The organism is Pontibacter toksunensis, assembly GCF_042686245.1.
Classification (GTDB): domain Bacteria; phylum Bacteroidota; class Bacteroidia; order Cytophagales; family Hymenobacteraceae; genus Pontibacter; species Pontibacter toksunensis.
In genome coordinates, this window is record NZ_JBHUOX010000004.1 from 230,686 (window position 1) to 311,766 (window position 81,081).

Below are 81,081 nucleotides of genomic sequence, written 5' to 3' on the forward strand. Positions count from 1 at the left end.
AGGAGCCCTGGCTCCACTTATTTTAGGTGCCATTGTGCTGGAAAATGCCGATGCCCTTGTAAATACTTTAGGTAGCATGAGTGCTGCGCAGCAGGCAGTGGAACTGGATGCTTTGGCTACAAAAGTAATTATGCCCTACATCATCATGGCTGGAATACTGGTAGTGCTGGCGGTTCTGGTTTCTTTCTCTGCCCTTCCGGAAATTGACACGGACCAGGAAGACGAAACAGTGGCGACGGCGAATACAAACAAGACAAGCATCCTGCAGTTTCCGCACGTGCTGCTGGGCGCCTTTACGCTCTTCCTGTATGTGGGCGTGGAAGTAATGGCAGGCGACACCGTTATCAGCTATGGTGCCGCACAGGGTGTAGACTTATCGACGGCCAAGTTCTTTACCACCTATACCATGGTTGCGATGCTTGTGGGCTATGTGATCGGCATTATAGCCATACCTACTTTCATTTCTCAGTCCAGGGCATTGCAGGTGTCAGCGGTGCTGGGTGTGCTGTTTGTGCTTGTAGCCCTCTTTACCGACGGCTATACTTCTGTGTTGTTCATCTCCCTGCTGGGTCTGGCAAACGCGCTGATGTGGCCCGCTATCTGGCCCCTGGCCATTGCTGACTTAGGCCGCTTTACCAAAATCGGTTCTTCGCTGCTGATAATGGGTATTGCCGGTGGAGCCATTCTGCCACTTCTATATGGCTGGCTGGCTGACACGATCAGCCCGCAGCAGGCTTACTGGATCATGATTCCCTGCTACCTCGTCATCCTGTACTTCGCTGTTTACGGACACAAGATCAGAACAAAGCAGCCAGTAGTGTCAGGAAACCTTCCTTTATAATTCATTTATCAAATTAGACATAGTATGAAACGATTCTTTTTTCTGTTCCTGCTGCTTGCGCAGGTGGCATCAGCCCAGGACATTAATATAATTCCGAAGCCTGCCAGTGTGCAGGTAAAGCCCGGTAAGTTTACCATTAGCCACAATACGACCATTGTTGCAAAAGACAATGAAGATAGAAAGTCAGCTGAATTCCTAAACGAGTACTTGCAGGAGGTGTATGGCTTTAAGCTCGACATCGATAAAAAGGAAAAGAAAAACTCTATCCGCTTTGCAACACGCAAACCTTCAAAGGGAGCAGAAAAAGATGCTTACAACCTGAACGTGACTGATAAAGGTGTTACAATTGAAGGAGACACTTATGCCGGCACTTTCTATGGCCTGCAGTCCCTGATTCAGTTACTGCCGGTTGAGAAAAGCGCTTCTCTGGAAATTCCCGCTGTGGCGATACAGGATGCTCCACGCTTCTCCTACCGCGGCATGCACTTGGATGTGGCCCGCCATATGTTCCCGGTGTCTTTTATAAAGAAGTACATCGATTACCTGGCCCTGCACAAGATGAACTACTTCCACTGGCACTTAACAGAAGACCAGGGCTGGCGAATTGAGATAAAGAAGTACCCTAAACTTACAGAAGTAGGTGGCTACCGCGATGGCACCATCATTGGCCGTTACCCGGGAACCGGCAATACGGGCAAGCGCTACGGGGGCTTCTATACACAGGAGGAAGCCAAAGAGATAGTAAAGTACGCGGCAGACAGGCACATTACTGTGATTCCCGAAATTGAGATGCCCGGCCACTCCAGCGCTGCCCTTACCGCCTACCCCTGGTTAGGCTGCCCTGAAACCGGCCCTTACAAGGTAGAGCAAACATGGGGGATTTTTGATGATGTATACTGCGCCGGAAAAGAGACCACCTTTACCTTTCTTCAGGATGTGATGGATGAGGTGATGGCCATTTTCCCGTCTAAGTACATGCACATTGGCGGCGACGAAAGCCCGAAAACTAACTGGAAGAACTGCCCGCTTTGCCAGAAAAGGATAAAGGAAGAAGGCCTGGAGGATGAGCATGAGCTGCAGAGCTACTTCATTCAGCGGATGGAGAAGTACATCAACAGCAAAGGCAGGACCATTATTGGCTGGGATGAGATACTGGAGGGCGGCCTGGCACCAAATGCCATTGTCATGAGCTGGCGCGGCGAGGCGGGCGGTATTGCAGCTGCACAGCAAAACCACTACGTGATCATGACGCCTGGCACCCACGTATACTTTGACCATTCCCAGAGCCAGCGCGAAGACTCTGTTACCATCGGCGGCTTTACCACTGTTCAGAAGGCCTACAGTTATGAGCCTATCCCGAAAGAACTGACACCGGAGCAGGCAAAGTATGTGCTGGGCGCACAGGCCAATGTGTGGACGGAATACATGAGCAACCCTGCCAAAGTAGAGTACCAGATATTCCCGAGGATGAGCGCCCTCAGCGAGGTACTGTGGACGGCACCGGAGAAAAAGAACTGGTCTGATTTTGAGAAGCGGCTGCTCACGCAGTTCAAGCGCTACGACCTGTGGGGGGCCAACTACAGCAATGCTTTTTACGACATCGAAGCTGAGGTTTTACCCTCGCCGGATAACCAGGGTGTTACTATAAAGCTGGGTGCGAAGGAAGACCTGGGCAAGCTGGTGTACACTGTTAATGGTCAGCAAGCTGAAAAGGAATATACTTCTCCGTTAGTCATCAAAGAGCCTGCAAAGGTAACAGGGTTGTATTATAAGGACGACAAGCTGATTGACTCCCTGACCCTGAAACTAAACATTAACAAAGCCACCGGAAAATCAATTGCACTGAAAGAGAAACCTTCAGAATATTTCCCGGGAAACGGCGCTTTCACTTTAGTTGATGGTATTATCAACAGGAAAGGCGGCCGGGACCAGCAATCTATCGGCTACTCCGGAAGCGACCTGGAGGCTACCATAGACCTGGGAACAACGCAGCAGGTAAACAATGTAGTGGTGCACGCGCTGAACGCGGGAGGCACGTACGTATATCCGCCTAAAGCAGTAGAGGTATATGGTTCTGCTGACGGGAAGAACTTTAAGCCACTGGGCACTGCCAATGCTGTGACGCAGGTAGAAGGCTCAAAGGCAATCATGAAGGTAGACTTCGCTCCTACTACCGCACGCTTTGTGAAGGTGGCAGTAAGAAACCAGCAAAGTGTACCAGAAGGCAAACAGGGCGAAGGCGAGAAGGCATGGGTGTTTGTGGATGAGATTGAAGTAAACTAAACCATAACAGCCCTGCTTTCAATTAAGCAGGGCTTTATTTTAAATCACTTTCCCCATGACAACTCCTGAAAACTTCCGGCCCCTTCTGCACCTCTTTGGTTTCATGGCTTTGCTACTGCTAAGCTTTTGCCAGTCTAAGCCAAACGTTGAATCAGAATTACTTGAGAAAACACTGGCTTACCACGACCCGGAGAACAATTGGCCGCAACTGAAAGCACGCCTTTACCTAAGCAGTGCTGATACAGCCGGTCTAGAGAACACCTTCGAGATAGAGTTGGACAACAGCACCGGCTATTTTGCTCACATCAGCCGTCAAGACGGGAAAGAGGTAGTAAAAGGCGTTGCTGATGGAAAAGAATTTTACCTGCTGGACGGCAAGCAGGATATCAGCGCAGAAGAACGGGAAAAATATGGTCTCAAGCCTGAAGATTTGAAGTGGGTTCATAGTTTTTACGGCTACCTCTACGGACTACCCATGAAACTGACAGATGATGGGGTGCAAGTAAAGGAGGCAGCCCAAAACGAGAAGATCGAGGGGAAAGAATACCGGGTACTGCAGGTAACCTATGATGCTACCGTAGGATCTGATAACTGGTTCTTCTACCTGAACCCTGATTCGCATGCCATGGAGGCTTACCGCTTTAACCACGGCCAGCCGGAAAGCGGGGAGTATATTCTACTGGAGGAGGAGGTAGTGGTAGACAGCATCCGGATACCAAAGGTGCGCAAGTGGTACTGGAACAAGAATAACGCCTACATAGGCACCGATACGTTGCTCAAAGCAGAACCATTAACATCCTACAGAATTTGACGACTTATAGTCTTAAAGCACAGACAGAAGAGATGCTACAGCAGGTCTGATGCCGCTGGGTGAACTACAGCTAAAGCATCTTAGACTGAAAAAAGTATCATTCCTATGGAATACACTTTAGGCGATGTAGTAGTAGAGGCTATAAAATAGAGAGTCTGCTTAACCTAGAAGATTAAGCAGACTCTCTATTTTATCTCCATTTCGAGTGCAAAAAAAACATCAGGCTGAAACAGCCATGTTTTCTTCCAGCGTAAATCTATAGCTCAGGCTTAATAATATAAGCATCAACTCATTTGGCAGCTCAAGATTAACATGGTCCTGCTCCAGTTCCTCCCAAGAGTTAAAAACTTTCCATGTTTCGCTGTTACCGTAGGTCAGCTTCTCTTTCATATTGAGTTCCCGCTCAAAAATAGCCGACAGCTCTACGTCTTCTTCGCGCATCGGCACCTTCACTTTGGAGCCGCCGCTGTTTATAACCTGTACTATTTCTGCATGTCTTGTACTGTTTGCAGGTAAATAGAAATAACGCACACATGGTGCTTTGCTTTTAGGGTGAAGTCTAGGCATGGTAGTATTTGTAGGTTCGGTCGTGTTCAGTTTACTGTTTGTATTATCTGGTCCAGTAGCAGGGTGGACTGCTGCTACTGGACCAGATGTATATATTATGTATATGATTCTCCTTCAAAGGCAACTCCCCCTGTTGCCCCTGGTAATGCTTTACTTCGGCAATATTTTAACCTTCTTCTTCAAAGGGTAATTTTAAATTAGTACAATTATCAGCCACATATTTTACCGTTGATTCTGGCTTCTATATCCTGTGTCAGAAAAGATTTGTCTCCCTATACCTGCCTAGCTTCAAACTTGTTATGCTTTATGATAAAATTTATACAAGTTCTATATATAATACTTACAATATTGTTTTAAAGCCTTTATCACTCCTGCGGCAACTACCAAACCAGTACAAAAAAACAACCTGTATCTTTTCTGAATCTGTTTTGTTAACTTTGTGAAATATTTAAAACTTAAATTGAACACCTATGGCAATGTATCCTGAATATATGGTTGCGCCTATCCGTGAGGATCTTACCTCCGCGGGCTTTGAGCAACTCATGTCACCTGAAGAAGTAGAGCAGGCAATAAAGTCAGAAGGCACGGTGTTGGTAGCTGTGAACTCTGTATGTGGTTGTGCTGCTGCCAAAGCACGTCCGGCGCTTAAAATAGCGGTGGCTGCCTCCGATAAGAAACCATCTAAACTGGTAACAGTTTTTGCTGGTATGGAGCAAGACGCAGTAGCCAAAGCACGGGAGCACATGCTGCCTTATCCTCCGTCTTCACCATCCATCGCTTTGTTCAAAGACGGTGAGCTGGTACATATGATTGAGCGTTACCACATTGAGGGCAACGAACTGAACCGTATTGTAGACAACCTGCAGGGCGCCTTTGAGGAGTACTGCTAAGCTTTAGCACAGATAAAAACAGCGAAGGCCGGTGAAATTCACCGGCCTTCGCTGTTTTTATCTGTTACTTCATCTGGCCTTAAGCATTCGCCCGTTTCAGGTCAAACCCAATGTCGTGGCGGTAGTAGCGGTCCTGCCAGGTAATTGTCTCAGCAGCGGCATTTGCTTTCGCCAGCGCCTCTTCCATGGTATCTGCCAGGGCCGTTACAGCAATCACGCGGCCTCCGCTGTTCACCAGCTTTCCGTTTACCATTTTAGTACCGGCATGGAATACCAGCACATCAGAAGGCACCTTATGGATACCCCCGATTTCTTTCCCCTTCTCAAAACCCTCCGGGTATCCACCAGACACCAGGAACACAGTGGCAGCTGTGCGTGGGTCTATCTCCAACTGGAACTCGCCCAGTTTACGGTCGTGCAGGGCTCTGAACAACTCGAACAGGTCTGACTTTATGCGAGGCAGTATGGCCTCTGTTTCAGGGTCGCCCAGCCGCACGTTGTACTCAATCACATAAGGCTCGCCATTCACGTTCATTAACCCGATAAACAGGAAACCGGTGTAATCCATCTGCTCTTCCTGCATGCCCCGCAGCGTAGGGTTAATTACCCGCTCCTTCACTTTCTGCATGAAAGCGTTATCTACAAATGGCACGGGCGAAATGGCACCCATACCACCTGTATTCAGCCCTGAGTCACCTTCGCCAATACGCTTATAATCCTTTGCCTCCGGCAGCAGCACATAGTCCTTGCCGTCCGTCAGGATAAACACAGACACCTCAATGCCCTGCAGGTATTCTTCAATAACTACTTTGCTGCTGGCATTGCCAAAGCGCTTGTTCCGCAGCATATCATTAAGGGCATCTATGGCCTGGTCATAATCCTGGGCAATAATAACTCCTTTACCTGCCGCCAGTCCGTCGGCCTTCAGCACTACCGGGTAATTGTGGTTGCGCAGGTACTCGGCTGCCTGGCTGAACGTGTCTTCCGTGAACGTCTGGTACCGGGCAGTCGGAATGTTATTTCTCTGGAAAAAGGCTTTACAGTAGTCCTTGCTCCCTTCCAGCATGGCACCTGCTTTTTTAGGCCCGATAACGAGGATGTGCTTCAGGTACTCTGAGTTCTGGAAAAAGTCGTGGATACCATCTACCAGCGTGTTTTCCGACCCAACCACGATCATCATTATATCAAAGTCGGCAGCGAATTTTGCCACCTCATCAAAGTTATGAATGTCAACGGCAGCAGTTGTACCATACTGCGTAGTGCCTGCATTGCCGGGTGCTACAAATATTTTCTCGCAGTATTCACTTTGGCTTAATTTCCAGGCGATGGCATGCTCACGGGCTCCGGATCCTATTATGAGTACGTTCATAGGTTAATCTTTAATAGCTGGTTTTGGACTGTTTAGCTGTTGCTACACATGGCTAAAGTATCTGCTGCGAAGTTAAAGATTTATACTTGCTCATGCAGCACAATTTATGCTTTAAAAATACAGTAGCCACACGCAGACCTGAAGCGCAAGCAGGCCAGCAAGAACCAGCTCTACAAAACTAAAAGGTCTGGGAAACTCTGATTATGCAAACTTCTCCGGATGAGCAGCAGGCATGTTCCACCTTGAATCAAAGTTAAGCATAGGCTAAAGAAACTTGTATTGATACTTAAAGGTTTAGCAAAGATAAACTACGCTTGCACTATCTTGCAGGTGGTTAAACAAGCGCTTAAATGCGTAAGCACGCAACAAATTAAAGATGAACGTTCCTTCTGTTTCAGTGATTATAGCTGTTTATAATAAGATAGACTGGCTTCTGCTACTATTGTCGGGTTTTGAAAAGCAGTCGTTTAGGGATTTTGAAATCGTTGTTGCTGACGATGGAAGCAACAAGGAGTTTGTTCATGCGCTAAATGAATACATACAGACTTCTCCTTTAAGGATTCAGCATGTCTGGCATAAGGACAAGGGCTTCCGGAAAACAAGGATCTTAAACAAGGCAGTCTTGCAGTCGAAGGGAGAGTACATTATTTTTATTGATGGAGATTGCCTTCCGGACAGGAACTTTGTAGCAGACCATTGGTATAACCGTGCACCCGATACTATTCTAGCGGGCCGTAGAGCAAACCTTTCCCAAAAGCTAACCCAAACCCTTTCAGCTGAGAAAATCAGGAACGGCCTTCTTGAGAGCACCGCCTTTCTAAGAAAAGTGTGGGTAGACAGCTTTCGTAAGATAACGAATCATGCGGAAAAGTCTGTGAGGCTTCCCCGTTCCATATATCGGATGCTGCCCGCAAAATCGAAAGGCATACTCGGCTGTAATTTTTCACTTCATAAGAGTGATCTTTTGCAGATCAATGGGTTTGATACCCGCTATGAAGCTCCTGCAACAGGTGAAGACACTGACATTGACTTACGATTGCGTTGGGCAGGGAAAAAAATCCGGCTGTTACGGTTCCAGGCTATCCAGTTTCATATTTACCACACAAGGCTGGATCGGCCTAACGACAATGACCGGATATTTGCAGAAGTGATGGCTCAGAAAAAAGCAGTTACCTCTTTTGGTATCCGGGAAATGCAAAATGATTTGGCGTAATGTTGCTCCCGGTCCCATTATGAAATAGTATCGAGTGATGGTGCTCCCACTATCTGAAGGCCACAGTGGTGATTATTTTTAAAGCACAACTATGCGTAGCGCTGCAGCAGGAACCTTTCTGAAGTACAGCGGTGGGTATTCAACATAAAAGGCCGGTGCTGCAATAGCACCGGCCTTTTATGTTGAATACAAGTAGTCTCTTCTGATGTAGATTATTCCAGTTTAGTTCGCGTACTCCGACAGGAACTTCACGCGCATCAGGCGCAGGTCTTCCTCTGTATAATCGTCCGTGCCGAGTTCCTGAAGGGCCGCCGCGATGTTATCGGTGCTTGCACTCATGAAGTAATCGTAGATTTCTTCCTGACGCTCCTGGTCAAGCACACTGTTGATGTAGTAGTTTAGGTTCAGCTTGGTGCCGGAGTAGCAGATATGCTCAATCTCCTCAATCAGTTCCTGCATCGTCAGGTCTTTGGCGGCGGCAATTTCTTCCAGCTCCACCTTCTTATCCACTTGCTGAATGATATAGATCTTGATCTTCGACTTGTTTACCGTTGTTTTTACAACAACATCGGCTGCGGTTACAATATCGTTTTCCTCTACATACTTGCTGATCAGGTCGAGGAACGGTTTTCCGAACTTCTGCACCTTGCCCATACCTACACCGCCAATGTGGGCCAACTCATCTCTGGTGGTTGGGTACACGGTGGCCATTTCTTTCAGCGACGGGTCCTGGAACAACACGTATGGCGGCAGGTTCTTTTCCTTTGCGAGCTTTTTGCGCAGATTCTTCAGCAGGTCGAACAGCACCTCGTCATGTCCGGCAGATGCCTGCGTTTCTTCTTTCTCCTCGTCTTCCTTCACTTCCTGCTCGTAATTATGGTCCTTTGTTAGCTGGATAGGGTATGGGTTCTGAATAAAGTCAATACCTTTCTGGGTCAGCTTTACTACCCCAAAGCTTTCAATATCCTTCTCCAGGAACTCTGACAAAAGCACCTGGCGCACCACAGAGCTCCAGAACTGTACGTCGTTCTCCTTGCCAGCTCCAAATACCTCCAGTTTATCGTGGTCGTAGCTGCCCACGTATTGGTTACGCAGGCCTGTAAGCACTGCCGTAATATGTTCTATGGTAAAGCGCTGCCCTGTCTGCTCCACTGCTTTCAGCGCCAGTTGCACTTCCTTCTCCGCCTCAAAGCGCTCTTTCGGGTGCAGGCAGTTATCGCAGAAGCCACAGTCTTTTTCATAAGCCTCGCCAAAGTAATGCAGCAGTTGCTTGCGGCGGCACACGGCAGAGTCGGCATAAGAAGCCATCTCCTGCAGCAGCAGCTTAGAGTTGTCCCGCTCGGTTACGGGCTTGTCTTTGTTAAATTTCTCCAGCTTTATGATGTCGTCGTAGCTGTAGTACATGATACAGTTTCCTTCCAGGCCATCACGCCCGGCACGGCCTGTTTCCTGGTAATAGCCTTCAATGGATTTTGGGGTGTCGTAGTGGATGACAAAGCGCACATCTGGTTTGTCGATTCCCATACCAAAGGCAATGGTAGCTACAATTACGTCCGCCTCCTCGTTGAGGAAAGCATCCTGGTTGGCCATGCGCACGTTGGAATCCAGCCCGGCATGGTATGGCAGCGCCTTCACGTCGTTTACCTTCAGCAGTTCCGCAATTTCCTCTACTTTCTTACGGCTCAGGCAGTACACAATGCCGCTCTTGCCTTTGTGCTTCTTTACGTATTGGATCAGTTGCTTCTTGGTATGGTGTTTCGGGCGTACCTCGTAGTACAGGTTGGTGCGGTTGAAAGAGGACTTGAACACAGATGCTTCGTCCATCTGCAGGTTGCGCTGTATGTCGAGCTGCACCTTTGGTGTGGCAGTGGCTGTCAGTGCAATAATGGGCAGGTTGCCAATCAGGTCGATGATACCACGTATGCGGCGGTACTCCGGGCGGAAGTCATGCCCCCACTCCGATATGCAGTGCGCCTCGTCGATGGCCACAAAAGAAAGGTTCGAGTTGCGCAGGAACTCTATGTTTTCCTCTTTCGTGAGAGACTCCGGTGCCACGTAAAGCAGCTTCACCTCGCCCGCCAGCGTCTCCTTCTTTACCTTGTTTATCTCTGACTTCGACAAAGTGGAGTTTAAAAACTGGGCATTCACGCCAAAGGCATTCAACTGGTCTACCTGGTTTTTCATCAGGGCAATCAGCGGTGAAATCACGATAGCGGTACCTGGCAAAGAAAGGGCAGGTAGTTGGTAACACAACGACTTGCCGGCGCCTGTTGGCATAATCACAAAAGTATTTTTGCCGTTAATAATGTTGTTTATTATCAGCTCTTGATTTCCTCTGAATTGATTATACCCAAAAACTTCTTTTAATTTGTTCTTGAGATTTATCTCTTGTTTTACTGACATGTAATTTTGTGAAAATTTTAATCAGGTTGCAACATACTTCCTTACCCTGTATACTAATACAAATTTAATTTGAATATCTCTAATAAAATAACCCTAACCGCAAAAAAAGTCTTAAAGCTTGAAGCCGAGGCTATCGCCAAACTGGCAGATTATATCGACGAAAGCTTTGAGAAATGCGTCGAAACCATCTTGACAATAAAAGGACGCGTAGTGGTGACGGGTATTGGAAAGAGTGCCAATATAGCCCAAAAAATAGTTGCGACGTTAAATTCTACCGGTACCCCCGCTTTATTTATGCATGCTGCCGATGCCATTCACGGTGATCTGGGAATGATACAGGCAGATGATTTTGTTATCTGCATCTCTAAAAGCGGCAATACCCCTGAAATAAAGGTACTGGTTCCGCTCCTGAAACGCAAAGGTTCCAAACTGGCTGCCATGGTTTCCAGCACCGACTCTTACCTGGCCCGGTGCGCTGACTTTGTCTTGAACGCCAACGTGGAGCGTGAGGCCTGCCCGCACAACCTGGCCCCCACCACCAGCACAACAGCAGCACTTGCCCTGGGCGATGCGCTGGCTGTCTCTTTGCTGGAGGCACGTGGTTTCAGCAGCACCGATTTCGCCCACCTGCACCCGGGCGGCTCTCTGGGCAAGCGCATGTACCTGAAGGTGGAAGACATCTATACCCAGAATGAAGCACCACGTGTGAGAGCGAACGCCAAGCTGAAGGAAATTATTATCGAAATCTCGTCTAAGCGCCTGGGAGCCACTGCCGTTTTAAGTGAAGACGGCGAGCAGCTAATAGGAATTATCACAGACGGTGATCTTCGCCGCATGCTAAACAAGTATGACTCTATTGAGGGCATTGTGTCCACAGACATTATGACTCCAGACCCTTTAACCATCGACGCATCAGAATATGCCGTTGAAGCTCTGGTAGTTATGCAAAACAAAAGTATAACGCAACTTATTGTCACAAATTCCGGTAAATTTGGGGGCTTTGTGCATCTTCATGACCTATTAAAAGAAGGACTTGTATAAATATGAGAAAAGATACCTATGTGGTAATTATGGCGGGTGGCATCGGAAGCCGCTTCTGGCCTTTTAGCCGCACCAATTACCCGAAGCAGTTCCACGATGTGTTGGGAATTGGCGAAAGCATGCTGCAGATGACGATGAAGCGCTTTCAGGACATATGCCCTGTCGAGAACGTGTTCGTAGTCACGAACAAGGACTACAAGGAACTGGTGCAGCAGCAACTGCCTGAGCTGACAGAAAACCAGATTCTGCTGGAGCCGGTCGGCCGTAATACTGCCCCCTGCATTGCCTACGCATCCTATAAAATAAGGGAGCTTAACCCAAACGCCAATTTAGTGGTAACGCCTTCTGACCACGTGGTACTGAAGCAGGATGAGTTTACAAACGTGATCAAGGACGCTGTAGAGGCTGCCGCGAAAGACGATGTGCTGATTACGTTGGGCATTACTCCTAGCCGGCCTGACACCGGGTACGGCTACATCCAGTACATCAACAACGAATCGCAGAAAATCAAGAAAGTAAAGACCTTCACAGAAAAGCCTAACCTGGAGCTTGCACAGATGTTTATTGACAGCGGGGACTTCGTGTGGAATTCCGGCATCTTTATCTGGAATGTGCAGAGCATTATTACGGCTTTCCATCAGCAGTTGCCGGAAATCACGGAGATTTTTGACGAAGGCGTGTCTACCATGAACACATCAGAAGAGCAGGACTTTATATTCAAGGCCTATTCTCATTCCCGCAACGTGTCTATTGACTATGGTATTATGGAGAAGGTGGACAACGTGTATGTGCTGCTGGCTGATATTGGCTGGTCTGACCTTGGCACCTGGAACTCCCTTTACACCATCAACGACAAAGATGAGAATGGCAACGTGATAGATGGTGAAGTGATGTTATACGACACAAGAGATTGCATTGTAAAAACACCGAAAGAGCGATTGGTGGTTATACAAGGCCTGGAAGATTACATTGTAGCGGAGTATGACAACGTTCTGATGATCTGCAAGAAAGGCGAAGAACAGAAAGTGAAAGACTTTATGGCCGATGCCAAGTCGAAGAAGGGTCCGGATTATATCTAGGCGCTAGTCTGAATTCCTGAAAAAAGTAAAAGGACAAAAGAAGAAAGATTTTATAGTCTTTACTCCTTTGTCCTTTTACTTTTTTATTTCAAACCAGGGCCTACCTTGGCTCCACGCTGCCAAGGCTCGCATACCCGCTATCGCGGAGGCGCTGCCGCATGGCTTCATAAAGTATGATACCCGTGGCCACTGAAACGTTCAGCGACCCGATCTGCCCTAATAACGGAATACGTACCCTGGCATCGGCACGCTTCAGGTATTCTGCCGAAATACCGTCTTCTTCACTCCCCATGATAATAGCTGTAGGCCCTACCATGTCCAGTGTCATGTCCGACAGGTTCTGCTCTGTCTTCTCGGTACAGGCCACTATCTGGAAACCCGAATCCTTCAGATACTCTATGGTGTCTTTCAGGTTTGGCTCACGGCAGACAGGCACCAGGTGCAGCGCACCGGCGGATGTCTTCACAGCATCTGCGTTTATCTGCGCGCCGCCACGGCTCGGGATTACAATGGCATTTACACCCATACACTCGGCGTTACGGGCAATAGACCCGAAATTACGCACATCAGTTACCCGGTCGAGTATAAGTAAAAGCGGGCTTTTCCCCTGCTCAAAAAGCGACGTTACTGTTTCAGATAAAGGTACGTACGTGATGGGCGAAATGAGCGCCACAGCCCCCTGGTGATTTTTCCGCGTGAGCTTGTTCAGCTTTTCCAGCGGCACCGTTACAACGGGTACTTCCAGCTTTTTTGCCAGCTGCACAATTTCGTCGGTCGTCGGGTTTTTAGCCCCTCTCTGAAGATAAATTTTCTCCAGTTCTTTTCCAGCTGACAGCGCCTCTAAAATCGGGCGCGAGCCGAAAATCATATCCGTTTTATCTTCCTTTGGTGTTCTGGAGGAACCACCGAAGCGGTTACCTACATATTTATTTTGCCTGCTCTCCATTTTGCTACTGTGCTGTACCAACTTTCCCCGTACCCACGGCGCCGTACCAGCTCATAATGATTTTGGGTAAAGTTATTCTCTTTTTTGTTAAAAACGAATTTGATGGCGGGGGCAGTATCCGTCTGGCGGTAGAACCAGGTAACAGTTGCCCCCTCTTCTTCTACATCGGTAGGAGGCCCGAAGATGATGTAGATCATGCCTCTGTCAGTAGCCCAACCTGCTTTATGTGAAGAATAAAGCTTGTTTGCCAGCTCTACCCGGCTGTAAAATAGCTGTATTAAATCACGAGCAACCTCTTTACTCTCTCCCAACTGTAGCCAGAAGCGGTCGATGGCCGCCTTTGTGTCGCTTGCACGAAGGAGTTCCTCCCGCTCCTTAGAAGTTGTGAGGTAGATAAGGGGCTGTAGCATCTCTTTCGTGCGGGTAACCAGAGGGAAATTAGCAGGCTGCACTAATATGCCCCGGGCATAGCTGGTATTCGGATCAAATAAGTAAACTCCTTCCTCCTGGAATGTAAGTGTATCGCCGGGGGCAATGGTTTGCACCTCCGCAGCGGAAATAGTACGTGGCCCAGCCTCTCTAGCCAGTGACATAGGGGGGGCAGCAGGTCTGAAATCAGCATCAAAGCGCTGCACTTTAAGCGCTCCTGCCCCGCTTCCGTAACTGCGCGCCCAAACCTGGTTGCCAGTGGTCGTATAGTTCTGAAGCAGGGGCTTACCTTCAGTGGCATCCATCAGCAGGTACTCCTTCTGCAGCATTTTGCTGTCTAACGGCAGCCTGAACTTTGTTCCTATCAGTTCATCCCCGGAGAGCAACTGCCATAGCCTGAATTGCAGCACATTCGGTTCCTGCACTACCTGCGCCGGCAGCACCAGTTTCACCAGCAGCTGCCCTTCTATATCTGTTAGCTTACGGTCAGGCAGGTTCAGGGAATCACGTATCACCATGGTGGCTTTTTCACTGGCTCCTGTTCTTACCTCATATTCGTAGGAGGTAGCCGTTTGCAGTATGTCTATCACCTGCTTTGCATCTTCAAACTTCAAGAGCAGGTGCAGGCTGTCGTTGCTCGCATAGTAGCTTTGCTGCAAAGTTATTTCAGGCGCCTGCCGCTCAATTTCCACAGGGTCCAGACTGGCAGAGGGAAAGCCTCCACAGCTCATCATTAACAGGGGCAGCAGAAAGAGTAGCGGGTGAGGGTTTCTCATCTATGAAAAAGTTTTCCTTGATTTTCACTTAAAATAAAGGCCGGATCACGTGGTGCGATCCGGCCTTTATTACTGTATCTGCATATATTTTGTTTAACGGCGCATACGCTGCAGGTACTGCATAAACTGTTGCTGTAGCTGTGCTGCACGGTCCTGCATACCAAGGTTTTCCGCGGCTCCTATCAGTTGCTGCAGAATTACCATGTTTGTCTGGATCTCGGTATCAAAAAGGGCTCCCTTCTCAAAAAAATAATCCAGCGCTTTCTGTGAGTCCTGCGCCATTTCGTTCAGCAATGCCTCTGCCTTTTCCTGCTCTCCCAAGGCATCATAGATAGGAATGAACTGCGGCGTATAGTAGTCATACGGCACTGTGCTGCCTGGCAACACTTTAAAGGCGTAATCTACGATTTCCTTTGCACGGGCCGTGTTGCCTTCCTCTAGGTAGGCCGCAGCCAGACGGGCAAACTTATCGCGGGCGTTGGCAGAGAAGCGGTAATAGTTCTCGTCGTAAAAGATGTCCGGGTTATCAAAGTTGCGGAACTGGAATTTCTTCATCATGTTCTCATACATCACCTCCTTGTTCACAAAACCCTGCTCTTCGTTGTTCGACTTAACCGGAACAACACGGAAGGCTAATCCTTCTAACTGGAAGTAATCAGACAGTCCCATAAAATCGGCGCTGTTCACCGTGGATGAAAAATAAATCGGCCGCTCCCAGTCGTTTGTAGCCAGCAGGTCCAGCATTACCAGGTGCTTCTTCTCCAGCAATGATTTGTTGATGGTCCACTGCATACGGTCCACGATTTCGTCTTCCTTATCGTCTGCCACGAAGTCCATTTTCCGCACCTTTTCCTTGTCAACATTCAGGATGAAGTTCTTGGTAGGCATGGTGAGCAGTGTGGTGCCCTGGCCATACTGCACCTGCAGGGCCGGGTGGTTTTGCTTCACCAGGTTGATGTACTGATCCAAGTCGATGCCGGCTGCTACCTGCGGACGCTCCACATACGGCAGGTAGTCGTTGGTGCCCTGGCGGTAGTTTTCATTTTCCAGCGAAAGCGGCCATGGATCTGACAGGTACGACTGACGCTTCATCTGATCAATGTACCAGTCGGTGTTCAGGTAGCTGAGTACGGCTACCCGCACATCGGTTCGGTAGCCTTCCACCTCCTGCGCATACCACAGCGGGAAGGTGTCGTTGTCACCGTTTGTGAACAGGATGCCATTCGGAGCAACAGAGTCAAGCAGGTTCTTCGCTGAGTCAACAGATTGGTAACGGTCTGAGCGGTCATGGTCATCCCATCCTTCAACTGCCATCACGCCGGGTATAGCCAAACCTATTACAGTGGCAACAGCTGCACGCGTTTCTTTATTTTTGAGAAATTTACCCAATATTTCCGCCAGGCCCATCACTCCGAGGCCAATCCAGATGCTGAAGGCATAGAACGAGCCGGCAAAGGTATAATCCCTTTCCCGCGGCTCAATAGGGGGCTGGTTGAGGTAGAGCGCAATGGCAATACCTGTAAAGAAGAACAGCAGGCCAATAACGAAGGCATCACGCTCTGATTTGCGCACCTGATAAATCAGGCCTAAGATACCCAGTAAAAGAGGCAGCATAAAGAAGTAATTGCGGGCGGCACTATCCAGCACACGCTCCGGCGCATTCGGGTCGCTCTTTCCGAACCACAGCACACCCGCGTTCTGCACATCACTCTCGCGGCCAACAAAGTTCCAGAGGAAATAACGCCAGTACATGAAGCCAAGTTGGTAGCGCATCAGGAAGCTCAGGTTCTGCCCGAAAGTAGGCGCCTGCCCCTCCCGTAGGTCTACCCACTTCTTATAGGCTTCAATGTGCTGCGGCTGGTCGCTGTAAATTCGCGGCAGCAGTGTTTTATCTTTACTGTCGTAGATCGGCTCTATTTTAGGAGTAGTCGGAATGTACTTGTCCTCTCCTCTTCGGTAGCGCATCTCTCCCTCTTCCTGTGCCACCGGCTGCGCGTTGTACTGCGGGCCATACAGCAGCGGACGGTCACCGTACTGCTCTCGCTTCAGGTAAGCTACAAAAGTCAGGATATCGTCCGGGTCGTTTTCGTCAATGGTCGGGTCATAGGAGGAGCGGATCGGGATCATCATGTAAGAAGAGTAGCCGATCAGTACAAAGACCAAACTAAGCAGTGCCGTGTTCAGCACGCGGTTGTTATGCTTTATAGAATAGCGGATACCAAAAATAATGGCTCCGACAAGCAAGGCAACAAACACTATCAAACCGGAGCCAAACGGCAGCCCGAAGTTATTTACAAAGAACACCTCGAAGCCTCCGGCCACAGTAGGCAAGCCCGGAATAACTCCCCAAAGTATAGCCACTACGATAACAGCACTGATGGCAAAAGCAATTACGCCTCCCCAGAAAGTAGGCTTGTAAAGGCGGAAATAATAGATAAAAGCCAGCGCCGGTATGGTAACCAGGTTCAGCAAGTGCGCCCCGATGGAGAGCCCGACCAGGTAGGCTATCAGGATGAGCCACTTATCAGAATGCGCCTCTCCTACCTTTGCCTCCCAACGCAGCATGGCCCAGAACACAATAGCGGTAAAAAACGAAGACATGGCATACACCTCTGCCTCTACTGCTGAGAACCAGGCTGAATCAGAGAAAGTATAAGCTAGGGCTCCTATTGCACCGCTTCCCATTATTAGCAGCAAGCTGCCTCTGGTAGGCGCTGCTCCTTCTTTAATGAGGAGCTTGCGCGCTAGGATGGTAATAGTCCAGAACAGGAACAGCACGGTGAAAGAACTGCAAAGGGCTGACAAGAGGTTTACCCACCACGCTACCTGCGTAGGGTCAGAGGCAAACATAGAAAAGAGGCGGCCCACCAGCAGGTAGAAAGGTGCACCCGGTGGGTGCGGAACCAGAAGCTTGTACGATGTAGCTATAAACTCACCGGCATCCCAGAAACTGGCTGTAGGTTCCAGCGTCAGTACATACACTGTGGTCGCGATGAAGAACACGACCCAACCCACAATGTTATTTATCTTTCGATAATCAGTCATAGTTATTTCAATTCAGCCCCGAAAATAATAAATAATGTGAAGCGGCTGTGTAATAATTAGATGTTTATATACAAAAAGCCGACCAAATGGCCGGCTTCCCGTTTTATTTCGATTATAGAAGTTCTTATTTCTGCAACACAAGGCGCTTTGTCTCTACTGTCTTGTCGTTCACCAACAGGCTGTAGAAATAGATACCTGATGGATAGCTGCTCAGATCTAGCTCCACTTCCATTTTTTCGGCTGGGCCTAACTCCTGTACCCGCATTACCCGACCAATGGTATTTGAAATCCGAATCTTATAAGTATTGTTGCCCGGCAGGTTAAGCGCCAGTGTGGTCAAACCACGCGACGGATTCGGGAAAGCATTAATAGAAGGCACTGGTTTGATCTCTTTACCAGGCGCAATTGCAGCCAGCGTAATGTTAGTATAAACTGCTTTTTCAGCCTTAGCCTCTACCGTATGAAACTCCTTACTTACTGCAGAAGCATATAACTTAGAGCATGTATGTCTATCAGGGTTCATCACGAAAGCCGGGCGGGAGTTATTGGCAGACAAAACAAGGGCCGCCCCCCCATTGGTTGGCATAAGCTTCCAAAGAATCCCTCCACCCTTTTTAACAGGCTCTACTCCAGCATTTACCATGGCAGTGCCTGCAAAACTCAGCACGTGCGAGGAAATGAGGGTAACTACTAATACTAATTTTGTAAAAATTCTCATAGACAACATCCTTATTTGTGTAACCACCGGACTGGTTACACACACCAAATATAGTTTAAATTAATGAAAGAAATCATACATCTTACCAAGAAGATTAAAAAGATGTAAACACCCACTCAATTTTACAGCCTTTTGAACGTTAGGGTGAGCATTTCTTACAATTTGATTATAACAATATTCATGCCCTTTCTTAAAAGAACTACAGATAGTTCTTCATTTCACTCAAATAAAATTAAGTTTTTTCAGGGGCAGGAAAACCCTTGTATTATGGTAACTGACGTAACCCAGACTCGGTTATGTAGCATAAGCGTTTGCAGGAAACGCGAAAGTAATATACTGCACCTGCCACGGCTATAGAGGCGCATTTCCATCTGCTAGCAGAAGGGGAAACAAAATATTAGGAGTGTCCTTTGTACTGTGACAGAAAACTACCCAGAAGGCGCAATGTTACTTGTTTAAGGGGTGCTAAAGAATATAACTTATTTCTTTGAAGGCAAAGTAGCGCAGTTTGTTCTCTATCTCCACCGCCAGGCACCCGTTTTCATCTACCCCTACAATCTGCCCCTGCACCTGCTGGTCGTCCACTAGAAACGGGTGTACCTCCTGGTAGCGGAATAGTGCCTGCAGGTACTCCTGCCGCTGTTTGCTCATCTTGCCGTTTCGCAGCTCGAGGTAGCGCTTTTCCAGCAGTTCCAGCAGCCGCACCGTCACCTTCTCCACATTCAGCGTGTCGCCTGTTACGTTACGCATAGACGTTGCCGTTGTGTAATCAAAATACAACTGGTTCACATTTAAACCAATCCCTATGATACTGTGTTGTAGTGTGTAGCTATTTATGGTGTTTTCTATCAGAATCCCGCCAAGTTTCTTACCTTCATAAAATAAATCGTTCGGCCACTTTATCTGTGCCTCGTGCAGCCCCTGTTCCCGGATCAGATCAAACACGGCCAGCGACACAGCAATATTAAGGTAAAACTGCTGTCTGGCAGCCAGAAACGAGGGTGACAATATTACAGAAAGCGTTACGTTTTTACCTGGTTCAGCCTCCCAGGAATTACCGCGCTGTCCGCGCCCTTTTGTTTGTTGGTGCGTTATCACGGTGCAGCCTTCTGTGGCTTCATTTTTGATAAGAAGCTGTTGAGCCTCTGAGTTAGTAGATTCACAAACCGGCAGAAAATAAAGCTGCTGACCTATAAACAGCGTATGAGGCAACATAAAATTAAGGTATAATTAGTACTTTTGTAGATCAAAATTATAGAGCAATAATGAAAGAAACCAAGGTTGAGGCTACTTCAGACATTTTGGCAGAGCTTGTAGTGAAGGGAATGCAGGAAAAGAAGGCGACCGATATTGTTATCATAAACCTCAAATCACTTAAAAACGCTGTATCCGATTATTTCGTAATAGCATCCGCTAACTCCGATACACAAATAGATGCCATTGCATCCTCTATTGAGGAAGAAGTATTCAAATCCATACGTCAAAACCCATGGCAAAGCGAAGGCCGCATGAATAATGAATGGGTATTGCTGGACTATGTAGATGTGGTAGCACATATTTTCTTAAAAGACAAGCGCGAATTCTACGCTTTGGAAGAGCTCTGGGGCGATGCCAAGATAGAGCAGGTTGCGTCTGTCTAAAACATACATGGCCTTAGCTGAACATTTAGTGTAGGCCTGTGTTTTTCATGTATCTGAATTTAAACATCAATGGCAGAAAATAATAATAAAGGCAACAACAAAAAGAAAAAGCCGATGATCCCGAACACGCCCCCGCGCCCAACTATGCAGTTGTGGATGCTGGCCGTGCTGATTCTGCTGATCTTCGGGCTGACTTATCTGAACAAGAGCAACTCTTCTATTGAAACAACACAGCAGGAGTTTGAAGAGATGTTGCTTAGTGGTGACGTGAGGAAACTCACGATTGTGAATGGAAAGACTGTTGAAGTTTACCTGAAAGAGGAGGCGCTGCAGAACGAAAGGTACAAGACGGAACTGAACAACCGTGGTGCCTTCACAATGGAGGCACAGGGACCGCAGTACCATTTCCAGGTTATTACGGCAGAGTCGTTCAAGGAGGACCTTGACAAGCTGCAGACAAACCTGCCGCGAGAACAGCAGGTACCCCTTATCCCAGAGTCCCGTACCGGTTTTGCAGATTTCTTCCTGCAATGGGGTTTCCTGATACTGCTCGTATTTGGATTCTGGTTCCTGATGCGCCGTGTAACCACAGGTGGTGCAGGTGGCCAGATCTTCAATATCGGCAAGTCTAAGGCGGCACTCTTCGATGCTGAGAATAAGGTAAAGATTACGTTTAAGGACGTGGCTGGCCTGGAAGAAGCAAAAGAAGAGGTGCAGGAGATTGTAGAATTCCTGAAGAACCCTTCCAAATTCACAGTGCTAGGTGGTAAAATACCGAAAGGTGCTTTGCTGGTAGGCCCTCCGGGAACAGGTAAAACCCTTTTGGCGAAAGCCGTGGCAGGAGAAGCTGATGTACCGTTCTTCTCCCTGTCTGGTTCCGACTTTGTAGAAATGTTTGTGGGAGTGGGTGCCGCACGTGTGCGTGACCTCTTTAAGCAGGCAAAAGCAAAAGCGCCTTGTATTATCTTTATTGATGAGATAGACGCTATTGGCCGTCACCGTAGCCGTGGTGCCACACCGGGCGGTAACGATGAGCGTGAGAATACATTGAACTCCCTGTTAGTGGAGATGGATGGTTTTGCTACAGACTCAGGAGTTATCATTCTGGCTGCCACAAACCGCCCTGACACCTTGGATTCTGCCTTGCTTCGTCCGGGTCGTTTCGACCGCCAGGTGAGTATAGACAAGCCAGACATTAACGGACGTACTGAAATCTTTGACGTGCACCTGAAGCCGCTTACGCTTGGCCCTGATGTAGACGCTAGGAAACTTGCTGCGCAGACACCTGGTTTTGCCGGTGCCGAAATTGCTAACGTATGTAACGAGGCCGCCTTAATTGCAGCCAGACGCAGCAAAAAGGCGGTAGACCAGCAGGACTTTAACGATGCGATTGACCGTGTGATTGGAGGATTGGAGAAGAAGAACAAGATTATCTCTCCGGAAGAGAAGAAGATTGTGGCATACCACGAGGCAGGCCACGCCATTGCGGGCTGGTTCCTGGAGCACGCTGACCCATTGGTGAAAGTGAGTATTGTGCCACGCGGTGTAGCCGCTTTAGGATATGCGCAGTACCTTCCGAAAGAGCAGTTTTTGTACACCACAGAGCAGTTGATCGACGAAATGTGTATGGCCTTAGGCGGCCGTGCTGCTGAGGAACTCATTTTCGGTAAAATCTCTACCGGAGCGTTAAGCGATTTAGAGCGCATCACCAAGATGGCCTACAGCATCGTGACGATGTATGGTATGAACAAGAAGATTGGTAACGTGTCTTTCTATGATTCAAAGCAGAACTCAGATTATTCTTTCAACAAGCCGTATTCTGAGGCTACTGCTCAAACCATTGATGAAGAAGTTCGCATCATTATTCAGGCGGCTTACGATCGGACCAAAGCATTACTGACTGATAAGGCCCATGAGCTGGAAATTGTATCGCAGGAGTTGTTGGCAAAGGAAATACTGTTCCAGAACGATTTGGAGCGTTTAGTAGGACCACGTCCGTTTGAGGCGCTTACAGCTTATCAGGCTCATACTGCCGGCACAGACCGCAGCAAAACCAAAAGCGAAGTAGAGCCACATGCATCTATTCCTGTAGAACAGGGACTGACACAACACCCGGAGCAAAACGAAGGCCGGGGAGTGCCTGGCACGCCACTGGAAAACACCACACCAGCGGAGCAGAACGGTTCTATAAACTCTAAAACAGCTTGATAAAACAGGCATGTACGAAGCAAAATCTAAAGAAATAGTGTTAAGAAGAGTAAGAGAGGCGCTGGCTAAGTCAGCGCCTTTTCTGCCTCCTACCCCTGACTTCACATCCCCGCTGCACCCGGTGGTGCCTTTAGAGGATATGTCCATCGTTTTTGCAGAAAACTTTATCCGTAACAGCGGCAAGTTTGTGTACTGTGAGAACCAGGAGGATTTCTTCGACCAGCTCTACGTTTACAAGAAAGAGCAGAACCTCCAGCACCTTTACGTATGGGAGCGCAACCTCCAGACTGCCTTGCAGTACGCAGGCATCGAGTTCAGCGAAAACGAAGATACCTTTGTGAATGACGCAGAGGCTAGCCTCACAACCTGCGAATCGCTGATAACCCGCACAGGAAGCCTTCTTGTGAGCTCTGCCAATGCCGGAGGCCGCAGACTGAGCATTTACCCCTCCACGCACATGGTGGTGGCACAGGCCAGTCAGTTGGTGCCGGACATAAAGGATGCTTTGCAACGCCTCCGTAACAAGTATAAAGAAAACAACTTCCCATCCATGGTTTCGATGGTGAGTGGGCCGAGCCGAACAGCCGACATTGAGAAGACGCTGGTAATGGGTGCCCACGGCCCGAAGCAGCTAGTTCTGTTCCTGATTGATGACATTCCGAATTAACAAGCTTTCACCAGGTAAGAAAGTATACTTTGCCTCCGATTTCCATTTAGGCGTGCCCGACGCTGAAACCAGCAAAGCAAGAGAGAAGAAGATTGTACGCTGGCTGGAGATGGCGCGGCAGGATGCGGCAGCTGTACTTCTGGTCGGTGATATCTTCGACTTCTGGTTTGAGTATAAGCATGCCATCCCGAAAGGCTTTACCAGGCTGCAGGGCAAACTGGCAGAACTGACGGATGCTGGTATTCCGGTGCTCCTTTTCACGGGCAACCACGACATGTGGATGTTTGATTACTTTCCGAAAGAACTGAATGTGCCGGTACTGCGTGAGCCTATTTCTACTACTTTCGGTAACAAGACATTTTACATAGGGCATGGTGATGGACTTGGTCCCGGCGACCATACCTACAAACTGCTGAAGCGGGTGTTTGATAACAAGGCCTGCCAATGGCTTTTTGCGCGGGTACACCCTAACTTAGGGATTGGTGTGGCCAGCATGTGGTCCAGGAAAAGCCGTATCCGCAACATTCAGAAAGACGAGCCTTTTTTAGGTGACGAGGAGTGGCTGGTGCAGCATTGCAAAGAGGTAGAGAAAGAGCAGCACCACGACTACTATATCTTCGGTCACCGCCACTTGCCCCTCGACCTGCCCATCGGCGACAGCAGCCGCTATTTGAACTTAGGAGAATGGGTCAATTTTTGCACCTATGCTGTATACGACGGAGAAACATTACAACTAAAGACCTTTGAAGGCTAACGCAACTATATGCTTTTTCCTGATGGTGCTTTTCCTGGCACCACAGCATCTGTTTGCCCAGCAGGCAGATGCTCGCCAGCTGGTTTACAGCCACAGCGTCCCGCTTAGCTCTCCTACCAGTATCTCCCAGGACCGCAACGGCCACGTATACATCCTGGACCCGCTGCGCAACCTCCTCCGCCTCGATGCAATGGGGCGCCCTTTGGATACCTTCTCCCCTCCCACCCGGGGGCGCATCAGCACCGTAGAAGCCTGGAACCCGATGAAGGTGCTGCTCTTTTATGAAGACAGGCAGTCGCTGCTTTTGCTGGACCGGTTCCTGCGCCCTATCAGCAGCACTGGTCTGAGCGACTTGAACTATGAGGGAATTGCCAAGGCAGCCACGCTTTCCGCAGATGACAGTTTCTGGCTCTTTGATGAAACAAACCTGACGCTGAGTAAACTGGACCTGCGCCTGCGCAAAGTAACAGTTGAAACGCCCCTCAACCTTATACTGGATAGGGAGCGCTTCGATGTGCGCCAGCTGCGGGAATATCAGAACATGCTGTACCTGCTGGACTACAACAACGGCGTTTATGTGTTTGACAACCTGGGCAACTACAAGAAAAGCATTCCTATTAAAGGCCTTGCTTATGTTGGCTTCCGGGGAAATGAACTATATTTTGTGCAGGATGGGCAGCTGACTTTTTACGACCTGTACACTTCCGAAAAACAGACTGTTGCACTGCCGGAGAAAAACTCCTATAGAACAGCACTGGTAGGAGACAAACAGCTATATCTCTTTACAAAGGACAAGGCAGACATATACTTTTGGCAGTAACAGCTTTACTTAGCGCCTGAAAACACCTTCAGCCCTACTACTCCGGCTATAATCAGTAGTATACAAAAAATACGAATAAAGTCGCGCGGCTCGTTGAGGAATACAATACCCAGAATAGCTGTGCCCGCTGCCCCAATGCCCGTCCAGATACCGTAGGCCGTGCCCAGGGGCAAGTGTTTCATCGCCTGCGACAGCAGCACAAAGCTCAGTATCATCACAATCACGGTTACGACACTTACTCCAACTTTTGTAAAGCCCTCACTATACTTCAGTCCGAATGCCCAGCCTATTTCACAAATACCGGCTAAGATCAGGTATATCCACGCTATATTCATCTTAAATCAACAGTTAATTGGGGAGCAAAGATACTGAATTGATGCGGCAGGTCTTTCTGTTACTCATACCAATACAGGGAAATAAGTGCATCATAGGTACCTTCTAAAGCCGTTCTGAACCGATTTCTGTTATCCTGCTTTTGAAACTCACTAAAATTACACTATAGGTAGCAGCATCTCATATTGGCTGAGCACATGCCTGAAGTGGCGCCGCTCCAGGTATGATAGAAGCGAAGTGGATGTACTGTCGATGTTCACGAACATCAGAGAAGTTACCTTTGTCAGTTCAACGGCCTCGCGTAGCAGCGCTGTGCCGATTCCCTTACCACGGCTTCGCTTGTCAACGGCAAATTGAGCCACAGAACCAGCGTTCGGGAAAAGTATAATATAGCCGACAACCTCCTGCTCTTCATTTCGCGCTTCCAGCATCACCTTCTCGTCAGGGCTTCTTTTAATTGCCTCTGCCGTATTCTGCCAGGATGGTTCTGCATCCCAAAAATGGACATAAGTCCTCCAGTCAGGTTTACTAACAGCATCAATGGCCACAGCAGTATCAGGTTCCCCTTCCTTCAGCAGCAGTTCTGCCTTCTGGGCCCTGAGCAGATCCAGGGAACGCGTCTTATTGAAACCCACGGCTTTGTAGGCTCTGAGCGCAGGTGCATTCTCCTGAATAACCTCCAGCAGGCACTGCTCTACTCCGCTCTCTCTCAGCTTTGGCAACAAAAATGCGTACAATTGCTGTGCGAGATTGTATCCCCTGTACTGCGGCAGCACCCCTGTTCCGGCATTATAGGCAGTGGGCTTCCCATGCCACTCTCCTAAACCAGTCAGTATGAAGCCAGCCATTTCGGTGCCTGCGTATGCCGCTACACAAAAAGAAGGGGTTATCCCTTCCCGCTTTATTTTAGCTTTAAACTGATCCGAACTCAATTGAATAGGGACAAGGTAATCTGCAAACGCCTGCAGAAAGGTATCGTGCAGTTCAGGCAGCTCTTTTTCAGTGAGAAAGGTAAATCGAAAGTCTGGCATTTCTACAGTAGCATAAATGTGTTTGGTTTGTTTACGGCCATCTACAGAAAAGTTGAATAGCATACACTTATATGTGTGGCTAGCACGTGTTTATAACTACTCCAATGCCTTAACCGTTACTAATACCTACACATATAATTGCCAGAGCATCTGGCAAGGCATCATTCTTAACTAAAACATACACTATGAAAGCAGCAGTATTTCACAAATTAAAAGACATCCGGGTGGACAATGTAGATGACCCAATCATTCTTGATCCGCGCGATGCGATTATCCGTGTTACCTCTACCGCCATTTGCGGCTCCGATCTTCACATTTATAACGGCATGATACCGCAGTTAGGCAATATGGTGATGGGGCACGAATTTATGGGAGTGGTAGAGGAAACCGGTGCACAGGTGAAAAACATAAAAAAAGGTGATAGGGTCATCGTGCCTTTTCCTATTTCCTGCGGCAGCTGCTTCTTTTGCCAGCACGGGCATTACCCACACTGTGAGAATTCTAACCCGGAGCATTATGGCCCTGAAGGCGGCATATTGTCTGAAAAAGGCGCTGCGTTATATGGCTACACTGACTTATATGGTGGCTATGCAGGCGGGCAGGCTGAATATGTACGTGTCCCGTTTGCTGATGTGGGACCGGTTAAAATTTCTGACCAATTCACGGATGAACAGGTACTCTTCCTGACAGATATCTTCCCGACCGGCTACTCGGCTGTGCATTGGGGTGAAGTAAAAGGCGGCGAAACGGTAGCAGTGTTTGGCTGCGGCCCGGTGGGCCTGATGGCGCAGAAGGTTGCCTGGATCAAAGGCGCTAAAAGGGTGATAGGCATCGACCTCGAAGACTACCGTCTGGACATGGCACGACGCTCAGCCAAATCAGAAACCATCAACCTGAAGAATGTAGATGCAGTCGAAGCCATCCGGGAGATGACCGGAGGACGCGGTGCTGATGTATGTATCGACGCTGTGGGTATGGAAGCCGATAAATCAATTTTAGATCGTGCCCTGTCAGTTCTTCATATGGAAAAAGGTACTATTAATGCGCTGAGAATGTGCTTAAGTGCTGTGCGCCGGGGTGGTATCGTTTCAGTAGTAGGCGTTTACGGAACTCCATTTGACAACTTCCCGTGGCACCAGATCTTCGACAAAGGTCTAACTATTAAAACTGGTCAGGCACCGGTACAATTCTTTGCAGACGAGTTGTATGGTTGGGTAGATCAGGGCAAAATTGTGCTAGATGATATCATCACGCACACACTGCCGCTGGAGCAAGCCTCCCACGCATATGATATCTTCAACAAGAAAGAAGACAACTGTGTGAAGGTGGTGCTAAAGCCATAAACTGCATGTTCTGTGATCAGCGGCTTCAGCCGGAGCCGCTGGTTATAAAAACTTGACATTCTCCTTGAAAACATCCGGCAGTCGTTGAACCCGTTGTTCGTACTGCAAATCAAATCTATACATGCAGGAAGCAAAAGAGTAAACCTTACGTCCGCACAGCCCTGCGTACAAGCCTACTGAGCTCAAAAAGACATAAAATACAGTACCCGTATTGTTTGTATTACCAGCCACAAACTCCAGACTTACATGCTGTGGCACTTCTTCTACTTTCAGAAACTGTGAATGCTCTTTAAACACTTGCTCATACCTCTTTCTGGTATCTACAGAGTTTGCCTGGTCAGGATGATATTTGACCCAAAGCTTCCCAACACCACGTTTAGCCACATATTGTAATGCTTCTGCTAAGGCACTTAACGTGCTTTTAAGCGTGGTAACTCCATACTCAGCAGTGGCATCCAAAACAAGGATATGACCAAAGCCTGGCATAGGCAGGTTATTGTAAAATGGAAAGGGCAACCTCACCTTCCGTTCAAAGCCTGGAAATGATGCTTCTGACATACCATAGACGTGTTCATACCCAGTATCATAAAACCACTTCTGAGGAGTAAGCCTGCCCCGATAGTTCAGGAACAAAAGAATTTTAAAGAAGTCTGTAGAATTGCCTGAAGGGCAGATTTCAGTATTGACTTTGTCTAAAGTATAATAAGATGCAATACCTTCCTCCAGAAGGCTAAATCCCTTGCAATTCTTGTGGCTGATGAACAACCTGATAAAATCAATGCCGGTCTGATTAGTGTAAATCTTAAACTTATCCCCTTCCGTGAATTTCTTCACAAAAGAATCAAACCTGTTCAACTTCTCCCACCCCCTCCAGAACTTTCGTTCTAAGGCAAAACTGTTTTGGGGATGATGTGTAAAAGGCAGTTCTACCTGCTGCATACCTGCAGGCGAAAGAAGCGGCTGGAACTTTCGCCCATACATCAAAACACAGTCTGTGTGGATCAGACCATGATGTTTTATCACCTCCAGGGCTACGTAATGTGTGATATAGCTGTGTATGTAGAAAAGATGCTTCATCCGGCAGTTGTATTCATCTTTCTGTTCATCAAAAGCACCAGACCAGCTAAACCCAAAACAGCAGTGATAGACAATTTCGCTGCTACGGCTGCGTCAGCCAGAAAGTAAACCACAAGCAAGGCCAGCACAGTAAGCGACAGCCACCACCATGGATAGTGATTAATCTGCTTCAATAACTTATACTCCTTCAGCAGATAGCCAGCGTAACCCATATACATCAAGGAGGCAAAAGTGGTAAAAGCGGCAGCTTTAATGCCGAAAAATGGTACAAGCAAAAAGTTCAGAATAACGTTTGCGATACCTGCCACAGTCGAGACTTTCCATAACACCTTTGATTTTTCCTTGTAGACCAGCAGGTTTATAACAGCCAAGTACATGGGCCTGTAGTTATACCCCATTAAGATGATAATAGCCAACGGATAAGCCGCCTGAAGCGCCTCATTCTTTATCAGGAGGACGAATATCTCTTTCATCCAGAGTGCTAATAAAAACGTGGCAAAAAGGAACAGTGCCTGCAGCGAGAAGGTGAGCTGCCTTGCCTCTAGCGCCGCCTCACGGCTGACAGACTTCGCGTAGAGGCGCATGTACATGGGGCTTGCTGCCTGCACGACTGCGTTGGCAGCAGCAGCAAAGTAAAGCCCGAAGCTGGAGGCAATATTATAGAAACCAATTCTCTGAAGCGGCACCTGCAGCACGTCCATCACCAACCTGTCGGAGGTGTCTAGTAGAAAGAAAGAGAAATGATGCGGTATGACATGTAGCGATACCCGCAGCGACCCTTTAATTCGCTGCCAGCTGAACCGGAAAATCGGCACCATTTGCTCTTTGATATAAATCATGGGGCTGTAAACCAGAAAGCCAACCACGGCACCGATAAAGTTCGAATAAAACCAGCCCATATAGCCCAGGCGCAGGTAGGCAATGGTATAGATGTTGAGGGCCACCACGAGCGTTCCCATTACAAAAGAACGTATGGCAACAGGAAAAGGCCGCTGCTGCATCTGGTAGTACAGACCTCCCATAAGTTCTGTGCTATTAAAGAGCACGGCAGGCAAAACATTCAATAAGATAATCTCCCACCTGTTCTCAGTGGCCCCGTCCGGTATGGCCCCATACAGCACTGCTCCCAGCAAAAGGCCATACACCACCGACCACAGCAGCGTAAAACCGTGCAACTGCCGCCAAACCCATTTAAACCGTGTCGGATGTCTGGCAAAGGAGTTCACCATAAACACAGACAAGCCCAGCGACTGCATGATTCCCAAAGCGCCCACATAGGCTGTTACAACTCCTGCCACACCGTAATCGAACGTGGTCAGGTAGCGTGTGATGACAGGCAGCGCCAACACTCCCGCCAACCGGGGCACCTGCGCCGCCAGCCCGTAGATGGCTGCATGTGAGAGAAGTTTCCGAAGCATCACTTAAAATTATACTTAAATTCCCAGCCTCTCCCTACCTGCAGCCTTTTTTCGTTTTTGCCCGCCAAGATTGTTTTCAACCACTACACTGCACCAAAAGCAACTGATGTGTGTTGGTATGCTTGGTAGTTTTAACGCTTGCCACATAAAAGCCTGAAAAATTATTATATTTGTTAATTAAGTGAATTTGAAAACAAGAATAGCCTAGCTATATAAGGAGATATAAAAGTGGGATGTAGTTCGTGTTCTAGTGGCGGATGCAGCACCGGCGTAAGCGGCTGCAAAAGCAACGGCGGGTGCAGCACAGGAGGCTGCAATCGTTTAAATGTGTTCGACTGGCTCAGCGACATGGAGTTACCAACGTCGTTTGAGGAGTTTGATATTATAGAAGTAAGATTCAAGGGAGGCCGCAAGGACTTCTTCCGAAATGCCAACAGGCTGGAGTTAACCACCGGCGATGCCGTGGTAGTAGACGTGCCTAACGGCCACCACATTGGCTTTGTGTCGCTGAAAGGCGAACTGGTGCGCCTTCAGATGCTGAAGAAGAAAGTGGATAACAACGAAGAGATCCGCACCATTTACCGCATTGCCAATGAGCGTGACATGGAGAAGTTCCAGGAGGTGCGCGATATGGAAGCCACTACCATGTACCGTAGCCGCGAGATTATACACAGCCTGAAGCTGCGCATGAAACTGTCGGATGTAGAATACCAGGCCGATAAAAGCAAAGCCACCTTCTACTACTCTGCTGATGACCGTGTAGACTTCCGTGACCTGATTAAGAAGCTGGCAGAGGAGTTTAAAGTGCGGATAGAAATGCGCCAGATTAGCATGCGCCATGAGGCAGGCCGCCTGGGCGGTATCGGTTCGTGTGGCCGTGAGCTCTGCTGCTCTACCTGGCTCACTGACTTCAAGAGCGTGTCTACCACAGCGGCGCGTTACCAGAACCTGTCACTCAACCCAAGCAAGCTTTCCGGCCAGTGTGGCCGCCTGAAGTGCTGCCTGAACTATGAGTTGGAGACCTATATGGATGCCCTGAAGGACATACCAACAGTGAACCGGCCATTGCAGACACAACAGGGCGATGCTATGCTTCAGAAAACAGACATCTTTAAAAAGATGATGTGGTTTGGCTATAAGGGAGACAACAACTGGTATCCGGTACCAGTTGCACGTGTGCAGGAGATACTGGAGCAGAATGCCAAAGGCGTTGCCGTAGAGGCGCTGTTATTGCAGGTGCCTGAAGAGCCAAAGCAGAATGAATTTGTAGCACAGGTAGAAGGAAACCTGGAGCGACTTGATGACAAGTTCAAGAGCAAAAAGAAGAAAAAGAAGAAGAAAAAATCAGCCGGGGCAGTGGACCAGCCAGCACAGGCCGAAGCACAGGAGCCGAGGCAAAAGCCAAAGCAGGAGAAAGCGCAGGGACAGCCAGACGAACAAAGACCGGCACCCGATAAGCAGCGTCCATCCAGGAACAGAAACCGCAACAAAGATGCACGCGGGCCACGTGATGGAAGAGAAAACAAGGAGCCCAGGGAGAGCCGGGAGCCTAACGAAAACAGGGACAACAACCGCGAGGCAAGGGAAAAACGACCTGCCAGGCCACCAAGACCTGAATCACAGGCACAGCCGCCGCAGGGACAAGCGGGTGCAGATGGGCAGCAGCCTAAAAAGCAGCGTTCACGCAAGCCCTTCAGAGGCAGGAAACCTGATCAACCAAATAAACCACCACGTACGGATGCATAAAGCTTTTGTGTGGGTGGCTGCCTCACTGGTACTGACAAGTTGTGACCCTGGACGGGTGTATGAGCAGAACGTGGAGCTGCCCGGGAATAACTGGCAGATAGACAATGCGCCGGTTTTCGAATTCGAGATACAGGACACGACCCAGGTATATGATGTGTACTTTAATGTGCGCTACAACCTGCAGTACGATTACTACAACCTGTACCTGCGTCACCAGCTTATAGGCCCTGACAGTGCACAGTTATCCTCTTCGCTGCACGAGTTGCTGCTGATGGATTCCAAAACAGGCCAGCCCCTTGGCAGCGGCTCCAGCGACACATACGATGTTCAGTCGCTGGCGCTGGATGACGTAAAGTTCAGCAAAGCGGGCACCTATAAACTGAAGCTAACACAGTATATGCGCCGTGACCCGCTGCCCCAGATAATAGCTGTGGGTGTAAGAGTAGCGAAGGACCAGGCACAAGAGTAAATATTTTCTATGTAATACAGCCCCTGCAGAAGCATTGGAAGCATCTGCAGGGGCTATTGCATTCTGTACCCTTTCAGGGTATTATCAAGAGCTTTTATAATTTTGTATCAGAACAATAGAGGCGGCAACAAAAGGTGTCCTGCATTAGTATGCACATAGCATACCACCACATCTGTACCTGTAGAAGCATGAAAAGCACCCTCATTATATTCGGGTTTTTATTTACCCTTTTCTCCTTTCTGCCACTCATAAAGTCCCCTCTGTGGTGGATAAGAGTGCTTGACTTTCCGCGCCTGCATGTAGCCGTTCTGCTAACCATCGTTCTGGTTGCTTACCTGGCTATGTACGGAGTTGAGGGTACAGCTGAAACAGCGATGGTTATAGTGTGGACACTCGGCATTTTAAACGAGGTACGGTTTATCTACAACTTTACCCCGTTGGCTAAATGCGAAGCACTCCGCACTAAGCAGCAAAAGCCTGCCAATGCCTTCACGCTCATGATTGCGAACGTGCGCATGGTAAACAAAAAGTATGAGAAGTTCCTGCAACTGGTGCTAAAAGAGGATCCGGATATGCTGGTGATGAATGAACCAAACCAGGCATGGTACGAGAGTGTACGCCATGAACTGGAGAAACGCTATCCTTATACCATAAAGAAACCACTGGAGAACACCTACGGCATGTTGCTCTGGAGTAAGCTAAAGCTTCACGAAAGCGAAATCAGGTTTTTAGTAGAAGATGGCATTCCATCTTTTTATACGGTGGTAGAATTGCCGGGCGGTAAGAAGTTTGATTTGTTCACAGTGCATCCCCAGCCTCCCCGCCTCATGAGAAATACTGAGACGCGCGAGGCGGAACTTTTGCTGGTAGCCAAGGAGTCGAAGAATACAAAGTATGCCAGCGTGGTAGCCGGTGACCTGAATGATGTGGCCTGGTCTAAAACAACAAAGTTGTTCAAAGAAATAAGTGGCATGATAGACCCGCGTGTAGGCCGTGGCTTCTACAACACCTACAGTGCTTTGGTGCCCCTTTTCCGCTACCCCCTGGACCACGTGTTCTACAGTCCTGAGTTCAGGCTGGTGTCCCTGCAAAGGCTGCAAAAATTTGGTTCCGACCACTTTCCGATTACCATTACGCTGAACTATGAGCCGCAACATGAGGAAGAACAGGAGCACCTTGTGGCAGATCAGGATGACAAGGAAGAGGCAGACGAACTGATACAGGAAGGACTGGAGAAAGGCAAAGAGCTTAACAGAGAAGAGCAGGAAAACAAAAAACCCGCTCAGTTCAACTGAGCGGGTCAAAATAGAGGAATGGTTGCCTTACGGCACTATATGTCTTTAACCTAGATACGCTCTACGTTAATTGCATTCAATCCTTTTTTGCCGTCCTTCACTTCGAAAGATACACGGTCATTCTCGCGAATTTCGTGGATCAGACCAGACTGATGCACGAAGATGTCTTGGTTAGTGTCATCGGCAACAATGAAACCGAAACCTTTAGAAACGTTGAAGAATTTTACTTTACCTGTTTTCATTACAATAAATTAATTAATTAATGAAGCAAAGTTAAGTATAACTTCTGATATATTAACTTCTTTTTAAAAATAAATAACAATTACAACATCAGGTACTTAGGCGTTTCGCCCGCACGTTGCCACCACATTACCCTGCATTTATAAAACACTACTTTATATTACAGGAAGCACCTGCCACATCAGCGTTTTGCTACGCCGGATCACAGCCGGTTCCAACCTGCTGCAGCGTGCTCCAGAAATAACCATGTCTCGCGTGGTTCGTATAGTTAAGACGTTCAGTTACACCAAAAAAACAACGCAATCACATTGTTTTTCCGGTATAACGAAAACGATTAATCAGCCACATCTGCTGCCCCTGTGGCTTACCTATGCGGGGCCTGCAACAAACTTAATTTTTAAACTATAATCTAAGGAGAACAAACTATGAAAGACGCAGAAAAAGATCAAAACTCAAACGAATCATCAAATCAATCGGGTAGCTCATCCAGTAACCCAAGTTCATCATCATCAGGTAGCACCAGCGGATTTGGAGCAAACAAAGACTCCAGTTCAAGCTCACCTTCCGGTTCTACCTCCGGATCAACTTCAGGCTCTGGGTCTACTTCAGGGACTGGATCGAGTTCAGGGTCTATGACTGGTTCTTCCTCATCATCATCTAAAGACAGCAGCAACAAGACTTCTGCTTCCGGATCCAAGTCTTCTTCCACAAAAGCGAAGTCAGGCTCATCGTCTAAGAAAGAGGGTAAGTCAACTGATACCAAAAGCGGTAAATCAGGCTCAACAGCATCGGGCAGTACCTCTTCTGGTTCCGGCGGCAGTGGCTCTTCAGGAGGCTCGTCCAGCGGAAGTTCAGATTCCGGTCGCGGCCAGCTTTCTGAGTATGGCAACTACGGATCTATGAGTAGCGGCTCCGACAGTTCTGACCAGACCTCGCAAACCAGCACTGGCCAGGGAAGCTACGGCAACCAGAACTATAACCAGGGCTCTGGCAGTAACCAGAGTTCCGGCAACCAGAGTGGGTATGGCTCACAGGGCGGTTACGGGTACGGATCACAGAACAGCAACTACGGTGGCCAGAGCGGCTATGGGTATCAGGGAGACTATGGCTCACAGGGCAGTTCAGGCGGCCAGGGCAGCGGCTACTCTTCTTCCAGCCAGGGCAACTACGGTGGCCAGGGTAGCTACAGTTCACAAGGCGGCCAGGGCGGATACGGATCTTCAGGACAGGGCTCACAGCAAAGTGGCTATGGATCAGGTCAGGGAGGCTATGGTTCTCAGTCCAGCAGCGGCTCACAGGGAGGCTTTAACTATGGCAACCAGGGTGGCCAGGAAGGCAACCGCACAAGGTTCCAGGATCAGGACTATGGCACCAGCCGCGGCGGCATGCAGGGCGGCTACCAAGACAGAGAAGGCGACCGACAAGGGGGCATGATTTCTGGCGGCACTTCCGGTGCCTTTGGTACACAGGGTAACTCCTCGCAAGGCAGCTATGGCAGCTACGAGAGTGGCCAGAGCGGCAACTTCGGTAACATGGGCGGTGGCTACACCAGCAGCAACCAAGGTGGCCGTGGTGGCCAGGGCGGCTATGGCTCACAGGGAGGCTACGGACAAGGTAGCAGCTCACAAGGAGGCTACGGCAGCCAGGGTGGTGGCTATGGTTCTTCCAGCCAGGGAGGCTACGGCTCACAAGGCGGATACGGATCTTCACAGGGAGGCGACCAGGACCGCAACAGAAGCTACGGCATGATGAACGACCAGGGCGGCATGGGCCGTTATAACCAGCAGGGCTCACGCGGCCAGGGTGGCTACGGCTCACAAGGCAACTACGGATCCTCTTCGCAGGAATACGGCTCACAAGGTGGCTACGGCTCAGGCCAGGGTGGTTCAGGCTCTAGCTTCACTGGTTCCGGCACATCCAGAGGTTCTGGCAGCGGTAACTACGGCGACAGAGACCGCTATGGCTCTATGGGCTACGGCTCTTCAAGAGGCATGAGCGAGTATGACAACGATAGCCAGGGCTCATCAAGAGGTTATGACTCACAGAGCTCTATGCAGGGCGGCTACAGCAGCCAGGGCGGCTACGGTGGCTCCAGAGGCGGCTCTTACAACGATGAGTATGGCGACAGCAATCGTTCTTCTGCTAGGTTCGGCTCTCAGGGCAGCGACTATGGCCAAGGCGGATACGGCTCTTATGGCTCCAGTTCAGGTGCAGGTGGCGGCTATTCCTCTAACAGAGGCGGCAGCTATGGCTCTGGTTCATCAGACAGAGGTGGTTACGGCGATAGCAACAGAGACCGTGGCATGAGCGGTGGCTACGGCTACGGTTCAGGCAGTTACCGCGAAGGTGGCTACAACCAGGGTGGCCGTGGCGGCGACCAGAGTCGTTATGGCTCTATGGACAGCAGCACGTCTTACTACAGCGATAACCAGGGTTCCAGCTCACGCGAGAACTATCGTGGCCAGGGCGGCAGCAACCAAGGTGGAAGTAGTTCCTCTAACAGAGGCGGTGACCAGGGCCGCTATGAAACCCGACGCAGCGACCGCTACCGGGATATGGACAGAGAATAGATTAGTCACATATTATAGTATATAACAGAAAGCCACTCCTTCATTGGGGGTGGCTTTCTTATTACCGGTGCCGGGCAAGAGGCGCTATAGCATATTTTCAGTAAAAAGGAATTGCGCCTTCTTACTCAAAGCTATCCTGGTGGTCTTTCACGAACTGCCGGAAAGAGTGAGGAGTGCGGCTGGTGAGTTGCTGTACCGTATGCGTTGTGTTGCTGAAGCGTCCTTCACTATAAGCGCTCTCCAGTTCCAGCATGGCATTCACCATCCACTCGGGCATCTGGTTCTCCAGCATAGCATTTCTGGCAGCATCTGCCGGCACATCCACATACTGCACCGGCGAACCGGTTACATCACTAATTATCTGTGCTGCTTCCTGGTTCGAAATTGACTCCGGCCCGGTGAGCTCGTATGCTTTTCCTTCGTGGCCTGAACCCAGCAGCACCTCCACCGCAACTGCGGCAATATCGCGCACATCAATACACGCTATCTTACCATGGCCGGTCGAATGGTAGAACCTGCCTTCGTTCCTGATACTTGCAGCATCGTAGTTAATGAAGTTCTGCATAAAAGAAGATGGCCGTAGGAACGTGTAAGGGATACCGCTGTCCTCAATGTACTGCTCTATCTCCCTGTGCCAGCGCGCAAGCATAAGTCCCTGTTCTGTATCAGCCTTTATAACCGATAGCTTTACCAGATGCTTTGCATCTGCTTTCTTCGCCTCGTCCACCAGTGCTTTGGCCATTTCCACCTGGTCGCTTGTAAAAGGCGTTACCATAAAAACTTTATCTGCATGCGTGAAAGCGGCATGTAGTGAGTTCTTGTCTTTGAAGTCCATCTCAACCACTTCCACACCTGGCAGGCGCTTCAGGTTTTCCCCTTTTATAATGGAATGCACCCCGGCCCTTACCCGTATATCATCTGTCATAGAGAGCTGAATGGCCACCTCTTTTCCAACGGTGCCCGTAGCGCCCGTTACCAGTATTGTCTTATGCATAGTTTTGTTTCTTAGCGTTTTTATTCCTCTTACGGCTATTTCAGGGATGTTGATTGGTCTTGTGCGCAAAAGTCATCAGGCTCAATTTATTAATTTAGCTGAAGCACCGGATACAGGAAAAGATAAAAGCAGGCTTTTTGGCGCGTGCAGGTAACGCTTACTCTTTTCTGTTTAGCGTTACCCGGTACACTTTCCCGTTTTCGTTGGTGATGAGTAGTTGGTTTGGTGAGAGATAGAGCACTGCTTCGGCCTGGCCTGTTTTGCCTAAGGGCAGGCAGCTGCGTTTACCATTGAAGTTAACACGGCCGTTCTCCATCTCAAAGAGGTATAACCGGCCATAACCTAACAGCGCAAACTGGTCCTGAGCCGGGGAAACGGCAGCCGCTGTTATCGGCGATTTTACAGGCAGTTCTTCCCGGGGCGCTAAACTATACTTCCCTCCTTTTGCGGGCAGGCTGTAGCGTTTCGTTATTGTTTTGCGCAGGGCACGGCTCTTGGTGAAAAGGTAAAGGCTATCTGCATGGTAAAAGAAAGCTTCGAGGTCGTAGTGGTGTTCGGGGCGTGCCGGCGGGAATTCAACCTGATCGGCATAACTAAAACGAATGGTGTCCGCTATCACTTTCGTCTCCGGCTGCACTTTATACACCTGCAGGTCGCGGCGGTTGTTGGCGTTGTTGCCAAAGTCCCCGATATAAAGCTGCCCCTGCCCGTCTTCCGTCAGATCTTCCCAGTCCCTGTTTGGCACCTGCAACGGCACCGTTTGAAGCAGATCCCCATCTAGGTTAAACAGGTATAGCTCATTCAATGATCCACCATCCGAATGGGTCCAGAAAGTGCTGTCAGAAGCGAAAGCAAGGCCGGAACTTTCGGGAATGCGGCTGTCCAAACGCGCCAGCTTTTCCACCTTTACGTCGAAATTTTTCCGCAGGCGCACAAAATCGCTGTTGCGCCTGTCGGAGCCACAGCCACAGAACATGGCTTGCAGGTAAACATACACTGTAAACAGTTTAATCAGCATGTAATAATTGGCTTGATGGCAGGGGCAAAACCTGCTTTGAGTTTAAGCAGGCGCTAACCTGCGCAGCACCTCCTCCCGGTCTGCCCAGAACTGGCGGCTGTATACTTTTATATAAGGCCAGTGGCGCTGCTGTAGCAATTGGGGAACATCAGCGTGCGAGTGCCGCACGGAAAAATGGCTATAGTACAAATCATCATCCGTCAGCACGACACCAGTGTACTGCTGGTTCTGCACCTGTGTCAGGTCCGCAAACGGAACCTCCTGCTGCAGCAAGGCTGATCCCTGCTGTAGCCAGTCTTTCAGCATGGGTACTTGTGAGGCAAGAGCAGCCTGCTTTGGCCTGTACTCGAAGTACCGCCGGCTCACCTGCTGGGCATACTGCAGGTAGGCCTGCAGGAGCTTTGGCCCCGGGTGCAGCGTGTTGTCAACCTGCAATTGCTCTGCCCTGATACTGCTTACTACCATTATCTGCTGCTTTGCGCGGGTAATGGCCACGTTCAGGCGATTCTCCCCTCCCGCCTGGTTCAGGCTACCAAACTGCATTGCCATTCGCCCCTGCGCGTCGGGAGCATAACCTATCGAAAGTATAATGACCTCTTTTTCGTCTCCCTGTATGTTTTCAATGTTTTTCACTAGCACCGAGGCCGGCACCACTACTCCCTGCTCCTGCGCCTTGTCCTCCAGCAGGTCCTGTACCAGCATTTGCTGGGTGTAGTTGAAGGTGATAACACCTACGTCCTCCTGCCCTGCCTGTAGCAGCTGTACTATCAACTCTACCACCCGTTCTGCCTCCGGCAGGTTGGCGTTATCCTGCCACAGCCCATACACCTTCACAAACTTAATAGCCGGGGTGCGGGCGTTGGCATCCTGCAGTTCCGGGATCAGCTCCAGTTTGTGGCGGTAAAAGTGGCGGTTTGAGAACTCAATAAGTTCCGGATAGCGGCTGCGGTAATGCTGCGTGAGCATCGTCTGAGGCAAATAAAGGCTACTCAGCTGCAGCAACGACTCAGCAGACAGTTCCTCCACCTCTTCCACTTCTGAAGCGCTCCAGCGGGCCCGGTACAAGTCCGACGGTTTTAACTGCTGCTCGTCGCCGGCTATTACCATCTGTTTCCCGCGTTGCATGGCTGGCAAGCCTGTCTCAGCAAAACACTGGGAGGCCTCGTCAAAAATAACCAGGTCAAAGCATTGCTCCAGCGGCAGCACCGCCGATACCGTTTCAGGGGAAGCCAGCCAGCAAGGCACCAGGTCCAGCATCTCCTCAGAGAAAAGCGAGAACAGTTTGCGGATAGGATACAGGCTGCGCTTCTTGCTCACCTGCGCCTGCAGCCGGCGGTACGTCACGGCATTGCCCAGGCGGTTGTGCTCCATGTGGCTGTAGGTCTGCTCCCGCAACTGCGACAACACAATCTCCTGGCTCAGGTCCTTTTTCTCCTGCAGCAGGCCCTGCAGCTCCTTCTCCAACTGCTCCAACTCGCCGCTCGATGGCATACGCAGTTCCGGGTGCTCTGCTTCCAGTTCATGCAGCCAGGCAAGATACAGGCTGTTCAGGAACAGGACCTCTGCTTCCTCAGCAGATTTCCGGCCATTGTCGAGCAGGAGCTGCGCCACCTCCCGCTCCGGCTTTGTAAGCGCGGCATAAACAGTATCGTGAGCTACCAGAGGCTCGAAGTGCTTTTGCAAAGCCTGCAGCAGCTTAGCACCATAGGTTTCATCTTCAACCAGCCTTTCGACCTGCACTTCCGGCAGCCATTGCAGCCATGCCTTGTTCCTGGCGATAGCAGCATGTATACATTCGCTCAGTGCCTGCAGGTGCTCTACCAGGTCTACTTTCTTGACTTGCTTCTCCTCCAGTATTTTATCTTGGTACAGTTGGCGAAGCTGCTTGTAGGCAGAAAGTGCTTGCTCTGCTTCCTCCAGCTTTTGCAGTATCTGCGTCTTGGAGTCGGTAATCTGCAGTTTGTAGTGAATGCTTTTGTTTAGCTGCTGCAACTGTTCCCCTGCCTCCTGCCGCAGGGCCAGCCGCTGCTGCAACTGGGCCACATGCACCTCGTTCAGTTCCTGCTGATACAGTGCCAGTGCCTCCTGCAGTATTTTCTTGTCCTGAGAAAAATACCAGCCGATGCTTTTCAGCCATTGCCCACGCTGCTCGTTATAGGCTGCAATGGCTTTCTTTAAAGCGGGCAACTGTAAGGCCGGAATGGTAGCGTCAGGCGCAGGCGTTGCCTGGTAGATATCCTTTAGCCTTCCCAGCTGTTGCTTCAGGTCATCTGCCTTTGCCTTTCCGTTTAGGAGTTCCTGCACCGTGGGCAAAACCTCTGGCTGCTGCAGCAGCTTTTGCAACCCGGCAATGGTTGGCAGCGCGGCCCCAAACCGGGCCAGATCGTTTAATGCAAAGTCGTACCCACTCAGGCTGATCACCTTCTGCCGCAGTTCCGCGTATTGCGCGGGCAGCTCTTTAATGGTTTGCTCCAGTTCCTGCCGCTGCGGCCAGCCGTAATCTTTCATACTATGCCGCTCCCGCCATACAAAATCGTCCTGCTCAAAAGGGATATCTTCCTGCAGGTACTGCCGCAGGCGTGGCAAAAATTCTGCTACAGCGGCAGCATTGAAATGCCTGTAAACAGGAAGCGCCATGTAGGACTGCTGCAGGCTGCTGCGCAGGTACAGCTCTTTTGGAGACCAGCCACAGCGACTCGTGTCAAAGAGCGCCTTTTTGAAGGCTTCGAGCTTCTCTGTGCAGCGGTTAATGCCGCGGCTCACTTCCAGAAAGCGGCGGTCGGTGTAGATGCTATTGAGGGCGAGGTTCTGCTTTTTATACTCATCCAAGGCCTCAATCTGATGCAGCAGCAGCTTGTAAATGCTGCTGCGGTCTGCGTTTATATCATGCACAAGGGCAGCAAAGGCATCCAGGCCTTTCTGCGCCAGGCGCTGGTGCACTACATCTAAGGCAGCCCGCTTCTGGCTTACCACCAGCACCTTCTTCCCTCTGGCTGTAAAATCAGACACAAGGTTACAAATCAGCTGCGATTTACCAGTGCCCGGCGGCCCCTGCACCACCAGCGACTTTCCCTGTTTTACTGCCTGGAGTGCGGCCTCCTGCGAGGCATCCATATCGAACACGGTAAAGGTTTGCTGCGCCTGGGCAGTTGTGCTGGCGACTTCAGCAGGTGGTGCAAACAAGTCCGCCATGTCCTGTAGATTATCCTGCTCCAGCAGTTCATCATAGTCAGAAAGCAGGTAAGAGGCTGCCTGCGGGTAAATGCCCAGCACAGCCTCCTGCTCCAGGTGCAGTTGCCCCGGCTCCAGATCCTGCTCAAACTCTGCTTTTTTATAGTCCCGGAAAGGCTTCAGCTTATCTGTAAAAAACTCACGCCCCACATTAATGGACAGCTGGTGCAGCTTCAGCAACTCATAGATTTGCGTGCGGAACTCCAAAGGGTGGCGCGGCAGCGTGCTCAGGTCAAGCTCGGTGAGTGGCTCTACCAGCGGCACGCCCATGTAGTGCGCATAGGCCAGCAGAAAGCTTTGGTTAAACTGCGGCGGCTGCGAGGCATCGGGCATTATCTCCCATTCCTGCGCTCCATTTACCTGCAACCGGACCGGGAAAAACAGCAGCGGGCAACGCACGGTTGTGCCGTCAGAGAATTTGCCATGGACAAAGGGCCAGCCGATGTACAGTTCCTTGCTGCCTCGCTCCTCAAACACCATCTCAGCTTTGCGCCGGATGTAACGCAGCCGCTGGCTAACCGGGGCAACGGGTGCATGACGGCTGTCGGCGTAAGGGCTAAGCGAAACGCTTTTTTTGCCGGACAGCAGGTTTTCCAGCACAGCAAAGGCGGGCTTGTTGTTCAGGAAATCTAACTCCTCTACATCCAGGTGCATTTCCCGCGACAGGCGCAGCAGCAACAGGGCTCTATTGCTGGAGCCCAGGTTGAGTAGCCTTCGTCGGTAGTTTTTAAGGATGTCTTTCATGTATCGCTGTCCCGTTAACGGTGATATGTTAACGATAGTCTATGGAGAAAGCAGCAAATTAGTATGAAATAGGCTGAGATGGAAGTAAGTAAATGGCAGCAGGTTTTAACCTGTTCAGATATAACCTTCATCTCTGAAGGTTGAATTACAGTTAACATGTTTACATACAGCGCTGTACCTAACTTCCTGATATGGCTGATTAGAAACAAGCTTTTGACAAGGAAACATAACCTGCGAATAATCGTAAAATATATAAAAATCACACTAATTTAGTAAGTCCCTCCCCCGTCAGTGCGCCTGCCTCTAGCAATTTACCTGCATATCCACTTTGCTGCCACCAAATACTATGAAAAAGTCACTTACACTCGAAAAACAGGTTCTATCGCCTGAAGAAAACCACACTCCCTACTCTATAAACGGTACGGTACTTTTAAGCGCAGTGCTGTTTGCGTTTACGATCGTACACATTCTTATTGCCATTGTGTTGTCATTCCTCAACGCAGACCTATACATTACTTATACAGCAGAAGATGGTTACATAGAATATATGACGGCCGCATTCTTACTGGCAACGTCTGTTTTATGCTTCAACAGAGCTTCGGCTGTGACCGGTAAGCTGCCGAAGGTGTTCTTCTATGCAACGGCAACTTTGTTCTTTTTAGGCTTTGGTGAAGAAATTTCGTGGGGCCAGCGCATCATTGGCTTCGCTACGCCTGAAGATCTGCGGGCAATAAACTTTCAGGAGGAGTTTACTTTTCACAATATCCGGAAGGATGGTATTGATGTAAATAAGCTCCTCTTCGGGAAGGTGCTGTACACGTGTGTTTTTATTTATTATCTTGGCTTTAATATGTTATACCGCCACGTAAACCGCTTTAGAAACTTAGTAGAGACCTTTATGTTTCCTGTTCCTACTGCCACGCAAAGCGTCATCTACTTTCTTGCTTTCTCCAGCGTATGGATCATCAGGGAAGGTGAAAAATGGGAGATGCAGGAATTTGTCCTGAGCAGCATTTTATTCATTACTTTCCTTTTCCCAGCTAATAAAAGAAGTGAAATAAAGCGTTAGTCTGTGCTGTGTAGTGACGCACAGGCCGCGGCATTCATAGCTCCCGGCAAGTTCTGCACAACAAAGCTGAGTTGATTCAGCATTTTGCTTTTACCTGCCTATGCCAAAAGAACAACTTAGCCTTTTTCCGGACAATGCCCCTAAACGGCCAACACTTGAACAGGTTTCGTCGGGTGGCGTTGCCTTCAGAATTTCCTCCCCAGGTATAGAAGTTGCATTGATTTCTGTTGGTCCTGAAAAGCGATGGCAGCTGCCCAAAGGCCTGGTGGATGCAGGCGAAACACCAGAGGTAACGGCTGTGCGCGAAGTACGGGAGGAAGCCGGCATTGAGACCGAACTGCTCCAACGGATTGAAACCATCGAGTACTGGTACGTCGGCAACAAGGGCAGGCAGCGGGTACGCTTTCACAAGTTTGTTCATTTCTTCCTGCTGCGTTACCTGTCGGGGCAGGTACAGGATCATGACAGGGAAGTAAATGAGGCGCGATGGGTCTCAATTGGCGAGGCAATAACGATGCTCACATTCAAGACTGAAAGGCAGGCACTTGAAAAAGCGGCGCGCTTGATCAAGGCATTGCAAAGTGGAGGCTAACCAACTTCTACAGCTGAAGGTACGGCCTCAGTTTCTCGAACATTTCGGCTGAGACAAGCCGCACCTTTTGTACGTCCTCCAGCCGTTCGTATTTTCCGTGTTGCTCCCGGTAGGCTACAATGGCCCGTGCAGCATTAGAGGAAATATACGGATGCATTTTTAACTCATCAGCGGTAGCGGTATTTAAGCTTAGCTGTTGCGGCGCATAGACATCCGGCACAAAAGTATATTTATGCAGGCTGTCTATTACCTCAGGCTGCAGCCCGTATACCTCTTTTAGTTGTTCTATGCTATAGATGCCTCCCAAGCCGTCCCTGTACTTCACGATACGTGCCGATAACTTAGAACCAATGCCCCTGATTTGCTTCAGTTGTGTGGTGTCGGCGGTGTTGATGTTGAAAGGTGCCAGTATAAAACGCTCACGCGGTGGGCGGTTGTTGTTCCAGTTCGGTTCCAGTGTTGGGCGCTCGTTGTGGGCTACATTTTGTGAACGGCTGAACCTGGCTGGCTTCTCCTCCGGTAGCTGAATGTAAGGGTAAAACCGCTGGAATATAGAATCCGGAAAGTCATAAATACGACCTAGCTCTGCTTTGTAACTAAAATCGCCCACCTTGTTGCGGTAGTTGAGTATCCGCTGTGCCAAGAACTTTGGCACACCAAAAGCCTGCCACTCTTCTGCTGTTAGCTGGTTCGGGTTGAAAGGGCGTAGCGCCGCTATCGGGCGCTTATAGAAGCTGTTACTCCGCTCCGGCTGCCTGGCCTCCAATTGCGCTACCAGGCTGTCCAATGTCTGCCTGTCGGAGGTGGTTTGGATGTTGAAGGTAGGGGTGTAAAAAGCATGAAAAAGAAATGGTGCTGCCGTAAGCAGCACCATTATACAAATCAACAGCAGGAACCCGTTCACCTCGCTTTGTGAAAAGCCGAAGTAGCGCCGGATAGCCAGTCTGATCTTCTTCATTCGTTATTTACTTTTTGGTACCCGATGCTCCGGCTCATCATCGTTATCGAGATAAGAATCCGGCTCAGGCCGTGGCGGTGTGGTCAATACTTTGAAAAAGAAAAATATCATGAGTCCGGTTACCAGTGTGAAGGTGGTAAGCATGACAATAAGTGCAGATGTATTCATGTTTTTTTAGATTCTACCTTCTCTAACTCTTTTCTTATACGCCGTGTACACCAGCAAGGCCAGGGCAATCCAGACAGCTAGTAACAGGATACGCGATGCGTTTACAAAGAATATCTGGTTCTCAAGCAATTGTATGGCAGCAGGGTCTGTGGCTGCCGCCAGCTTTTCCTTTAAATCGACGTTCTTTATTTTGTTGATGATAGAACTGTTGTCCAGCACCCAGGGGCCGATCATAGCAGCACCCCAGTCGCCACCTTTCGGGGTGAACAGGGAACCAATGAACACCCACAGCAACAGCAACGGTGTTACAAATTTGATGATAAATTTGTAGAAGTTGGGTACTTTGATATCGGAACCGGAGATAATCTCTCTCCAGCCTCTATCCATACCGAACACCCAGGCAAACAGTATAGACTCGAACAGGGCGAAAACTACCAGCGACACAGTACCCGCCCAGTAATCATACTCATCGAATACGCCGTATTTAAAGAACAGCACAGTTGGCATACCGAGCAGGAACACGAACAAGCCAAATGACCAGGCTGCTGATTTGCGTCCCCAGTTAAACTCATCCTGCAGGAAACCAATCCAGGGCGTACCCATGGCCAGCGATGAAGTGATACCTGCAAAGAACAAGAGTCCGAACCACATCACACCGGACAATGCGCCCAACAGATCACCCCACTGGTAGAAGAGGTACGGCAGTGTCTGGAAGGCAAGGCCCAAACCACCCGACTGCACCATCTCTGACACCCGATCAACGCCCAGGTAACCGATAGAGATTGGAATAAGGATAGATGCACCCAAAACTACCTCCACAAACTCGTTCATCCATCCGGCAGACATCGCATTCAGGGCAATATCGTCGTTGCCCCGCACATAAGAGGCGTAGCAATGCACCGTGCCCATACCTACTGATAGGGTAAAGAAAATCTGGCCAGCCGCTGCCAGCCACACCGTAGGCGACCACAGCTCATCAAAGTTAGGTGTCCAAAGGAAGTTAAGGCCGACAGAACTATCGTTAATAGCACCGTTCTCACCGGCAGTAAGCGTAACACCCCTGAAAGCAAGAAAGAGGCCGAACAGTATAAGCATCGGCATACCTATTTTGGCAACACGCTCCACACCAGATGCAAGCCCTTGTGAGAGAATCCAAGTGTTCAGTAAAAGGCAAAGTACATAGAATACGATGGGTTCATACGGCACACCTAAAGTAGAAGTGCCCAGACTAACATACTCTCCGAAGAAGGCTGCTACCCCTTCCTGGTCCATTCCACTGAAAGTACCTATCACGGAGTGGAAAACATAAGATAATGTCCAGGACTCGATGTAGCAGTAATAGGCAGCCACCGCAATGTTTGTCCAGATACCGAACACACCCACGTATTTCCAGAGGCGGTTCTTACCCATCGTATCCACGATAAACGGGGTAGAGTGGTGCCCGTGCTTTCCTCCGAAGCGGCCCATCGACCACTCAATCCAAAGGAGGGGAATACCCATTACTAGAAAGCAAATAAGATAGGGAATAATAAAGGCGCCGCCTCCGTTCTGCACCGCCTGTACCGGAAAACGGAGGAAGTTTCCGAGACCCACGGCGTTGCCAGCCATCGCCAGGATGAGACCGACCCGTGACCCCCACGATTCTTTGTTAGCACTCATAAAGTAAGTAGAAGTGTTGGTTAGATTAGTTTTGTTAGACTAAGATTTTGCTCGTATCGGAATGAAATCAAAGGGTACAATATAGATAAAGCATCCGAGAGTGCCATTAAAAATCAGATATTTTTAATATTGCTTCAGTCAAAGCAGCAGTCTTCACCACTTCTTTAACTGAAGCCGTAGTTTACTGTGCCTGCTCCGCAACCATCTGTATGCCCTGCAGAAAAGAGTGCGGTCGGTAGCCAAGCAGGTTCTCTGCTTTGCGGATGATAAACCCGGTACGCGCAGGTCGTTTGGCAGGCTGAGAAAAGGTGCTGCCATCTGCTTTGTCTATCAGTGATTTATCGAGGGCGAAGAACTCTGCCACCTGCATCGCCATGTCGTAAGGCGTCAGCAACTCGCTTCCGGAGATGTTGAAGATGCCTTCCGCATCTTTCTCTACGGCCAGCCAACAGCCCATCGCCAGGTCCTCGGCCAGTGTAGGCGTGCGGAACTGATCGGTTACCACCTTAATGACCTTGCCTGCTTTCAGGCTGTCCCTTACCCACAGCACAATGTTAGAGCGACCATACTCATGGGCAATACCATACACCAGCACCGTTCTTAGAATAGCCCATTTGCACTTGGCCTGCTTCACAATCTGCTCTGCCTGCAGTTTACTTTCGCCATAGAAGTTGACCGGGCTTGCTTCGGCCTCCTCATCATAAGGCCCATTATTCCCGTCAAATATAAAGTCAGTAGATACGTGTACCAGGTGTACGTTATACTTCTCACAGGCATCCACCAGGTACTGCACGGCGTCACGGTTCAGGAGCAAAGCACCGTCATGGTCACTTTCGCATTGGTCCACATTGGTCATGGCAGCGGTATGGATGATGTGGGTCGGGCGAAACTCGCTTACAACACGCTCTACTTCCTCCGGCTTGGTTACATCCATGCTCCTAAAAGGAAGAGTGGGCAGCACTTCTGCCAATTTGTTCTCTCCACGGCTGGTAGCCAGCAGTTCTACGTTTTGCCTCGGCAGCAGTAGCTCTGCCAGTTTCTGGCCCAGCAGGCCATTTGAGCCTGTAATCAGTATCTTTTTCATTTGTTGCTTATTTCTCCAGTGTCTGCGTGTTATAGTCGTAGTTATACTTTCTAGCAATCTTCTTTTTCCTGACCTTCTCTACCTCCACTTTCATTTTTATGTCACTTAAGGGGCGATCACGACCGTCTTTTGGCTGCTCCGCAATTTTATCAATGACATCCAGCCCGTCTACCACCTGCCCGAAAACAGTATAAGCTTCGTCCAGCACTGGAGTTCCCTCATGGTTCTCCACAATATAAAACTGGGAGCCGCTGGACGCTCTGGATGGATTCACATTATCACCCTGGCGTGCGGCCGCCACGGCACCCCGCACATGCTTGTGGTTCGGGTTAATTTCGGCGGGAACGGTGTAGCCGGGATTACCTGTGCCATCATTCCCTGGTTCGCTGTCTTTTGTATTCGGGTCGCCGCCCTGTATCATAAAACCGTCAATGATGCGGTGGAATGTGGTGCCGTCATAATAGCCTTCTTTGGCAAGTTTCAGAAAGTTTTCCTTGTGTTTGGGAGTATCATCAAACAGCACCAGCTTTATCTCGCCCTGCGGTGTTTGTATTGTCACCAGTTGGTCTTTCCCTTTTGGCTTCTGGGCCAGCACAACGGCAGGCAAAAGCAGCATCATCACGGCCACTAAGGCTATACTTTTTAGCAGTTTCATCTCTTTATAAATGGGTTAAGCTTCTCTATTTTTACCTGAATACAGTTAACAGTTTCTCAAAATTAAGTCTTTTTCGCTCTCCTTTACATTTTTCAAGCATTTTATACCTCCTGCAAGTGCCATACTTCGAGCAGGCAGCTTATGTTCTACAGGATTTACCATATTGCAACTTCGTTAGTTCTTCAACATGTTCTACTTCGTTTCTATATAAGAGAAGGTCATACATAAAAAGCATACACAACAGCAGGAAGTACAACTCCAATCAGTTCTGCGTCCTTAACAAGAAAGATACTATTTGTTTTATCATACAAATTACTTCTTAAGCCCCATCGGAAAGGCATGAATTAAACATATCGTTTTTATAATTGTACTAATAAGGGCAAAGGCACCTATTCCTTTAAAATCAGGTAAAAAATGGGTAATTTTAGCAATACTGACTAATCAACCTAACCTACCTGATGAAGAAAATTATACTATTTACAGTACTTTCCTTAATTTCTTGTAGTACCCTGCTGGAACAGGAAGAACGCACCTACTCCATTGATGAACAAATTGATACCGCTGTTGCCCCTACCGCTGAATTCATCTCTGATATTATCTTCTATGAAGTAACCATCGGGGGAAATCCAATTCCGCTTATCCTCGTCTGGCTGCTGGCCGGGGCCATCTTTTTCACCTTTTACCTGGGGTTTATCAACATCAGAGGCTTCAGGCATGCTATAGATATTGTATGTGGGAAATACAACCAACCAGACGCATCGGGTGAGGTGTCGCATTTCCAGGCGCTGACAGCTGCTGTGTCCGGCACGGTGGGCCTGGGTAATATAGCGGGGGTTGCTATTGCCATTTCCCTGGGTGGCCCCGGCGCTACCTTCTGGATGATAATGGCAGGCTTGCTGGGCATGTCGTCTAAATTTGTGTCCTGCACGCTGGGCGTAAAGTACCGCGATGTACATGCAGACGGCACCGTATCTGGTGGACCAATGCATTACCTGAGCAAGGGACTGAAGGAAAAGGGCATGGGCAAGCTCGGTAAATTCCTGGCTGCCTTCTTTGCGCTCATGTGTATCGGGGGCGCTTTTGGGGCCGGTAACATGTTCCAGATCAACCAGGCAACCCAGCAGTTCATTAGCGTAACAGGTGGCGAAGCGTCTTTCTTTGCAGCCGGAAATGCCTGGATATTTGGCCTGATTATGTCGGTGCTGGTGGGGCTTGTGATTATAGGCGGCATGAAAAGTATTGCGCAGGTAACAGAAAAGGTGGTGCCACTGATGTGCGGTATCTACATTATTGCCGCTATCATCGTGTTGGTAGTCAATTTTACCCGGATACCGGAAGCATTTGTACTGATTTTTGAAGGTGCCTTTACGAGCAGCGCTGTAGCCGGCGGTGTTGTTGGGGTGATGATACAGGGCTTAAGAAGAGGCCTTTTCTCGAACGAGGCCGGTATTGGCTCTGCCTCTATTGCACACTCGGCCGTTAAGACAAACGTGCCGGTTACAGAGGGATTTGTTGCTTCGCTGGAGCCATTTATAGATACTGTGATTGTGTGCACCATGACAGCCCTGGTAATTGTGGTAACTGGTGCCTATGATATGGACTTGGGTGACGGAATCGCCCTGACCTCGGCTTCATTTGCCACAGTTATCAGTTGGTTTCCGCTGGTGCTGGCAGGTGCCGTTATTCTGTTTGCCTTTTCTACCATGATCACCTGGTCCTACTATGGACTGAAATCCTGGACATACCTTTTCGGCAACACCCGGGCATCTGACATTAGCTTTAAAATTATCTTTTGCCTCTTTATCATACTGGGTGCTCCTATGCAGTTGGGCAGTGTAGTAGCTTTCTCCGATGCCATGCTTTTTGCCATGAGTATACCCAATATGGTAGGGCTATACATACTGGCACCAGGCGTGAAACGTGAGATGCAGGCATTTTTGAGCTACGCCCGGTCATCTAAAAACACACCGCTGACTGAGGATGCAGTAGAAGCAGCACAGGCTTAGTGTTTTGGACAAAAGATAGCTTTAAGTTAAAAGAGTACTAACTGCTTACTCCCTCTGTACTTTTAGAATAAAGCCTCTCATTTTGTCATCCTGAAAGGATCTTGTTGGCCAGTCGCATCAGCTTACCCCCCTTCTATCAAGAACTTTTCAGGATGACAAGCATGAATGCTATGACCTCTATGGGAAAGTATGTGACCGAGAAGAGCCGCTTCAGTTAGACTGAAGCGGCTCTCCTCGTTTAGTTTTTTTTGCGCGATGCCTATACTTCGCTGCGCTGGGCTTTGATGCTTTTCAGGATGGCATCGCCGCCTTGGTCCAATATTTTTCTAGCCAGCTGCTCTCCCAGCTTTTCTGCCACTTCCGTAGAACCGGAAAGTGTTTCCTGTAGCAGTGTTTGCCCGTCCAGGCTAATGAGCCCTCCGGTTATACTAATGCCCTCATCTGTTAACCTGGCCAGCGCAAAAGAAGGTATGCTACAGCCCCCCTCCATTGTTCTAAGGAAACCGCGTTCAGCCAGCAGACTGGTATGGGTATCTGCGTGGTCTAGAGCGTTCTTGATTGCCTTCTTTACTTCCGGCTCTAAGTCTCTGGCGCACTCAATCGCCACACTACCCTGTCCTGCAGCGGGAACAAACTCATCTGCCGGAAAAGTATGCACAATAAGGTTATCGTAGCCCATGCGCACTACTCCGGCATAGGCCAGCATCAGGGCATCGAACTGCTTTTCCTCCAGCTTGCGCAGGCGTGTCTGAAGGTTTCCTCTTGATTCTGCCGTGGTGACATTGGGATAATACTTCCTCAGTAAGGCTTTGCGGCGCGTGGAGGAAGTACCAATCAGGGCTTTGCTTGCACGATCCAGCTTAAAGTTCGGGTCAAAACTCAGAATAACGTCGTTTACCTCTTCGCGCTCCATAAACGCGATCAACTCCAAGTCAGCCGGAATGGTAGACTGCACATCTTTGGCGCTGTGCACAGCGATTTCCACTTTCCCTTCGCGCAGGCTTACCTCCAGCTCTTCCGTGAAGACGCCTTTGGAGCCTATCTTGTCCAGCGATTTATCCAGCACCTGGTCGCCTTTTGTACTAATGATGACCAGCTCTGTTTTGAGACCGGCAGCTTGCAGTTTTTCAGCGGCTGCCTCTGCTTGCCACAGCGCCAGTTTACTGCCGCGTGTGCCAATGCGTATGGTTTTATCTAAGGTGTTCTCTGCCATCAAATAATTTATACTATCAGTTGCTGAACAAATTATCAGTAATAATCAATTAACAAATAACCACTAACTCTTACGCAGATAACCTGCTATCTGAATAGAGCTGTCTACAAAAACCATCTTCGGGTTTGCATTTCGCTCAATATGGTAGTGCGCCTGGTTCAGCTCTTCTGCCAACTGCCCGGCATTGGCCTCCGTTATCACTTTTGAAAATTTCTGCACAAAATCCAGCTCTGCGGGTGGCAGAAACGAGATGAGGGAACCGTCCACACCAAACAGCATTACCTTCCGGAACAGGTTGAGCGCATAGAGCAGAAAGTTCTTCTGGTTCTCCCTACCTAGTGTCTGAAACCTGTCGCTCATGTCAATGAGTTCCCCAAACTTATAGCTATAGCAGTGGCGCATCCATTCGGTAAAGAACATAAAGTAGTCGCTGCTGATTTCAGAAGTTAGTTTGGCGGCCGCATTCAGGTTTCCTTCGGCCAGCTGCGCAATCTGGTTCGCTGTTGTGTCGTCGGAGTTATACTTTTGCTGCAGGTAATCCACTACCTCCTGTTCTGTGAAGTTCCGCACCTTCATAATCTGGGTACGTGAGGTAATAGTGGCCAGCAGCTTCTCCGCCGACTGCGACACCAGCAGAAAAAGGGTTTGGGCAGGCGGCTCTTCCAGCAGCTTCAGCAGGGCATTGGCCGCAGAAGAGTGCATGAGCTCCGGCAACCAGATTACCACAATTTTATAAGCCCCCTCAAAAGCTTTCAGTGACACCAGCTTTACCAGTTGGCGGCTTTCATCTTTGGAGATGTTGCCCTGTTTATTCTCAGCACCGATATGCTGCATCCACTCGTTCAGGCCCTGGTAAGGACTAGCCAGCACAAACTCCCGCCATTCATTCATGAACTTGTTGCTCAACGCATCTTTGCTCACCGATTTAGTGGTGGTAACAGGCATCACGAAGTTAAAGTCGGGGTGCACCAGCTTGTTCATCTTCACGCAGCTGTTGCAGGTGCCGCAGGAGTCGTCAGGTTGCTTGTTCTCGCAGTTAATGTAGGTGGCATAGGCCAGCGCCAGCGCCAGATTCGCGCTTCCCTCCTGGCCCAGAAACAGCTGTGCATGCGCCACATGGTTTTGCTGCACCGACTTCAGCAACAGCTGCTTTGTTTCCTGATGACCTATGATAGTTGAAAACTGCACTTATTATTAATTATGAATTACGAATGGGGTTGAATGGCTGCATGGTAAAATTGTTTGATTGCTGTTTCTTAAAAATAACAATTTAGCCACTCAACAATCAAACAATTCAAGCCTACCTCGGGTACTGCTGTGTTTGCTCAAATACACTGTATAGTATGGCTTTCTCCGTCTCGTCGAATGGAATATCCCGGCGCTCCATTACTTTGGCAGCTACTTCAAAGGCTTTGGTGAGTTGGTAAGTCTCAAATCCTGCGGCACCGCCCCAACTGAACGAAGGAATGAAAGTACGGGGAAACCCGGCTCCGAAAATATTGGCACTCACGCCCACCACTGTTCCGGTGTTGAACATCGTATTGATTCCCGCTTTGCTGTGGTCGCCCATAATCAGGCCGCAAAACTGCTGCCCTGTCCCTTTAAATTCGCCTTTGGCGTAGTTCCAAAGTTTTACTTCCGCATAATTGTTCTTTAGGTTCGAGGTGTTGGTATCGGCACCCAGGTTGCACCACTCTCCTATTACAGAGTTTCCCAGGAAGCCCTCATGCCCTTTGTTACTATAGCCCAGAATAACAGAAGCACTCACCTCTCCGCCCACTTTACAGAAAGGACCAACTGTTACATCGCCGCGCATCTTGCCGCCCATATTCACATTGCTACCCTCACACAAGGCAAACGGCCCTCTAATCACGGCACCTTCATGTACCTGAGCATCTTTACCGATGTAGATAGGGCCGTTTTCTGCGTTGAGCACAGCCGCGCGTATTTTCACGCCTTCCTCTATGAAGATATTCTCTTCCCCATAAACTATCGTGTGCCTGTCATTCACGGGCTGGCTCTGCCTGTCTTGTGTGAGCACCTTAAAGTCGCTGCGAATCTGCTGGCCGTTGTTTAGAAAAATATCCCAGACATTTTTGATAATGGTGCAAGTATCGCACTCCTGCCTCCTGGAAGCAGGTTGAGAGAGAAGTTCTTCTATGGTATGCATCTCCAGGTTGTCGCCGTTAAGCGCAACAAGTGTGTCTCCATGATACAGGGCCTCCCCCATCTTCAGTTCCCGGACTGACTGTAGCAGACTTTCATTTGGGCAAGCGGCACCGTTGATGTACAAGTTGTGCGTACCAAAAAACGCCTTAAACTTCTCCTGCAGGTATGGCTGCGCCAGGCACGAAACAGCCTCGCCCATATAGGTGTTCCATTTTTCGGCAATGGTGAGTATACCAACCCTAATCCCAGCCACTGGCCTTGTAAAAGTGAGGGGCAGCAGGTTTTCCCGTATGGCAGGGTCGTCGAAAAGAATAATGTTCATAAGGGCAAAAATAAAGAAGTCTTCCCGATATTTTCAGGAAGACTTCTTTTTTGAAACGTTTTAACCGGAATTAACCGCTTATTTCTTTTGGTAACGCTGCTTGAACTTGTCGATACGACCTGCAGTATCCACAAACAGGTTTTTACCAGTGTAGAATGGATGTGAAGCAGAAGAAACCTCGACCTTGATAACCGGATATTCTTTGCCGTCTTCCATGGTGATGGTTTCATCAGAAGTCATGGTAGAGCGAGTGATGATTTTGTAGTCGCTGGACGTGTCCTGGAAAACCACCTCTCTGTATTCTGGATGAATGCCTTTTTTCATTATTATAAACGTTAATTAACCTTAATTCTCTATCGGACTGCAAATTTACAAATTAATCCGGAAAGAAAAATGCTACCACTAAATTATTTTGCATGTAATATAACTTAAGGGCTAAGGTAAATTCTTCTTAAATTTGCCTTAGCATCCGCTTCCGATGGCAAAAAACCATAATTCTGACACCATGGCACCACAACTACAAGAACAGAACCTGATACTGGACAAGGCACAGATTGAGCAGAAAGTAATGCGCATTGCCTACCAGATATACGAAAAGAACTTTGAGGAGCGGGAACTGGTACTGGCGGGTATTCATGAGAACGGCTATACCCTTGCGCAGATGCTGGCTGCAAAGCTGCAGGCTATTTCTCCCATACAGGTGCAGTTACTCTCCATCACACTGAATAAAACGGCTCCACTGAATGAACCTATTATTCTGGAGCCGGAGCAGCCTACGCTATCAGGAAAAGTGATTGTGCTGGTGGATGATGTACTAAACACAGGTAAAACACTGGCCTATACCCTGAACACGTTCCTAGCGCATAACCCAAAGAAGGTGGAAATTGCAACCCTCGTAGACCGCCACCACCCGCTCTACCCTGTTGCCGCCACCTATACCGGCTACTCCCTGGCCACTACCATGAACGAGCACATCATGGTATACCTGAACGAGGAGAAGTATGGGGCGTATCTGCATTAACTACAGCTATATCTGTTGAGCATACTTCCACCTCATACTCATGACAGCAAACGACAAGGCATTTCTGAAAACATGGAGCAAGACTAGGCAAAAAGGCAGAAATATCTTCCTGATGAAAGGCGCCATTTTAGGAATAGTTACGGCTACACTTTCTGAGTTGTTTATCTACCATGAGTTGGCTTTTGCTAAAGGACTTACTGAAGTACTTATCTCCTATCGCTTTTTATTGAGAATTACTGTCTACACATTGGCTGCCAGCTTATACTTTTAGTATATGTGGAATTCAAATTGTAAAAGTTATAGCGCTCTAAGCGAAGTAAACGACCTTTAAGAAGTTCTCAAAATTTTATACTATGAAGCAACTCTGTTTTGCCACTAACAACAAACATAAACTTGCCGAGGTGAGCCAAATGCTGGAGGGTAAGTATGCATTACTGAGCCTGCAGGACATTGGCTGCCACGAAGAACTGCCGGAAGAGCAGGACACGCTGGAAGGCAACTCGCGGCAAAAAGCAGAGTATGTGTGGCAGCACTATAACGTGAGTTGTTTTGCCGACGATACCGGCCTGGAAGTAGAGGCCTTAGACGGTGCCCCAGGCGTATACTCTGCCCGCTATGCCGGTCCGCAACGCTCCGACAGCGATAACATCAGGCAACTGCTGCAGAACCTGGAGCCGCACGATAACCGTAAGGCCCGCTTCCGTACCTCCATAACCCTCATACTGGATGGGGAGGAGCACCAGTTTGAAGGCATAGTAGACGGCACCATCAGCAAGGAGTGGAAAGGAAACAAAGGCTTCGGCTATGACCCCGTTTTTGTGCCAGACGGATACGACCGCACTTTCGCTGAAATGAGCTCCGAAGAGAAAAATGCTATCAGCCATCGCGGACGGGCAGTACAACGGCTGGTCACTTTCCTGAAAGCACTCTAAATCATTATGTTTAAAAAAGTGAGAAGGCAGTGGTCTTGTTCTGCTTTATGTCGTAATTTTGTAGCCTGAAACCATAGCTTCCTATGCAAAAGCCATTTATTGTCGGGATTACAGGAGGTAGTGCTTCAGGAAAAACGACTTTTTTGAACAAGCTACTCACGTCGTTCTCACCGGAAAACGTTTGCCTCGTCTCTCAGGACAACTATTACAAATCACGCGAGTTCCAGACGAAGGACCTGAACGGAGTTGTCAACTTCGACCTTCCCTCCTGCATCGACCATGAAGCCTATGCGCATGACATCCTGAAACTGAGCCAGGGAGAGACTGTTTACCGCACCGAGTATACCTTTAACAATCCGAACGTAGTGCCGAAACAGCTGGAGTTCAAGCCAGCTCCGATTGTGGTAGTGGAAGGCATCTTTGTGTTTTATTTTGAGGATATCGCCAGCCTGCTGGACCTAAAAGTATACATCGACGCAAAAGAATACATCAAACTGCAGCGCCGCATCGTGCGCGACCGCATTGAGCGGGGTTACGACCTGGAAGACGTGCTGTACCGCTACACGCACCATGTGGCCCCAACTTACGAAAAGTACATTAAGCCGTATAAAAACGACGCCGACATCGTTATCCCGAACAACAGCCATTTTGAGAGAGGACTGGAGGTGCTTACCACATTCTTAAACACTAAAATAAAAGCATGAGGCACAAGTTTGCTGTAATCGGACTGGGCATATTCGGAAACTCCATTGCCCGCACTCTGGCAGAGCGTGGGGCCGAGGTAATTGCCATCGACTACTCAGAGGACCATGTAGAGGCCATAAAAGATGAGGTAGCCTATGCCGTTGCATTCGATGCCACCGATATCCGCGCCTTGGAGGCACAGAACATCCAGGACATGGATGCTGTGATTGTGGCCATTGGCGAAGATTTTGAGGCTGTGCTGATTACAACGGCGAACCTGCAGGAGCTGAACGTGAAGCGTGTGATTACGCGTGCCTCCAACAAGCAGCAGCGCCGCATCCTGGAGAAGATGGGGGTGCAGGAGATTCTGTCACCGGAGGGTGAAGTAGGTAAAACTGTGGCAGAGCGCCTGCTGCAGCCCAGCATCCGTACGTTCCTGCCCCTGCCCGATAATTATGAGATTGTGGAGATTAACGCGCCTCGTAATATCGCCAACCGCAGCATCGCCAAGATATCGCTCCGGGAAAAGTATAACCTCAACCTGATAACCATCAAGCGCTTTTTCGAGGAAATTCAAGACGGTAAGCCTACGCAGGTAGAGCATATCATCGGTGTGCCAAAGGCCGACACCATTATCTATCCCTCAGATATTCTGATTCTTATAGGTAAAAAGCATGACGTAAAGCGATTTATCGATATAAACCGCTAAGGATTTCCTTTTTAAAAGAAAAAGGCATTACATTTGTAAGCAACACAGTACAAATGCCGAACGCCAAAAAGATATCTTACCACTTTAAGCATCTTCTGATGTCTGTAACCCTGCTGTGGGCGCTTATGCTCAACGGCCAGGAAGTGGTAGCCTATACCTCGGCGGTAAACGGCCCGGCACAGCAGTCAGATTCTAAACTGGCTACTGTTCCTGCTTCAGAGAACAGAACAGAGGTAAAACAGAAGGTGTCGCTGGAGGCGACCACTTCGTTTGTGGCGCTAAACCTGCAGCAGGCCGCTGTGCCGCTGCCGCAGCAGCCATCCTTTGCCAAACCAACGGACGAACTTTTACCGGCTTACACGACTATACCTCCGGGTATTGGCTTTGTATCTCGTATTTTCCCTATCACCATTCAGCCTAACGCCCCTTAGGCCACCCCTCCCCTTCGTTTTTTATTCCCTTTGCTAATTTCCGGTCATTCGGCAGGCTAATAACTATAGCCTACGGAACGCATCAGCCGCTTTTTATAGTTGCCTATAAAAAGGAGAGGGGAAACTTGATAGTATTCAAACAAATTCAATTATATCTATTCTATTATTAATTAAAAATGCGGAATAAAACGTTCATTATTGTTCTGACAGTAATTGTATCGGCGCTCTGCCTTTACTACCTGTCTTTCTCTTTTATTGCCCGCAGTGTGCAAAACAAGGCTGAGCTATATGCCACAGATGCACAAGGCAATGTAAACCCTGTAAGAATGCAGAGCTACCTCGATTCTGTATCCGGACAGCCCATCTTTATGGGAATGACCTATCAGGAAATCAAAGAGAACGAGCTTGGTCTTGGCCTTGACCTGAAAGGCGGTATGCACGTGGTGCTGGAGGTGTCTCCTGTGGAGATCATCCGTTCCATGTCTGGCAACAGCAAAGACCCTAACTTCCTGAAGGCGCTGGCCCGTGCACAGGAACTGCAGAAAAACAGCCAGGAACCCTTTACAAGGCTCTTTGCTGAGGCTTACCGCGAGATTGAGCCGGAAGGCCGCCTGAGCCGTATCTTCTCTAACACAGCAAACCGTGGCAAAATCAGCTACGAGTCTACGAATGAGGAGGTAATTGATGTCATCGAAACAGAAGTAGAAGACGCCATTGACCGCTCTTTCAACATCCTGCGCACGCGTATCGACAGATTCGGTGTAACACAGCCAAACATCCAGCGCCTGGAAGGTACCGGCCGTATTCAGATTGAGTTACCAGGTATCGACAACCCAGACCGCGTACGCAACCTGTTGCAGGGTATGGCGAACCTGGAGTTCTGGGAAGTATGGTCTCCGCAGGAGTTCAGCCCTTACTTTGTTCAGTTGGGCCAGTACCTGGATGCGCAACAGAAAGCAGGTAAGCTAAATATTGCTACTAATAACAATGCTGCTCCTACGAATGCCGCTGGCAATGCAGCGGTTGTACAGGATGCTGCTGCGGATGATGTACTGGCACAGGCTGCTGTTACTGATTCTGCTGCCACTCCAGATTCTACTGCCATCGCTTCTGCACAGACAGACTCTGCTGCTGCCACTTCAACGCTTGACTCACTGGCTAACGCGCAGCAGAACAGTGTGCTAACCAGTTTGTTTACACAAATGCCAAGCGGCATCGGTGCTAACGTACGGGATACTGCTAAGATCAACGACATCTTCAACAGCACTGAAGTACGTGGTATTTTCCCTCCTAACATGAAGTTCCTTTGGGGTGTAAAGCCAATTGCAGGTGACAACAACCAGCAGTTCGTAGAATTCTATGCTATTAAAAAAGGACGTGGTGGCGAGGCTCCATTAACTGGCGAGGCTGTTAACGATGCCCGTCAGGACTTCGACCAGACAGGTCGCCCTGAAATCAGCATGACCATGAACCCTACGGGTGCCAAGAAGTGGGCGCGACTGACAGGAGAAAACGTAGGCCGCCAAGTAGCTATCGTACTCGATGACTATGTATACTCTGCACCGGTAGTACAGGGTGAGATCACGGGCGGTAGTTCCTCTATCTCCGGTAACTTTACTGTAGAAGAAGCACAGGACTTAGCAAACATCCTGAAGGCCGGTAAAATGCCAGCTCCAACACGCATCGTGGAAGAAGCCGTAGTAGGTCCTTCTCTTGGCCAGGAAGCTATCAACCAAGGCTTGATTTCTACCCTTGCTGGTTTCGCTATCGTGGTTATCTTCATGATTGCTTACTACAGCCGTGGGGGTTTCATTGCTGACTTAGCTCTTCTTTTCAACGTGTTCTTCATCCTGGGTGTGCTGGCACAGTTCAATGCTGCCCTTACACTGCCTGGTATTGCCGGTATTGTACTTACATTGGGTATGGCTGTGGATGCGAACGTACTAATATTTGAGCGTATGCGGGAAGAGTCCCTGAAGGGGCTGCCGATGCGTGAGATCATTAACAAAGGGTATGATAAGGCATTCAGTACTATCTTGGATGCGAACGTTACAACTTTCCTGGTAGGATTTATCCTTTACTTCTTCGGTTCCGGTCCTGTGAAAGGCTTCGCTATTACCCTGATGATTGGTATCGTGACTTCCTTCTTTACATCAGTGTTTATTTCAAGAGTATTTGTTGAGAACGCCTTCAAGAGAGGTGGCAAATTATCTTTCTCGACCTTTATCTCTGGTAAGATGTTCAGAAACATCACATTCGATGTAATGAAGTACAGAAAGCCAGCGTATGCCTTCTCGATTGGCATCTTGGTGTTTGGCTTTGTTGCGATGTACATTAACGGCGGTCCTAACCTGGGTGTTGACTTCAAAGGTGGTCGTTCTTATGTAGTAGAGTTGGATCAGGCTGTTCCGGCATCTGATGTACGCACTGCGCTGGCCGATGATTTCCAGGAAGCAGGCACGGAGGTGAAGACATATGACACCCCTAACCGTTTAAAAGTTACGACGAGCTGGTTGGCAGATGATGAAAGCATAGAAGCAGACGAGCAGGTAAAAGCAGCCCTGTTGAGCGGTTTAGAGGAATACAACAACCTGAACCCAGAAATTTTGAGCTCTTCTAAGGTAGGTGCCACGATTGCAGACGATATCCAGAACACTGCTTTAATCGCGATGTTACTGGCGCTGCTTGGTATCTTCCTGTACGTAATGCTTCGATTCAGAAAGTGGCAGTTCTCTTTAGGTGGTGTAATCGCTTTGCTGCACGATGCCCTGATGATTATCGCTGTGTTCTCTATCCTGGACCTGTTCGGCATCTCTTATGAGATAGACCAGGTGTTTATTGCAGCGGTTCTGACCATCATTGGTTTCTCTATTAACGATACCGTGGTAATCTTTGACCGTGTGCGTGAGTACATGCAGGATAATCCGCGTGCCCGGGTAAGAGACATCGTGAACCCAGCCCTGATTAGTACCTTCAGCCGTACTATCATTACTTCCCTGACATTGTTCCTGGTGGTTGTGATTCTGTTCTTCTTTGGTGGCGAAGTTCTTCGTGGCTTCTCACTGGCAATGATCATCGGTGTGCTGGCCGGTACTTATTCTTCCCTGTTTATCGCTACACCAATTGTAGTGGATACTATCAAGGAAGAAGATACACCTGTCGCTTCTGCACAGGTTGCACAGACAGCACGCTAAGCATTAAGATTCATATAAAACAGGAAAGCCCGGAGCAAGTGCTCCGGGCTTTCCTGTTTTATATCCATATCCTGAATCCATTTGGTATGATTGAAGAACTCATAGAAAGAGGTGCCGCCAGTGCCGAGCCTGCACTAGCAGAACACACTACATCTTATCAAACTTAAGAATAAAAGAAGAAGCCAGCCCTCTTGAGGGCTGGCTTCTTCTTTTATTCCTTGGTATAATATCTTCTACTTAAATAGTTATGCCATCAGCAACTACTTCTTTCACCTCAGGCACCATACGCTTCAGCAGGTTCTCAATACCAGATTTTAGAGTAACAGTTGCAGATGGGCAGCCACTGCATGAACCTTGCAAGAACACCGTTACGACGCCATCGTGGTAAGACTTGAAGGTGATGTTACCGCCGTCCTGCTCCACAGCCGGCCTTACATAGTTCTCCAACAGGTCAATCACTTTTTTAGAGATTGCTGCGTCTTCTTCTGATGCCTCACCATTAGTGGCAGTAGTCTCTGGTTTAGCAGCTGAAAAGCCTTCGTTAAACGCTGGTCCGCCAGCCTCGATATATGACTTAAGGAAAGTGCGCAGTTCCGGAATCAGCTTCACCCACTCCAGGTCAGTACCCTTCGTCACTGTCACAAAGTTGCTTGCAATGAAAACTCGTGATACGTAGTCAAAGTTGAAAAGCTCCTGCGCCAGCGGCGACTCCAAAGCGCTCTCCAAAGTAGGATAATCCACGCTCTGACCATCCGGCAGCAGTTGCACGTTCATCACAAACTTCATTGACTCCGGGTTCGGGTTGGCCTCTGCGTAGACAGAAACCACTTTTTCTTTATTTTCTATCATGATATTTCTCTGTGTTATAGTAGTAAAACCTAAGGCTATACCTTTAAGTTTCCAAAATTAGTCAATATTTCTGAGAAGTAGTACAGCCGTAGGTGTTGCCAGAACCCTTATCAACATCATACAGCCACCGCAGTCCTTACCAATATTGGGAGCAACAGCTCACATTGGATTTTACAACAGCCTGCTTTACTGCTTTAGAGGACTTTATACAAGGAGTAAATCTGACGCATCCTGCATTTACGGCAAGGTAGACATAACAGCATAATACAATTTTTAAGTAAAATATCTTTACGTATAAAAGCTTGCTTGCAGGAAAAATTCCGATGAAAAAGCTGGTTTTATACGTAAATTTCTCCTGTTTTCTCACTTCCTTATTCTCTCCCGGTCTTTTCCCAGTACTATTCGTATAGTAACTAAATCTAAAATTTAAGCAAACGCTAGTAAGAACAATAAGTAAATATTATGGAAAGAGAAGAAAGCAGAACAGAAGAATCACATAATAAGAAAGCTGATGCTGATACCCAGCACAGCACAAACTCAGCAGCGAGATCCCCGGATGGAGAGCGTACCGCCGATGCTTCTGATGTAGTGAAAGACGAAAACATACCGGTAGTTTACATCGATACGACACCGGATATACCAATAAAATAATCAAACCTCTTTGTAATGCGCTTCAGGCACGGGTAAGCCAGTTTTTTGAAGCCTTGTTTTACCCTTGCCTGAAGCGTATCTTATCAGCCCCACAAAAAGCTTTTCAATTTTATCAGTTACTCTATAAAGCAAAAACAACTGCGAACAAGTCTCGGCAGGAGCCTCCGGTGGGTAGTTTTGATTAGCTAATTACCTCAGAAAACGTATCTTTGCACCGCAAGCAAATTTGAACTGACGTACCACCGCATTTTCTAAACATGCTATTTAACTTCATTCTGCTGGCGCAGGCCCAGCATGCGCTTCCAGTCTTCCTTATTATACCTTTCCTGCTTCTCATTGGCATGATTGCCGCCGGCCCGATTTTCTTCGGACACTTCTGGGAACACAATTACAAAATTGTAGCCGTAACACTTGGCTTAACTGTGCTGGCATATTACCTCGTTGTTTTGCAGGATTATCACATGCCGGCGCATACGCTGGCAGAATATGCTTCTTTTGCCATTCTGCTTTCCTCACTGTACATTGCTGCCGGTGGTATATACATTAACATTAACGCTAATGCCACACCGCTTATGAATGTGGCCCTAGTTGCTGTAGGCGCTGTACTGGCGAATTTCGTAGGTACAACAGGAGCTTCCCTGCTCCTCATACGCCCGTTTATCCGCCTAAATGTGCACCGCATCAAGCCTTACCAAATTATCTTCTTTATCTTTATAGTGAGTAATGCCGGTGGCTTGCTGACACCCCTTGGCGACCCGCCTTTGTTCATTGGCTTTCTGAAAGGAGTTCCCTTCTTCTGGACGCTGCAGCACCTGTTTTTACCATGGGTTGTAGCTGTTGGTTTGCTTTGCCTTATCTTCTACATAGTGGACAGCCGCAATAAAGAAACAGCGTTCAAAGCACGCCCGGAGGTAATAGCCAAAAATGAAGAAAAGACAGAGTTTTATGTGACCGGAAAACGCAACCTCTTCTGGCTGGCCATTATCATCGGCGCTATCTTCCTGGACCCTAACGTAATTGACGGGCTACCCTACATTCCGTATGACGGTAACAAGTTTTCCTTCCTGCGTGAGATTATACAGTTAGGCGCTGCTTTTCTTTGCTTCCGTTTCTCCAGCAAGACAGCCCTTGCTGGTAACAAGTTTAACTTTCATCCTATTCTGGAGGTGGTGTTCCTGTTCTTTGGTATCTTCTTTACCATGATGCCCGCCCTGCAACTTTCTGCCGAAATTGCTTCTGCACCGCAGTATGCCAAGTTCATTACACCTGACTTCCTTTACTGGGCCACAGGTTCTCTCTCCGGCTTCCTTGATAACGCACCAACATACGCCAACTTCCTGTCGCTGGCCATGGCCAAGTATGACATGGCCCAGAACAGCGTGGTAGAAGTAAGACAGTTCGCTACAGGCACAGGAGCCGACCCGGAAACCCTCATTCTGCTAGAGGCTATTTCGCTGGCGGCTGTACTATTTGGGGCTTTCACCTACATCGGTAACGGGCCAAACTTTATGGTGAAGGCAATTGCTGAAAGCGCAGGTATCAAGATGCCGACTTTCTTCGCTTACATTGTGCGTTATTCTATCCCGTTCCTGTTACCGGCACTTGCATTAATCTGGTTCCTGTCCATATACCTGAGCCTGTTTTAGAACCAAAAGTTATATACATAAAAACGCCACGCTGGAAACAGGGTGGCGTTTTTGCTTTAGGCCTTTTCCGGATTTATACTTATCTTCCTATACCAGGCGCTCCACATGACAAAGCTAAAGCTGCTCTTTCACTATTACAGAAGCCTCCATTCCTTTAATCTGCCCTTCTCGCTGCTGATAGGGGTAGCCTGCATTGCTGTTAGCGAAAATAAAGTAGTCGGCATAATAAACGGCTTTAGCCTGTGCCTGGTGACGGGCGGTTTCTTACTGGCTTTGTACCTGTTTGAGCAGCGCCATAGCCAGCAGTATTACTTTTACCACAACCAGGGACTAAGCAGGCTGCACCTGGTCATAGGCACGCTGTCGGTTAACCTGCTGCTGGTTGTTCTGTTGTTCCTCCTTAAAGTTTACCTGCTGCATGGCTGAGCATACACTGGTGGTGGACAGCGTGCTGTATTCCGTCGGGGAAAGAAAGCTCCTGAGCGACATCTTCCTGCGCTGCGGCACAGGCGAAATTGTAGGGTTACTGGGCCGGAATGGCTGCGGCAAAACAACCTTACTCAAAATAATCTTCGGCACAAAACACACGGATAACAAGCACATCAGCATAGACGGGAAAGTATACCAGCAGCCCTACCTGCATACAGGTCTGCTCGCTTACCTGCCCCAGCAGGATTTCCTGCCCAATAACATCAGTTTAACCAAAACCATCAACCTATACCTTCCCCAGGAGGAGAAGCAGGACGTCCTGAAGCAGAACAAGCGGCTACAGAAACATTTTAACAAGCGTGCAGGTGAGTTGTCGAAAGGTGAGTTGCGGTATTTTGAACTGCTCCTGCTCTTGCGAATGGATGTGAAGTTCCTGCTACTCGATGAACCTTTCTCGGGCGTAGAGCCCCTGTATGTGGAGCAGATAGAGGAGCTGCTTCAAAGCCACCTGCCTACCAAAGGTTTCCTCATCACAGACCATGATTACCGGGCAGTACTGCGGGTAAGCAATCGGCTGATCCTGCTCACAGACGGTGCCTGCCGGCCCATCAGCAGCCCGGAAGAACTGATTGATTGGGGCTACATACCAGCAGGCACCGCCACGGAAAAATAACTACTATACTTTATTTGCCTGCTGGCGCATCATGAAATCTGCCAGCACAAGGGCGGCCATAGCATCGACAATGGGCACAGCACGGGGCAATACGCAGGGGTCGTGGCGGCCTTTGCCTTTCAGGGTGATGTCTTCTCCTGTATCGTTAATGGTTTGCTGCGGCTGCAGAATAGTGGCCACCGGCTTAAAGGCTACATTAAAGTAGATGTCCTGGCCATTGCTGATGCCGCCTTGTATGCCGCCTGAGTTATTGGTGCGGGTACGGACTTTTCCTGCTTCATCGGTGTAAAACTCATCGTTATGCTCGGAGCCACGCATCTTTACGCCTTCAAAACCACTGCCGTACTCAAAGCCTTTTACCGCGTTAATGCTGAGCATAGCCTTGCCTAATTCGGCATGCAGCTTGTCGAAAACAGGCTCTCCCAAACCGGCTGGCACGCCCTTTATCACGCAGCTTACCACACCGCCAATCGTGTCGAGGCTGTCTCGTGCATCCTCTATCAGGCCAATCATACGCGAGGCTGTGGCACCGTCTGGGCAGCGCACAATGTTGGAGTCAATCTGGTTCAGGTCGAGCTCTGTATAGGCCTTTTGCAGCTTTATCTTACCCACCTGCGACACGTAAGACTTTACGCTGATTCCATGCTTCTCCAGCAGTTTGGCTGCCAGCGCGCCTGCTGCCACGCGGGCTACCGTTTCACGGGCAGAGCTGCGGCCGCCGCCGCGGTAGTCGCGCGTACCGTACTTGGCGGTATAGGTATAGTCGGCATGCGACGGGCGGAAGGCATGCTGTATATGGCTGTAGTCGTGGCTGTGCTGGTCTTTGTTGTTCACTACCATGGCAATCGGGGTGCCTTGCGTCATGCCTTCAAAAATACCTGACAGCACCGTTACCTTGTCCTCCTCCTTGCGGGGTGTGGTGATAGCAGACTGTCCGGGGCGCCGGCGGTCCAATGCGTGCTGAATCTCCTCGAGGTTTACCTCCAGGCCGGCCGGGCAGCCATCTATGATAACGCCCACAGCCGCACCATGCGACTCACCAAAAGTAGTAATGCGGAAAAGCTTTCCGTATGTGTTGCTCATGTTCTATTTCTTTAGGAAAACAAAGGCTGCTATAGCAAGCAGTACCAGCAGAATAATGTTTGTGTAGCGCTTTATCGTGTCGAAAAAGTGCATATCCACCAGCGCGTTGTCTTCGTTCTCGATGATATTATAAAAAGATCCTAAATCTCTGGACAGGACCAGGGCATCGTTGCCGCGGGCACCCGTGATCTGCACCTGCAGTGAAGGCCGCAGGGTGTCATAAGAGGCTGTGGTCGGGTTGAAGTATATCCACTGCAGCACTTTGCCCATCTTATATTGCCCCGGCTCCCGTGGCAGCACAGTATAAGCAAAGGTTTTAGACCCCACCACTCTACCGGACCGCTTTGTAACATCCTGCCGCACATCAGGCGGGTAAAACTCCAGCCCAGGTGGCGCTTCCGGCACAGGCGGCATAATGGCAGCCAGGTTTCCTTCTCCGTTTACCTCGAAAAGATAAGTAAAACTTTTGTTTGCAGCCACTCTTTTCTTCGACAGGCTCTCGTTTAAGGTATAGTTGCCAACCGGCACCACATCGCGCAGCGGGTGTGGAGGCAGCTCCTTTACCGGTATCACGCGCTCCCTGGAGTAGAATATCTTATAGCCCTCCTGCCGGTCCTCTGCCAGCAAACTCGGATTTTTTGCCACCTTGTACTTGATCATCTGCAGCTTCAGTTGCGGGAAGCTGATTGGCTCCAGGTTCAGCGGGTACAGCACTGCCTCGTATAGTTTGAACCGAAGGTATGGCTCTCCTCTTACCGTCACATTCTCAGGCGTGATTTCTGTAAAATCAAACGTCTCCTCCCACACATTGGGTTGCTTTAACTGCCGTATGATGCCAGAGAGTTGGTTGGCAAAGTCATAGAAGTCGAGCAGGCGCTGATCTGTTTCTGCCAGGTAAAAGTACAGCACCACGTTTATGCCCTCTCCCACAAACACTTCTTCTTTATCGGTGTATATGGTCAGAAAGGCATTGTCATCTTTGTCAACAAACTCCGGCTCATCCGTTGCATCGGGTTCTTCATCCTCCGCAATCATGTCAGGCAGGTTCAGCTGCTGGGAGGCATTCTCTTGCATCGCCGTCACCTCAATCTCCATTCCCTTCGACTGCACCGCTTTCCCGTTCACCTGCATCGAGAAAGGCTTCAGCACATACTCCCCCTCCTCCAGCGCCGCATAGTTCTGCGTGATGGTAAGGATAGTGGTGGTTTTCCCTCCTGTAATAATTGTCTTGGTAGAAGAGTACTTGTTGCTTTTCTTAAAGCCTTCTATCTCCGGAAAGGGAGTGTATTCCTTTAGCGGCTGATCCTGCAGCTTGATGGAGATGGTATAGTACTGGTTTAGGGGCAGCGGGCTCTTGCCTAACTCCAAGCTGATCTGCTGCGCCCAGGCAGGGACAACAGAAGCAACGCAGATAAGAAACAAAAGAACAAACAGCCGCATAAACAGGTGCCGCAGGGGCATAACCAAGTTAAAATTCACAAAAAGCAAATTTAGCAATTAAAGCACTTACAGGGAAGTGTATACAAAAATACAACGCGCTAACGCCCTGCAAACCATGTACTGACAGTACAATTTATTCACCAAAAACATGAAGCTAAAGAATAATTCAGGAGAATATGACTCAGGAAAACCTGCCAGTAAGTCCTGCTTTTTCCAGGCTTTTCTTCTCTTATGGCCTCTGCGGGTAATTTTTATATAAAAATGGTAAAAGTGATGGCCCTGTAACAGGCGCTTGCTTCATACCCCCTTCTTCTTAAACTTCTTAAGAACGATGCAATCCAATACCAACCCCTCTGCCGTAGGTTGATCCACAACAGCAGGTACCGGCAGCCTTTGGGTTTAAATTTCAGGCTGATGTATCTGATTGATTAACCATCTTAACCAATAAAATTATGTCAAAAAACACGAATCCTCAGCAAAACGAGGGAGGGCTGCTAAAGTCCTTGGGCAACCCCATGCAGCGACGCACATTCTTCCGATATGCTGGCGCCACGGCTGCCGCCACTACACTTTTACTGACAACCTCCTGCGAGAACGAGGACGATATCACCCCGCCTATGGACGGAGCCGTTGACTTAGGGTCAGGTGATGTTGGCATCCTGAATTATGCTTACGCATTGGAACAACTGGAGGCAGCTTTCTACACAGCCGTTGTGGCAGAATCTGCATCAGTTCTTTCTTCTGATGAAATGATGGTGATGCAGGACCTGAAGGCACATGAAATAGCGCACCGCGAACTGTTTAAAACTGCTTTAGGCCAGAATGCCATTCCTGCCCTGGAGGTAGATTTCAGCACGATTAACTTCAAAGACAAAAACAGTGTTCTGCAGACTGCCAAAACCTTCGAAGACTTAGGCGTAGCCGCTTACAACGGTGCCGGTAAATTACTTACAGATACCGGTGCGGGTTTAGACTACCTTCTGCTTGCAGGCAAAATAGTGTCGGTTGAAGCAAGGCATGCTGCTGCCATTCACGACATGATCAGCAACAATAGCAGAGCCTACGGCGAAGTCCTGATTGACGCAAACGGACTTGACAGAGCCATGTCCCCAACCGAAGTACTCGGTGCCGCTTCAGCCTTCATCAAAACAGAAATCGACTTTAGCAACTTACCACAATAAGCAACAGGAGGAAAAAGACATGAACATATTTAAAATAATCAAGGATATAGAGAAAGTGGACAGCGAGGTGTATGACCGACTTTCTTCCCGCCGACAGGCATTCAGCAGCTTCGGTTCTTTTGGTAAGAAAGTAGCGCTGGCAGCAGTTCCTATTGCCATGGGTACTATGTTCAAGAAAGCCTATGGCCAGTCGAGCAGCAGCATTGCCGATGTATTGAACTATGCCCTGACGCTGGAGTACCTTGAGTCTGAGTTTTACCAGCAGGGTTTGATGGCAAGTGGTGCCATTGCAACCGAAAACAGAGCATTTTTTGAAGATGTACGCGATCACGAAATGGCACACGTGGCTTTTCTGAAGACTGCGCTACAAAGTATGAATGTCACTCCGGCAGCCAAGCCAACTTTTGACTTCTCAGCCGGTGGTGCTTTCCCTGACTGGAACTCAAACCCTGCCACCTTCCTGGCGCTGGCACAGGCTTTTGAAGACACCGGCGTGCGAGCTTACAAAGGGCAGGCAGCAAACCTGGTAAGCAACAGCGATGTGCTGACTGCTGCCCTGCAGATACATGCCGTAGAGGCACGCCATGCTGCCATCGTACGCAGAATTCGTGGGCTGAAAGGCTGGATTACGGGTGATGAGCGCGGTGCCGGAATGCCTGCACCTACTCAGGCCGTATATGCCGGCGAAGGACAGACAATGCAGGCTAATATTGATGTGCCTGCTGTGTCAGGCATTGCAGCCCCCTTGGTAACAGAGGCCTTCGACGAACCGTTGACAATGAGCGCGGTTATAGACATTGCCAGCCTTTTTATTGTTTAATTCTTTGTTATTCATGGTGTAAAAAAGAGAGTCTCAGTTCTGTGGCTCTCTTTTTTTTCCACTTTCTGCAACTCCTTTGCCTGATGCTCCTGTGATTTGAAACAGATCAGTAAAGCAGCCTATGAAAGAACTTCTTTTTCATAGGCTGCTTTACTGATCTGAAGGCGCAGAACGGTATACCTGCTCAAGTAAAAAAGCTATACTTCGCAAAATCTCCTGCCTCCTGCTTCCTGCCCGGCCACCATGTCCGTTTCAGGTAAACACTTTTTACAAAAAATTTTTTTGAACCTTTACCGCTGGCAACAAGCTAACTTATTCTCTTTGAGCAAATTGATGTTTAAACTTCTGCCTTAGCTGTTCCTGCTATAATATTCAGAATAAAATATTTTACACAAACTTGTAAGTGACCACTTACTTTTGTAATTTTGCGTCGTATAAGGAGTGCATCCATAACAGACACATTAACTTAAAGAATTTTAGAAAACAATGCTTGAGTACATTAAGACCATTTTATTGAAAGTAAGTTTTGATAAGATGTTGTTTGAAAAGGAGTTAAGAAAGGCTTTTAAAGTTCTGGCAACAGAAGAGCTGCAGCAACTCAAACAGTGGTGTTACGATCAGTTTTCAGGAATGTATCTCATTATTCTAAACAAAGTTTTCACCAGAGCATCGGCAGCATAGCCAAGTCTTATTTCTTAATTTCTGGTTGTTGCTCCACAAAGTGGATGTTACGCAGCAAGCCGCTGTAGCCGGTTCGCTTTACAGCCGACTTCTTGAATAAGACTGCAAATACCTCCTGCGTCAGCTCCTGCCAATCATTCACTTTCATTTCCTTTAGGTGTGGATGCGGCGCAAAGGCAGGCTCTTTATGAGGTTTGCTGAAGCGGTTCCAGGGGCACACATCCTGGCAGATGTCACAACCAAAAACCCAGTTTCCATATTTCCCGTGCATCTCCTGCGGCAGTTGATCTTTCAGTTCAATTGTAAAGTAGGAGATGCATTTGCTTCCATCCACTACATAAGGCTCTGTAATGGCACCTGTCGGGCAGGCATCCAGGCAGCGGGTGCAGGAGCCGCAGTAATCTTTAATGGGCCCATCCGGCTCCAGTTCCAGGTCAACAATCAACTCTGCGATAAAGTAGAAGCTGCCCACCTGTGGCGTGATGAGATTGCTGTTTTTGCCTACCCAGCCAAGGCCGCTTTTCTTCGCCCATGCCTTGTCCAGCACCGGGGCTGAATCTACGAAGCAGCGGCCGCCTACCTCCCCTATCTCCTCATTAATATAATGCAGCAGCTCTTTCAGTTTGTCTTTGATGACAAAGTGGTAATCGGTGCCGTACGCGTACTTCGATATCTTATAGGTATCCTCCTCCGGCTGTGTTTCTTCAGGGAAGTAGTTCAGCAGCAGCGACACCACTGACTTCGCCCCCTCTACCAACAGGCGCGGGTCCAGGCGCTTGTCAAAGTGGTTCTCCATGTAGTGCATCTGCCCGTGCATGTTCTGGTTCAGCCAACGCTCCAGCCGGGGCGCCTCCTCCTCCAGAAACTCTGCCTTAGACACGCCACAGTACATAAACCCCAGCTCCTTCGCCTTCTGCTTTATCAGATGTGTGTATTTCTGTTTATTCAAAATATATTACTCTAATCGCTGCTTCTGTTCCTCAACAAAACTACGGGAAAATAAATCCATAATCTGCAGACACTCGCAGAAGCTGCGACAGCCTTGTATGCAGGTGCTATAAAAAAACATTGGTGAAACCACACAGCAGTGGCGAAAAGTTGTCTCGGTTTCACCAATGGCCCTTGGCGGATGACGTTTTGGCATGTGTACCTCCCGCGAGTGCTTGTGCATACCATGAGCTTTGGCTTACTGAGTGACAATAAAAAAGCAGGCCCGGGGCCTACTTCTTAAATAAACGTAATCACAAACAGCTATTAATTTTCAGTCTGGTCAAATAAGCCACCGCCCGTAATCTGCTGCGGAGGTATTTTCCCTAAGTGCCTGTAAGCGGCCTCTGTCGCCTCACGGCCGCGGGCAGTACGTTTAATATAGCCTTCCTGAATCAGGAACGGCTCATATACTTCTTCAATAGTCTCTGCTTCTTCGCCACAGGCCGTTGCAATAGTGGAGATACCCACAGGGCCACCTTTATACTTATCAATGATGCAAAGCAGGATGCGCTTGTCCATATCATCAAGCCCGTTGTGGTCTACATCCAGCGCATGCAGCGCAAACTTTGCAATGTCTACTGAGATGGTTCCGTCACCTTTTACCTGCGCAAAGTCGCGGGTACGGCGCAGCAGGTTGTTGGCAATACGCGGTGTGCCCCGGCTGCGACGGGCAATTTCAAAGGCAGCATCGTCATGTATAGGCGCACCCAGCAACATCGACGAACGCTTCACGATTGATGTTAACAGCTCAGAGTCATAGTACTCCAGGCGGCTGTTGATGCTAAAGCGGGCACGCAGTGGCGCTGTCAGCAAACCGGAGCGCGTGGTGGCACCAATAAGGGTAAACGGATTGAGGCTGATTTGAACAGAACGCGCATTCGGGCCGGAATCCAGCATGATATCGATCTTATAATCCTCCATGGCCGAGTACAGGTACTCTTCCACGATAGGGTTCAGACGGTGAATCTCATCAATAAACAGCACATCGTTCGGCTCCAGGTTCGTTAGCAAACCTGCCAGGTCACTGGGTTTGTCCAATACAGGCCCAGAGGTCATCTTGATACCAGAGTTTAGCTCCGCCGCAATGATATGCGACAGCGTTGTTTTACCCAGTCCCGGAGGTCCATGCAGCAGCACGTGGTCCAATGCCTCGCCTCTGCGCCTTGCCGCCAGCACAAATATCTTCAGGTTCTCCACCACCTTCGCCTGACCAGTAAAGTCACTAAAGCTCAGGGGGCGAAGTGCCTTGTCTATGTCGCGTTCAGCTGGCGATAAATGTTCTTTCTCGCCTGTGAGATAATCTTCTCTCATTGTATATTCTCTAATTTCCTGCAGCTTCTGCTCTCTTGAAGGTAACAGAATCAGCTTTACTTTTGCTCCATTTCAGCCTACTAATTTACTGATTTTTGCTAATAATATTATAGTTGTTCACCATAAATCTAATGTAATTAGCAAAATTAGTCTTAGCATATCGTTTCTCGGCCAATGTTATAATAATGTTTCTCCTGCGTCTATTCTTTCCAGCGTGCGCAGTTCCAGCGAATGTCTGTGTCCTAAATATCCGCCAACAGACGCAAATTATTGCGTTTCCACATAACAGGCAAGACATTACAGGCTTGGAAGACACTTCAAAGTAGCGCACTATATACGAAACAGCAAAGGCAGCTAAATGTAGCTGCCTTTGCTATACTTCAATATTTTAACCCGAACAACGAATATCGGGCAACGAGTAACGACTATTTAAACGCTTGAATACCCGTAATATCTGCTCCCGTGATCAGCAAATGAATGTCATGCGTGCCCTCGTAGGTTATCACTGACTCCAGGTTCATCATGTGGCGCATGATTGGGTATTCACCCGTAATACCCATGCCGCCGTGGATCTGACGCGCTTCGCGGGCGATGTGCAGGGCCATGTCCACATTGTTGCGCTTGGCCATAGAGATCTGCTGCGTCGAAGCTTTGCCTTCGTTCATCAGGGTGCCCAGGCGCCAGGCGAGCAGCTGTGCCTTTGTTATTTCCGTCAGCATCTCCGCCAGTTTCTTCTGGGTAAGTTGGAAACCGCCAATTGGTTTATCAAACTGAACACGCTCCACACTATACTTGCGTGCCGACTCGTAACAGTCGATGGCAGCACCGATAGCACCCCACGAAATACCGTAGCGGGCAGAGTCAAGGCAGCCAAGGGGACCTTTCAGCCCATCAACGTTTGGCAGCAGGTTCTCCTTCGGCACTTTCACGTTATCAAATACCAGTTCGCCGGTGGTGCTGGCGCGCAGGCTCCATTTGTTATGGATTTCAGGGGTAGAAAAACCTTCCATACCACGCTCCACAATCAAGCCTTTGATGCGGCCTTCCTCGTTCTTCGCCCATACAACAGCCACCTGGCATTCCGGCGAATTCGAAATCCACATCTTGGCTCCGTTCAGCAGATAATGGTCTCCCATGTCTTTGATGTTGGTAACCATACCACCGGGGTTAGAACCAAAATCCGGCTCTGTAAGGCCGAAGCAACCCAGCCACTCGCCGCTAGCTAGCTTAGGCAGCAAACGCTTCCGCTGCTCCTCCGAACCATACTTATAAATAGGATACATCACCAGCGAGCCCTGCACGGAAGCCGTAGAGCGCATACCGGAATCGCCCCGCTCTATCTCCTGCATGATGATGCCGTAGCTGATATAATCGAGGCCGCCTCCGCCATACTCTGTCGGAATGGTCGGGCCAAAAGCACCCACGTCTCCAAACTTCTTTACAATCTCAGACGGAAAGTGCGCCTCCTGCGCCCACTGTTCAATGTTCGGGGAGATTTCGCGCTTCACGAAATCGCGCATGGTCTGCCGGATAAGTATATGTTCTTCAGTAAGCAGGTCGTCGATGTTGAAGTAATCAGGTGCTCCTGCGGATTCGTATGCCATGGTTTTATTTTAGCTAGTGATAATGCGTGCTATGCAAATATAGAATTTTCGCCCATATCTGCCCTAGAACTAGGTACGAAACACGCGGGGCACAAGGATGTTCTATAATACCTCTTCAGGCAGTTGCTTATGTCTTTTACATGTCTTTAAGCTGAACCTGGAAACGCTGTTCTAGATATCATTGTCCAGAACTAAACCTGCTGCGGACATCCGTGTCTAAGTGGCAAGAAAGGTTAGTTTCAGGAAATTGGAAATCACCTTCAATTGCTTCCAGGCTATAAAGTATAGAAGAGCAACAGTGCTGCTCCGGACGTTCTTGTTAAAAAACGTTACCCTAAAGTCATATTTAAGTTTCAACGGGACTAAAGCTTGGCTTGTCCATCAAAGGTTATACCGCAGTGTTTTAAGGCGATAAAATAAAAAAGCCCCGTCGAACAGGCGGGGCTTTCACAAAGCATTAAAAAATCAACTCCTCTAATTGCCACACTCCCTGATCAAGCAGGAAAAGCAGCACCTGGTTCAATCTTAAAACTTAAGCCCTACAGACAAAAGGTAATTGCGGGTAGCCTGTGGAAAGTAGAAGTTTTCGGTGATGGGTGCGCCACCTGCAATGTAGCTGAAAGTATAACCGTTGGCTGCATAAAGCTCATTGAACACATTATTAACCAACAAGCCCAGTTCCAAGTCCTTCAATACGTTCTTGAAACCAATGTTGTAGCGCAGGCGAAGGTCTCCTACCTGGTAAGCCGGGATAATGCGGCTCTCGTTCTCGGTATTATCCAGGTACTGCTTGCTCACCGACTTATAAATGAAAGCGGCACGCAGCCCTTTTAGTACCTGCACCTCCAGCTGATTTGTCGTTACCCATTTAGGCGAGAAAGCAATGGTTGTAGTACCATAGTTGTTCCGTGCCTGGTCACCGGTGTCATAATCGTCTATAAACTCGCTGAAGCCATTAATTTTGTTCTGACTGTAAGCAAGGTTGGTGGTAAAGGAAGCTACTTCTCCTAGTCTCATGGCTCCGGCTAGTTCTACTCCCTGGCGGTAGCTGTCGTCGATGTTGGTACGGGTGTAGGCACCCACATCGTTTATCTGCCCTGTCAGCACCAACTGGTTTTTATAGTTCATGTAGAAGTAGTTCAGCTCCACATTTGCTGTGAGTGCTTCCCCTGCCAAGTCTCCCAGTCCTAACACGCCACGGTAACCAGCCTCCACATTCTGCAGCGTTTCATGCTTCGGTCTGCTGCTTGGCGACGACTCTGTAAAGTCATCACGCACAGGCTCGCGGTTACTCACGGCGTATGAAGCATAAAGCTGGTGCCCCGGCTGCAGGCTATAGGTAACGCCCGCCTTAGGGTTCCAGAAAGTATAGTCAGCCTCCTGCGTAATGTTCGTCAAATCATTGTCGAAGCCCAAGAAGGAGTAGCTGACAGTACGCAGCTGCAAATCCCCAAACACGCTCAGCTTTTCCGTCAGGCCATAGGTTACTTTAGCAAAAATGTTGAAGTCCGTTTTCTTTCCATCGTTGTCATAGTAGTGGTCCCGGATGTTGGAGGTGGAAGCATAGCGTGCCCAGATAATCTCACCAAAGTGCCGGCCGTCGTACCTGTTCCAGGCACCTCCCAGTGTAGCTGTTAGACGGCTGTTTGGATTGTACTGCAGCGCGTACGTAGCACCATAGAAATCATTATCCAGCCAGCGGCGGCGAATGATATCGGACCTGGAGATGGTAGTGTCACCTAACTCTATGCCAGGCAAGCCATAGTTGGAGAGTCTGTCGTTTGCCTTGAACTGTTCATAATAACCACGCCCGTACGTATAGTGTAGGGCTCCGGAAAAGCTGAGCCCCGGCATGAAATCATGAGACAGATGCAACTGGTAATGATCCTGCTGGTAATTGTCAGTTTCGTTGTCGTAGGTATAGTAGTTGTAGCGGCGGCCAGAATTAAGTAAATTCTCCCGGTCAGCGCCTTCAATGTAGTTGCGGTCGATGTAGGCCTGCAGGTCGGCCGCATCACCATGTACCAGCGCCTCCGGTGTGCCGTACCATGCCTGGTAAGTTTGCTCGGTGCCGGAGAAGGTGATAAACTTTAATGAGGTTTTGTCGCTGTAGTAACCGCCCGAAAAGTAGAACGATTTCAGGTCGGAAGAGGCGCGGTCGATGTAGCCATCAGACTTGATGCGCGACAATCGCCCGTCAAAAGCAAACCTGCCGTTGATAAGGCCAGTGCCAAAGCGCACGTTATTCCGCCAGGTGTCGAAGGAGCCGTAGGTATGGTCTGTCTCGGCATAAGCCTCGCGGCGCACCTGCTGCGTCTGTATGTTAAGGCTGGCTCCGAAGGCACCGGCACCGTTGGTAGAGGTTCCTACGCCACGTTGCACCTGTATGTCTTCCACAGACGAGGCAAAGTCAGGCATATTCACGAAAAACACGCCATGGCTCTCCGGGTCATTTATCGGGATGCCGTTTACCGTAACATTGATGCGGGTAATATCGGAGCCGCGGATACGGATGCCGGTGTAACCTACTCCTGCGCCGGCATCCGAGTTCACCACCACCGATGGCACCTGCTCCAACAGGTAAGGCAAATCCTGTCCGAAGTTTCGCGCCTCAATCTCCTCCTGGCTTACGTTGGTAAAGGTGGTACCTGTGCGTTCATCGGCGCGGGTGGCTTGTACTACTACTTCACTTGTTTGCAGAGCCTGTGGTTGTAACACAACCTCTACCCGGGTATCCTGCTGCAGTGCCACCGTTACCCGCTTCTGCTCATAGCCAAGGTAACTCACCTTCAGGCTATAGTTCCCGGCTGGCAGGTTTTCAAATGAGAAATGGCCGTTGTCCCCTGCAGACACACCGGTGCCTGTCTTCTCCAGCACCACGTTGGCTCCACGCAGGGCTTCGCCTTGAGCTGAACTGGTTACCTGCCCGCTCAACTGATACTGGGCAAGCAACTGCATAGGCAACAGCGTTGCTGCCACTGCGATAAAAAATTTACGCATTTTGATTGAAATGAATTGGTGAAACATACAGGCCTGCCAGGGGTTAGCATCCTGTTAAATTTCGTTACCGTGTTTTCCCTTCGCCGGTATTACCCGTATCAGGTTCAATGGGTATGATCTCAGCCCGTTTTATTAAGGCACCCCTAAACTGCCCCAAAGGTAAGGGGCTTTAAATTCATATGCAAAGTTCAATTTCGTGGGCGCCGAAAAGATTTTTATACTCGCCGCTACACTCCTTCGCAAAATTTGCTTTCTACAGATAACCACAAAGGGCAAAAGTACGTTGTAAAACATACTAAGGCACCTTTCCCCTTACGTACTGAATTTGAATCCTTTGCCGCAGATATAAGCGGCATAACATTGAAAGTTTTAATGTATTACCGCGATGATGATTAGCATTATTTATACTGTAGCCCTTCTGACGATTCTCGCCTACTATGCATTCGCGCCACGCAACAGGTTTAACCGCCCGCCATCCCCAGACAACGACGACGACGGAGGCGAACCGCTAGGCGATGATTTGCCAGACATAGATCTTCCACCCGGCATTTCGTTGCCCATCAACGATTTCGAGCCGAAGTATGATTTAAGAAATATAAAGGTTCCCAAGTTCCCGGAGCCATCGTTGCACTAAGCACAGCTCTAAAAGCAGCGGCCCCAAAGGAATTTCATTTCCATTGGGGCCGCTGCTTTTTATTTGACAGGTACTTCTGGTACGGTTTACTTTTATAATTTCTGACTCGCGCCATACTTCCTTTCCGGGCCTAAAGCACTGTCAGGGTAAAAGTGCGCTCAAAGGTCTGACCTGGCCTGAGCTCTATTATTCCCTCCTTACTCTGCAACTCACCGGTGTCTCCTACCCGGCTGGCAATACCACACCATGGCTCGATGCAAACATAAGGTGACGGTCCCGGCTTAGCCCAGATCCCTAAGTATGGAAACCCTTCGAAGGTCATCTCTATGCGCCGCGTATTCGTGTTACTTGCCAGCGTTACCTTCTCCGAATTCAGGCGCTTCAGTACAATAGCATCTTTGTCGAAGTAGCTGTGGTCCAGAGGCAGCTTGTTGCTCTGCTCCAGCAAAGGCTCTGTCTCTCCGTTAAGGAGGCCCAGATCATTCAATAAATACCGCCTCGCCGTTTCCTCTTTTTCAAACTCGATGTAGTAGTCCTCGTAGCGCTCGTTCTGGTACAGGGGCACATTAAAACCAGGATGCCCCCCTACCGAAAAGAACATTCTTTCATGATCAGGGTTTGTCACCTGATAGGTTACGGAAAGCATGTTCTCTTTTAACTGAAAGGCGATAAGCAACCGGAACTTAAAAGGATACTGTTCCAGCGTTTCCTCATCATGCTCCAGCTCAAACACTAGTTTGCCGTGATGGTCATCCACCAGTTTAAACTCCTTGCGGCGCGCAAAGCCATGGCGCTTCATGTGGTATGTTTTGCCATTATAGGTATACTGCTGGTTCGGCAGCTCCCCGATAATCGGAAAGAGGTTTGGAGCATGGCTGCCCCAGATGGCCGGATCGGCAACCCAAATCAACTCCAGGTTCTCGTCCTTTTTCACAAAGTGCTGTAGCTCGGTCCCCAGGCTCTCTACACCCACTTTATAGCTATCGTTTTCTAAGATATGTATCATAGTCTGTTCTTTCAGAAGATTATTTAGTAAGCAGGGCATCCACGTGGCGGCAGGCAAGCTGAAGGCGCTCCTCCTGCTGGCCAAGTATCTCCACAAAAGGCACTTCCAGCGCCTGCAGCTCCCTTTTATACCAATCGTAGAAGAAACTCCGCAGGTGCGGATGTTCGCGTTGTGGATCCGGCTCCCAAGGCAAATCAACGCCCATGAGCAGGCAAAGGTTGTAGTTCTGCTGCTTTAGTTTTTCCAGTATCCAGGCGGGGCAGTGGCCGAAAGCATGTTCGCTCCATATCTTAAGCACCAGCAGGTCTGTATCTGAGAAAAGGACTTTCTTCGCCTGCTGCTGCATCTCCTGCTCCAGCGCCAGCTGCCCGTGGGCAATGGCCTCGATATCGGCTAAGGTGTAGGGCCTGCCCAGGTTGCCTACGTAAGTACGGGCATACTCCGGCACCCATACCGTATCATAGTGCCGGGCCAGTTGCTCCGCCAGTGTGGATTTGCCTGTAGATTCAGGTCCGGTAATCGCGATTTTCAGCATAGGGCAAAGGTCAGGATTACATTGCTTGCATGCATGAAAACTTTAATTTATAAAAAAAGCACGGGGTGTCGGGAAATATTTCCCGACACCCCGTGCTGATTAAAAAGCAGCCTCCTTACTGCTTATTGTTTTTTAAGTAAGAGTTTCACTGTCTTCACGCCGGAGTCGCTCATCATGCGGCCGATGTATAGACCTTCTGGAAGGTCCCTGCCATCTACCTCTACCTGATTCACCTCTCCTGCTCTGGCAGTACCGGCTTTCAGCTGTTTCACCACGCTGCCCTTCATGTCATAGAGGTTGATGGTGTAGTTCTCATCCTTCGCGAACCTGAACTCAATAGTCGCTTTGTCTGCGAAAGGAGTTGGATAAGCGGTCAACTGAGTACCTTCCAGTGTCTCCACGCCTTGCAGTGAGCTAACTGATGTGCTCGCAAGCTCTGCTCTTCCAAGTGGACAGCCTCTTTCGTTGGCTCTCTCCAGGTCGCTATGCACTGCAGTTGGATTACCAGATGCAAAGGCACCCTCTACCATAGCTTCAACCTGTGCTGTGGTGTAGGTATAATTCACATCTGCCGGGTCGCAGGCATTTAACAGTGCAGCAGCGGCATGACGGGCAAGGGCATTAAAGCCTCCACCACCTAAGTTCAGCGCCTCTAACAGTGTTAAGTCTTCATCCAGACCTCGGAAATTGCTCACATCAAACACATCGAAGAACAAGGTGGCATCAGCACCTGTAGGATCGTACCCGCAACCCCAGTTTCCGAAGTGATGTGCTTGTTTCCAGTAGCCTGGAGTACATCCTTCCAGCGGTCGGCAAGGGATAAATACTGGTGTAACGTAACCAGTACCCATACAACCTCTGTAATCAGTCACAACAACACTATACCTACCAGCCACTGTAGCATCAAAACTGGCCACATTGCCAGGATTGGCAGCTCCTGCAGGCACCGTCCAGACGTATGTATACGGCGCTAAGCCTCCGGTTGGACTAGCTGTTATTGTTACTGTAGGTGTAGTGCCGACACAGCGTGAAGGCGAAGCTACTACTCCCACTGTTGGAACAGGATAGATAGTGCCAGTCACTGGTGTTCTAGCACCCTCGCACTTGCCGATTATGCAGGAAACATAGAAGGTGGTAGTTGCTGTCAGGTTCGGAGTGTAAATAGGACCCTCGAATATAGGAGAGCCTCCTGTCGCAGTAGCGTACCACAGCAGTCTGCCACCCTCGCAGCCTGAGGCTCTCAGCGTCACTTGGCCAGGACCGCAGCGTTCGTCATTCTGCGCATATGGTTTACCTGGTGTCGGAGGAACTGGGTTGACATAGATGCAGCACTTGTCGGAGATACAGCCGTACTTGTTCTTCACTAGCACGCAGTACTCTCTGCCGCCGGCCAGGCCGCTGAACACTGGGCTAGCCTGCCAAGTGGCGCCGCCGTCGATGCTGTAGGTGTAGTACGCACCCAGCGGCGCAGTCACTGTAACCACTCCGTAAGGTGTCTCGCAGGTCGGATGCTTGGCTGTGAGCGCTGGCTTGGCTGGCTTGGCTGGAACTGGGTTGACATAGATGCAGCACTTGTCGGAGATACAGCCGTACTTGTTCTTCACTAGCACGCAGTACTCTCTGCCGCCGGCCAGGCCGCTGAACACTGGGCTAGCCTGCCAAGTGGCGCCGCC

At 49.1% G+C, this 81,081-nt stretch carries 71 protein-coding genes and 1 riboswitch (1 of these 72 only partly in view); of the genes, 35 read left to right on the forward strand and 36 right to left on the reverse strand.

From position 1 onward, the window contains the following. The 3 genes in view from ACFS7Z_RS07400 to ACFS7Z_RS07410 are tightly spaced (at most 55 nt apart) and all read left to right on the forward strand, a layout consistent with a single transcriptional unit that may run on beyond the window. Window positions 1-841, forward strand: partial view of a sugar MFS transporter gene (locus tag ACFS7Z_RS07400; RefSeq protein ID WP_377482905.1) — the 3' portion only. The gene continues 485 nt to the left of window position 1, outside the view; only the last 841 of its 1,326 coding nucleotides appear in the window; the start codon falls outside the window, past its left edge; the stop codon is at window positions 839-841. A 24-nt stretch (window positions 842-865) separates the two neighbouring features. Next, window positions 866-3,124 carry a glycoside hydrolase family 20 protein gene (locus ACFS7Z_RS07405; protein ID WP_377482907.1) on the forward strand — a complete coding sequence of 753 codons (2,259 nt, stop codon included), beginning with the start codon at window positions 866-868 and terminating at the stop codon, window positions 3,122-3,124. Between the two features lie 55 nt (window positions 3,125-3,179). Next, window positions 3,180-3,935, forward strand: a complete 756-nt coding sequence (locus ACFS7Z_RS07410) for a DUF6503 family protein (RefSeq protein ID WP_377482909.1) — start codon at window positions 3,180-3,182, stop codon at window positions 3,933-3,935. 219 nt (window positions 3,936-4,154) lie between these two features. Here the strand turns inward: ACFS7Z_RS07410 and ACFS7Z_RS07415 are convergent, their stop codons facing one another. Next, window positions 4,155-4,502 (reverse strand): hypothetical protein, encoded by a 348-nt coding sequence (locus tag ACFS7Z_RS07415; RefSeq protein ID WP_377482912.1) that lies wholly within the window; start codon window positions 4,500-4,502, stop codon window positions 4,155-4,157. A 476-nt stretch (window positions 4,503-4,978) separates the two neighbouring features. On the opposite strand from ACFS7Z_RS07415, the gene ACFS7Z_RS07420 reads away from it, so the two are divergent. Next, window positions 4,979-5,392: a BrxA/BrxB family bacilliredoxin gene (locus ACFS7Z_RS07420; RefSeq protein WP_377483157.1), complete on the forward strand. Its 414-nt coding sequence runs from the start codon at window positions 4,979-4,981 to the stop codon at window positions 5,390-5,392. A 79-nt stretch (window positions 5,393-5,471) separates the two neighbouring features. On the opposite strand, the gene purD is transcribed toward ACFS7Z_RS07420, so the two are convergent. After that, entirely contained in the window at window positions 5,472-6,761 is a 1,290-nt protein-coding gene (purD, locus tag ACFS7Z_RS07425) for a phosphoribosylamine--glycine ligase (RefSeq protein WP_377482914.1), read from the reverse strand. 376 nt (window positions 6,762-7,137) lie between these two features. Here purD and ACFS7Z_RS07430 point away from each other — a divergent pair, with 376 nt between their 5' ends. After that, window positions 7,138-7,974 carry a glycosyltransferase gene (locus ACFS7Z_RS07430; protein WP_377482916.1) on the forward strand — a complete coding sequence of 279 codons (837 nt, stop codon included), beginning with the start codon at window positions 7,138-7,140 and terminating at the stop codon, window positions 7,972-7,974. Window positions 7,975-8,196: 222 nt separating this feature from the next. Here ACFS7Z_RS07430 and recQ read toward each other — a convergent pair whose 3' ends face one another. After that, window positions 8,197-10,377: a DNA helicase RecQ gene (gene recQ, locus ACFS7Z_RS07435; RefSeq protein WP_377482918.1), complete on the reverse strand. Its 2,181-nt coding sequence runs from the start codon at window positions 10,375-10,377 to the stop codon at window positions 8,197-8,199. Window positions 10,378-10,446: 69 nt separating this feature from the next. Here recQ and ACFS7Z_RS07440 point away from each other — a divergent pair, with 69 nt between their 5' ends. Together ACFS7Z_RS07440 and ACFS7Z_RS07445 are read left to right on the forward strand one after the other, a co-directional pair. Further along, window positions 10,447-11,418 (forward strand): KpsF/GutQ family sugar-phosphate isomerase, encoded by a 972-nt coding sequence (locus ACFS7Z_RS07440; protein ID WP_377482920.1) that lies wholly within the window; start codon window positions 10,447-10,449, stop codon window positions 11,416-11,418. 2 nt (window positions 11,419-11,420) lie between these two features. Continuing rightward, window positions 11,421-12,497: a mannose-1-phosphate guanylyltransferase gene (locus tag ACFS7Z_RS07445; RefSeq protein WP_377482922.1), complete on the forward strand. Its 1,077-nt coding sequence runs from the start codon at window positions 11,421-11,423 to the stop codon at window positions 12,495-12,497. Window positions 12,498-12,597: 100 nt separating this feature from the next. Here ACFS7Z_RS07445 and rlmB read toward each other — a convergent pair whose 3' ends face one another. From rlmB to ACFS7Z_RS07470, 5 genes are all read right to left on the reverse strand, one after another. After that, window positions 12,598-13,443, reverse strand: coding sequence for a 23S rRNA (guanosine(2251)-2'-O)-methyltransferase RlmB (gene rlmB, locus ACFS7Z_RS07450; protein WP_377482924.1), 846 nt, complete (start codon window positions 13,441-13,443; stop codon window positions 12,598-12,600). After that, window positions 13,416-14,648, reverse strand: a complete 1,233-nt coding sequence (locus ACFS7Z_RS07455) for a GWxTD domain-containing protein (RefSeq protein WP_377482926.1) — start codon at window positions 14,646-14,648, stop codon at window positions 13,416-13,418. Before ACFS7Z_RS07455 ends, rlmB begins: the two co-directional genes overlap by 28 nt. A gap of 93 nt (window positions 14,649-14,741) precedes the next feature. Further along, entirely contained in the window at window positions 14,742-17,693 is a 2,952-nt protein-coding gene (locus tag ACFS7Z_RS07460; RefSeq protein ID WP_377482928.1) for a glycosyltransferase family 117 protein, read from the reverse strand. A gap of 124 nt (window positions 17,694-17,817) precedes the next feature. Beyond that, complete coding sequence (locus tag ACFS7Z_RS07465) at window positions 17,818-18,411, reverse strand: T9SS type A sorting domain-containing protein (protein ID WP_377482931.1); 594 nt, start codon at window positions 18,409-18,411, stop codon at window positions 17,818-17,820. A gap of 465 nt (window positions 18,412-18,876) precedes the next feature. Next, window positions 18,877-19,626: a biotin--[acetyl-CoA-carboxylase] ligase gene (locus ACFS7Z_RS07470; RefSeq protein WP_377482933.1), complete on the reverse strand. Its 750-nt coding sequence runs from the start codon at window positions 19,624-19,626 to the stop codon at window positions 18,877-18,879. 50 nt (window positions 19,627-19,676) lie between these two features. Between ACFS7Z_RS07470 and rsfS the strand changes: the two genes are divergently transcribed. The 5 genes from rsfS to ACFS7Z_RS07495 all read left to right on the forward strand — a co-directional run bounded on the left by rsfS (window position 19,677) and on the right by ACFS7Z_RS07495 (window position 24,500). Beyond that, window positions 19,677-20,051 carry a ribosome silencing factor gene (gene rsfS / locus ACFS7Z_RS07475; protein WP_377482935.1) on the forward strand — a complete coding sequence of 125 codons (375 nt, stop codon included), beginning with the start codon at window positions 19,677-19,679 and terminating at the stop codon, window positions 20,049-20,051. A gap of 69 nt (window positions 20,052-20,120) precedes the next feature. Next, window positions 20,121-22,259 carry an ATP-dependent zinc metalloprotease FtsH gene (gene ftsH, locus ACFS7Z_RS07480; protein WP_377482937.1) on the forward strand — a complete coding sequence of 713 codons (2,139 nt, stop codon included), beginning with the start codon at window positions 20,121-20,123 and terminating at the stop codon, window positions 22,257-22,259. Window positions 22,260-22,269: 10 nt separating this feature from the next. Then, window positions 22,270-22,926, forward strand: coding sequence for a LutC/YkgG family protein (locus ACFS7Z_RS07485; RefSeq protein WP_377482939.1), 657 nt, complete (start codon window positions 22,270-22,272; stop codon window positions 22,924-22,926). Continuing rightward, the gene (locus ACFS7Z_RS07490; RefSeq protein WP_377482941.1) at window positions 22,910-23,680 is read left to right on the forward strand and encodes a UDP-2,3-diacylglucosamine diphosphatase; all 771 of its coding nucleotides are present in this window, start codon (window positions 22,910-22,912) and stop codon (window positions 23,678-23,680) included. Before ACFS7Z_RS07485 ends, ACFS7Z_RS07490 begins: the two co-directional genes overlap by 17 nt. After that, a complete protein-coding gene (locus ACFS7Z_RS07495) occupies window positions 23,670-24,500 on the forward strand; it encodes a hypothetical protein (protein ID WP_377482943.1) in 831 nt (276 codons plus the stop codon). Before ACFS7Z_RS07490 ends, ACFS7Z_RS07495 begins: the two co-directional genes overlap by 11 nt. A gap of 5 nt (window positions 24,501-24,505) precedes the next feature. On the opposite strand, the gene ACFS7Z_RS07500 is transcribed toward ACFS7Z_RS07495, so the two are convergent. After that, the gene (locus ACFS7Z_RS07500; RefSeq protein WP_449301447.1) at window positions 24,506-24,835 is read right to left on the reverse strand and encodes a DMT family transporter; all 330 of its coding nucleotides are present in this window, start codon (window positions 24,833-24,835) and stop codon (window positions 24,506-24,508) included. A gap of 156 nt (window positions 24,836-24,991) precedes the next feature. Further along, window positions 24,992-25,927: a GNAT family N-acetyltransferase gene (locus ACFS7Z_RS07505; protein WP_377482945.1), complete on the reverse strand. Its 936-nt coding sequence runs from the start codon at window positions 25,925-25,927 to the stop codon at window positions 24,992-24,994. A gap of 122 nt (window positions 25,928-26,049) precedes the next feature. On the opposite strand from ACFS7Z_RS07505, the gene ACFS7Z_RS07510 reads away from it, so the two are divergent. After that, entirely contained in the window at window positions 26,050-27,207 is a 1,158-nt protein-coding gene (locus tag ACFS7Z_RS07510; RefSeq protein WP_377482947.1) for a zinc-dependent alcohol dehydrogenase, read from the forward strand. A 42-nt stretch (window positions 27,208-27,249) separates the two neighbouring features. Here the strand turns inward: ACFS7Z_RS07510 and ACFS7Z_RS07515 are convergent, their stop codons facing one another. After that, the gene (locus ACFS7Z_RS07515; RefSeq protein WP_377482949.1) at window positions 27,250-27,972 is read right to left on the reverse strand and encodes a hypothetical protein; all 723 of its coding nucleotides are present in this window, start codon (window positions 27,970-27,972) and stop codon (window positions 27,250-27,252) included. A 308-nt stretch (window positions 27,973-28,280) separates the two neighbouring features. Further along, window positions 28,281-29,702, reverse strand: coding sequence for a lipopolysaccharide biosynthesis protein (locus ACFS7Z_RS07520; protein ID WP_377482951.1), 1,422 nt, complete (start codon window positions 29,700-29,702; stop codon window positions 28,281-28,283). Window positions 29,703-30,029: 327 nt separating this feature from the next. Here ACFS7Z_RS07520 and ricT point away from each other — a divergent pair, with 327 nt between their 5' ends. From ricT to ACFS7Z_RS07535, 3 genes are all read left to right on the forward strand, one after another. After that, window positions 30,030-31,448: a PSP1 domain-containing protein gene (ricT, locus tag ACFS7Z_RS07525; RefSeq protein ID WP_377482953.1), complete on the forward strand. Its 1,419-nt coding sequence runs from the start codon at window positions 30,030-30,032 to the stop codon at window positions 31,446-31,448. Next, the gene (locus ACFS7Z_RS07530; RefSeq protein ID WP_377482955.1) at window positions 31,441-31,917 is read left to right on the forward strand and encodes a gliding motility lipoprotein GldH; all 477 of its coding nucleotides are present in this window, start codon (window positions 31,441-31,443) and stop codon (window positions 31,915-31,917) included. The genes ricT and ACFS7Z_RS07530 overlap by 8 nt, the downstream gene beginning before the upstream one ends. Window positions 31,918-32,105: 188 nt before the next feature. Then, window positions 32,106-33,212: an endonuclease/exonuclease/phosphatase family protein gene (locus tag ACFS7Z_RS07535; protein WP_377482956.1), complete on the forward strand. Its 1,107-nt coding sequence runs from the start codon at window positions 32,106-32,108 to the stop codon at window positions 33,210-33,212. Between the two features lie 50 nt (window positions 33,213-33,262). Here ACFS7Z_RS07535 and ACFS7Z_RS07540 read toward each other — a convergent pair whose 3' ends face one another. After that, window positions 33,263-33,454: a cold-shock protein gene (locus ACFS7Z_RS07540; RefSeq protein ID WP_115565521.1), complete on the reverse strand. Its 192-nt coding sequence runs from the start codon at window positions 33,452-33,454 to the stop codon at window positions 33,263-33,265. Between the two features lie 467 nt (window positions 33,455-33,921). Then, window positions 33,922-34,341, reverse strand: a complete 420-nt coding sequence (locus ACFS7Z_RS07545; protein ID WP_377482958.1) for a hypothetical protein — start codon at window positions 34,339-34,341, stop codon at window positions 33,922-33,924. Between the two features lie 10 nt (window positions 34,342-34,351). Between ACFS7Z_RS07545 and ACFS7Z_RS07550 the strand changes: the two genes are divergently transcribed. Then, a complete protein-coding gene (locus ACFS7Z_RS07550) occupies window positions 34,352-36,022 on the forward strand; it encodes a hypothetical protein (RefSeq protein WP_377482960.1) in 1,671 nt (556 codons plus the stop codon). Window positions 36,023-36,143: 121 nt separating this feature from the next. On the opposite strand, the gene ACFS7Z_RS07555 is transcribed toward ACFS7Z_RS07550, so the two are convergent. From ACFS7Z_RS07555 to ACFS7Z_RS07565, 3 genes are all read right to left on the reverse strand, one after another. Continuing rightward, window positions 36,144-37,016, reverse strand: coding sequence for an SDR family oxidoreductase (locus ACFS7Z_RS07555; RefSeq protein ID WP_377482962.1), 873 nt, complete (start codon window positions 37,014-37,016; stop codon window positions 36,144-36,146). Window positions 37,017-37,173: 157 nt separating this feature from the next. Then, on the reverse strand, window positions 37,174-38,034 hold the full coding sequence (locus ACFS7Z_RS07560; protein WP_377482964.1) for a hypothetical protein: 861 nt from the start codon (window positions 38,032-38,034) through the stop codon (window positions 37,174-37,176). Window positions 38,035-38,076: 42 nt separating this feature from the next. After that, window positions 38,077-42,009 (reverse strand): AAA domain-containing protein, encoded by a 3,933-nt coding sequence (locus ACFS7Z_RS07565; RefSeq protein WP_377482966.1) that lies wholly within the window; start codon window positions 42,007-42,009, stop codon window positions 38,077-38,079. Between the two features lie 346 nt (window positions 42,010-42,355). Between ACFS7Z_RS07565 and ACFS7Z_RS07570 the strand changes: the two genes are divergently transcribed. After that, window positions 42,356-43,078, forward strand: a complete 723-nt coding sequence (locus ACFS7Z_RS07570) for a hypothetical protein (RefSeq protein ID WP_377482969.1) — start codon at window positions 42,356-42,358, stop codon at window positions 43,076-43,078. Between the two features lie 100 nt (window positions 43,079-43,178). After that, window positions 43,179-43,670 (forward strand): NUDIX hydrolase, encoded by a 492-nt coding sequence (locus tag ACFS7Z_RS07575; protein WP_377482970.1) that lies wholly within the window; start codon window positions 43,179-43,181, stop codon window positions 43,668-43,670. A gap of 7 nt (window positions 43,671-43,677) precedes the next feature. On the opposite strand, the gene ACFS7Z_RS07580 is transcribed toward ACFS7Z_RS07575, so the two are convergent. The 5 genes from ACFS7Z_RS07580 to ACFS7Z_RS07600 form a co-directional block, all read right to left on the reverse strand. Next, window positions 43,678-44,628, reverse strand: coding sequence for a ComEA family DNA-binding protein (locus tag ACFS7Z_RS07580; protein WP_377482972.1), 951 nt, complete (start codon window positions 44,626-44,628; stop codon window positions 43,678-43,680). A gap of 3 nt (window positions 44,629-44,631) precedes the next feature. Further along, on the reverse strand, window positions 44,632-44,796 hold the full coding sequence (locus tag ACFS7Z_RS07585; protein WP_377482975.1) for a hypothetical protein: 165 nt from the start codon (window positions 44,794-44,796) through the stop codon (window positions 44,632-44,634). A gap of 6 nt (window positions 44,797-44,802) precedes the next feature. After that, a complete protein-coding gene (locus ACFS7Z_RS07590) occupies window positions 44,803-46,455 on the reverse strand; it encodes a sodium-dependent transporter (protein ID WP_377482977.1) in 1,653 nt (550 codons plus the stop codon). A gap of 181 nt (window positions 46,456-46,636) precedes the next feature. Then, window positions 46,637-47,539, reverse strand: coding sequence for an SDR family oxidoreductase (locus tag ACFS7Z_RS07595; RefSeq protein WP_377482979.1), 903 nt, complete (start codon window positions 47,537-47,539; stop codon window positions 46,637-46,639). Between the two features lie 7 nt (window positions 47,540-47,546). Then, a complete protein-coding gene (locus ACFS7Z_RS07600) occupies window positions 47,547-48,194 on the reverse strand; it encodes a peptidylprolyl isomerase (protein WP_377482982.1) in 648 nt (215 codons plus the stop codon). 458 nt (window positions 48,195-48,652) lie between these two features. Here ACFS7Z_RS07600 and ACFS7Z_RS07605 point away from each other — a divergent pair, with 458 nt between their 5' ends. Continuing rightward, window positions 48,653-50,200, forward strand: a complete 1,548-nt coding sequence (locus tag ACFS7Z_RS07605) for an alanine/glycine:cation symporter family protein (RefSeq protein ID WP_377482984.1) — start codon at window positions 48,653-48,655, stop codon at window positions 50,198-50,200. A 259-nt stretch (window positions 50,201-50,459) separates the two neighbouring features. Here the strand turns inward: ACFS7Z_RS07605 and hemC are convergent, their stop codons facing one another. The 4 genes from hemC to ACFS7Z_RS07625 all read right to left on the reverse strand — a co-directional run bounded on the left by hemC (window position 50,460) and on the right by ACFS7Z_RS07625 (window position 54,228). Further along, window positions 50,460-51,413: a hydroxymethylbilane synthase gene (gene hemC / locus ACFS7Z_RS07610; RefSeq protein ID WP_377482986.1), complete on the reverse strand. Its 954-nt coding sequence runs from the start codon at window positions 51,411-51,413 to the stop codon at window positions 50,460-50,462. A gap of 63 nt (window positions 51,414-51,476) precedes the next feature. Continuing rightward, window positions 51,477-52,601 carry a DNA polymerase III subunit gene (locus tag ACFS7Z_RS07615; protein WP_377482988.1) on the reverse strand — a complete coding sequence of 375 codons (1,125 nt, stop codon included), beginning with the start codon at window positions 52,599-52,601 and terminating at the stop codon, window positions 51,477-51,479. Between the two features lie 112 nt (window positions 52,602-52,713). Next, a complete protein-coding gene (locus ACFS7Z_RS07620; RefSeq protein ID WP_377482990.1) occupies window positions 52,714-53,904 on the reverse strand; it encodes a GlmU family protein in 1,191 nt (396 codons plus the stop codon). A gap of 78 nt (window positions 53,905-53,982) precedes the next feature. Next, window positions 53,983-54,228, reverse strand: coding sequence for a type B 50S ribosomal protein L31 (locus tag ACFS7Z_RS07625; protein ID WP_115565539.1), 246 nt, complete (start codon window positions 54,226-54,228; stop codon window positions 53,983-53,985). 181 nt (window positions 54,229-54,409) lie between these two features. Between ACFS7Z_RS07625 and ACFS7Z_RS07630 the strand changes: the two genes are divergently transcribed. The 7 genes from ACFS7Z_RS07630 (at window position 54,410) to secDF (ending at window position 60,875) form a co-directional block, all read left to right on the forward strand. Further along, the gene (locus tag ACFS7Z_RS07630; protein ID WP_377482992.1) at window positions 54,410-54,925 is read left to right on the forward strand and encodes a phosphoribosyltransferase family protein; all 516 of its coding nucleotides are present in this window, start codon (window positions 54,410-54,412) and stop codon (window positions 54,923-54,925) included. 40 nt (window positions 54,926-54,965) lie between these two features. Then, the gene (locus ACFS7Z_RS07635) at window positions 54,966-55,196 is read left to right on the forward strand and encodes a hypothetical protein (protein WP_377482994.1); all 231 of its coding nucleotides are present in this window, start codon (window positions 54,966-54,968) and stop codon (window positions 55,194-55,196) included. Window positions 55,197-55,278: 82 nt separating this feature from the next. Next, window positions 55,279-55,857, forward strand: coding sequence for a non-canonical purine NTP diphosphatase (locus ACFS7Z_RS07640; RefSeq protein ID WP_377482996.1), 579 nt, complete (start codon window positions 55,279-55,281; stop codon window positions 55,855-55,857). 83 nt (window positions 55,858-55,940) lie between these two features. After that, window positions 55,941-56,561, forward strand: a complete 621-nt coding sequence (locus ACFS7Z_RS07645) for a uridine kinase family protein (protein WP_377482998.1) — start codon at window positions 55,941-55,943, stop codon at window positions 56,559-56,561. Continuing rightward, on the forward strand, window positions 56,558-57,250 hold the full coding sequence (locus ACFS7Z_RS07650) for a potassium channel family protein (protein ID WP_377483000.1): 693 nt from the start codon (window positions 56,558-56,560) through the stop codon (window positions 57,248-57,250). Before ACFS7Z_RS07645 ends, ACFS7Z_RS07650 begins: the two co-directional genes overlap by 4 nt. Before the next feature lie 98 nt (window positions 57,251-57,348). Beyond that, window positions 57,349-57,681 carry an RNA methyltransferase gene (locus ACFS7Z_RS07655; protein ID WP_377483003.1) on the forward strand — a complete coding sequence of 111 codons (333 nt, stop codon included), beginning with the start codon at window positions 57,349-57,351 and terminating at the stop codon, window positions 57,679-57,681. 176 nt (window positions 57,682-57,857) lie between these two features. Beyond that, the gene (gene secDF, locus ACFS7Z_RS07660; protein WP_377483006.1) at window positions 57,858-60,875 is read left to right on the forward strand and encodes a protein translocase subunit SecDF; all 3,018 of its coding nucleotides are present in this window, start codon (window positions 57,858-57,860) and stop codon (window positions 60,873-60,875) included. Between the two features lie 237 nt (window positions 60,876-61,112). Here the strand turns inward: secDF and ACFS7Z_RS07665 are convergent, their stop codons facing one another. Continuing rightward, window positions 61,113-61,724, reverse strand: coding sequence for a NifU family protein (locus tag ACFS7Z_RS07665; protein ID WP_377483008.1), 612 nt, complete (start codon window positions 61,722-61,724; stop codon window positions 61,113-61,115). Between the two features lie 462 nt (window positions 61,725-62,186). Here ACFS7Z_RS07665 and ACFS7Z_RS07670 point away from each other — a divergent pair, with 462 nt between their 5' ends. The 4 genes from ACFS7Z_RS07670 to ACFS7Z_RS07685 all read left to right on the forward strand — a co-directional run bounded on the left by ACFS7Z_RS07670 (window position 62,187) and on the right by ACFS7Z_RS07685 (window position 65,123). Beyond that, a complete protein-coding gene (locus ACFS7Z_RS07670; RefSeq protein WP_377483010.1) occupies window positions 62,187-62,375 on the forward strand; it encodes a hypothetical protein in 189 nt (62 codons plus the stop codon). Window positions 62,376-62,632: 257 nt separating this feature from the next. Next, window positions 62,633-64,021 carry a sodium:proton antiporter gene (locus ACFS7Z_RS07675; protein WP_377483012.1) on the forward strand — a complete coding sequence of 463 codons (1,389 nt, stop codon included), beginning with the start codon at window positions 62,633-62,635 and terminating at the stop codon, window positions 64,019-64,021. A 105-nt stretch (window positions 64,022-64,126) separates the two neighbouring features. Further along, window positions 64,127-64,447 carry a hypothetical protein gene (locus ACFS7Z_RS07680; RefSeq protein ID WP_377483014.1) on the forward strand — a complete coding sequence of 107 codons (321 nt, stop codon included), beginning with the start codon at window positions 64,127-64,129 and terminating at the stop codon, window positions 64,445-64,447. Beyond that, window positions 64,440-65,123, forward strand: a complete 684-nt coding sequence (locus ACFS7Z_RS07685) for an ATP-binding cassette domain-containing protein (RefSeq protein ID WP_377483016.1) — start codon at window positions 64,440-64,442, stop codon at window positions 65,121-65,123. Before ACFS7Z_RS07680 ends, ACFS7Z_RS07685 begins: the two co-directional genes overlap by 8 nt. A gap of 3 nt (window positions 65,124-65,126) precedes the next feature. Here the strand turns inward: ACFS7Z_RS07685 and aroC are convergent, their stop codons facing one another. Together aroC and ACFS7Z_RS07695 are read right to left on the reverse strand one after the other, a co-directional pair. After that, window positions 65,127-66,206, reverse strand: coding sequence for a chorismate synthase (gene aroC / locus ACFS7Z_RS07690; protein WP_377483018.1), 1,080 nt, complete (start codon window positions 66,204-66,206; stop codon window positions 65,127-65,129). 3 nt (window positions 66,207-66,209) lie between these two features. Beyond that, window positions 66,210-67,667: a BatD family protein gene (locus ACFS7Z_RS07695; protein ID WP_377483020.1), complete on the reverse strand. Its 1,458-nt coding sequence runs from the start codon at window positions 67,665-67,667 to the stop codon at window positions 66,210-66,212. Window positions 67,668-68,098: 431 nt separating this feature from the next. On the opposite strand from ACFS7Z_RS07695, the gene ACFS7Z_RS07700 reads away from it, so the two are divergent. The 3 genes from ACFS7Z_RS07700 (at window position 68,099) to ACFS7Z_RS07710 (ending at window position 70,328) form a co-directional block, all read left to right on the forward strand. Then, on the forward strand, window positions 68,099-68,827 hold the full coding sequence (locus tag ACFS7Z_RS07700; protein ID WP_377483022.1) for a ferritin-like domain-containing protein: 729 nt from the start codon (window positions 68,099-68,101) through the stop codon (window positions 68,825-68,827). A gap of 19 nt (window positions 68,828-68,846) precedes the next feature. After that, the gene (locus ACFS7Z_RS07705) at window positions 68,847-69,647 is read left to right on the forward strand and encodes a ferritin-like domain-containing protein (protein ID WP_377483025.1); all 801 of its coding nucleotides are present in this window, start codon (window positions 68,847-68,849) and stop codon (window positions 69,645-69,647) included. Between the two features lie 486 nt (window positions 69,648-70,133). Then, window positions 70,134-70,328 carry a hypothetical protein gene (locus ACFS7Z_RS07710; protein WP_377483027.1) on the forward strand — a complete coding sequence of 65 codons (195 nt, stop codon included), beginning with the start codon at window positions 70,134-70,136 and terminating at the stop codon, window positions 70,326-70,328. A gap of 7 nt (window positions 70,329-70,335) precedes the next feature. Here the strand turns inward: ACFS7Z_RS07710 and queG are convergent, their stop codons facing one another. The 4 genes from queG to ACFS7Z_RS07730 all read right to left on the reverse strand — a co-directional run bounded on the left by queG (window position 70,336) and on the right by ACFS7Z_RS07730 (window position 77,233). After that, on the reverse strand, window positions 70,336-71,277 hold the full coding sequence (gene queG, locus ACFS7Z_RS07715) for a tRNA epoxyqueuosine(34) reductase QueG (RefSeq protein ID WP_377483029.1): 942 nt from the start codon (window positions 71,275-71,277) through the stop codon (window positions 70,336-70,338). 305 nt (window positions 71,278-71,582) lie between these two features. Further along, entirely contained in the window at window positions 71,583-72,629 is a 1,047-nt protein-coding gene (gene ruvB, locus ACFS7Z_RS07720) for a Holliday junction branch migration DNA helicase RuvB (RefSeq protein WP_377483031.1), read from the reverse strand. 425 nt (window positions 72,630-73,054) lie between these two features. Next, window positions 73,055-74,233, reverse strand: coding sequence for an acyl-CoA dehydrogenase family protein (locus ACFS7Z_RS07725; RefSeq protein WP_377483033.1), 1,179 nt, complete (start codon window positions 74,231-74,233; stop codon window positions 73,055-73,057). Between the two features lie 525 nt (window positions 74,234-74,758). Continuing rightward, window positions 74,759-77,233 (reverse strand): TonB-dependent receptor, encoded by a 2,475-nt coding sequence (locus ACFS7Z_RS07730; RefSeq protein WP_377483035.1) that lies wholly within the window; start codon window positions 77,231-77,233, stop codon window positions 74,759-74,761. Between the two features lie 58 nt (window positions 77,234-77,291). Continuing rightward, window positions 77,292-77,388: riboswitch (TPP riboswitch) on the reverse strand. A 230-nt stretch (window positions 77,389-77,618) separates the two neighbouring features. Between ACFS7Z_RS07730 and ACFS7Z_RS07735 the strand changes: the two genes are divergently transcribed. Continuing rightward, window positions 77,619-77,867, forward strand: coding sequence for a hypothetical protein (locus ACFS7Z_RS07735; RefSeq protein ID WP_377483038.1), 249 nt, complete (start codon window positions 77,619-77,621; stop codon window positions 77,865-77,867). A gap of 130 nt (window positions 77,868-77,997) precedes the next feature. Here ACFS7Z_RS07735 and ACFS7Z_RS07740 read toward each other — a convergent pair whose 3' ends face one another. From ACFS7Z_RS07740 to ACFS7Z_RS07750, 3 genes are all read right to left on the reverse strand, one after another. After that, complete coding sequence (locus tag ACFS7Z_RS07740) at window positions 77,998-78,873, reverse strand: aldose 1-epimerase family protein (protein ID WP_377483040.1); 876 nt, start codon at window positions 78,871-78,873, stop codon at window positions 77,998-78,000. Window positions 78,874-78,892: 19 nt separating this feature from the next. Continuing rightward, the gene (locus ACFS7Z_RS07745; protein WP_377483042.1) at window positions 78,893-79,408 is read right to left on the reverse strand and encodes an AAA family ATPase; all 516 of its coding nucleotides are present in this window, start codon (window positions 79,406-79,408) and stop codon (window positions 78,893-78,895) included. Between the two features lie 122 nt (window positions 79,409-79,530). Then, window positions 79,531-81,081: Ig-like domain-containing protein (locus ACFS7Z_RS07750; protein ID WP_377483044.1), on the reverse strand; the 1,551-nt coding region annotated here is incomplete at its 5' end.

Bases quoted from the DNA above. Each gene is read 5' to 3' on its own strand.
- ACFS7Z_RS07505 (WP_377482945.1), bottom strand. From the start codon at position 25,927: ATGCTATTCAACTTTTCTGTAGATGGCCGTAAACAAACCAAACACATT.
- hemC (WP_377482986.1), bottom strand. From the start codon at position 51,413: ATGGCAGAGAACACCTTAGATAAAACCATACGCATTGGCACACGCGGC.
- ACFS7Z_RS07620 (WP_377482990.1), bottom strand. From the start codon at position 53,904: ATGAACATTATTCTTTTCGACGACCCTGCCATACGGGAAAACCTGCTG.
- ACFS7Z_RS07650 (WP_377483000.1), top strand. From the start codon at position 56,558: ATGAGGCACAAGTTTGCTGTAATCGGACTGGGCATATTCGGAAACTCC.
- rsfS (WP_377482935.1), top strand. From the start codon at position 19,677: ATGAAAGAAACCAAGGTTGAGGCTACTTCAGACATTTTGGCAGAGCTT.
- ACFS7Z_RS07630 (WP_377482992.1), top strand. From the start codon at position 54,410: ATGGCACCACAACTACAAGAACAGAACCTGATACTGGACAAGGCACAG.
- ACFS7Z_RS07555 (WP_377482962.1), bottom strand. From the start codon at position 37,016: ATGCATAAGACAATACTGGTAACGGGCGCTACGGGCACCGTTGGAAAA.
- ACFS7Z_RS07445 (WP_377482922.1), top strand. From the start codon at position 11,421: ATGAGAAAAGATACCTATGTGGTAATTATGGCGGGTGGCATCGGAAGC.
- ACFS7Z_RS07625 (WP_115565539.1), bottom strand. From the start codon at position 54,228: ATGAAAAAAGGCATTCATCCAGAATACAGAGAGGTGGTTTTCCAGGAC.
- ACFS7Z_RS07560 (WP_377482964.1), bottom strand. From the start codon at position 38,034: ATGCTGATTAAACTGTTTACAGTGTATGTTTACCTGCAAGCCATGTTC.
- ACFS7Z_RS07665 (WP_377483008.1), bottom strand. From the start codon at position 61,724: ATGATAGAAAATAAAGAAAAAGTGGTTTCTGTCTACGCAGAGGCCAAC.
- ACFS7Z_RS07670 (WP_377483010.1), top strand. From the start codon at position 62,187: ATGGAAAGAGAAGAAAGCAGAACAGAAGAATCACATAATAAGAAAGCT.
- ACFS7Z_RS07655 (WP_377483003.1), top strand. From the start codon at position 57,349: ATGTCTGTAACCCTGCTGTGGGCGCTTATGCTCAACGGCCAGGAAGTG.
- ACFS7Z_RS07695 (WP_377483020.1), bottom strand. From the start codon at position 67,667: ATGCCCCTGCGGCACCTGTTTATGCGGCTGTTTGTTCTTTTGTTTCTT.
- ACFS7Z_RS07575 (WP_377482970.1), top strand. From the start codon at position 43,179: ATGCCAAAAGAACAACTTAGCCTTTTTCCGGACAATGCCCCTAAACGG.
- ACFS7Z_RS07535 (WP_377482956.1), top strand. From the start codon at position 32,106: ATGAAAAGCACCCTCATTATATTCGGGTTTTTATTTACCCTTTTCTCC.
- rlmB (WP_377482924.1), bottom strand. From the start codon at position 13,443: ATGGAGAGCAGGCAAAATAAATATGTAGGTAACCGCTTCGGTGGTTCC.
- ACFS7Z_RS07570 (WP_377482969.1), top strand. From the start codon at position 42,356: ATGAAAAAGTCACTTACACTCGAAAAACAGGTTCTATCGCCTGAAGAA.
- ACFS7Z_RS07645 (WP_377482998.1), top strand. From the start codon at position 55,941: ATGCAAAAGCCATTTATTGTCGGGATTACAGGAGGTAGTGCTTCAGGA.
- ACFS7Z_RS07470 (WP_377482933.1), bottom strand. From the start codon at position 19,626: ATGTTGCCTCATACGCTGTTTATAGGTCAGCAGCTTTATTTTCTGCCG.
- ACFS7Z_RS07680 (WP_377483014.1), top strand. From the start codon at position 64,127: ATGACAAAGCTAAAGCTGCTCTTTCACTATTACAGAAGCCTCCATTCC.
- ACFS7Z_RS07600 (WP_377482982.1), bottom strand. From the start codon at position 48,194: ATGAAACTGCTAAAAAGTATAGCCTTAGTGGCCGTGATGATGCTGCTT.
- ACFS7Z_RS07740 (WP_377483040.1), bottom strand. From the start codon at position 78,873: ATGATACATATCTTAGAAAACGATAGCTATAAAGTGGGTGTAGAGAGC.
- ACFS7Z_RS07725 (WP_377483033.1), bottom strand. From the start codon at position 74,233: ATGGCATACGAATCCGCAGGAGCACCTGATTACTTCAACATCGACGAC.
- ACFS7Z_RS07585 (WP_377482975.1), bottom strand. From the start codon at position 44,796: ATGAATACATCTGCACTTATTGTCATGCTTACCACCTTCACACTGGTA.
- ACFS7Z_RS07465 (WP_377482931.1), bottom strand. From the start codon at position 18,411: ATGAGAATTTTTACAAAATTAGTATTAGTAGTTACCCTCATTTCCTCG.
- aroC (WP_377483018.1), bottom strand. From the start codon at position 66,206: ATGAGCAACACATACGGAAAGCTTTTCCGCATTACTACTTTTGGTGAG.
- ruvB (WP_377483031.1), bottom strand. From the start codon at position 72,629: ATGAGAGAAGATTATCTCACAGGCGAGAAAGAACATTTATCGCCAGCT.
- ACFS7Z_RS07550 (WP_377482960.1), top strand. From the start codon at position 34,352: ATGAGTAGCGGCTCCGACAGTTCTGACCAGACCTCGCAAACCAGCACT.
- ACFS7Z_RS07640 (WP_377482996.1), top strand. From the start codon at position 55,279: ATGAAGCAACTCTGTTTTGCCACTAACAACAAACATAAACTTGCCGAG.
- ACFS7Z_RS07490 (WP_377482941.1), top strand. From the start codon at position 22,910: ATGACATTCCGAATTAACAAGCTTTCACCAGGTAAGAAAGTATACTTT.
- ACFS7Z_RS07455 (WP_377482926.1), bottom strand. From the start codon at position 14,648: ATGAGAAACCCTCACCCGCTACTCTTTCTGCTGCCCCTGTTAATGATG.
- ACFS7Z_RS07710 (WP_377483027.1), top strand. From the start codon at position 70,134: ATGCTTGAGTACATTAAGACCATTTTATTGAAAGTAAGTTTTGATAAG.
- ACFS7Z_RS07410 (WP_377482909.1), top strand. From the start codon at position 3,180: ATGACAACTCCTGAAAACTTCCGGCCCCTTCTGCACCTCTTTGGTTTC.
- ACFS7Z_RS07510 (WP_377482947.1), top strand. From the start codon at position 26,050: ATGAAAGCAGCAGTATTTCACAAATTAAAAGACATCCGGGTGGACAAT.
- ACFS7Z_RS07580 (WP_377482972.1), bottom strand. From the start codon at position 44,628: ATGAAGAAGATCAGACTGGCTATCCGGCGCTACTTCGGCTTTTCACAA.
- ACFS7Z_RS07460 (WP_377482928.1), bottom strand. From the start codon at position 17,693: ATGACTGATTATCGAAAGATAAATAACATTGTGGGTTGGGTCGTGTTC.
- ACFS7Z_RS07590 (WP_377482977.1), bottom strand. From the start codon at position 46,455: ATGAGTGCTAACAAAGAATCGTGGGGGTCACGGGTCGGTCTCATCCTG.
- ACFS7Z_RS07605 (WP_377482984.1), top strand. From the start codon at position 48,653: ATGAAGAAAATTATACTATTTACAGTACTTTCCTTAATTTCTTGTAGT.
- ACFS7Z_RS07565 (WP_377482966.1), bottom strand. From the start codon at position 42,009: ATGAAAGACATCCTTAAAAACTACCGACGAAGGCTACTCAACCTGGGC.
- ACFS7Z_RS07540 (WP_115565521.1), bottom strand. From the start codon at position 33,454: ATGAAAACAGGTAAAGTAAAATTCTTCAACGTTTCTAAAGGTTTCGGT.
- ACFS7Z_RS07730 (WP_377483035.1), bottom strand. From the start codon at position 77,233: ATGCGTAAATTTTTTATCGCAGTGGCAGCAACGCTGTTGCCTATGCAG.
- ACFS7Z_RS07415 (WP_377482912.1), bottom strand. From the start codon at position 4,502: ATGCCTAGACTTCACCCTAAAAGCAAAGCACCATGTGTGCGTTATTTC.
- ACFS7Z_RS07685 (WP_377483016.1), top strand. From the start codon at position 64,440: ATGGCTGAGCATACACTGGTGGTGGACAGCGTGCTGTATTCCGTCGGG.
- ACFS7Z_RS07635 (WP_377482994.1), top strand. From the start codon at position 54,966: ATGACAGCAAACGACAAGGCATTTCTGAAAACATGGAGCAAGACTAGG.
- ACFS7Z_RS07705 (WP_377483025.1), top strand. From the start codon at position 68,847: ATGAACATATTTAAAATAATCAAGGATATAGAGAAAGTGGACAGCGAG.
- ACFS7Z_RS07430 (WP_377482916.1), top strand. From the start codon at position 7,138: ATGAACGTTCCTTCTGTTTCAGTGATTATAGCTGTTTATAATAAGATA.
- ACFS7Z_RS07745 (WP_377483042.1), bottom strand. From the start codon at position 79,408: ATGCTGAAAATCGCGATTACCGGACCTGAATCTACAGGCAAATCCACA.
- ACFS7Z_RS07500 (WP_449301447.1), bottom strand. From the start codon at position 24,835: ATGAATATAGCGTGGATATACCTGATCTTAGCCGGTATTTGTGAAATA.
- ACFS7Z_RS07485 (WP_377482939.1), top strand. From the start codon at position 22,270: ATGTACGAAGCAAAATCTAAAGAAATAGTGTTAAGAAGAGTAAGAGAG.
- ftsH (WP_377482937.1), top strand. From the start codon at position 20,121: ATGGCAGAAAATAATAATAAAGGCAACAACAAAAAGAAAAAGCCGATG.
- ACFS7Z_RS07530 (WP_377482955.1), top strand. From the start codon at position 31,441: ATGCATAAAGCTTTTGTGTGGGTGGCTGCCTCACTGGTACTGACAAGT.
- ACFS7Z_RS07700 (WP_377483022.1), top strand. From the start codon at position 68,099: ATGTCAAAAAACACGAATCCTCAGCAAAACGAGGGAGGGCTGCTAAAG.
- recQ (WP_377482918.1), bottom strand. From the start codon at position 10,377: ATGTCAGTAAAACAAGAGATAAATCTCAAGAACAAATTAAAAGAAGTT.
- ACFS7Z_RS07520 (WP_377482951.1), bottom strand. From the start codon at position 29,702: ATGCTTCGGAAACTTCTCTCACATGCAGCCATCTACGGGCTGGCGGCG.
- ACFS7Z_RS07735 (WP_377483038.1), top strand. From the start codon at position 77,619: ATGATGATTAGCATTATTTATACTGTAGCCCTTCTGACGATTCTCGCC.
- ACFS7Z_RS07595 (WP_377482979.1), bottom strand. From the start codon at position 47,539: ATGAAAAAGATACTGATTACAGGCTCAAATGGCCTGCTGGGCCAGAAA.
- ACFS7Z_RS07675 (WP_377483012.1), top strand. From the start codon at position 62,633: ATGCTATTTAACTTCATTCTGCTGGCGCAGGCCCAGCATGCGCTTCCA.
- purD (WP_377482914.1), bottom strand. From the start codon at position 6,761: ATGAACGTACTCATAATAGGATCCGGAGCCCGTGAGCATGCCATCGCC.
- secDF (WP_377483006.1), top strand. From the start codon at position 57,858: ATGCGGAATAAAACGTTCATTATTGTTCTGACAGTAATTGTATCGGCG.
- ACFS7Z_RS07405 (WP_377482907.1), top strand. From the start codon at position 866: ATGAAACGATTCTTTTTTCTGTTCCTGCTGCTTGCGCAGGTGGCATCA.
- ACFS7Z_RS07420 (WP_377483157.1), top strand. From the start codon at position 4,979: ATGTATCCTGAATATATGGTTGCGCCTATCCGTGAGGATCTTACCTCC.